The organism is Salegentibacter profundi (assembly GCF_054121475.1).
In genome coordinates, this window is record NZ_JBSYGG010000001.1 from 504,664 (window position 1) to 595,701 (window position 91,038).

78 protein-coding genes and 1 tRNA gene (1 of these 79 only partly in view) are annotated in these 91,038 nt (G+C 38.8%); 41 read left to right on the forward strand and 38 right to left on the reverse strand.

The annotated features are described in order from the left end of the window. The 5 genes from ACW6NC_RS02410 to ACW6NC_RS02430 all read right to left on the reverse strand — a co-directional run. Positions 1-906: the 5' portion of a vWA domain-containing protein gene (locus ACW6NC_RS02410; RefSeq protein ID WP_457863584.1), read on the reverse strand. It extends 99 nt beyond the left edge of the window; the window shows 906 of its 1,005 coding nt (coding positions 1-906); its start codon is at positions 904-906; its stop codon lies off the left edge, out of view. Next, positions 906-2,555, reverse strand: a complete 1,650-nt coding sequence (locus tag ACW6NC_RS02415) for a DUF4381 domain-containing protein (RefSeq protein WP_457863585.1) — start codon at positions 2,553-2,555, stop codon at positions 906-908. Before ACW6NC_RS02415 ends, ACW6NC_RS02410 begins: the two co-directional genes overlap by 1 nt. 6 nt (positions 2,556-2,561) lie before the next feature. After that, complete coding sequence (locus ACW6NC_RS02420; RefSeq protein ID WP_457863586.1) at positions 2,562-3,428, reverse strand: DUF58 domain-containing protein; 867 nt, start codon at positions 3,426-3,428, stop codon at positions 2,562-2,564. Positions 3,429-3,521: 93 nt separating this feature from the next. Continuing rightward, positions 3,522-4,526 (reverse strand): AAA family ATPase, encoded by a 1,005-nt coding sequence (locus tag ACW6NC_RS02425; protein WP_457863587.1) that lies wholly within the window; start codon positions 4,524-4,526, stop codon positions 3,522-3,524. 152 nt (positions 4,527-4,678) lie between these two features. Then, entirely contained in the window at positions 4,679-5,515 is an 837-nt protein-coding gene (locus ACW6NC_RS02430; RefSeq protein ID WP_457863588.1) for a DUF4382 domain-containing protein, read from the reverse strand. Between the two features lie 161 nt (positions 5,516-5,676). Between ACW6NC_RS02430 and ACW6NC_RS02435 the strand changes: the two genes are divergently transcribed. The 7 genes from ACW6NC_RS02435 to ACW6NC_RS02465 all read left to right on the forward strand — a co-directional run bounded on the left by ACW6NC_RS02435 (position 5,677) and on the right by ACW6NC_RS02465 (position 12,453). Next, complete coding sequence (locus ACW6NC_RS02435) at positions 5,677-6,429, forward strand: SDR family NAD(P)-dependent oxidoreductase (RefSeq protein WP_457863589.1); 753 nt, start codon at positions 5,677-5,679, stop codon at positions 6,427-6,429. 59 nt (positions 6,430-6,488) lie between these two features. Then, positions 6,489-7,625 carry a DUF5929 domain-containing protein gene (locus ACW6NC_RS02440; protein ID WP_457863590.1) on the forward strand — a complete coding sequence of 379 codons (1,137 nt, stop codon included), beginning with the start codon at positions 6,489-6,491 and terminating at the stop codon, positions 7,623-7,625. A gap of 1 nt (position 7,626) precedes the next feature. Further along, a complete protein-coding gene (locus ACW6NC_RS02445) occupies positions 7,627-8,355 on the forward strand; it encodes a metallophosphoesterase family protein (protein WP_457863591.1) in 729 nt (242 codons plus the stop codon). Between the two features lie 163 nt (positions 8,356-8,518). Next, the gene (locus tag ACW6NC_RS02450) at positions 8,519-9,523 is read left to right on the forward strand and encodes an acyl-ACP desaturase (protein WP_457863592.1); all 1,005 of its coding nucleotides are present in this window, start codon (positions 8,519-8,521) and stop codon (positions 9,521-9,523) included. A gap of 110 nt (positions 9,524-9,633) precedes the next feature. Beyond that, the gene (locus tag ACW6NC_RS02455) at positions 9,634-10,575 is read left to right on the forward strand and encodes an EamA family transporter (RefSeq protein ID WP_457863593.1); all 942 of its coding nucleotides are present in this window, start codon (positions 9,634-9,636) and stop codon (positions 10,573-10,575) included. Between the two features lie 30 nt (positions 10,576-10,605). After that, positions 10,606-11,178, forward strand: coding sequence for a Crp/Fnr family transcriptional regulator (locus tag ACW6NC_RS02460; protein ID WP_457863594.1), 573 nt, complete (start codon positions 10,606-10,608; stop codon positions 11,176-11,178). Between the two features lie 156 nt (positions 11,179-11,334). Beyond that, entirely contained in the window at positions 11,335-12,453 is a 1,119-nt protein-coding gene (locus ACW6NC_RS02465; RefSeq protein ID WP_457863595.1) for an alkene reductase, read from the forward strand. A 75-nt stretch (positions 12,454-12,528) separates the two neighbouring features. Here ACW6NC_RS02465 and amaB read toward each other — a convergent pair whose 3' ends face one another. Both amaB and ACW6NC_RS02475 read right to left on the reverse strand, forming a co-directional pair. Continuing rightward, positions 12,529-14,082, reverse strand: a complete 1,554-nt coding sequence (gene amaB / locus ACW6NC_RS02470) for an L-piperidine-6-carboxylate dehydrogenase (RefSeq protein ID WP_457863596.1) — start codon at positions 14,080-14,082, stop codon at positions 12,529-12,531. Positions 14,083-14,144: 62 nt separating this feature from the next. Continuing rightward, entirely contained in the window at positions 14,145-14,687 is a 543-nt protein-coding gene (locus tag ACW6NC_RS02475) for a 3-hydroxyanthranilate 3,4-dioxygenase (protein WP_457863597.1), read from the reverse strand. A 177-nt stretch (positions 14,688-14,864) separates the two neighbouring features. Here ACW6NC_RS02475 and ACW6NC_RS02480 point away from each other — a divergent pair, with 177 nt between their 5' ends. The 8 genes from ACW6NC_RS02480 (at position 14,865) to ACW6NC_RS02515 (ending at position 24,935) form a co-directional block, all read left to right on the forward strand. Further along, positions 14,865-15,941, forward strand: coding sequence for an isoaspartyl peptidase/L-asparaginase family protein (locus ACW6NC_RS02480; RefSeq protein ID WP_457863598.1), 1,077 nt, complete (start codon positions 14,865-14,867; stop codon positions 15,939-15,941). 166 nt (positions 15,942-16,107) lie between these two features. Beyond that, positions 16,108-16,614, forward strand: a complete 507-nt coding sequence (locus tag ACW6NC_RS02485; RefSeq protein WP_457863599.1) for a GbsR/MarR family transcriptional regulator — start codon at positions 16,108-16,110, stop codon at positions 16,612-16,614. Positions 16,615-16,628: 14 nt separating this feature from the next. After that, positions 16,629-17,747 (forward strand): efflux RND transporter periplasmic adaptor subunit, encoded by a 1,119-nt coding sequence (locus tag ACW6NC_RS02490; protein ID WP_457863600.1) that lies wholly within the window; start codon positions 16,629-16,631, stop codon positions 17,745-17,747. A gap of 6 nt (positions 17,748-17,753) precedes the next feature. Beyond that, entirely contained in the window at positions 17,754-20,912 is a 3,159-nt protein-coding gene (locus ACW6NC_RS02495) for an efflux RND transporter permease subunit (protein ID WP_457863601.1), read from the forward strand. After that, positions 20,912-22,318, forward strand: coding sequence for an efflux transporter outer membrane subunit (locus tag ACW6NC_RS02500; protein ID WP_457863602.1), 1,407 nt, complete (start codon positions 20,912-20,914; stop codon positions 22,316-22,318). Before ACW6NC_RS02495 ends, ACW6NC_RS02500 begins: the two co-directional genes overlap by 1 nt. A 125-nt stretch (positions 22,319-22,443) precedes the next feature. Next, positions 22,444-22,743 carry a thioredoxin gene (trxA, locus tag ACW6NC_RS02505; RefSeq protein ID WP_457863603.1) on the forward strand — a complete coding sequence of 100 codons (300 nt, stop codon included), beginning with the start codon at positions 22,444-22,446 and terminating at the stop codon, positions 22,741-22,743. Positions 22,744-22,935: 192 nt separating this feature from the next. Then, the gene (locus ACW6NC_RS02510) at positions 22,936-24,063 is read left to right on the forward strand and encodes an adenylate/guanylate cyclase domain-containing protein (RefSeq protein WP_457863604.1); all 1,128 of its coding nucleotides are present in this window, start codon (positions 22,936-22,938) and stop codon (positions 24,061-24,063) included. Between the two features lie 14 nt (positions 24,064-24,077). Further along, on the forward strand, positions 24,078-24,935 hold the full coding sequence (locus ACW6NC_RS02515; protein WP_457863605.1) for a phosphatase PAP2 family protein: 858 nt from the start codon (positions 24,078-24,080) through the stop codon (positions 24,933-24,935). A 5-nt stretch (positions 24,936-24,940) separates the two neighbouring features. Here the strand turns inward: ACW6NC_RS02515 and ACW6NC_RS02520 are convergent, their stop codons facing one another. The 3 genes from ACW6NC_RS02520 to ACW6NC_RS02530 all read right to left on the reverse strand — a co-directional run bounded on the left by ACW6NC_RS02520 (position 24,941) and on the right by ACW6NC_RS02530 (position 26,557). Beyond that, complete coding sequence (locus ACW6NC_RS02520) at positions 24,941-25,129, reverse strand: hypothetical protein (RefSeq protein ID WP_457863606.1); 189 nt, start codon at positions 25,127-25,129, stop codon at positions 24,941-24,943. 296 nt (positions 25,130-25,425) lie between these two features. Then, positions 25,426-25,899 (reverse strand): CYTH domain-containing protein, encoded by a 474-nt coding sequence (locus ACW6NC_RS02525; RefSeq protein ID WP_457863607.1) that lies wholly within the window; start codon positions 25,897-25,899, stop codon positions 25,426-25,428. Next, a complete protein-coding gene (locus ACW6NC_RS02530; protein WP_457863608.1) occupies positions 25,892-26,557 on the reverse strand; it encodes an NAD-dependent epimerase/dehydratase family protein in 666 nt (221 codons plus the stop codon). The genes ACW6NC_RS02525 and ACW6NC_RS02530 overlap by 8 nt, the downstream gene beginning before the upstream one ends. Positions 26,558-26,709: 152 nt before the next feature. Between ACW6NC_RS02530 and dinB the strand changes: the two genes are divergently transcribed. Continuing rightward, on the forward strand, positions 26,710-27,795 hold the full coding sequence (gene dinB / locus ACW6NC_RS02535; RefSeq protein ID WP_457863609.1) for a DNA polymerase IV: 1,086 nt from the start codon (positions 26,710-26,712) through the stop codon (positions 27,793-27,795). A 55-nt stretch (positions 27,796-27,850) separates the two neighbouring features. Here the strand turns inward: dinB and pyk are convergent, their stop codons facing one another. The 5 genes from pyk to ACW6NC_RS02560 form a co-directional block, all read right to left on the reverse strand. Continuing rightward, on the reverse strand, positions 27,851-29,281 hold the full coding sequence (gene pyk, locus ACW6NC_RS02540) for a pyruvate kinase (protein WP_457863610.1): 1,431 nt from the start codon (positions 29,279-29,281) through the stop codon (positions 27,851-27,853). Further along, a complete protein-coding gene (locus ACW6NC_RS02545) occupies positions 29,281-29,769 on the reverse strand; it encodes an IPExxxVDY family protein (RefSeq protein WP_457863611.1) in 489 nt (162 codons plus the stop codon). The genes pyk and ACW6NC_RS02545 overlap by 1 nt, the downstream gene beginning before the upstream one ends. A gap of 115 nt (positions 29,770-29,884) precedes the next feature. After that, on the reverse strand, positions 29,885-30,616 hold the full coding sequence (gene rnc, locus ACW6NC_RS02550; RefSeq protein WP_457863612.1) for a ribonuclease III: 732 nt from the start codon (positions 30,614-30,616) through the stop codon (positions 29,885-29,887). 10 nt (positions 30,617-30,626) lie between these two features. After that, complete coding sequence (gene fabF, locus ACW6NC_RS02555) at positions 30,627-31,880, reverse strand: beta-ketoacyl-ACP synthase II (protein ID WP_457863613.1); 1,254 nt, start codon at positions 31,878-31,880, stop codon at positions 30,627-30,629. A gap of 13 nt (positions 31,881-31,893) precedes the next feature. Further along, entirely contained in the window at positions 31,894-32,130 is a 237-nt protein-coding gene (locus tag ACW6NC_RS02560; RefSeq protein ID WP_013069791.1) for an acyl carrier protein, read from the reverse strand. Between the two features lie 147 nt (positions 32,131-32,277). Here ACW6NC_RS02560 and purN point away from each other — a divergent pair, with 147 nt between their 5' ends. From purN to ACW6NC_RS02580, 4 genes are all read left to right on the forward strand, one after another. Beyond that, a complete protein-coding gene (purN, locus tag ACW6NC_RS02565; RefSeq protein WP_457863614.1) occupies positions 32,278-32,877 on the forward strand; it encodes a phosphoribosylglycinamide formyltransferase in 600 nt (199 codons plus the stop codon). Further along, positions 32,877-33,344 carry a ribonuclease HI gene (gene rnhA / locus ACW6NC_RS02570; RefSeq protein WP_457863615.1) on the forward strand — a complete coding sequence of 156 codons (468 nt, stop codon included), beginning with the start codon at positions 32,877-32,879 and terminating at the stop codon, positions 33,342-33,344. The genes purN and rnhA overlap by 1 nt, the downstream gene beginning before the upstream one ends. 79 nt (positions 33,345-33,423) lie before the next feature. Next, positions 33,424-34,347 (forward strand): PfkB family carbohydrate kinase, encoded by a 924-nt coding sequence (locus ACW6NC_RS02575; protein ID WP_457863616.1) that lies wholly within the window; start codon positions 33,424-33,426, stop codon positions 34,345-34,347. 70 nt (positions 34,348-34,417) lie between these two features. Beyond that, entirely contained in the window at positions 34,418-36,316 is a 1,899-nt protein-coding gene (locus tag ACW6NC_RS02580) for an amidophosphoribosyltransferase (RefSeq protein WP_457863617.1), read from the forward strand. 678 nt (positions 36,317-36,994) lie between these two features. Here the strand turns inward: ACW6NC_RS02580 and ACW6NC_RS02585 are convergent. Further along, the gene (locus ACW6NC_RS02585; RefSeq protein WP_457863618.1) at positions 36,995-37,603 is read right to left on the reverse strand and encodes a superoxide dismutase; all 609 of its coding nucleotides are present in this window, start codon (positions 37,601-37,603) and stop codon (positions 36,995-36,997) included. A gap of 178 nt (positions 37,604-37,781) precedes the next feature. Between ACW6NC_RS02585 and ACW6NC_RS02590 the strand changes: the two genes are divergently transcribed. The 5 genes from ACW6NC_RS02590 to ACW6NC_RS02610 all read left to right on the forward strand — a co-directional run bounded on the left by ACW6NC_RS02590 (position 37,782) and on the right by ACW6NC_RS02610 (position 47,455). Continuing rightward, positions 37,782-40,913, forward strand: coding sequence for a UvrD-helicase domain-containing protein (locus tag ACW6NC_RS02590; protein WP_457863619.1), 3,132 nt, complete (start codon positions 37,782-37,784; stop codon positions 40,911-40,913). A gap of 34 nt (positions 40,914-40,947) precedes the next feature. After that, positions 40,948-42,141 (forward strand): glycine C-acetyltransferase, encoded by a 1,194-nt coding sequence (kbl, locus tag ACW6NC_RS02595; RefSeq protein WP_457863620.1) that lies wholly within the window; start codon positions 40,948-40,950, stop codon positions 42,139-42,141. 180 nt (positions 42,142-42,321) lie between these two features. Further along, on the forward strand, positions 42,322-43,752 hold the full coding sequence (locus ACW6NC_RS02600; protein WP_457863621.1) for an OmpA family protein: 1,431 nt from the start codon (positions 42,322-42,324) through the stop codon (positions 43,750-43,752). A gap of 63 nt (positions 43,753-43,815) precedes the next feature. Beyond that, positions 43,816-46,569: a PD-(D/E)XK nuclease family protein gene (locus ACW6NC_RS02605; protein WP_457863622.1), complete on the forward strand. Its 2,754-nt coding sequence runs from the start codon at positions 43,816-43,818 to the stop codon at positions 46,567-46,569. Then, positions 46,556-47,455, forward strand: a complete 900-nt coding sequence (locus ACW6NC_RS02610) for an alpha/beta hydrolase family protein (protein WP_457863623.1) — start codon at positions 46,556-46,558, stop codon at positions 47,453-47,455. The genes ACW6NC_RS02605 and ACW6NC_RS02610 overlap by 14 nt, the downstream gene beginning before the upstream one ends. A gap of 95 nt (positions 47,456-47,550) precedes the next feature. Here the strand turns inward: ACW6NC_RS02610 and ACW6NC_RS02615 are convergent. Then, positions 47,551-47,627: transfer RNA gene (locus ACW6NC_RS02615), tRNA-Ala, on the reverse strand. A gap of 71 nt (positions 47,628-47,698) precedes the next feature. On the opposite strand from ACW6NC_RS02615, the gene ACW6NC_RS02620 reads away from it, so the two are divergent. Next, a complete protein-coding gene (locus ACW6NC_RS02620; protein ID WP_457863624.1) occupies positions 47,699-48,199 on the forward strand; it encodes a GNAT family N-acetyltransferase in 501 nt (166 codons plus the stop codon). Positions 48,200-48,223: 24 nt separating this feature from the next. Here the strand turns inward: ACW6NC_RS02620 and ACW6NC_RS02625 are convergent, their stop codons facing one another. Together ACW6NC_RS02625 and ACW6NC_RS02630 are read right to left on the reverse strand one after the other, a co-directional pair. Next, entirely contained in the window at positions 48,224-49,963 is a 1,740-nt protein-coding gene (locus ACW6NC_RS02625; protein WP_457863625.1) for a M14 family metallopeptidase, read from the reverse strand. Between the two features lie 10 nt (positions 49,964-49,973). Then, positions 49,974-51,617 (reverse strand): M14 family metallopeptidase, encoded by a 1,644-nt coding sequence (locus ACW6NC_RS02630; protein WP_457863626.1) that lies wholly within the window; start codon positions 51,615-51,617, stop codon positions 49,974-49,976. Between the two features lie 134 nt (positions 51,618-51,751). On the opposite strand from ACW6NC_RS02630, the gene ACW6NC_RS02635 reads away from it, so the two are divergent. Genes ACW6NC_RS02635 through ACW6NC_RS02645 form a run of 3 tightly spaced genes read left to right on the forward strand, consistent with a single transcriptional unit; the run spans position 51,752 to position 54,140 of the window. After that, positions 51,752-53,080: an MATE family efflux transporter gene (locus ACW6NC_RS02635; protein ID WP_457863627.1), complete on the forward strand. Its 1,329-nt coding sequence runs from the start codon at positions 51,752-51,754 to the stop codon at positions 53,078-53,080. Between the two features lie 57 nt (positions 53,081-53,137). Then, the gene (locus tag ACW6NC_RS02640) at positions 53,138-53,905 is read left to right on the forward strand and encodes an enoyl-CoA hydratase/isomerase family protein (RefSeq protein WP_457863628.1); all 768 of its coding nucleotides are present in this window, start codon (positions 53,138-53,140) and stop codon (positions 53,903-53,905) included. Positions 53,906-53,951: 46 nt separating this feature from the next. Beyond that, positions 53,952-54,140, forward strand: coding sequence for a hypothetical protein (locus tag ACW6NC_RS02645; protein WP_457863629.1), 189 nt, complete (start codon positions 53,952-53,954; stop codon positions 54,138-54,140). Between the two features lie 110 nt (positions 54,141-54,250). On the opposite strand, the gene ACW6NC_RS02650 is transcribed toward ACW6NC_RS02645, so the two are convergent. Next, positions 54,251-54,904 (reverse strand): 2OG-Fe(II) oxygenase, encoded by a 654-nt coding sequence (locus ACW6NC_RS02650; RefSeq protein WP_457863630.1) that lies wholly within the window; start codon positions 54,902-54,904, stop codon positions 54,251-54,253. Between the two features lie 97 nt (positions 54,905-55,001). Between ACW6NC_RS02650 and ACW6NC_RS02655 the strand changes: the two genes are divergently transcribed. Both ACW6NC_RS02655 and ACW6NC_RS02660 read left to right on the forward strand, forming a co-directional pair. Further along, positions 55,002-55,451 (forward strand): 6-pyruvoyl trahydropterin synthase family protein, encoded by a 450-nt coding sequence (locus ACW6NC_RS02655; RefSeq protein WP_457863631.1) that lies wholly within the window; start codon positions 55,002-55,004, stop codon positions 55,449-55,451. 126 nt (positions 55,452-55,577) lie between these two features. After that, positions 55,578-56,336: a UDP-2,3-diacylglucosamine diphosphatase gene (locus ACW6NC_RS02660; RefSeq protein ID WP_457863632.1), complete on the forward strand. Its 759-nt coding sequence runs from the start codon at positions 55,578-55,580 to the stop codon at positions 56,334-56,336. Here the strand turns inward: ACW6NC_RS02660 and recJ are convergent. From recJ to ACW6NC_RS02675, 3 genes are all read right to left on the reverse strand, one after another. Beyond that, entirely contained in the window at positions 56,333-58,030 is a 1,698-nt protein-coding gene (gene recJ, locus ACW6NC_RS02665) for a single-stranded-DNA-specific exonuclease RecJ (protein WP_457863633.1), read from the reverse strand. The two genes, ACW6NC_RS02660 and recJ, sit on opposite strands and share 4 nt — an antisense overlap. A gap of 113 nt (positions 58,031-58,143) precedes the next feature. After that, entirely contained in the window at positions 58,144-58,815 is a 672-nt protein-coding gene (gene rsmI / locus ACW6NC_RS02670) for a 16S rRNA (cytidine(1402)-2'-O)-methyltransferase (protein WP_457863634.1), read from the reverse strand. Positions 58,816-58,827: 12 nt separating this feature from the next. Continuing rightward, positions 58,828-59,634, reverse strand: a complete 807-nt coding sequence (locus ACW6NC_RS02675) for a hypothetical protein (RefSeq protein WP_457863635.1) — start codon at positions 59,632-59,634, stop codon at positions 58,828-58,830. A 192-nt stretch (positions 59,635-59,826) separates the two neighbouring features. On the opposite strand from ACW6NC_RS02675, the gene ACW6NC_RS02680 reads away from it, so the two are divergent. The 6 genes from ACW6NC_RS02680 to ACW6NC_RS02705 all read left to right on the forward strand — a co-directional run bounded on the left by ACW6NC_RS02680 (position 59,827) and on the right by ACW6NC_RS02705 (position 66,905). After that, positions 59,827-60,474 carry a thymidine kinase gene (locus ACW6NC_RS02680; RefSeq protein ID WP_457863636.1) on the forward strand — a complete coding sequence of 216 codons (648 nt, stop codon included), beginning with the start codon at positions 59,827-59,829 and terminating at the stop codon, positions 60,472-60,474. Beyond that, positions 60,467-61,573, forward strand: coding sequence for an alanine racemase (gene alr / locus ACW6NC_RS02685; protein WP_457863637.1), 1,107 nt, complete (start codon positions 60,467-60,469; stop codon positions 61,571-61,573). Before ACW6NC_RS02680 ends, alr begins: the two co-directional genes overlap by 8 nt. A gap of 75 nt (positions 61,574-61,648) precedes the next feature. Continuing rightward, complete coding sequence (gene mscL, locus ACW6NC_RS02690; protein WP_457863638.1) at positions 61,649-62,083, forward strand: large-conductance mechanosensitive channel protein MscL; 435 nt, start codon at positions 61,649-61,651, stop codon at positions 62,081-62,083. A 276-nt stretch (positions 62,084-62,359) separates the two neighbouring features. Further along, complete coding sequence (locus ACW6NC_RS02695; protein ID WP_457863639.1) at positions 62,360-63,349, forward strand: aspartate-semialdehyde dehydrogenase; 990 nt, start codon at positions 62,360-62,362, stop codon at positions 63,347-63,349. An 83-nt stretch (positions 63,350-63,432) separates the two neighbouring features. After that, positions 63,433-65,586 (forward strand): prolyl oligopeptidase family serine peptidase, encoded by a 2,154-nt coding sequence (locus ACW6NC_RS02700; RefSeq protein ID WP_457863640.1) that lies wholly within the window; start codon positions 63,433-63,435, stop codon positions 65,584-65,586. A 353-nt stretch (positions 65,587-65,939) separates the two neighbouring features. After that, entirely contained in the window at positions 65,940-66,905 is a 966-nt protein-coding gene (locus tag ACW6NC_RS02705; RefSeq protein WP_457863641.1) for an ABC transporter ATP-binding protein, read from the forward strand. On the opposite strand, the gene ACW6NC_RS02710 is transcribed toward ACW6NC_RS02705, so the two are convergent. From ACW6NC_RS02710 to pdxA, 9 genes are all read right to left on the reverse strand, one after another. Beyond that, a complete protein-coding gene (locus ACW6NC_RS02710; protein ID WP_457863642.1) occupies positions 66,906-67,355 on the reverse strand; it encodes a transcription elongation factor in 450 nt (149 codons plus the stop codon). It lies immediately after the preceding gene. Between the two features lie 9 nt (positions 67,356-67,364). Next, a complete protein-coding gene (mtgA, locus tag ACW6NC_RS02715; protein ID WP_457863643.1) occupies positions 67,365-68,033 on the reverse strand; it encodes a monofunctional biosynthetic peptidoglycan transglycosylase in 669 nt (222 codons plus the stop codon). Further along, positions 68,030-69,145, reverse strand: a complete 1,116-nt coding sequence (locus ACW6NC_RS02720) for an NAD(P)/FAD-dependent oxidoreductase (RefSeq protein ID WP_457863644.1) — start codon at positions 69,143-69,145, stop codon at positions 68,030-68,032. Before ACW6NC_RS02720 ends, mtgA begins: the two co-directional genes overlap by 4 nt. Positions 69,146-69,298: 153 nt before the next feature. Then, positions 69,299-70,648, reverse strand: coding sequence for an acetyl-CoA carboxylase biotin carboxylase subunit (gene accC / locus ACW6NC_RS02725; protein WP_457863645.1), 1,350 nt, complete (start codon positions 70,646-70,648; stop codon positions 69,299-69,301). Between the two features lie 54 nt (positions 70,649-70,702). Continuing rightward, positions 70,703-71,218, reverse strand: a complete 516-nt coding sequence (gene accB, locus ACW6NC_RS02730) for an acetyl-CoA carboxylase biotin carboxyl carrier protein (RefSeq protein WP_457863646.1) — start codon at positions 71,216-71,218, stop codon at positions 70,703-70,705. A 20-nt stretch (positions 71,219-71,238) separates the two neighbouring features. Next, positions 71,239-72,234, reverse strand: coding sequence for a beta-ketoacyl-ACP synthase III (locus ACW6NC_RS02735; RefSeq protein ID WP_457863647.1), 996 nt, complete (start codon positions 72,232-72,234; stop codon positions 71,239-71,241). 172 nt (positions 72,235-72,406) lie between these two features. Next, on the reverse strand, positions 72,407-72,604 hold the full coding sequence (rpmF, locus tag ACW6NC_RS02740; protein ID WP_081208252.1) for a 50S ribosomal protein L32: 198 nt from the start codon (positions 72,602-72,604) through the stop codon (positions 72,407-72,409). Between the two features lie 9 nt (positions 72,605-72,613). After that, entirely contained in the window at positions 72,614-73,147 is a 534-nt protein-coding gene (locus ACW6NC_RS02745; RefSeq protein ID WP_457863648.1) for a YceD family protein, read from the reverse strand. Between the two features lie 97 nt (positions 73,148-73,244). Continuing rightward, entirely contained in the window at positions 73,245-74,291 is a 1,047-nt protein-coding gene (gene pdxA, locus ACW6NC_RS02750; protein WP_457863649.1) for a 4-hydroxythreonine-4-phosphate dehydrogenase PdxA, read from the reverse strand. Between the two features lie 59 nt (positions 74,292-74,350). Between pdxA and ACW6NC_RS02755 the strand changes: the two genes are divergently transcribed. Then, positions 74,351-74,944, forward strand: a complete 594-nt coding sequence (locus ACW6NC_RS02755) for a riboflavin synthase (protein WP_457863650.1) — start codon at positions 74,351-74,353, stop codon at positions 74,942-74,944. A gap of 652 nt (positions 74,945-75,596) precedes the next feature. Here ACW6NC_RS02755 and ACW6NC_RS02760 read toward each other — a convergent pair. The 3 genes from ACW6NC_RS02760 to ACW6NC_RS02770 form a co-directional block, all read right to left on the reverse strand. Continuing rightward, the gene (locus tag ACW6NC_RS02760) at positions 75,597-76,475 is read right to left on the reverse strand and encodes a pirin family protein (RefSeq protein WP_457863651.1); all 879 of its coding nucleotides are present in this window, start codon (positions 76,473-76,475) and stop codon (positions 75,597-75,599) included. A gap of 77 nt (positions 76,476-76,552) precedes the next feature. Next, a complete protein-coding gene (locus ACW6NC_RS02765) occupies positions 76,553-77,113 on the reverse strand; it encodes a Crp/Fnr family transcriptional regulator (protein WP_457863652.1) in 561 nt (186 codons plus the stop codon). Between the two features lie 80 nt (positions 77,114-77,193). Beyond that, positions 77,194-83,139 (reverse strand): HAMP domain-containing protein, encoded by a 5,946-nt coding sequence (locus ACW6NC_RS02770; protein ID WP_457863653.1) that lies wholly within the window; start codon positions 83,137-83,139, stop codon positions 77,194-77,196. 480 nt (positions 83,140-83,619) lie between these two features. Between ACW6NC_RS02770 and ACW6NC_RS02775 the strand changes: the two genes are divergently transcribed. Continuing rightward, positions 83,620-83,997, forward strand: a complete 378-nt coding sequence (locus tag ACW6NC_RS02775; RefSeq protein WP_457863654.1) for a response regulator — start codon at positions 83,620-83,622, stop codon at positions 83,995-83,997. An 822-nt stretch (positions 83,998-84,819) separates the two neighbouring features. Here ACW6NC_RS02775 and rhuM read toward each other — a convergent pair. From rhuM to ACW6NC_RS02790, 3 genes are all read right to left on the reverse strand, one after another. Beyond that, on the reverse strand, positions 84,820-85,818 hold the full coding sequence (gene rhuM / locus ACW6NC_RS02780; RefSeq protein WP_457863655.1) for a RhuM family protein: 999 nt from the start codon (positions 85,816-85,818) through the stop codon (positions 84,820-84,822). Between the two features lie 278 nt (positions 85,819-86,096). Next, a complete protein-coding gene (locus ACW6NC_RS02785) occupies positions 86,097-87,194 on the reverse strand; it encodes a hypothetical protein (protein ID WP_457863656.1) in 1,098 nt (365 codons plus the stop codon). A 2-nt stretch (positions 87,195-87,196) separates the two neighbouring features. Next, a complete protein-coding gene (locus ACW6NC_RS02790) occupies positions 87,197-87,982 on the reverse strand; it encodes an RNA polymerase sigma factor (protein ID WP_457863657.1) in 786 nt (261 codons plus the stop codon). A gap of 195 nt (positions 87,983-88,177) precedes the next feature. Here ACW6NC_RS02790 and ACW6NC_RS02795 point away from each other — a divergent pair, with 195 nt between their 5' ends. Together ACW6NC_RS02795 and ACW6NC_RS02800 are read left to right on the forward strand one after the other, a co-directional pair. Beyond that, entirely contained in the window at positions 88,178-88,405 is a 228-nt protein-coding gene (locus ACW6NC_RS02795; protein ID WP_457863658.1) for a helix-turn-helix domain-containing protein, read from the forward strand. Between the two features lie 162 nt (positions 88,406-88,567). After that, complete coding sequence (locus ACW6NC_RS02800; RefSeq protein WP_457863659.1) at positions 88,568-90,733, forward strand: AAA family ATPase; 2,166 nt, start codon at positions 88,568-88,570, stop codon at positions 90,731-90,733. Positions 90,734-91,038 lie beyond the last annotated feature (305 nt).

Here is a 91,038-nt window from a genome sequence, read left to right on the forward strand (position 1 = left end):
ATAATATTTGAACTCCTCTATTTCAGTTTTTTCTAAACTATCTATTTCATCGTAAATTTCCTCCAGCTTTTCATTGTTTGTGGCCCTAAAATATTTGCCACCAGTATCAGCAGCAATTTGTTTAAGCAATGCCTCATCGATCTCTACCTGAACATTTCCATATTGAAATCTACCATTGGGCAATATACCAATGGGAGATAAGGCAGTCCCGTTGCTTCCCACACCAATTGTATAGGTTTTTATACCATATTCAACTGCGAGTTCGCTAGCGACTTTTGGATCTATAAAACCTGAATTATTAACCCCATCGGTTAAAAGAATGATCACTTTGCTTTTTGCTTCACTTTCTTTTAAACGGTTCACTGAAGTTGCTAATCCTGAACCAATGGCGGTGCCGTTTTCTAAAATATTATTGTATTCTATCTCCTCCAGGGCCCGCATAACAATACCTTTATCGCTTGTAACCGGAGTTTTGGTATAGCTCTCTCCGGCATATAAGACAAGACCTAACCTGTCTGCTGGTCTTCCTTTTACAAATTCTATAGCGACTTCTTTTGTCGCTTCCAACCGGTTAGGCTGAAAATCTCGTGCAAGCATACTTGCGGATACGTCAACCGCAATAATAATATCAATTCCCTGGGTACTGCTTGACCTTGTTGATACGTCAACGGTACGGGGTCGCGCCATTCCAACGATGATTAACGCAAGGGCTAGTAAACGCAGAAACCACAGTATTGGTCTTAATTTTGCCAAGACAGAATTTTTAGCCTTAAATCCTCCCAGGCTAGAAATCTTTAATTCGGCGGTTAGGCGATTTCGCTTCCAAAAATACCAGGCTATGGCTGGAAGCAGGAGGAGCAACAGCCAAAAAAATTCCGGATTTTCAAAAGTGATATTATTAAACATTAGATGTTATCTTTTTTAAATTCTACCGAATCGATTATTCGTTCAGCAATTTCTTCCGCATAGGTATCACCTTCTTTATAGATTACAGTTATTTGTTCGAAACCACTGTTCTCTACGAAATTCAAAATTTCATAGGAATTAGTAATAGCCCGTCCTGTTACTGGATCCTCAATTTCAAGGGTTCCAAAAATCCTGATTCCTTCCACACCACTTATGGTACTGAATTCCTCCTCTTTCATTATGATATTTCGAGCTCCCTGTTGTTCCAGCATCGCATAAATTCCATCAACTGATTTTTCCAAATCAAAATCCGTTTCCCCACTGAATTTCACGGTAGTTAGTGAAGTGTAAAAATTACTTACAGGACTCCCGTAAACAAAGGTTTCGCTGCCGATCATCATTTGTTTTGTCTTTTCCGGAAGGTCCAAATTTTTCCGAATTAAAACTTCTGGAGTTGTTATTATGACTGACGGATCACCATATTCACTGCGAACCCACTCTCCCTCCAGCAATTCTTTTGTTGGATGACCAAGCAAACTGTCTCTTACCTGATCAAAGCCTTTTGAGGTAATAAAGGTCGTAACAGCCCCGAGGATTAACAATGTGGCTATAACTGCGGCGACCACCACCCTTTTCCGTTTCTTCTTTTTTTCCAGGGCTTCCCGGTAAGCTTCATTTTCCTTGATTTCGTTTTCGGAAGGTTCCGGAATTGAGGTCTTAACTTCTTCAATAATCTCTCCAATCCGTGACCGATCAGATTTAGCAGTAATTATATCAGGTCTGGAATTTGCAAATTTTGCAAGGTCAGCGCGGCTAAGAATATCTTTAAAGTCACTAATCGTCTTTTCATTCAACTCCAGTTTACCCGCATTTTTATTCAATTCAAGATAAGCTATCAACTCCGAGGTAGTACTTTCTAAAGCACGATCATAGACTTCCTGGTCTAAGTATTTTCTAGCAGAAAATGTCAGCTGAGAATAGTATTCTTTTACTTCTCTTTGCTCTAAAAGACGTGAATTATCTAGTTTTTGCAATTCGAAGAGCACTTGTTGATAGGGCGGAAGTTCTTTCTCTGCCTCTTCCTTTTGTTTTCTTCTATAGAGATAAAATACCAGTCCGGTCAAAATCAGTATAACCAATAGCCACCAGACCCAGGAGGGCACTTTGAACCTGCCGGGGATTTCTACTGAAGGTTTTATAGGATACATTTTTTGGCGCGTGGTATCCACTACCACATCGGCCACCTCAACTAGCATGGAATCGGTAAAGAATTCACGCTCATTAATAAGAACTTTCATCCGGGATATCACGTAGCTTCCCGAGTCGAATTGAGTAAGACTGTATTCCTTTAACAACCTGAAACGATCTTCCAATTTGGTGGTATCAGTCTTAAAACTCTCAACCACCTCCATAGGGGAGAAACTATCTCCTTCAGGGAACACCACCAGGTTTATAGAATCAGTTTCCACATGAATGCTATATTGGATCTGCTCTCCGATTTTCATAGAGGCGGAATCAATTTCAGCCTTTACCTGGGTTTGTTGGGCATAAGAGAAAACCGAGGCCAAAAGCGCAAAAAAAAGAAGAATGCCCGAAAAGTGCCCTTTTCCAAATTCATATCTATATTTTTTGGAGATTATTTTCCTCATATTTTTTTATCCCCTACGTTTAAAATAACCCAATAATTTAGTGACATAACTTTCATCTACCCTTGTATCTATTGTACCCGCTCCACTTAATCGAAAACTCTCTATAAAATAATTCCTACGTTTTCTATAGGATTCAGCATAATGGTTTCTAACTGATTTCGAACCAGTATTCACTGTAAGATATTCCCCTGTTTCTTCATCCTGCATCTGCACGATCCCCAAATTTGGAATTTCTACTTCCCTTGGATCATAAACCCTTATCCCCGTTAGGTCGTGCTTGTTGGCAGCGATTTTTAAGGTGTGTTGATATTCCTCGGCGATGAAATCCGAGAGGAGGAAAACAATAGCTTTTTTCTTAAGCACATTGGAAAGGTATTTTAAAGCCCCGGCGATGTTGGTATGCTTCCTTTCCGGTTTGAATTCTATGAGTTCTCTGATAATCCTAAGAACGTGTGAACGACCTTTTTTAGGTGGAATATATAACTCGATCTTATCGGTGAAAAGCATCAAACCGATCTTATCGTTGTTTTGGGTTGCAGAAAAAGCCAGGGTTGCGGCAATTTCGGTGATCACTTCCTTTTTGAACTGGGACTGCGTTCCAAACATTTCTGAACCCGACACATCCACCATAAGCATTAGGGTGAGCTCACGTTCTTCTTCGAAGACCTTCACGAAAGGTTCATTATATCGTGCGGTAACATTCCAGTCAATACTTCGTACGTCATCGCCAAACTGGTATTGTCTAACTTCACTAAAAGTCATCCCTCTACCTTTAAAAGCCGAGTGGTATTCCCCCCCAAATACATGGTCACTCAACCGGCGGGTTTTAATTTCTATTTTTCGTACTTTTTTGAGTAGTTCTTTGGTATCCATTATAGCCCTTTCCCGAGCCCGCTTCAAGGAAAGCAGAAATTTGAAAGTTTATAATTCAGTGTATCAGAAAAAGTCCCAAACGGGGTTGAAGGCTTAAGGCACTTCTATTTCGTTAATTATTTTATTAATAATATCCTCTGAAGTGATATTTTCAGCCTCTGCCTCATAGGTAATTCCAATCCTATGGCGCAATACATCGTGCACTACAGCACGAACGTCTTCCGGAATTACATAACCACGCCTTTTAATAAAAGCATAACATTTTGCAGCGATCGCCAGGTTAATGCTACCTCTTGGAGAAGCTCCAAAATTAATAAGCGGTTTTATCTCTTCCAGATTATATTTTTCAGGAGTACGTGTAGCAAATACTATATCAAGAATATATTTTTCAATCTTCTCATCCATATAGACCTGCCGAACCGCTTCCTGAGCCCTTTGGATTTGCTCAAGGCTAACCACTGGATTCACCTTTGGAAAAGCTCCTTTTAAATTTGATCTTATAATGAGTTGTTCCTCAGACATCTGAGGGTATTTTATAACCGTTTTTAGCATAAACCTGTCTACCTGGGCTTCTGGTAAGGGATACGTACCTTCCTGTTCAACCGGGTTTTGGGTAGCCATTACCAGGAATGGTTTATCTAAAATAAAAGTTTCTTCCCCAATTGTCACTTGTTTCTCCTGCATAGCTTCCAATAATGCGGATTGTACTTTAGCAGGAGCTCTGTTAATCTCGTCGGCAAGTACGAAATTAGCAAAAATTGGTCCTTTTTTTATGCTGAAATCATTGAGTTTCATATTATAGATCATAGTACCTATAACATCTGCCGGCAAAAGATCTGGAGTAAATTGAATTCGGCTAAAGTTACCGTGAACTGCCTGGGAAAGGGTATTTATGGCAAGTGTTTTAGCTAAACCGGGTACTCCTTCCAACAAAATATGCCCCTGGCCTAAAAGGCCTATTAGCAAACGTTCCACCATATGCTTTTGTCCTACTATGACCTTATTCATTTCGGTTGTAAGGACTTCCACAAATGCACTCTCCCTCTCTATTTTCTCGTTCAAGCTAGCAATATCTACCGAAGCTTCATTTTCTATCATTCTTAAATTTTTTAACGGGAGTGAATATACATACTTCTAAATACGCGCGCAAATTGAAAAATCTTTGGCATTTTGGCTGTTAAGAGATGGTTAAAAAAAGAGCGGCCACATGGGCCGCTTCTTTTATTAAATCAATTAAAGAGAAAGGTCATTTATTCCTGGCTACCATCTAGAAAAACAGTTTCAAGATCGGTGGTTCCATCTGCTTCCACTACAACATCATTTATAGTAGTCATTGGATAACCACTTGCCTCTTCAGGAGTAATAGTTACTTTATAGGTTCCTGCAGGTAATGCATGTAAAACAAAAGCCCCGTTATCTGCAGTATATGCTGATACAGTATGACTTCCATTTGTTGCTTTTACTAAAGTACTGAATTCAGTAGGATGTACTTCCCCTACGATCTCTCCGGTGTCAGCATAAGCCGAAAGTCTAATTACTGGTTTTAGGGTAAATCCTCCATTTCCAGTCTCTACGATAGACTCCTCCACATCAAAGTCAAGAAGAAATTCGTATTCCTCTCCGGCTTCCAATTCCTGGTTTAGATTCAATTTTAACCCAGACTGTTGAGCACTAGGGGTGGCCAGAGGAAATTCCTCTCCCTCAATTTCAATAAAATTATCCGGACCTAGCACAAGTCTAATTTGGCTTACGAATCCGGAAGGAACTTCGGAGTCTGCAAGCAACTGAGTCATTCCGCCGGTTAATTCAAGTAGATCATACTGTCCTTCATTTACATCGTCAAGGCTAAGCCAGCCTTCTTCATCTGTCACTCCTTGTTCTGCTTCCACTTGAACCATGACGTCCTGGACATCAACAGTAACGGCATCATAATCCCCCGGGGCATCAGTCATTCTCACCGTTACCCTGGCATTTTCCTCTGTAATAGCATCATCGGTGTCATCATCGCTGCAACTGGTAAAGCCTAAGCCTAAAACTGCCAAAAAAATTGCGGGCTTCCAACTCCATTTTCTAAAAGATCTTTTCATAAGTAGATTTTTTTTTATTGTTCGTTGGTTCGATAACGCATATTAAGAAATTTCATTTTGTTGCTATTATTTAATTAACGAAATTTAACAGGCTTTAACCCTATCTTAAAAAGACTCCAGAAGATTATTCACTTTAAAATTAGCTTAAAATAAAAAACATCATGATGAAAACCGCTCTTATAACCGGGGCTTCCAGTGGTATCGGCCGAGCTACAGCAAAGCTTTTGGCCACGGAAGAAATACAATTAATTATCTGTGGCCGAAGGAAGGATCGTCTGGCCGAACTCAGGGACGAACTTCGAAAGCTTGTTCCGGTTCAGGTACTGCGTTTTGATGTTAGGAATAAAGATGAGGTATTTAAAAAAATTCAGCAACTACCTTTAAGCTTTCAAAAGATAGATATCCTTATCAATAATGCAGGTAATGCTCATGGATTGGACCCCATCGAAAGTGGCAATACGGATGATTGGGATGCAATGTTAGATATCAATGTCAAAGGATTATTATATGTAAGTAAGGCCGTCATACCTGGAATGATAGAAAAAAGAAACGGTCATATCATCAACATCGGTTCTACCGCAGGAAAAGAAGTTTACCCCAATGGAAATGTCTATTGTGCCAGCAAACATGCTGTGGACGCTCTTAACCAGGGAATGCGAATAGACCTGAACAAATACAAGATAAAAGTTGGTGCTGTAAATCCTGGCCTTACTCGAACCGAGTTCAGTGAGGTACGTTTTAAAGGAAATACTGAAAAAGCTAAGAAAGTCTACGAAGGCTACAAGGCTTTGGAGGCTCAGGATATCGCAAAAATCATCTACTTTATGATAAGCCAACCATTTCATGTTAATATTACTGATTTAACGGTAATGCCCACAGCCCAGGCTACCAGTACTATAGTTAACAAAGATTGATTGCTAACTTGGCCAGGAAATAAATAAAGAATTTCCTCAAAATAAAAAGATAAGACAGTATGATTAACAAGCGCCTTCTTATCAAAAATCTTCTCGCACACAGCAGTGAGAACAGTTTTTACGACAAAAAGTTGCAGCTTAATATTGGGGAAAGAGAAGGGAAGGCAAAGTTTTTAAAGCATGTTTGTGCTCTCGCAAATTCAAACCCTGAAAACAATTCATATATTGTAATAGGGGTGAAAGATAGTGACAACGCTATTGCAGGTGTTGATTTCTTTGACGATAGCAAGATCCAGAATCTGGTAAACGCTTACCTTCAAAATCCTCCTTTAATTTCATATGAAAACATACCGTTTCCCCACCTACCTTCTCATCTGGTGGTTGGATTGGTAACGATAAGACCAAATCACGGGAAAATATGCTCACTCCAGAAAAATATATGGAAATACTACAGAGGATCAGTTTTTAAAAGGGAGGGCAGTATAAGTATGCCTCAAAATGCTGACCTTGAAATAGAAGATGTTAATTTCGAAATGGTAACTTCTATAGAAAATCATTCTCATAATAATATCGAACTTACCCTGGATGGAGTTTTTGATTTTTTGAATAAACGTCAGGATTTTAAAGCCACCTACAAAGTCTTTAAAGAGTATTTTGTAGTTTGTTGGGCTGGAAAAGAAAAGAAAGGGAAACATGGTACTTTTTATTCCAGGGTGGATATTGAACTTATCAATGAACAGGTAAAGCTTTTTTATTCAGATTTAGATGAGGTAAGTATTACCACAACTAAAGACAAGTTTATAATTCTGGAATACGTTCATCTGGGTTTACATGATAGTTTTAAATATTACCCCCTGGAGGAGGTGATCATTAATTTCAGGGATAATATGAGTTATGATATAGAAAGCAATCTGCTTTTTGAACCTCCTAAATTCGACAAAAAGGTTTTGTATCACATCTACAATAGTAACAACAGTCTTTTGGATAAACTTAAGAATGATAGAGTATTGAACAAACACGAAGAAAAGGAGTTAATTAACCTTCCTTCAACATATCTTGTCTGCTATTTTAATAATTTTGAAAATGCAATTAATAAACTTGAAGAATCCAGATTGCTCTTAAGGAAATACAGCCCGGAGGCTTACAAAAATTACAAGGAAACAAGCAGGATTCTTAGAAAAGTAAAATACAATTGATATGGGCAGAAGTATTGCCATTGGAGATATCCATGGAGGATTAAGAGGCTTGATTCAGTTGCTTGAACGTGTGGATATCACCCCAGATGATGAGCTTATTTTTTTGGGCGATTATGTTGACGGATGGAGTGATTCGGCTAATGTTGTTTCATACCTCATTAAACTAGCACAACAAAACACATGTATCTTTATTCGCGGAAATCACGATGACCTCACCTATCGTTGGTTAAAGACCGGGGAATTAAAAGAACAATGGCTACAACACGGTGGCCAGACAAGTATTGATGCCTACAGAAATTTTTCAAAAGAGGAAAAAACCCAGCATATAGCATTTTATGAGCAGATGCTAAATTATTATATCGATAAACAAAACCGGCTATTTGTACATGCTGGATTTACTAATCAGCATGGTCCTGAGACCGAATACCATGAATCGGGTTTCTATTGGGATCGGACCCTTTGGGAAACCGTTCTTTCTCTGGATAAAAACTTAAAACCCAAGGATAGATATTACCCAAAACGACTCCAGCTTTTCAAAGAAATTTTTATTGGCCACACCCCGGTTACCCGCATTGGAGAAACTACTCCAGTTCACAGGGCAAACGTATGGAATATTGATACCGGCGCTGCCTTTAACGGCCCTATTTCTGCAATTGAAGTAAATACCAAAGAAATATGGCAAAGCGATCCCGTTTTTGAGTTATATCCCGAGGAAAACGGCAGAAATTAAGACTTTCTTATTACAAATCGACATCTTTGAATTATATATTTGTAATTCAAGGATTTTAGCTTTTATTTGTTGGCTATTGATAAAAAATAGAGTTCTGCACAATTCTTGTTGATAGTATTTTAACCAAGAACATTGTTATGATGTTTGTGAAAATTATTTAGTAATGGCCCTTAGTAACGTTAGATTAGAAGTAATGCAAACCATTGAAAAGAAAGTTGATGGTTTTATAGATCAATATCTCATTCCAGTGGAAGATATTTGGCAACCTACCGACCTGCTGCCAAATTTGCAAAAAGAAAATTATGCCGAAGATATAGACCAGATTCGTGAAGAGGCTAAAGAGCTCGGATATGATTTCTGGGTGGTTTTAGTAGCCGATATGGTCACTGAAGAAGCGCTACCGACCTATGAGTCCTGGTTAATGGATATGGAAGGCGTAGAGCAACATGGAAAAACCCGGGGAGAGGCCAATAGCTGGGCTAAATGGGTCCGTCACTGGACAGGAGAGGAAAATCGACACGGAGACACCTTAAACAAATATCTCTACCTTTCAGGAAGAGTGAATATGAAGGAAATTGAAAAAACCACCCAATACCTTATCAATGATGGCTTTGATATTGGGACCGGTCGTGACCCTTACCGAAACTTTGTTTATACAAGTTTCCAGGAACTGGCCACCAATATTTCTCATAAACGGGTTGGACAGCTTGCTAAGAAAAAAGGCAATAAGATGTTAGCAAAAATGTGCAACATTATTGCCGGAGATGAGATGAGACATTATATGGCCTATCGTGAATTTGTAAAAACAATTTTCGAACACGACCCCAGCGAAATGATGTTGGCTTTCCATGATATGATGAAGAAAAAGATTGTTATGCCTGCCCAGTTTATCCGTGAGAGCGGAGATGATATCGCCTCAGCATTTGAAAACTTTTCCAATGCGGCTCAGAGACTTGGTGTGTATACCACAGAAGATTATATTAACATTCTGAAGACGCTTAATAATTACTGGGAAATTGATAAGATGCGGGGACTTACCGACGAGGCTCAAAAAGCCCGGGACTACCTTATGAAATTACCAGATAGAATGACTAGAATTGCAGAAAGGATAGCAATTCCTCAGGATCAGCATAAATTTAAATGGGTAGAACCTAACGGAACCCTCTAATAGTACTGGATATATTCGATATAAAGCCGCTTTATTATTTTAAGGCGGCTTTATATTTGAGGAATTTGAGAAAGTTTATTCCTAATATTGCAGATGATTAGCAATATCTAATGAATAATTCTTCCCATCCGCTGCTGGTAATTCTGGCTTTCTTTTCCATATACTTCATTTGGGGCTCAACCTATCTTTTAAACAAGATAGCTGTTAGCGAACTACCTCCTCTGATGTTAGCTTCTATTAGGTTTATTACTGCAGGTCTACTCATTTTTCTCCTCTGTAAAATCCTAAAAATAAGTTTGGTCATAACTCGTAGGCAATTGATAAATACTGTGGTTGCTGGTTTCTTATTTTTAGCCTTAGGAAACGGGGTGGTTGTTTGGGCACTTAAATATGTGGATAGTGGATTTGCCGCCTTGGAAATTTCAGCTCAACCTCTGGTGGTGCTAATGATGATGAAGATCTTTCAGGGAAAAAAGATCTTACCCATGTCTATGCTCGGGGTATTTCTGGGATTTATAGGTATTTTCCTACTGGTTAGTCAAAACCAAATCAACACTCAGGAAAATTCCTGGTTGGGAGTCGGAATGATATTCCTTTGCTTACTTAGTTGGGCATATGGAAGTCTTTTTGTAGGCGCCGCTAATTTACCGACCAATCATTTCGTTAATACCGCTTATCAAATGATCACCGGAGGTGCCATTCTTCTTGTGGGAAGCCTGATCTTCAGAGAGCGATGGACTTTGCCCACTGCCTGGAGTGATCCAACCCGGTATTCAATGTTTCTACTGATTATTTTCGGAAGCATTGTGGCCTTTACCGCCTTTAATTATTTACTGAAAGTGGTTTCTCCTGAAAAAGTGGCGACCTCAACCTATGTCAATCCTATAATTGCCCTATTTCTTGGTTGGTACTTCCTTGATGAACAAATTACCACGCAGTCTGTTGTTGCAGCTATAGTTCTGCTTACGGGAGTATATTTCATAAATACGAAGAAGAAACTGGTGATGTTTACCCGATTTTCACCACGTTTAGGAAAAAAATTGAACCAATAAGTTTTAAATTGTTGCTCTAATTTCTTCTGAATGTACAACCAGATTCTTGATCATATTTCTAAAGTCATTTCCTTAAGCTCTTCTGAAAAAGAGGAATTCACCGGGATACTTTCAGAAAAGAAAATTTCAAAAAAAGAGCTTCTTATAAAACCCGGCGATAAAGTCGATTCAGAATATTATGTGGTGAAGGGCTGCCTAAAAGCTTATTATCGTGATCAGGCCGGGGAAGATCATATCATCCAGTTTGCAATTGAAGACTGGTGGATAAGTGATTTTGAAGCTTTCTTTAATAATTCTCCCGCCGAACTTTATGTTGAAGCTATTGAAAATTCGGTATTACTGGAAATAGATAAAGATTCACTGGAATTGCTTTACCAGCGCATTCCGAAATTTGAACGTTTCTTCAGATTAAAAATAACCAATGCTTTCGTAGCCTTGAGAACCCGCATTCTTTCCTCACTTCAAAAAACCGGAAAGGAACGCTATTTGGAATTCTGTGAAACCTATCCTCAAATCGAAAAAAGAGTTCCCAATTATCACATCGCGAATTACCTTGGACTTAAACCCGAGAGTCTGAGCCGAATTCGCAAAGAATTACAATAGCTTAACAATTTTTAACCTGCTTTATTAACATACCTCAACTTTTTGGAGGAATAAAGAATCTAAATTTGTTACAGAATTTGAGCAACACAATTTCATTCCTTCTTCGGAGCTTTTTTCCGAAGACTTTTTAAAAAAAATAAAATAAAACATAACATAATGAGCAACAAACAAGCTTTATTAGAATCTTATAATCTCAATGGCCTTGAAATGCCAAACCGTGTGGTGATGGCACCTATGACCAGGAGCCGGGCCGATAATCCTGAAAATAAACCAACAGGTGAACTTCAGGGGGAATATTATAAACAAAGAGCCAGCGCCGGACTCATCATTGCTGAAGGTTCCCAGATCTCAAAACAAGCAGTAGGTTACGTAAATACACCCGGTATTTATTCCAAAGAACAGGTTGAAGGCTGGAAGGAAGTAACTCAAAAGGTCCACGAGGCCAGTGGCCGTATTTTTCTTCAGCTATGGCACGTGGGGAGAATGTCTCACCCCGATTTCCATAACGGGGAATTGCCTTTAGCACCTTCAGCCATAAATCCCCATGCAAAATCTTTTACTCCGGAAGGTTTCAAAGATACCGTGACTCCAAAGGAAATGAGTATCGAAGAGATCAAGGAAACTATTCAGGATTATAAAAATGCAGCGAAAAATGCGATGGAAGCCGGTTTCGATGGCATTGAAATACATTCCTCAAACGGATATTTACTACACCAGTTTTTTAATGGAACCTCAAACTATCGTACCGATGAATATGGTGGCAGCATCGAGAACAGAGCTAAAATTCTATTTGAAGTAATTGATGCGATCAAAGAAGTTATGCCGGAAAATAAGATAGGCCTACGTTTAAATCCTTCCCTGAACGGAATTTTCGGGATGACTATGGATGAGGAAACCATTCCAACTTTTGATTATATCATCAAAAGGCTGAATGATTACGATCTAGCCTACCTGCATTTATCTGAACCGTTTAATGACGTTTCCGAAATTCCGTATGCTGAAACAGAAATAGCAAAACGCTACCGTCCAATGTATAAAGGCACGATTATCATCAACGCAGGTTTCGACCAGGAAAGTGGAAATAGAGTTATTGAAGAAGGAAATGCTGATCTTGTAGCATTCGGAAAACCCTTTATTTCAAATCCAGATCTAGTAGAACGCTTTGAGCAGAATGTGCCTTTAAGCCAATACGATCAGGATACTTTTTATACTCCCGGAAAAGATGGTTACCTAGACTATGAAGCAAAAACCGAAAGAGCGGAAGTATTGCAATAAACTTTAATCATTATGAAACTAAAAATCCCGCGAACTGCGGGATTTTTAGTTTTTTAAAGAGTCTGAGTCAGAAACTTAAAGATCAAACTTGATACCTTGTGCCAATGGTAACTCAGTGGTATAATTGATGGTATTGGTTTGTCTCCTCATATATATTTTCCAGGCATCTGAACCGCTTTCACGACCTCCACCGGTCTCTTTTTCTCCACCAAAAGCTCCACCAATTTCAGCCCCTGACGTTCCAATATTCACATTGGCAATTCCACAATCTGAACCTTCTACGGATAGAAATCTTTCAGCTTCTCTTAGGTTATTAGTCATTATAGCTGAAGAAAGTCCTTGTACTACCCTGTTTTGAAGCTCCAAAGCATTCATCACATCCCCTGAATATTTCATGATGTAAAGTACAGGTGCAAAAGTCTCGTGTTGTACGATCTCAAAATGATTCTCGGCTTCAGCAATTGCGGGTTTTACATAGCAGCCACTCTCGTAGCCTTGGCCTTCCAGCACTCCGCCTTCAACAAGTATTTTTCCACCTTCTGCTACAACTTTTTCAAGGGCATGCTGATAGTTTTTTACCGCATCCTTATCGATAAGTGGCCCTACATGGTTGTTCTCATCCAAGGGGTTTCCAATACGAAGTTGCTTATAGGCGGTTACAATGGCATCCTTTACTTTATCATATATAGATTCGTGAATAATAAGTCTTCGAGTGGAAGTACAACGCTGTCCACAAGTTCCAACCGCTCCAAATACTGCACCGATAACGGTGTTCTTAATATCAGCATCAGGAGTAACGATAATCGCATTATTCCCACCTAATTCAAGAAGGGATTTTCCTAATCTTGCAGCAACTGCCTGGGCCACAATTTTACCCATTCTTATCGAACCGGTTGCCGATATTAACGGCACTCGCTTATCATTTGTCATCATCTCACCTACACGGTAATCACCAGTGATAAGAGACGATATTCCCGAAGGTACATTGTTTTCTTCAAAAACTCTGGCTGCGATGTTCTGGCAGGCTACAGAAGTAAGCGGAGTTTTCTCCGATCCCTTCCAGATACATGCATCGCCACAAACCCAGGCTAAAGCAGTATTCCAGGACCATACGGCCACCGGAAAGTTAAAGGCTGATATGATCCCAACCACCCCAAGAGGATGGTATTGTTCATACATTCTGTGTCCTGGTCGCTCAGAATGCATGGTAAGTCCATGTAGCTGACGGGAAAGCCCTACTGCAAAATCGCAAATATCAATCATTTCCTGTACTTCCCCCAATCCCTCCTGGTATGATTTTCCCATTTCATAGGAAACCAGCTTTCCGAGGGGCTCTTTGAGACGTCTAAGTTCATCATTGAATTGTCTTACCACTTCTCCACGTTGCGGTGCAGGCCATATTCTCCATTGCTTAAAGCCTTTACTAGCGGTGTCGATTACTTTTTCATAATCTTCTTTAGTGGTAGCTTTAACTTTTCCAATAAGCGCTCCATCTACAGGAGAATAGGATTCTATAATATCACCGTTACTAAAAAAATCAGTCCCTGTGGAAGTTCCGTTGTTAACTTCATTTAATCCTAAATCTTTCAGGGCTTGTTTAATCCCAAATTTTTCTGCTATTTCACTCATTAATCCTTAATTTTTATTCTGTTCTTTTGTGTGTTCCTTGCGAAAATAATAAAAATATAACGCTAATCCTCATCAGTGATGAAACGCTTGTCTACTGGCATTTCCTCTCCACATTTATCACAAGTCCTTAATTCCTTGCTTTTATAGAAATGCTTAAAATGCTTTAAAAAATCGGTTTCGATATCATTAAGATGAAAATAAACTTCATATAATTTATTATTACAGTTATCACAAAACCAGAGTAAACCATCTTTTGCATCAGGATCAGTTCTTTTTCGCTCCACCACAAGTCCTATGCTGTCTTCCTTTCTTTCGGGAGAGTGAGGAATTTTCCCAGGATGAAGATACATGTCTCCCGGTCCTAGTTTCATGGTTTTCTTTTTACCGTCTTCCTGGATATGTACCTCTATCTCCCCTTCCAACTGATAAAACAACTCTTCAGTTTCGTTATAGTGATAGTCTTTTCGAGCATTGGGTCCGGCCACCACCATTACGATATAATCTTCAGATTCGCGGTATAAGTTTCGATTACCTACCGGCGGCTTCAGGCTTTCCCGGTTCTGATCGATCCATTTATTAAGATTAAAAGGTTTATTTACAGCCATAATTAAGTTTTTGCAATTTTAAAATTAAGCAATCTCCCTCACACATCCTGCCGATTATTTCCTTTTTTCAAGTCCTCGCCTTTCTTCTTTTCGAATGAATTCTAAATGCCTCCCGTTTAACTTGAGTGGTGGATAGGACTAAAATTTCTTATCTTCGGAATAAAATAACCAACTACAATGAAAAAAATATTTCTATTACTCAGTTTATCCCTGGTTTTTGCTTGTAATTCTTCAGAAGAAAAAGCATTACCAGAGGAAGTTTCCGAAGAAGAACTTTCCACTGACACGGCCGATAATTTCGGAATCGTAATTCATGGTGGCGCCGGAACCATCGTTAAGGAAAATATGACTGATTCGTTGGAAAAAGCATACAAAGACAAATTGGAAGAGGCCATCAGGGTGGGGCATAAGATCCTTGCAGATGGGGGCACGGCAATGGAAGCCGTGCAACGCACTATAAATGTTATGGAGGATTCTCCGCTTTTCAATGCCGGAAAAGGAGCTGTTTTCACCAATGCCGAAACTAACGAACTTGATGCATCAATAATGGACGGTAAAACGCTTAATGCCGGTGCCGTGGCTGGTGTGACCACCGTTAAAAATCCGATTAACCTGGCATGGGAGGTGATGGAAAACTCAGAACACGTGATGATGGCTGGGGAGGGCGCCGAGCTTTTTGCTGAAGAACGAGGGATAGAAATCGTTGATCCGGAATACTTTTACACAGAAAACCGATTTAGAAGCCTTCAGCGTTTAAAGGAAAGGAATTCAAAAGAAACGGCTCTAGATCACGACCAAAGTGCCGCCTTTGTAGACCCATTTATCAAGAATTCAAAATATGGCACAGTAGGTTGTGTAGCATTAGATAAAGAGGGAAATCTAGCTGCCGGGACCTCAACAGGAGGGATGACTAACAAAAAATGGGGACGAATCGGAGATGCACCTATAATTGGAGCGGGTACTTATGCCAATAATAAAACCTGTGCCGTTTCAGCTACAGGTTGGGGAGAATACTTTATTCGGGGAGTTGTTGCTCATGATATCTCAGCATTGATGGAATACAAAAGACTAAGCCTGGAAGATGCAGCCCACCAGGTGATCCAGAATAAAATCCCGGATCTGGGAGGAAATGGTGGGATTATCGCTATAGATTTTCAAGGGAATATAGCTATGGAATTCAACACCGCTGGTATGTATAGAGCACACATGAACAAAAATGGTGACCTGGAAATTGGGATTTATGGAGAGGAGTAGATTACTTTGAATGAGAAACAATAATTACTGAAACCTCATTTGCCAATATACAAATGAGGTTTTTTATTTGCTGTCCCTACCATTTTTAACTTTAACATCATTTTAAGTTTCGATTAGTTCGGAAAAAACCGAACTAATCGTATTATTGCAGCTTCAAAATCATTCGATGAACAAAGCGCAGTTAAATAAAATGAAAGATCGTCTAGTGGAAAAACTGGGGGTACAATTGGAAAAAGAACACCAGTTGGCTCCGGTTTCGGCTAGGATTTTTGCAACCGTTATAATGAGTGGAAAACAGGGAATCACCTTTGATCAGCTCGTACGTGTTCTTCAGGCAGGAAAGAGCACTGTTTCTTCCCATCTTGAAAATTTGCAGGTGAGTAACCGAATTGAATATTATACAAAACCGGGGGATCGTAAACGTTATTTTATCGTGAATCCTTCACTTATGAAGAATTATATCGATGAGCTCACAACCAAATGGGAAGCCCAAAGATCGGTTCATCAAGAAATTTTGGAGTTCAAACGCTTATCCAACGAATTAAATAAGAGTTCAGGCGGTCCAAATTTCGATCTTGAATTTCAACAGAGCCTTTTATCCTTTTTCGATGAAGCCACTGAAGCCCTCGAAAAATTAAAATCGAGACTCAGATCCCAAGACAAATTAAAATAACAATCACTAGACGAATGAAAAAATTACTCAATTTCAGTTTTATTATCAGTACCCTGATTTTAACTTCCTGTAAACAAGGGGGAGACAATCAACAACAAACCCAAGGGGCATTGCCTTTTCCTGTGATTGAGGTACCCACAAGAACCGTTACAGGACACACCACTTATCCGGTAAGTATAGAAGGAACTGTGAACAGTGCAGTAAGAGCCAAGGTTTCGGGTTATATAACCGATGTACTTGTTGATGCGGGTGAAAGAGTTCGAAAAGGACAAATTCTCTTCAAATTAGAAACGGAATCTCTAAGCCAGGAAGCCACTGCAGCCAGAGCCAATGTAAATGCTGCACAGGTCGAAGTAGACAAATTAAAACCTTTGGTGGAAAAGAACATAATAAGTCCAGTTCAACTTGAAACAGCTAAAGCAAGACTGGCTCAGGCAAAAGCTAATTACAACAGTATTGCGGCTAATATTGATTATGCGAACATTAAAAGTCCTGTAGATGGTTATATTGGCTCAATAGCCTTTCGGGAAGGCGCTCTAATAAGTCCAAACGACCCTAACCCACTCACCAGAGTTTCTAATACGGAAGAAGTATTCACCTTCTTCTCCATGAATGAAAGAGAATATATTGATTTTCTAAGAAATACTCCTGGAGAAAATACTACAGAGAAATTAAAGAATTTTCCACCGGTACAACTAGAACTTGTTAATGGAGAAATCTACGAAGAGACCGGGACTATTGAAACTGTTTCAGGGCAGATAGATCCGGCCACCGGTACCGTGAGTTTCCGGGCGAAATTCCCTAATCCAAGTGGTATCCTTGCCAATGGAGGTAGTGGTAAAATAAGAATCCCAAAGACCTATGAAGATGTTCCTGTGATACCCGAACTCTCTACATTTGAACAACAAGGCAAGGTATATGCCTATAGGGTGGAAAATGATAGTTTAGCGATTTCAACATTAATAGAAGTTCAAGACAGGATTAATAATCTGATCATTATTACCTCCGGGCTTAAAAAGGGAGATAAAGTCGTAGCCAAAGGGGTAGGAAAACTTCGCAATAATACCTCCATACAACCACAACCGGTTCCCTTTGACAGTATAGCCAATACCCTAGAACCCGTATTTAAATAAAAAAACATGTTAAGAACATTTATAGACAGACCGGTCTTATCTACGGTAATATCCATAATAATTCTGATTCTCGGGTTTTTGGCCATTAATTCCCTACCGGTTACCCAATATCCGGATATTGCACCCGCCACGGTTCAAGTCAGGGCTAATTATCCAGGTGCAAATGCCGAAACGGTACTCGAGAGTGTAATTGTACCTATAGAGGAACAAATTAACGGGGTAGAAGACATGGATTATATCACCTCAACTGCCAGTAATAATGGTAGTGGTACGATCAATGTTTTTTTCAAAGAGGGAGTAAATCCCGATATCGCGGCGGTAAACGTACAAAACAGGGTGGCTCGTGCAACGCCGTTATTGCCCCGTGAGGTTGCACAATCCGGGGTCATCACCCAAAAACAGCAAACTAGTGCCCTCATGTTTCTCACTGTTAATTCTGAGAATGAGGACTATGATGCTACTTTCATTCAGAATTATCTAAACATCAATGTTCTCCCTGAATTACAACGGATCAACGGAGTGGGCAACGTGAATATTTTTGGCGCCAAAACTTATGCAATGCGTATCTGGCTGCAACCGGAAAAACTTAATGCTTACAACCTTATCCCCGCTGATGTTACAGCTGCAATCAATGAACAGAGTTTGGAAGCTGCGGCAGGTGCTATAGGTCAGAACAGTGCGCAAGCATTTGAATATGTAATAAAATATGGTGGGCGCTTCAAAACGGCGGAGCAATATGAAGAGATCATCATAAAAGCTCTGGATAATGGAAGATTTCTTCGCCTAAAAGATGTGGCCCAGGTAGAATTGGATGCTCAGGGATATAATGCCATCGCCAATGCTAATGGGAAACCAGGAGTAAGTATGGGAATTTATCAAACGGCCGGTTCTAATGCACAGGAAATCATCGAAAATATCCATGAAAAAATGGACGAATTGGAAAAGGAATTTCCACCTGGCATGGCATATTTTGTAAATTTTGATACCAACGAATTTCTCAATGCCTCCATTAATAAGGTAGCAATTACCTTGCTTGAGGCCTTTCTACTTGTATTTCTCGTAGTTTTCATCTTCCTCCAGGATTTCCGCTCAACCCTTATTCCCGCTATTGCGGTCCCAGTATCCATAATAGGGACATTTTTCTTTCTGGGATTATTTGGTTATTCCATCAACCTACTCACCCTTTTTGCCCTGGTACTCGCCATTGGAATTGTGGTAGACGATGCGATTGTTGTGGTAGAAGCGGTTCATGCAAAACTGGAAGAAGGTGCAAAAAATGCAAAACAGGCAACCTACAAAGCGATGGACGAGATTGCTGGTGCCATCATTTCTATTACCCTGGTTATGGGTGCCGTTTTTATTCCGGTAACCTTTATTACAGGCCCTACAGGGGTTTTCTATGAGCAATTCGGAGTGACACTCATGGTGGCCATCGCCATTTCAGCAATAAATGCATTGACTCTTAGCCCTGCCCTATGTGCCATATTTTTAAAACCTGAACACGAAAAGAAAAAGAAAGGCGGTTTTCTAAATCGTTTCTTTACCGCTTTTAATACCGGATTTGAAATAACCACAAAACGCTATGTAAGATCCTTAAGGTTCCTTTTTAAATATAAGTGGATTACGGCAGCAATTCTGGTAGTTTCAATAATCGGAATTTTCCTGGCATCCTCTTCAACGCCTACAGGTTTTGTGCCTGATGAAGACCGCGGTATTGTATTTACCAATATCGAGCTTCCCCCTGGTGCTTCCCTTGATAGAACTGTAGAGGTAACCCAGGAACTCAGGGAGCTCGCCAAGGATATTCCGGGCGTGAGTGAAATCACTCTTGTTAACGGTTTTAGCCTAATTGGTGGTTCGGGAAGTAACTTTGGACTTGGTTTTATAAAACTTGATCCATGGGATAAACGAAAAGACAATGATCAATCCATAGAAGCTATCACTGCCCAGCTTTTTCAGCGTGCGGCGGCAATAAGCGATGCTAACATACTTTTCTTTTCACCTCCAAGCATTCCGGGGTTCGGAGCATCTTCAGGATTTGAATTACAGGTTCTAGACCGTTCTGGAGGGTCCTTTACTGAGTTGGATGAAGCTACTAAAAACTATTTAATGGAGCTCACCCAGCGTCCTGAAATACTGTATGCAAATTCTTCCTTTAACACTAATTACCCGCAGTATGAAATAGAATTGAATGTGCCGAAGGCCAAAGAAGCTGGAGTAAATATCAGTAGTATTTTTTCAACCCTCCAGGGCTATATTGGTAGTGTTTACGCAGCAGATTTTTCGCGCTACGGAAAACAATACCGTGTTTATGTACAGGCTCTTCCCGAGGATCGGGCAGAGGCTTCTGACCTGAATTCCTTATTTGTTCGAAATGATCAGGGGGAAATGGCGCCAATAACCGAATTCGTAAATCTCAAAAGAGTCTATGGCCCCCAATCGGTTACCAGGTTCAATCTATTTAATTCAGCTAGTGTTAATGGTGCGGCAGCACCGGGATATTCATCCGGAGATGCGATTGCCGCCATTGAGGAAGTAGGTAATGGCGCACTTCCTGCTAATTTTGATATAGGCTTCTCTGGGCTGACCCGTGAAGAAATCTCGGCTGGTAATCAAACAACTTTTATATTCCTTTTAAGTATTTTATTTGTTTACTTCATTCTTGCAGCCCAGTATGAAAGTTATTTATTACCCTTAACAGTACTTTTTTCATTACCTGTTGGGGTAATGGGCGCATATGTTTCGACTTACCTTACCGGGCTTGAAAATAACATTTATTTTCAGATCGCCCTCATTATGCTTTTAGGCCTATTAGCCAAGAATGCTATCCTGATTGTAGAGTTTGCTATTCAACGACGAAGATCAGGTGTCCCAATTGCCGAGGCTGCTTTTGATGCGGCTAAAATAAGGCTAAGACCCATTCTTATGACCTCCTTTGCCTTTATTATAGGATTATTACCCCTGGTGTTCGCTGGAGGAATCGGGGCTGCCGGTAACCGATCAATCGGAACAGGAGCCGTCGGTGGTTTGTTAATAGGAACCGTTTTAGGAGTATTTATCATCCCGATCCTTTTTATTTTGTTCCAATGGCTTCAGGAAAAATTTACCGGAGAACCTCTGGCAGTTGAAAAAAATAACAATAACTCATTGCAAAAAGATAAGTAATGAAAAGTCTTAGAACATATAGCCTTTTAATAGCGGGGATTATACCATTTCTTTTAGTTTCCTGTTTTGCGGCCAAAGAATATAAGCGTCCTGAAATTCAAGAATTAGATGAAAATCTTTATAGAAGAAATGCCATTCCCAAGGACAGTCTTAATATGGCAGAAATCCCTTGGAAGGAAGTATTCACCGATCCTCAATTAAAAAATTATATTGCCGAGGGTCTTGAAAATAATATTGACATAAGGCGAGCTATCCAACAATTGCTTATGGCGGAAGCATATGTGAAACAAGGAAGAGCAGGACACTTTCCAACGCTGAATATTGGCGGGAATGTTAACCACCAGATCCTTTCGAAAAACAGTCAGTTTGGGAGCTTTTTTAATGGAAGTATAACACAATATGATGTCACCGGAAACCTTTCCTGGGAAGCCGATATCTGGGGTAAAATAAGAAGTAATGAAAGAGCGCTACAGGCCTCTTATCTTCAAAGCTCAGCTGCACATAAGGCAGTACAAACAAGATTAATAGCTAATATCGCTTCTACCTACTATCGGCTATTGAGTCTTGATGCACAAAAGGAGATTACCCTGGAAACCATCGTCAACAGAGAAAGAAGTCTGGAAACTACTAAAGCTTTAAAAGAAGCTGGAAATCTAACAGCGGTAGGAGTGAAACAAACCCAAGCGCAGCTTCATACAGCACAGGCGCTCCTGATTGATATCAATAACCAGATAAGGTTACTTGAAAACAGTTTTTCAATCTTACTGGGAGAAGGACCTCAAGCTATTGAGCGGGGACGACTTGAAAATCAAAAAATTAATACGGAATTAAATACAGGAGTGCCGGCACAACTTCTCAGAAATCGGCCCGACATTCTTACAGCAGAGTATAATTTGGTCAATGCATTTGAGCTCACTAACGTGGCAAGGAGCAATTTTTATCCTTCCCTAAGTTTTTCCGCGGCAGGTGGTTTTCAAAGTCTTGAACTAGACGAGTTGTTCAATGCAAATTCCCTTTTTGCAAATTTGGCCAGCTCCTTAATGCAACCGGTACTAAACGGAAGAAAAATCAGAACACAGTTTGAGGTGGCCCAGGCCCAACAAGAAGATGCCTTATTACATTTTAAACAGGCTATTCTCAATGCAGGCAAAGAAGTTTCAGATGCTTTATATAATTATGAGGCCAGTAATGAGAAAATAAAGGTGCTCAAGGAACAATATAAGGCATACGCCGATGCTTCAGAATATTCCGAAGAGCTTTTAAATAATGGATTGGCAAATTATTTGGAGGTCTTAACGGCAAGGGAAAATGCATTGAGTTCACAGCTCAACCTAATCAGTACTGAATTTAGCAAATTACAGGCCATGGTGGATCTATATCGCGCCCTTGGCGGAGGTTGGCAATAATTTAACCTGGATTATTGTTGGTTAACTTGCCCGGAAAAATCCGGGCTGGTTTTTTATAGAAGTTAAGTTTTTGCTAGCCATCCGACTAAGCTAAAAATTACTTAAATTTATAAGAAAACTGAATTATGAAAAGCAATTTCAATGATATTATAAATGACGATAAACCCGTCTTAGTAGATTTTTTTGCTGACTGGTGTGGCCCCTGCAAAATGTTGGGCCCGATTTTAAAAGATGTGAAAGCTGAAATGGGAGACCAGGTAAAGATTGTAAAAATTGATGTTGATCGAAATCAGGAACTCGCAGCTAAATACCAGGTTCGAGGAGTCCCTACAATGATACTCTATAAAAACGGGAAACAGCTCTGGCGCCAGTCCGGGGTATTACAAAAACATCAAATTACCGAAGTGATTAAATCTCATTCTTAATCAACAGCCCGGGATTCACAGTTCCGGGTTTTTCTTATCACCTTTCCTGATTTTTCAGATGCTCTCCCCGTAACAAAGGTTACTGTATAAAGCGCCTTTCAGCAGTATTTTTGCAGCAAGTTTAATTATAAGGACATATGGCATTTAAATTACTATAATTCTGATAATCAATTGCATAAAACAAATTGAAGTATGACGATAAATTACGCTCAAATATCGGGATTTAACCCAAGTAAGCTTTTAACAAAGTCGCTGAAACAAATGGCATTCTGGATAATAGCCTATTCCCTTTTGTTTTTCACCATACACCTACATACCGTTTCAATTTTTGAAACTTTTTTTACCGACCCGGAAATCTCCACAAGGATACTTCCATTTATAATTCTTTTATCGGTTTTGCTGGTGAGTCCCTTACTAGGTTTAATTGATATCATTCTAGAAGAAGATAAAATCAAAAATTATTCTTTAGGTCTGAATCTTTTATCTGCCAGTTTCCTTTACTCCATAGTGTTAATGGGAGCTATGAGTGTGGTTAGGTTATATTTACTGAATCTTGGGACAAACTTTTATTTAAATGAAATTGGTCTTAGGCTTCTCAAGGAGCATTGGATTCATTATTTTATAATTTTAAGTATTCATACCGGTTTTATGAGTCTTATAATTGGATTTGTAAATCAACTAAACAAGAGGTTTGGGCCGGAAATGTTTCTTCCGTTTTTTTCAGGAAAGTATAAGTTTCCACGAGAAGAAGAACGAATTTTCATGTTTTTGGATTTGAGTTGTTCCACCAAGCTTGCGGAAAAACTAGGCCATATAAAATACTCGGCATTAATTAAAGAAAGTTTTCTGGATATTGATAAAATGGTTAAGAAATACCAGGCTGAAATTTACCAATATGTAGGAGATGAGGTAGTACTTAGCTGGCCTTTAGAAAAGGCGAAAAATCTTGAATACATTGATTTTTTCTATGGGGTGGAACAGTTATTCAGGGAAAAAGAGGCCTATTATAAAAACAATTATAGCATTGCACCGGTATTTAAAGCCGGGGTACACCTTGGAAAAGTTACTGCAGTAGAAGTTGGAGGCCTTAAAAAGGATATTGCCTATCACGGAGACACTCTTAATGTTGCGGCTAGATTAGAAGGCTTATGTAAAGTTCATTCACAATCCCTCATAATCTCTGAGGCTGTATACAAGTTAAACAACATTGAGAAGAGGTATTATTCAACTTCCCTAGGCCCTCAATATTTAAAAGGAAGGAGTAACCCTGTTGAGGTATATAGTATAACCAAGACATTAAGAAAGGTTGTTGCTGCTTAACTAAAGACCAATTAATGATTCCATTGAATAGATTTTATTTCCCCTTTATAGTTCTACTTTTTATATCGATTTCCTCCAGTGCCCAGAAGGACAAGATAAATAAGGATGTTGATAGTCTGCCAAGTATATGGCAACTCCTTAAGTACGATGGGGCTAGTGCCTTTGGAGGAATGAAATACACTTACTCCAGGCCTTTACAATGGGAAAAAGACGATTTTATTACTGCGGGAGCAATTGTTGCTGGAACCGCTGCCCTATATATTTTTGATGAAGAAACCAGCGATTATTTTCTTAAACAGGATAATGAAATCCCACAATTAATTAAGGATATTGGGTGGTATTATGGGAGCCCGCAAAACAACTATGCTATAAATGGAGCCGTATATCTCTATGGACTTTTTACCAAAAATGAAAAGGTGAGAAAGACCGGAGTGCTTCTTATTTCGGCGGCTTCTACTGCAGGATTAATCCAAACAATTAGCAAAACTGCTGTTGGACGTGCAAGACCAGGAACTGGTGAAGGAAAAGGTAGTTTTGACCCATTTCGAGGTATCGGCGCCTACCATTCCTTCCCATCAGGACATACCATCCTTTCTTTCACAACAGCTTATGCAATCGGGAAACAATTTGACAATCCCTTTGTTAAAGCAGGAATTTATAGCCTGGGAATGATCGCTCCAGTATCCAGGCTGTGGTCCGGGGCTCACTGGCTCACAGATGTGGGATTAAGTCTGGCAATTAGCGTTTTAGTGGTAGACAGCATTGATAACTATTTAAATAAAGAACGTCTCTATAGTTCCAAGGAAAAAAACAGGATAACCTGGGAATTTAATGTTGGTTTGGGAAGAGTTGGTCTCACCGGAACTTTTTAATTACCTCAGCTTCCCCCTTTTGCCGCCCACCAGGGGTGGACTTCAACTTTTAACCTTTCTGCTTTAACCATAGTATCCATCCTGTCAAGACTATCAGCTGACTTTTGAGAAGGAGTATTGTATATGACAATACCTCGAATAGCTCCATCCTCGCCTAAGGGGCTAGCCAGACTGATAAAGCCTTCTTCTGCCAATTTGGAAAGATGAGCTAGGTGCCGTTTTTTCTATCGGGCTGTTTCAATGGAATCCTGAGTTTCACCTTTTTTTAGAAATACCATATAATATTGCTGCATCAAATAAGTGGTGTCTCCTTCTTTGTACTGAAAAGTTTTATAACCCTTTTTAGTCAAATCATTTTCTGTGGAGTCTATATTGATTTCCTGAAATTCACCCCTAATTACAGGAGATTGTGAGGTGTCCCGTTTTGGCTCAGGATTTCGGTCACAAGAAAATAATAAAAACGGAAAGACCAGGATGGCCTTTTTTTCATCTATTTTTTCCAGTTTTTAAAGGGATATTTACTTAACTCTGAATTGTAATACTTTACTTCCCCGGTGATTTCTTCCCCTAACCAAATGGGTTTTAAAAAAGTATCCTTTTCATTTTCAAGTTCAATTTCGGCCACTATCAAACCCTGGTTATTTCCATGAAATTCATCCACTTCAAAAATAAATTCACCTACTCTGACTAGATATCTTGTTTTATCAATTACCCCAGGTTTGCAAAGTTTAAAAAGGTCCTCAGCTTCATTTATATCGATCTCTTTCTCCCATTCAAACCTGCTTAAACCATTTTCACCAGCTTTCCCCTTTATCGTGAGAAATGCGGTTTCATCTGTGATCCTAAGTCTTACGGTAGCATCGGGATCAGTACTTAAGAAACCTTGTTTGATTTTTATTTTTTTAAAAGCCTCTTTTTTATATTCCTCGGATCTCACCAGGAACTTTCTTTCAATTTCAATCATTGTTTTTGGCTATTTCCTTTATCTCATCAGACTCTATCCTAATTTTGCCATAGCCGTCCTGTGCAACTCTCTGCATTGCTTTAGCTATAGTATCCGGATGTATGCTCTGATATTTTTTAAGAGGTCCGAACATAACAAAATTAGCAGCTTTCATCAATTGTTTTGAGATAAATTCTAGGGGACGTTTTTCTGCCCGTTCTCCACCGATTAAAGATGGCTGAAAAATATAGGTATTCCTGATCTGCTGAACCAGTACAGCATTCTCCATTTCCCCTTTAGTACGATTATAAAAGAATCTGCTTTTGGGATCTGCTCCCAGAGCTGAGATCACCATAAAATTTTCAATTTTGTTTTCTACACTAAGTTTGGCGGCAGTTACTGGAATTCCGTAATCAACCTTATGATAAACTTCTTTATTCGGGGTTTTATTTTTTGTGGTGCCCACACAGCAAAAAACCACATCAGCCTTAAACTTATCACGGTGTTTGCCCAGTTCAAACATATCAATCAAATATTCCTCGATCTTTGAACTTTTTACAGGTGTTGTGCTTCTGGAAAAAAGAATAATTTTGTTATAGCTTTTGTCCGTAATTAATCTTTGTAATAAATAACCCCCGGTAAGACCCGTAGCTCCTAATATGATTGCAGTCTTCGACATTTATTGAATTTTAAAGTCTTTTAAAGATACGTTTATATTTTTTGTTCAATTGAATATCTCGCGTTTAAGCTCTTTTCATTTTATCATATTAATCTCACCTCTGGCTTGGCAAAGCGAAGTTTCCTTAAATTTACTTCGTGGAAAAGGAATACATGCAAAGAAAGATAATCCATATAGATATGGATGCGTTTTATGCCTCTGTGGAGCAGCTGGACAACCCTGATTTAAAAGGAAAAGCCATAGCAGTTGGAGGTAGTTCAAAGCGGGGTGTAGTTGCTGCTGCAAGCTATGAAGCTCGGAAATATGGCGTAAAAAGTGCGATGAGTAGTGTTTTGGCTAAACGAAACTGTCCACATTTAATTTTTATAAAACCACGCTTTGACCGATATAAGGAAATCTCCCAAGTCATAAGAGCCATTTTTATGGAGTATACGGATTTGGTAGAACCCCTTTCGTTAGATGAAGCCTACCTGGACGTTACAGAGAATAAAAAGGGTAATCCAAGTGCTACGCTGATTGCAAAAGAAATTCGGGAAAAAATCAAAGAAAAAACCGGGTTAAATGCGTCAGCAGGGATTTCGATTAACAAATTCATTGCGAAAATTGCCAGCGATTTTAATAAACCAAACGGACAAAAAACTGTAAATCCGGAAGAGGTCTCTGAATTTTTAGAAGCATTGGATATTCGAAAATTTCATGGAGTGGGAAAAGTGACTGCTGAAAAAATGTATCTACTAGGCATTTTTACCGGGAAGGACTTAAAAACAAAGAGCCTAAAATATCTGATGGAAAGGTTCGGAAAAAGCGGAGCTCATTACTTTAATGTAGTGCGCGGTATTCATCTAAGTGAGGTTAAACCGAACAGGATTAGAAAATCACTTGGCGCCGAACGCACCTTCAGAGAGAATATTTCTTCTGAAATTTTTATGCTGGAGAGGCTTGAAGACATTGCAGAGGAAATAGAACGCCGGTTAAAAAAAAGCAAAGTAGCTGGTAAAACAGTGACTTTAAAAATAAAATATAGTGATTTCAGCCTGCAAACACGAAGTAAAACTATTTCTTACTTTATCTCCGAAAAGAGCTTGATTCTGGAAATGGCAAAAGAATTACTATACCAGGAAAAAATGAAAAATTCAGTTCGCCTTTTAGGAATTTCATTATCCAATTTAAATACAGATAAAAGGACAGAACCCTTCGATAAAAAGGAGGTAGAGGTCCAATTAAAATTCGAGTTTTAAATATTATAAGCCACAAATTCTCTGTTTTCCAGAATTTGTGGCTTTTTAGCAAAAATTATTCTATTTCCGAAACCCGGAGGGTATTCACCATCCCTTTGTCCGAAATTGGCATTGCAGCAAGGTTGATAGTAAAGTCCCCATGCTGCACAAAACCATTTTCTTTGGCGATTCTGTTCACATCATCAATAGTCTCATCGGTGCTAACAAACTTTTCATAGTTAAAAGCTTTTACCCCCCATAACAAACTTAACTGAGCGAGAATTCTGGTATTTGAAGTAAAAACAAGAATATGGGATTCCGGTCTCCAGGAAGATATTTGAAAAGCAGTATACCCACTATTGGTCAGGGTACAAATAGCCTTTGCTTTGATCTCATTGGCCATATGTGCAGCGTGATAACACACAGATTTAGTAATATAGCGTTTGGTTCGAATGTGAGGTGGATCATGAGGTACTTTTATAAGCGGAGAATTCTCTACACTCTCTAGGATCTGAGTCATTTTTTCGATTACCTGTACAGGGTATTGCCCGACCGAAGTCTCTCCACTGAGCATAACCGCATCTGCTCCATCCATAACAGAGTTCGCCACATCATTCACCTCTGCCCTAGTTGGAGTTAAACTAGTGATCATCGTTTCCATCATCTGGGTTGCAATAATTACCGGGATTCTTGCTTTTTTAGCGGTTAAGACCAATTTTTTCTGAATAAGAGGAACCTCCTGGGCCGGAATCTCTACTCCCAAATCACCCCTAGCCACCATTAATCCATCGCAGTATGCCACAATCTTTTCGATGTTCGCAACCCCTTCAGGTTTTTCGATCTTCGCAACGATTGGGATCTTGTATTGGCTGTGTTCTTTGATTAAGTTCTGGAGTTCTATCAAATCCTCAGCATGCCGTACAAAGGAAAGAGCCATCCAGTCTACCTGCATTTCACAGGCAAATTTAGCGTCTTCGACATCTTTTTCGGTTAAAGCCGGAAGGGATATATTGGTATTAGGAAGGTTTACACCTTTTTTGGATTTTAAAGGTCCTCCCTGGATAACCTTTGTGACCACTTCATCTTTTTTGTTGGTTGAAACAACTTCAAAGATTAGTTTCCCATCATCAAGTAAAATACGTTCTCCTGCCTGGACATCACGAGGGAATGTGTCATAATTCATATAAACACGTTGTGCAGTACCTTTAAACTCCTTACCAGTTGCAAAAACGATCTGATCTCCAACTGAAACCACCACTTCATCTTTCATAACCCCCACCCTAAGTTTAGGACCCTGTAAGTCTGCAAGAATAGCGGCGTTGTAACCTTTTTCCTTATTCAGCTCCCGAATCATAGCAATACGCTCTTTGACATCATTGTAATCAGCGTGAGAGAAATTGATTCGGAATACGTTTACTCCAGCCTGGAGCATTTTATTTAGTATTTCTTTAGAACTTGTTGCTGGCCCTAAGGTAGCAACGATCTTTGTTTTCTTATTTGTTGGCATTACTCAAAAATTAAATTTTGTTTCGATTTTAATTGCTCGACATCAATTTTATGCACTGCAATCACCTGCGGAATCTGGCTTATTATATTAACCAGTTTGTTTAAATGTTGATCGGGCATATCTTCTTCTATTTTTAGAAAAAAATCTACCTTTTTGTATTCGGGAATAAGGTTTAGTTCCATCGGCCTCACCTCCTCTTCCGTAAATAAAGACCCTTTATTCAGGACTTTAGTGGCCTCGCCTTTAAATTTGTTGGCTACCAGGTTATAGCTGTGAAAGTTTTTAGGATCTTTAAAAGTAAATCTTGCATAGTAGGCCTGAATGTTTTGATGTATAAAATCTACATCGTCCCTTTCTCTCTGTAAACCAAGTTTTAAATGTTTATTAAGCAAAAAAGCCATTCTAAAATCCTCAACGGAACAATAAATAGCAAGGAGCTTAAAGAGGTCCTCTTCTACCTCATCCAACAACATTTTATGCGCCTGCATAAGTCTTCTACTTTCTGGATAAAGATAAAATAAGAATAAGAAAAATGAAGCTCACCGGCGAAAAAATTTCACAATTTTCTACGAAAACGTTATAGCTTAGAACAATTCTCTGAAATTATGAGATAATATTTTGAAGTGCATAATATGCTCTCTTAGAAGCTTTCTCTTCTGCTTTCTTTTTTGAAGTCGCCCGGGCCTTTGCAACTACCCTATCATCAATACGGAGTTTTACAGCAAAATGTTTGGTCTCATCATTTCCGGTATCTTCATAAATTTCATAATTAAATTCTTTCTTTTCTTTCTGGCACCATTCGATTAGAAGACTTTTATAACTTATTACTCTTCCCTCCAGTTGTTCAATATCCACATATGGATCTATAACCCGCTCATAAATAAAACGCTTGCAGTATTTATACCCGCGATCAAGGTAAATTGCTCCTATTAAGGCTTCAAAAAGATTTCCATGGATATTAACGCCGAATTGATCTACAGGTATATTGGTTTTCACATAATTAATAAGATCCAGATCTCTTCCCAGTTCATTGAGATGCTTTCGACTCACCACTTTAGATCGCATTTTGGTAAGATAGCCTTCATTACCACCAGGAACAGCCTTAAATAGATGTGAGGCGATAACCGCACTTAACATTGCATCACCCAAAAACTCCAGTCTTTCAAAACTGATAGCATTCCCTTTTTCGTCTTTGATATTTAGTGAGCGATGGGTGAAAGCTTTTCGATAATGCGCCAGGTTTTTGGGCTTAAAACCTAGAATTTGAGTTAACACCATAAAAAAATTCCCGTCTTTAGAAGATCGGGAATTTAATATGTTTCGAATAACGCTCATTTATAAAATGTTACTCATCCAGTTTTTTAAAAATCACACAGGCATTATGACCTCCAAAACCGAAGGTATTGCTCATCACCACGTTAACATCGCGCTTTTGGGCTTTATTAAGGGTCAAATTTAATTCAGCATCAATGTTTTCATCAGCATGTTCATGGTTAATTGTTGGAGGCACTATTCCGTTTTTCATCGATAAGATTGCTGAGATAGCTTCGACGGCTCCAGCGGCTCCTAACAAATGTCCAGTCATTGATTTAGTTGAATTAATATTGATGTTTTTGGCATGTTCGCCAAAAACCTTTCCGATAGCTTTAAGTTCGGCTACATCCCCTAGAGGAGTTGAGGTACCATGGGTATTAATAGCATCTATGTCTTCAGGATTTAAGCCAGCGTTCCTCAAACAGTTTTCCATTACCGCAACCACTCCATTTCCTTCGGGGTGTGGTGCCGTCATATGGTAAGCATCTGAAGAAAGACCACCGCCTATTACTTCGGCATAGATTTTCGCGCCACGTGCCTTTGCATGTTCATATTCCTCCAAAATTAAGGCTCCAGAGCCTTCTCCCAGAACAAACCCGTCCCGGGTAGAATCAAATGGTCTAGAAGCAGTTTCCGGGCTCTCATTCCTGGTAGAAAGGGCATGCATAGCATTAAAACCTCCCATTCCGGCAATAGTAACCGCAGCTTCTGATCCTCCTGAAACAATAATATCGCTATAGCCCAAACGAATATTGTTTAAAGCATCGATCATTGCATTTGCTGCGGAAGCACAGGCAGAAACAGTAGTATAATTTGCTCCCATGAAACCATGACGAATGGAAATATTACCCGGGGCAATATCTGCAATCATCTTGGGAATAAAGAAAGGATTGAATCGTGGAGAACCATCTCCCTTGGCGAAATTAATCATTTCGTCCTGAAATGTTTCCAATCCGCCAATTCCGGCCCCCCATATCACACCGACCCGATACTTATCAACAGTATTGAGATCGATACCGGAATCTTTTATAGCTTCGTCAGAAGATACAATGGCATACTGGGCAAACCTATCCAACCGTCTTACTTCCTTTCTATCAAAGTAATCCAGAGGATTAAAGTTTTTGAGTTCACAAGCGAATTTGGTTTTGAATTTTTCAGTATCGAAGTAGGTTATGGGAGCACTCCCGCTTTTTCCGTTCACCAAGCCATCCCAATATTCTTCAATATTGTTACCAATGGGGGTTAGGGCTCCTAGGCCCGTGACTACAACTCGCTTTAACTCCATATGGTCTATTGGTTTATTTTTTTGCGTCTTCAATATAAGAAATTGCCTGACCTACTGTGGCAATGTTCTCAGCCTGGTCATCAGGGATCTGGATATCGAATTCCTTCTCAAATTCCATGATCAATTCCACAGTGTCCAATGAATCAGCACCCAAGTCGTTGGTGAAGCTGGCTTCGTTTACAACTTCGTTCTCGTCAACACCTAACTTGTCAACGATAATCGCTTTTACTCTTGATGCAATGTCTGACATAATATTTTATTTTAATTTTGATTAGGTGGCAAAAATAAAAAACTTTATTTTAAAACCGATTTTTACTTTAAAAATGTGAATCTAATTTACATATTTTTCCTCGAAAGCCCTTAATTTTACCATTTATTAATTGTTAACAACATCATTTTGACCCCACACTCAAACAGCTCCCAAAAAAAAATCGTAATTTTTGCTTCCGGCACCGGAACCAATGCTGAAAATATCATAAAGTATTTTAAGGAGTCCACCTTAGCCAGAGTTGTGGCGGTATTTTCCAACAGGAAGTCAGCCAAAGTCCTCAGGAAAGCTCACGACCTAAATGTTAAGGCCTTGTATTTTGACCGGGAAGCTCTTTATAAGAGCAATGAAGTTTTACATGTGCTTCAAGACATCAAACCAGACCTTATTATACTCGCCGGTTTTCTTTGGGTCTTCCCTGACTATATTTTAAAAGAATTCCCAAAAAAAGTAATCAATATTCATCCCGCACTTCTACCTAATTATGGAGGCAAAGGAATGTATGGTGCAAGAGTCCATGAAGCTGTTATCAACAATAAGGATAAAGAAAGCGGAATCAGCATTCATTTTGTTAATGAAAAATATGACGAGGGTGAACTAATTTTTCAGACTAAAACCGAGGTCAAAGACACCGATACACCAGAGAGTCTTGCTGGGAGGATACATCAACTTGAATATAAACATTTTCCTGAGGTGATTGAACAACTTCTTCTAAAAAACCAAGCATAGTGCATCAACCCCAGGTATATATCTACACAGATGGCTCTGCACGAGGAAATCCTGGCCCCGGAGGCTACGGAATTATTATGGAATGGGTAGGCAAGGCTTACCGAAAAGAATTTTCAAGAGGTTATAGACATACCACCAATAACCGGATGGAACTTTTGGCTGTAATTGAAGCGCTTAAAAAACTAAAAAAAACCGGCCTTGAGGTAATTGTTTTCACGGATTCAAAATATGTAGCCGATGCCGTGGAAAAAGGTTGGGTCTTTAATTGGGAGAAAAAGGCCTTTAAAGATCGAAAAAATTCTGATCTCTGGATAGCTTTTCTTAAGGAGTACCGAAAACACAAGGTAAGGTTCAAATGGATAAAAGGACACAATTCCCACCCACAAAATGAACGTTGTGATAGCCTGGCAGTAGCCGCCTCCAAAGAGAAAAAACTTCTTACAGATCAGGGATTTGAATCAAAATAAGGCTTATCCAAGGCATTTATAATTTAGGTTTATCCCTTGAAAAACAAACTGTATATTTGCAGCATATTTTAAAATCATTATGAGTAAATTATTGATTGTAGGCACAGTAGCCTTTGATGCAATTGAGACCCCTTTCGGGAAAACCGATAAAATCCTTGGAGGGGCCGGCACCTATATAGGTCTTTCGGCTTCACAATTTAATGTAGATAGTGCAGTAGTCTCGGTAGTCGGAGATGATTTTCCGCAAAAATACCTAGACCTTCTGATCCGCAATAACATCAATATTGAAGGAATCGAAATTGTTGAAGGAGGAAAAACCTTCTTTTGGAGCGGACGATATCACAATGACCTTAATACCCGGGATACCCTTGATACTCAATTAAATGTTCTTGCTGATTTCAATCCAGTAGTACCTTCGGCATATAAAGATGCCGATATTGTCATGCTGGGTAACCTCCACCCCTTGGTTCAATTAAGTGTTTTGGACCAGATAGAAAACCCAAAATTGGTGGTATTAGATACCATGAATTTCTGGATGGACAATACATGGGACGACCTCCTTAAGGTAATCAAAAAGGTTGACGTTATAACCATCAACGATGAAGAGGCACGCCAGCTTTCAGGACAGCACTCTTTGGTTAAGGCCGCAAGAAGAATTAACGAATTGGGCCCTGAGTATGTAGTGATTAAAAAAGGAGAACACGGAGCACTTCTGTTCCATAAGGATGAAATATTTTTTGCTCCTGCCTTACCGCTCGAGGACGTATTTGATCCCACAGGTGCAGGAGACACCTTCGCCGGGGGCTTTGCAGGATACCTGGCCAAGACCGAAGACATCTCATTTGAAAATATGAAAAACGCTATTATTTACGGTTCTAACCTGGCTTCCTTCTGCGTAGAAAAATTCGGCACCGAACGAATGCAGGAATTATCAGCTGCTGATGTACAGGGAAGGCTGGAAGAGTTTAAAAAACTCACACAATTTGAAATAGAAATAACTTAAAACTTATAACCCTGTAATTTCAGGGTTTTTTTAGTGACCAAGTGAAAACCTAAATCCAGGAACAACTATTATGAGTGATGCCATAAAACATGAATGCGGAATTGCCCAGGTACGCCTTTTAAAGCCGCTTGAATATTACAAGGAAAAGTACGGGACGGCATTTTACGGGATTAATAAGATGTATTTATTAATGGAAAAACAGCATAACCGTGGCCAGGACGGTGCCGGTTTTGCAAGTATAAAACTAAATACAAAGCCAGGAGATCGATATATCAGCAGGGTACGATCTAATGCTGCGCAACCCATTCAGGATATTTTTGAACAGATCAACGATCGGATAAACTCTGAAATCAAGGAAAATCCTGAATATGCCGATAATGTTGCACTTCAGAAAAAGAACATTCCATACATCGGCGAGGTTTACCTGGGACACGTGCGTTATGGAACTTTTGGAAAGAACAGTATTGAAAATGTTCATCCCTTTCTAAGACAGAATAACTGGATGCACCGAAACCTCATTGTTGCCGGTAATTTTAACATGACCAATGTAAACCAGCTTTTCAACAACTTGGTAGATCTTGGCCAACATCCAAAGGAAAGAGCAGATACCGTTACGGTAATGGAAAAAATTGGGCACTTTCTTGATTCTGAAGTTGAAAAGCTATATAAAAAATTAAAAAAGCAAGGCTATTCGAAGGTTGAAGCCTCACCGATGATTGCTGAAAAACTCAATGTGACCAAAATCCTGAGAAAGTCTTCAAAGAATTGGGATGGAGGCTATGCAATGGCGGGATTGCTAGGTCATGGAGATTCTTTTGTATTACGGGATCCTTCAGGAATAAGGCCAGCCTATTATTATAAAGATGATGAAGTAGTGGTAGTGGCCTCGGAACGACCTGTGATTCAAACGGCCTTTAATGTTGATTATGACCGAGTGAAGGAACTCGATCCAGGTCACGCAATAATCACCAAAAAAGATGGTAGTGTTTCTATTCAGGAAATATTAAAACCACTGGAACGCAAGGCCTGTTCCTTTGAACGAATTTATTTTTCCCGGGGAAGTGATGCCGAAATATATAAAGAACGGAAGATGTTAGGGCGGTTACTAATGCCGGAGGTCCTTAAGTCAATAAAACACGATACCATAAATACCGTATTTTCATTTATACCTAATACCGCCGAAACCTCTTTCTATGGAATGGTAGAGGCAGCTCAGGATGAATTAAACAAACAAAAGAACGAAGCGATCCTTGCCGAGAAGGAAGACCTTACCGACGCCAGGCTTCAGGAGATTCTTGCACATCGCCTGAGAACTGAAAAAATTGCTATAAAAGATGCAAAGCTTCGGACCTTTATTACCGAAGACAGTAGCAGAGATGATTTGGTAGCCCACGTTTATGATGTCACCTATGGAATTGTAAAACCAGAGGATAGCCTGGTAATTATAGACGACAGTATTGTAAGAGGAACTACGCTTAAGAAAAGTATTATCAAAATGCTTGATCGCTTAAACCCAAAGCAAATCGTAATTGTCTCTTCCGCACCGCAAATTCGGTATCCTGATTGTTACGGAATTGATATGGCCAGATTGGAAGACCTGGTAGCCTTTAGGGCAGCTTTAGAGTTACTAAAAGAAAACAACAATTACCACATCGTGGAAGAGGTATATGAAAAATGTAGGGCTCAAGTAGATCTAGAGGATTTTGAAGTTCAGAACTTTGTAAAGGAGATTTATGAACCTTTTACCGATCAACAAATTTCAGATAAAATCGCTGAATTGATTAGTGAACCCACGGTAAAAGCGAAGCTAAAGGTGATCTATCAATCTGTTGACAACCTCCATAAGGCTTGTCCTAAAAATCTTGGCGATTGGTATTTCACAGGAGATTACCCCACTTTTGGAGGTAACAGGGTGGTAAACAGGGCTTTCATAAATTTCTTTGAAGGAAACAAGGACAGAGCATATTAACAACCTGTCTGTTTATCAAATAATTATGCCGTTTATCTAAAAATTTTTTTTATGGGCATATTCCTGCTTACATTGGTAACACCATAACATAAGTAGGTTAAGTTCATGGTAGATTTGGGGCAAAAAAAGGTGGATGAACAATCCGCCTTTTTTTATACTCTCCCTCAGACTTACATCCTTATTCAGAAAGATAAGTAATCATCGTAAAATATAAGTAAATTCCTACAATCTATTTTTTAATAAAGACATTCAACAAATATTTAAGTGGTTGGGCTAAAAGAACTTGCCAATAGAAAAATCTGGTTTATATTAGCTGAACCATAACATAAGTAGGTTAAGTTCATGGTAGATTTGGGGCAAAAAAAGGTGGATGAACAATCCGCCTTTTTTTATGCACAATTTTCCGGGGTTTTCTAACAAAAAATAATATCTCTCTTACAAAAACTAACTCCAAGTAACCTAACACCTAATTTCTGGGTAGTTCATCCAATATTTTCCACTGCACTTAATTTTATTCCTATCTTAGTAGAACCATAACATAAGTAGGTTAAGTTCATGGTAGATTTGGGGCAAAAAAAGGTGGATCTTAAAACGACCCACCTTTTTTTATTATCCTTGATCAAAGTCATTAAAAAAGGCCACCCTTTGGGCAGCCTTTATGGAAATTGATTCTATTTTCTATTTTTCTTTCGCATACCTACTTGCAACCTCTTTCCAGTTAATTACGTTAAAAAACGCATTGATATAATCTGGCCGTCGATTCTGATAATTTAAGTAGTAAGCATGTTCCCAAACGTCCAGCCCAAGAATTGGAGTTCCGCCACATCCTTTTTCTGGCATTAAAGGATTATCCTGATTGGCAGTGGAGCAAATCTCTAATTTTCCGCCTGAATGAACGCATAACCAAGCCCATCCAGATCCAAACTGACCCGCTGCTGCCTTAGCAAATTCATCTTTAAAGGCCTCAAAAGAGCCAAATGCTGTATCTATTGCAGAGGCCAGTTCACCTTCAGGTTTACCTCCTCCATCTGGTGACATTATTTCCCAGAATAAACTATGGTTGTAAAATCCACCACCATTATTTCTAACGGCAGTTTTAGACATATCCAGATTTTTAAGGATGTTTTCTATAGTTTTTCCTTCAAGATCGGTACCTTTTATAGCGTCGTTGAGTTTATTTGTGTAACCTGCATGGTGCTTACCATGGTGAATTTCCATAGTTCTGGCATCTATATGAGGTTCTAATGCATCAAATGCATACTTTAGTTTCGGTAATTCGAAAGCCATAGTTTATATATTTTTTTGTGATTAGTAATTAATTCTCCCAAATTTAAGTATTACGGGATGTACTAAAAATATTTTTCTGTTATAAAATACTTAAAAGCATAGACATATTGGCAAACAATTTTATTTTACCTTTAAATCGCTGTCCAAAAAGCTTATCTCATCTAAATTCAATAAATTTTTGAAACGGTCCTTCAATATTTATAATGCCTCTGCAGGTTCTGGCAAAACTTTTACTCTGGTAAAGGAATACCTGGTTCTTCTTATCAATTCTTCCCGCCCTGATGCCTATAAAAATATCTTGGCCATAACTTTTACTAATAAAGCGGTAGAGGAGATGAAAACCAGGATCATATCAAGCCTTCATAATTTCACCAAAACACCGGTACCGGAGCAATCTACCCAACTCCTTAATGCAGTTAAACAGGCTACTGGTATTCCTGAAGAAGAAATCCAGGAGAAATCCTCCCGGATACTTAAAAATATCATTCATAATTATTCGGCCTTTGAAATATCTACCATAGATGGATTTACCCAGCGCATACTCAGAAGTTTTGCCAAAGATCTTGGACTATCGGTTAATTTTGAAGTTTCTCTGAACACCGATCAAATTCTTTTAGAAGCTGTAGAAGCTTTAATAGCACAAGCCGGACAAAACAGTGCCATCACCAAAATTCTTAAAGAATTTGCCCTTAGTAAGACCGACGAGGAAAAAAGCTGGGATATCACTTCGGATCTCTTTGAAATTTCTAAACTGCTTACCAATGAAAATAATCAGTTGCCACTGGGCAGATTAAAAGCCAAAAGTCTTGCGGATTTTGAAAATTATTCAATCAAAATAAAGGCTGAAAAGAACAAAACAAGAACAATTATAAAAGAAACTGCTGAAATTTTCTTCGCATTAATGAAGGACCATAATCTGGAGTTTTCAGATTTTACCAGGGAATCCCTACCTAAGTATTTCCAGAAATTAAAGGAAGAAAACTTTCCTTCGGATTTCTCCTTAAAATGGATGCAGAATTTGGAAACATTACCACTTTACCCTAAAAAAAAGGAGAAAGAAAAGAAATCAATTTTAGATCCACTGCATTCCCAGTGCTGTGAACTTTTTAGAGCTTCAGAAAAGGCTATTTATCATTTCGAATTTTTAGTTGAAATAGAAAAAAGATTAATTCAACTTTCCCTTTTAAATGCGATAAACCAACAAGTTGAAATTATTAAAAAAGATCGAAATCTATTACTTATCTCTGAATTCAATCCCCTGATAAGCGCGCAGGTCAAAGACCAACCTGCACCTTTTATTTATGAGAAACTCGGGGAACGCTATCAGAATTATTTTATAGATGAGTTCCAGGATACCTCCCGGATGCAATGGGAAAACCTCCAGCCTCTGGTGGACCACAGCCTGTCCACAGAATCAAAAAAAGGTGAAACGGCGGGACTCATGTTAGTCGGTGACGCCAAACAGAGTATTTATCGATGGCGCGGAGGAAAAGCTGAACAGTTTATTGAACTTTATAACTATCAGCGGAAGCCTTTTAGCATTGAACAGACCGTAGAAGATCTTCCCGATAATTACCGTAGTGGCAAGGAGATCGTAAACTTCAACAATGATCTTTTTAATTATGCCTCAGCCTGCCTTCAAAATCCCAGTTACTGTGAACTTTTTGTAAAAAGCAACCAAACTCCCAAAAAAGAGCTGTCTGGATTTGTAAACGTTTCCTTCATAGAAGCCCACACCAGTGAAGAAGAATTTGAAATTTACCCTGAAAAAGTGTTGGAGATCATTCAGGATCTCGATGCGAAAGCTTTTCCAAAAAGTGATATATGTATTCTGACCCGACGAAAAAAAGAAGGGATAGCTATAGCTAGTTATCTTAGTGAAAATGGTATTCCAGTGGTCTCTTCGGAAACGCTATTGATTGCCAATTCCCCCAGCGTTAATTTTATAGTAGATCTCCTTTGGTATTCCATTAACCCGGAAGACGATAACCTAAAACTTAAAATATTCAATTTCCTTGCAGAAAGTTTGCAGCTCGCTAATTCTCATCAGATCATCTGGGAGAACTTAAGTCAAAATGAGGCCGCTTTTTTTAACTGGCTTAAAGAATATGAAATTGAATTTAATCTGGAAGTCCTTAAAAACCTTTCTTTATATGAATCTGTGGAATACATCATTAGAAGTTTCTCCCTTGTAAAAACCTCTGATGCTTACATTCAGTTCTTTCTGGATTATATTTTTGAAACCACCCAAAAAGCAATTACCGGCATAGCTGACTTCCTGGAACTCTGGGAACAGAACAAGGAAAAACTAAGCATTGCGGTTTCACAGACAGAAGATGCAGTCAAAATCATGACCATTCATTCATCTAAAGGCCTTGAATTCCCAGTGGTGATCTATCCTTTTGCTAATGCTGATTTTAGGGACACCCGAATGGATTCCCTGTGGGTGGACCTTCCGGAAACCCTTGGAGAAATTCCTGTAAGCTACATCAGTGCATCAAAGAAAATGCTTAATTGGGGAGATAAAGCTTCAGAGGTTTATAATGATCTTCTTGAGCAAAAGGAACTGGATACCCTAAATATTCTCTATGTTGCCTGCACCAGAGCTTCAGAACAACTTTATATATTATCCAAATTAGAGCTTGATAAAAAACAAAATGAAAATCCAGCAAAGATTTCAGGTCTGCTAATTGGGTTCCTAAAGCAATCTGGAAACTGGATCGATGGACAAAAAGAATATAATTTCGGAGAAATCCCACAATTGAGACCAGGAGATAAAGGTTCCTCAACTCAGATGCAGGAATATTTTTATTCTACGCCAACCCAGAACCAAGCAGTACATATCGTCACAAGATCAGGGTCCTTATGGGATACCAAACAGGAAGAAGCCATAGAAAAGGGAGAGATTATTCATAATGTCCTGGCCAATATCAATACCAGAGATGATGTGACCCATGCTCTCGAACAGGCTATGATTGATGGCATAATAACGGAGAAATCCCGGTCACAGATTTCCCAGGAAATAAGAGCTATAATTAACCATCCGGAACTATCTGAATTTTTCGCTCCGGGTGCCACTAATTTAAATGAAAGAGATATTCTCTTAGAGGATGGAAAAAGGCTTCGGCCGGACAGACTTAATTTTAAGGCTGAAAAGGTAAGTATACTGGATTATAAAACTGGTGGTTACAAAGATTCTCATGCATTACAAATTAGCAGGTATGCAGAAATCTTAACAAAAATGGGGTATAAACCCGAGAAAAAGGTTCTGGTATATATTAACAAGGAGTTAAGCCTTGAATATGTATAAAAAAGAAATGTAATTTTGTGAAAAATAGAAAATAATGTACGGAAAAATCAAAAATCATCTTGAAAAAGAACTTCAGGAAATAAAGGAAAATGGACTATTTAAAAAGGAAAGAATTATCACTAGCCCTCAGGATGCAGTTATAAAAATTTCCACCGGGCAGGAGGTAATTAACTTCTGTGCTAATAATTATCTGGGTTTATCTTCACACCCAGAAGTCATACAGGCAGCAAAAGACACTTTAGACTCCCGTGGTTTTGGTATGTCAAGTGTCAGATTTATTTGCGGGACCCAGGACATCCACAAAGAACTGGAAAAAAAGATCGCTGATTTTTACGGAACTGAAGACACTATCTTATATGCAGCTGCTTTTGATGCCAATGGAGGGATCTTTGAACCGCTTTTCACTGCTGAAGATGCTATAATCTCAGATTCTCTAAATCACGCGTCAATTATTGATGGGGTTAGACTTTGTAAAGCGGCTCGTTATCGCTACCAAAATGGTGATATGGAGGACCTGGAAAAACAACTTATAAGTGCCAATGAAAAAGAAGCACGCTTTAAGATTATTGTGACCGATGGGGTGTTTTCCATGGATGGATTAGTAGCTCCCCTGGATAAAATATGTGATCTAGCTGACAAATATGACGCCCTGGTAATGATTGATGAATGCCACGCAACAGGTTTTATTGGAGAAAATGGAATCGGCACCCTGGAAGAAAAAAATGTAATGGACCGGGTAGATATCATTACCGGAACACTGGGAAAAGCTTTAGGTGGTGCAATGGGAGGATATACTACCGCTAAGAAAGAAATCATAGAATTGCTACGTCAGCGCTCCCGGCCTTACCTTTTTTCTAATTCCCTGGCCCCAGCAATTGTCGGAGCTTCCATTAAGGTCTTCGATATGTTGAAAACCGATTCCTCCTTACGGAATAAACTGAAAGAAAATACCAAATACTTCAAACAAGGTATCAAGCAAGCCGGTTTTGATATTATTGATGGTGATGCGGCGATAGTGCCGGTAATGCTCTACGATGCTCAATTATCGCAAACAATGGCCGACAAGCTCTTGGAAGAAGGCATATATGTCATAGGCTTTTTCTTCCCTGTGGTACCCAGAGGAAAAGCCCGGATTCGAGTACAACTATCTGCGGCACATAAAAAAGAACATCTGGATAAAGCCATTGAAGCTTTCACCAAAGTGGGGAAAGAATTGGGAGTGATCTAATTAACTTCATATTCCTGTGTTAATAAGTTGCTAAAACCACTTGATTTTTCAGTAATAAAACGCTGAAAAACGGCTCTAGACAAGGGTTTATTAAGAAAACTTTATTATTATAGGCTTTGTTAATAGGCAATTTGCATCTACTTTTGTTAACAATTAACACTTAAAACTAAACAATTGAATATGAAACATCTTAGCAAATTTTTAATGGCTGCTATGTTGGTTTTTGGATTTACTTCGGTAAACGCCCAAGATGCCAACAATCCATGGTCCGTAGGTCTTCAGACCAATGCGATAGACTTCTATCCTTCGGGTGAAGATGCTCCACTAGGAGGGACCTTCGAAGATTATTTTAATGTAGGAGATCACTGGAATATAATCCCTGCCGTATCAAGAATTTCTGTAGGACGCTACATCGGTGGCGGTTTTGTTTTTGACCTTGCAGGTTCTATCAACCAGATTGATAAATACGGGGATATGGGTGTTAGCAATCTTTCTTATTATTCCTTAGACGGTACATTCAACTACAGCCTGCGTGCAATGTTAAATGATGGTTGGTTTGATCCCGTCCTGGGTATCGGGGGTGGTTACACCCGAATAGGAGATTCAGGAGATATTCCAATCTCAGACATGAGCGCTGCAACAGTAAACGGTAAATTAGGAATCAACTTCTGGTTTAGCGATAACATTGCGCTAACTGTAGAATCTAATTACAAACACGTTTTCGATCCAGAAATGGCAACACACTTCCAACATGCGGCAGGTGTGAAGTTTATGTTTGGAGGTACTGATACTGACGGAGATGGCATCTATGACAAAGATGACGAATGTCCTGAAACCCCAGGCCTGCCAGAATTCAACGGCTGTCCTGATACCGATGGTGACGGGATTGAAGACAGAAGAGATGCTTGTCCAGATGTTGCGGGTCTTCCAGAATTTGACGGATGCCCGGACAGCGATGGTGATGGGATCCCAGATCCAGAAGATGACTGTCCTGAAGTAGCAGGCCTGGCTGACATGAATGGTTGTCCTGATGCTGACGGTGACGGTGTGGCTGATAATGAAGATGATTGTCCTGAAGAGGCTGGTCCAGCTGAAAACAATGGTTGTCCTTTCGAAGACCGTGATAATGATGGTGTTTTAGACAAGGATGATGAATGTCCTGATACTCCTGGAACCGTAGAGAATGACGGATGTCCAGAACCAGACGTTGAAGTTATTTCAGAATTGAATGAGTACTCTAAAACAGTGCTTTTCGATCTAAATAAAGCGACTATCCGTGATGAATCTGAGGAAGCACTTCAGTCAATTGCCGATATTATGGAAGAATATCCAAACACTATCTTCCACGTTGAAGGTCATACGGACAGCACAGGTAGCGATCAATATAACTTAAAGCTCTCCAAGGAACGTGCTGCGTCCGTTAAAGACTGGTTACAAAACGCAGGAATTCCAGCCAACAGATTGACTTCTGAAGGATATGGAGAATCCAGACCAATTGCTACCAATAGCACTGCTGCCGGTAGGCAGGATAACAGACGAGTTGAAATTTCTTTGGATAAGGACAAAGAGATGAAAGACAAAGAAACTGATTCTACTGATGTAGAGCAATAGAAAAAGTTTGAAAATTAATTTGAAAACGCCCCGATTAGTCGGGGCGTTTTTTATTTTTATACTATGATTTCTTTTATTTCCCAGGTCCTCCAAAAGCTCTTACAATCACAAGGGCATATTTCAGAAACAATTTTTATCCTTCCCTCAAAAAGAGCAGGGAATTTCTTACTCCATGAACTTTCCAAATTAGAACAAAAACATCTTTTTGCCCCTAAAGTATATAGCATTGAAGAGTTTGCTCAAATTATTTCTGGATTAAAACCTATAGACAACACCATTAGCCTTTTTGAATTTTACGAAGTTTACAGAAAACTCACACCTGAAAAAACACGTGAGGATTTCGATACCTTTAGCAGCTGGGCCCAGACTCTCATTCATGATTTTAACGAGTTAGACCGCTACCTTATAGGTCATAAAAGCTTTTTTAATTACCTCTCAGGGATTCAGGATATTAACCATTGGTATCTTCAAAAAGAAAAAACAGAACTAATTGAAAATTACCTGAAGTTTTGGCATCAGCTCCCTGAATATTACGAAGCCCTTAAGGAAAGTCTGCTCAGTAGGAAATTGGGGTATCAGGGTTTAATTTATAGGGAGGCGGCTGCCAATATACAGGCTTATTCCTCCGGGGTTTCACAAAATCATGTTTTTATTGGCTTTAATGCGTTAAACAATGCCGAGCAGCAGATCATTAAATTTCTACTAGAGAAGGAACAAGCAGAAATTCACTGGGATTTAGATAAGAGCTTTCTGCAAGACAAAGGACATTCGGCATCCTTATTTATCAATCAGTATTTAAATAACTGGCCAGCTTTCCGGAATCGGGATTCTACTCCTGAAATAGATGAATATAATAAGGAGAAAGAAATCGAATTAATAGGGGTCTCTAAAAATATAGGCCAGGCAAAATACCTTGGTGAACTTCTTTCCACAATTGAGTTAAATCAGTTAGAAAATACGGCCGTGGTATTAGGCCAGGAAGACCTCCTACTGCCTGTTTTAAGCAGTTTGCCTCCTAATATCCAGGATTTAAATATAACTATGGGGTTCCCCCTTAAAAATTCCGCACTGAGCTCCCTGTTTGAAAAAATCTTTCACATTCACCTAAATACAGCTTCGGGATTTTATTACAAAGATGTCATATCGATAATCAATCATCCTGCCTTGCATAGCCTTCTCAAACCTGCCACAGACGAATTTTCAATCAAAATGAAAAAGGAAAATTCGGTTTACCTTCCCTCAAAAGAAATCCTTAAAAATTTCCCTGCTCACCAAAAACTCATCAATGCATGTTTCGAAGAGGTAAATAATAACCCTGGGAAACTTATTTCGAATTTCCAAACGCTCATTCAGGAGATCAAAGGCTTTTACAGGAAACAGGGAAATCGACTCGGAATGGAGTTTCTATACCAATTCCACCTTCTTTTCAATAAACTGGAAAATCTCAACTCTACCTATCCACATGTTAAAAGTATAAAATCCCTTCATGGTTTCTACAAGGAAATTATGATAACCCAGAGCCTGGACTTTCAGGGCAAACCCTTTAAAGGTCTTCAGCTCATGGGTATGTTGGAATCCCGCGCCCTCGATTTTGAAACTGTGATTATCACCTCAGTTAATGAAGGAGTTTTACCTTCTGGGAAATCAAATAATTCCTTTTTGCCTTATGATTTGAAAAAAGCATATAACCTACCTACCTATAGCGAAAAAAATGCGGTATACACCTACCACTTTTACAGGCTTCTCCAGAGGGCAAAAAAGGTGTATTTGCTCTATAACACCGAGCCTGATGGAATGAATACAGGGGAAAAAAGCAGATTTATTACCCAATTAGAAGTAGAAAAACGTCCTAACCATAAACTGATAAAAAAAGTCATAGGTCCAAAAGTACCTGCACTTAAATCGGGGTTAAAAGAAATTAAAAAAACTCCTGAAATTATGAAAAAGCTAAAGGACTTGGCTGCCTCTGGCTTTTCACCGTCGGCACTGACTACCTATATCAGAAACCCATTAGATTTTTATTACCGTTATGTTCTTGGGGTTAGAGATAGCGAAAGTGTCGAGGAAACTGTAGCCTACAATACCCTTGGTACGGTTATTCACGATAGTCTGGAAACATTTTATAAGGCCCTTGAAGGGAGGTATCTAACAGAAGATAACATTCAACAATTCAAAAAACGAATTCCGGAAGAAATAAGCCTTCAGTTTAAAAAAACCTATACCTCGGCTCCTATGAATCAAGGTAAGAATCTTCTTATTTTTGAAGTAGCAAAGCGTTACTTACAGAACTTTTTCCAGCAGGAAATAAAGCGTTTAAAGAAAGGAGATAAAATTAAAATCCTGATGATTGAGAAGGACCTTAAAACACAAATTAATATAGAAGAACTTAAATTTCCTGTTTTTATAAGAGGAAAAGTAGATAGACTTGAAAATACTAACGATATTACCAGAATTATTGACTATAAAACTGGCAAGGTCCAACAGGCTCAACTTAAAATTGTAGATTGGGAATTACTGGCTTCAGATTATGATAAATACAGTAAAAGTTTCCAGGTGCTTACTTATGCCAGCCTTATTAAAAACAGTCTGGATTTAAGTAGACCTGTAGAGGCAGGAGTAATCTCTTTTAAAAATCTGCAAAGCGGATTTTTAAAATTTACCAAGAATGAAAAGGCACATCAGAGAGGAGGAGGAAAAACTGAACTTGATCCTGAAATAATGGAAGCTTTTCAGGCCGAATTAAAGAAATTAATTGTCGAAATTTGCAATCCTAAGATGGCATTTATCGAAAAAGAAATCAAAAATGGAAATTACTAAAGAAACTAATCTTCAGATAGAAGGAAAGCACAATAAACCTATACTGGCAGATCTTTATTTTAATGAAGATGATAAACCAAAACAAGTTATTATATTTTGTCATGGTTATAAAGGATTTAAAGACTGGGGAGCGTGGGAAAAAATGGCTAAATTTTATGCGGAAAAGGGATATTTTTTCGTAAAATTCAACTTTAGTCACAACGGCACTTCTGCCGAAAATCCTACCGAATTTCTTAATATTGAAGCTTTTGGAGACAATAATTACACCAAGGAATTGGATGATCTCCAATCAGTTATAGACTGGCTGTTACTGCCGAATTTCCATCACCTGCGCCAGGTGGATCCTTCTAATATAAGTCTAATTGGTCATTCCAGGGGCGGAGGAATTACCGTAATTAAGGCTGCTGAGGAAAAAAGGGTGACCAAACTTATTACTTTGGCGGCTGTGAGCGATTTTGCATCAAGATTTCCTAAAGGAAAAGACCTGGAAGCCTGGGAGAAAAAAGGAGTACAGTATATCACCAATTCTCGCACCAAACAACAACTGCCTCATCATTACCAGTTTTATCGAAATTTCAAGGAGAATAAAGAAAGGCTTAATATTCAGAAAGCAGCTAAAAATCTGGAGATCCCTCATTTTATTGCTCACGGCAGTAATGATGTAACTGTCTCCATTGCCGATGCAGGAAATCTTTTTGAATGGAGTCCCGCATCCAAACTACTACTGGTAGAAGGTGCCGATCACACATTTGGTATCTCCCATCCCTGGAGAGAGGAGGAATTAACCCGCGAATTCCAGCACGTTTTAAATAAAAGTCTTGATTTTCTAAATGCCGATGCCCAGGAGCTCTTTGATGAGTACCTTGAGCTTGATGAAAATGATTAATTCCATCAGTAGAATTTAATTCCATACCACCTTTTGTCAGGTGGTTTTTTTATAAAATGTACGGAAAACAAAAAACCACCGTGAAACGGTGGTTTTGGTGGAGAATATCGGAGTCGAACCGATGACCTTTTGGCTGCCAGCCAAACGCTCTAGCCAGCTGAGCTAATCCCCCATAACTGAAGCGCAAATGTAATAATAATTTTCTTTTTAATAAAAAGGCTTTAATAAATTTCTAAATAAAATATGATTACCAAGGCATCCCTCCCAGATCTGAAAGAAATAAAAAAGCTCACCGAAGCTTGTGCGTCTAAACTACAACAAAAAAAGATATTCCAATGGAACGAAAACTACCCTTCCATGGAACAACTTCAGAGGGATATTGAAAACGACGAACTATATCTTCTCAGAGAAGATACCCAGATAAAAGGCATCGTGATGCTCTCATTTAAACAGGATGAGATTTATAAGTCGGTAAACTGGCTCACCAAAACCACTAATCATCTGTATGTCCATCGTCTAGCTGTTCATCCCAAGCACTGGGGAAAGGGTTACGCACGAACTCTGATGAATTTCGCTGAAGATTATGCACGCAGCCATAACTGTGTATCAATAAGGCTGGATACCTTTAGTCAAAACAAGAGAAATCAACGATTTTATAAGGCTAGAGAGTATAAACAACTTGAAGACGTTTATTTTCCAAAGAAAAGTAAACATCCCTTTCATTGTTATGAGCTGCTTTTATAGTACCGAAAATTAGCTGTCCAAAAATTAACTTTCCCATTTTGCGATTCCGCCTTTTGCAGAATCTACTTCTATGGAGTAATTTCTCCCTCCAGAAATGATCCATCTAACTTTTACGGCATCCATCCCTGGAATATTTTTAAGCTTTATGGTTTCAGGATTAACCTCCTGCTCTTCAACCTTATTAAAATCTTCATCATTTACAATCATCCCAGCATGAACTTTAGTTCCAGAAATGCTTACATAATCAGGTCGCTCGATCTTATATTTCAAGTCCTGGCTGGAATGGGTAGGCATTAATCTTTCATTGTAAATCGTAGCTGTAACCTGTCTTAAACCATTGCCAAGGCTTTCCTCTTGGACTTCAGAAATGCTGATTTTTGGGGTGTGGTAGGCATGATAAAGACTAAAAGCCATATTCCGGTGGGCATCCTGCTCCAAAAGAAACCCTGGGTGTGCCCTGCCAAAATTCTTTTTGAATCCACCAACTTCAATCTTACCATATTGCGGATGGTCATATTCCTTCCAGTCTACAAATGCATCGCCGAAGGTAAGGTATCGGTCTACTTTTAATTCTTCATCTTGATTACCTCGACCCTTATTTTGGTGAAAATAAAGATAGGAAACCATTAATTCATTGGAATAGGTGTAAATGCCCCTGCCTCCATAAAACCAATCTAATTCGCCACCAAAAACAGAATAAAGATCCTTATAAACCACCAGGTAGCGATAACCTGGAATCATTTCCTCACCTTTTCTGGCTATGGCATCATAAATCTCTACATCCTCACTGTTGTAGGTCTCAGCATCTTCTTCCGCACCAGGACCCCGAAGGATCATTCCGCCGTAGTTATGGTAACTTTGAGCCCCAGCTATATTTGGATGTGCCATTACAAATTCCATAACCGCTCTGTTTTCAGGCAGGCTAAACGGATATTTATAAGCTCCACGCTGAATATAATCTGGTTGCCATTTCCAGCCCCAATCGCGATTGGGATCATAATAGCCTATTCCGTCTTCATTGACTTCGCCGTCTCCATCAGTGTCAATCCCTTCATAACCTAGAATTTCATATTCTCCTTTTTCTTCTGCAGCGACTCTTATTAATTTACGGTCATCCATTGGGTCTTTGATATATCTGCCAGTTGGTGATTTTCTGACCATCATCGTAATATGGTTATCATTATTGATATCATCAAAGCCATCCTCTCCGGCTTTTCCATCACCATCATTGTCCAGGACGATCATGCCAGAACGTGGAGAATGCGGAGTATTGGGTTGATTCATATAGTCATTCCTTGCATCAGGATTTATACTGGGATTAATATAGAACGTTTTATCTGCCAGCAATTCCTTTATAAAATCCAGTTCATCAAACATCTCAGTGAGATACCAGGCGGTATATAAAGAAAATTCTGTTCCCTGGATTTCATTAGAATGAATGTTCCCATCGATGTACATCGCCGGTTTCTTATCTGGATCACCGGTATTGAAATCAGAGATAGTGAGTACATAAATATCACGCCCTTCATAGGATTTACCAATACTTTCGAGTTTTGCAAGTTCAGGATGAGCTTTGGCTATTTTATCCATAATATCCACCATTCCCTCATAGGTATAATAGCGATTCCAGCTAACCTGAACCTTGGGCTGATGAGGCGTACCTATAGCTCTAAAGAATTTCTCCTGGGTATGGGCAGGGGTAAGATTAAGTAGAAAACTTAAAATGAATAGAAGGACGGTATTTTGAATATGTTTTGAATTCATTTCTTTAGTATTAAAGTTTTACATTAATCGCGACAAAACCGGTATGCGGTGCGCCAATTTTCACCTCTGCCGTGCCACCTCCTTTTACGATCCAGGAAAGCGTTTTCTTCTGATAGGCCTCCAGTTTGTCCACCATTTTTATGGTATTCCCTGCCAGTATATCTTTCTTTTCGCGGCTTAATCTTATTTGTAGTTTTTGAAGCCAGCGACTTCTTCCACCTAGTTCAGAATGCGTAGGTAAAGGAGAATTGTTAAAAAGGTCGACGGTAATTCTTGTAAGTCCGCCACCTAGCTTTTCGGTTTTAAGGTTATGCAATTCCAGTTTGGGCTGCATTTGAGCCAGGGTAAGGACAAAATCGGTATGATACAAGGCGATACTATCGGTCATTTGAAATGGAGGGTTATTAACTACAAAAGGCTTAATACCTCCCACTTCCACCTTCTGGTTGGGAAAATCTGGATGTTCTACCTCGGTCCAGGGGAGAAATACCTCATCTATTCCTTGTTTTTCTGCCCATGCCAGGAAATTTGTTTCCACGGTAGGCTTAAAATTCTCAGTGGAAATCGAATCCTCTTTAGTATCATTTTCAGCTTCCTCCTTTTTCATCTCAGGTACCCACCAACCCGGAGTACTAAAACTAAGCCGGCCAAAATGGAAGTAAGCCCATTGGAAAAAATCACCTTCAGTTCCCTGATTATCCTGTTGGTATGCCTTATAAGGTATGGTTTCATTATAGATTTCAGAGATCATTTCATTGAGTTTTACATCCTTCTCCAACATGGAAGTTACTACCCTTTTTTCGGCCTTCGTTTTATTGTAATTTAAAGGAGTGCTCAGATTATTTGCAGGTCCAAATGTGACAAAGGCAAAAATATTCCAACGTTCAAATAAGAAGTCCAATAAGGCACGACTTTCTTTTTGAGATACAGGAAAATCACCGGCATAGGCTTCAAAATAAGGGAAATTATAAGTAAGACTTTTGTTGAAAGCTATTCCCTCCTGCGGATCTTCATTGAAGTTTTTGTCTTTATCATTATCAATTCCTTCGGAATACAGCAAATAGCGTTTCTCATCTCTTTTAGTTTTCGGACCGGCTTTTACCAGCACCCGGGGATCGATTTGGTGGCTGACATATTCACCCATTGGAGTTTCAATTCGCATTTTTGTAATCCATCCATCTTTGTTCAGGTCTTCATATGGGTCTTCTCTTACTTCTCCATCTCGATCGTGATCTACCTTTGCTGAGTTTCCTCTACGCTCATATCTCATTTCGTTGAAATACTGGGAGTAAGCATCTGGCGACATGTTAGGAAAAACATAAAAGGTTGTCTGATCTAATATTTGAGAATGGTGCTCTAGAATATTCTCTGAAATCTTTAGAGCGAGTTCCACTCCTAGAAGATGGGAGCCCTCCACCCCACCAACGATAGCAATTGCAGGTTTATTATCTAAATCTCCTTTACCCAACTGAAGCGCCCATATTTCCCGACCTGCTTCAGTGCTGGTGAGCGAAATAAGTTTCGCGTTTGCTGAATTGGCTGTTTGATTCAAACGTTGGGCTACCTGGGCATTAGTAGGATAATCCGGTTGTGCATTGCTATGGTAGGTTAGAAATCCACTCAAAACCAACAAGCATAGTAATTTTATTTTCATAAGTATTTATTGATATGATCGAATAGTTCACTCAAAAATAGGACTATAATTATGTGAAGTGGTTTAATTATAAAATTTTTATTCCTAAAAATTCTAGAATACAGGCTGGATCTTATTTTTATATTTGCTTTCTCTTGGAAGCATCAATAAGTTTTAAAAATATAAATCGCATTGCCATTCCGGCTATCATTGCGGGGATTGCTGAGCCTCTTATTTCCTTAACCGATATTGCGATAATAGGGAATGTAGAAGAAAACCCTGTGGAAGCATTAGCGGCTGCCGGTATAGTGGGATCCTTTCTTTCGGCTATTATCTGGATCGTCGCCCAAACAAAAACGGCAATTTCAGCCATCGTTTCTCAACATCTGGGGGCAAACCGGCTTCATGCAGTAAAAACACTGATTCCGCAGGCAATTTATTTTAATTTTGGATTTAGCCTGGTAATTTACCTGTCAACCGCCCTTTTCGCAGAAGCCATATTTAGTGCCTATAATGCCGAAGGACTTATCCTCAGTTATTCTGAAGAATATTATCAAATAAGAGCATTGGGTTATCCCCTAACCCTGGTCACTTTCGCTATTTTTGGAGTTTTTAGGGGTCTTCAGAACACCTTATGGGCTATGAAATGCAGTCTTGCAGGAGCTGCTGTTAATATTGGGCTTGATTTTGTTCTGGTTTACGGGATTGAAGGTTTGATTCCTCCTATGCATCTTAAAGGTGCAGCTTATGCTAGCCTTGGCGCCCAAACCACTATGCTGATCATGGCCCTGTGGTTTTTCTTTAAGAAGACGCCTTTTCATCTTAAACTGAGTATTAACATCAACCCACAACTTAAAGGACTGCTATTGATGGCTGCCAATCTTTTTGTGAGAACCGCCGCCCTTAACTTTGCAATTTACCTGGCCAATTCCTACGCCACAGGCTATGGGAAAAATTATATCGCCGCCCAAAGTATACTTATGAACATTTGGTTGTTCTTCAGTTTCTTTATTGATGGTTATGCCAATGCCGGTAACGCTATAGGTGGAAAACTCCTGGGCGCACGGGATTACAAAAGTCTTTGGGAACTCAGTAAAAAGATTAGTAAATATGCTATTTTCATCGCCTTAATTCTAATGGCGATCTGCGCTTTATTTTACAATGAGATTGGTCTAATCTTCAACAAGGAAGTAGCAGTTTTGGCTCTATTTTCTTCCGTTTTCTGGATCGTATTACTGATGCAACCTGTCAATGCAATCGCTTTTATGTTTGATGGAATTTTTAAAGGTTTGGGCGAAGCAAAATACTTGCGTAATTTACTGTTGGTCGCTACTTTTCTTGGCTTCACCCCAACTCTTTTAATTTCAGACTATTTCGGTTTACACCTTTACGGTATTTGGATCGCCTTTTTCATTTGGATGCTTATCAGAAGTAGTGCCCTGGTAATCAAATTCAGGAGAAAATACCTGCATAAAGAAATGTGAAGATTTCGTCTGTTCCCGCTTAATATTTTAAATTTGGGAGAAATCAACCAAATAATTATGAGCACTGCGCCCGAAAACGGAAGTTTGTATACTAAAATCGAAAATGGAATTGCCCATTTGGAATTTGGACATCCGGCAAGTAATTCTTTCCCTACAGTACTTTTAGAAAGATTAGAAAAGGAATTTCTAAGGCTCTCTGATGAGAAAAATGTAAATATTATCCTTTTAAAATCGGAAGGAGAAAAAGCATTTTGCGCAGGAGCTTCTTTTGATGAACTTGTAGCAATTGAAACCATGCAAGAAGGAAAGCTCTTTTTCTCCGGTTTTGCCAATGTTATCAATGCTATGCGAAAATGCAAAAAACTAATTGTAGGTCGCATTCAGGGAAAGACCGTTGGAGGAGGACTAGGACTTATAGCCGCATGCGACTATGCGATGGCTACCGACGCAGCAGCCATTAAACTTTCTGAACTAAGCATTGGAATCGGTCCGTTTGTGATCGCCCCTGCTGTGGAACGAAAAATGGGTATCGATGCGCTAGCTGAACTCAGCCTTGCCGCCCATGAATGGAAAAATGCCTACTGGGCTAAAGAAAAGGGCCTATACGCCAGGGTTTTCGAATCTGTAAAAGATCTCGATAAGGAAATTGAGCTTTTTACGGAAAAACTTACCTCCTATAATCCCCAAGCTTTGTACGAAATGAAACAGGTCCTGTGGAAAGGAACATCACATTGGGAGGAACTATTATTGGAAAGAGCGGCGATTTCAGGAGAATTGGTCTTATCTGATTTCACAAAAAATGCCCTGGCTAAATTCAAAAAATAGCCTAAAATCCCTGAATATTTCAGTATATTAAAAGAAAATTAAATATATGAGCGCTTTTCAGGAACATCTGCCAAAAGATCGGCCGGCAAGCCGTGAAGAAGAATGGGGATTTACCCTCTGGGAATTTATTGCTGATAACTGGATTTACTTAATGGCTATCCTGCTAATTCTCGGAGTATTCCTCTATGCCCGTATTAGCTGGAGAAAACGCCAGAATAAGAAAAAAGAGAATTAATGAGCGAAGATACCTGGGAGATATTTAGTTTCCTAAGCGGAATGGGCTTTTGGCTAATTCTTGCTGTAATATTGGTTGCGGTAGTAATCTACAGCAGATATAAGAAATAACTAACGCGTCTTAAGCCAACCTGTAATACTAAGCCTGGGGGTATTTACCGGTTTTACCTCATGTTCGAGAATCTGGCTTTCAAAGATCACCACCCTGCCAGCCATGGGATAAATATTTTTTGCTATTTCCTTTCCATTTTTTTCTTTATAAATAACCAGTTCGCCTCCATTTTTCGCTTTCCAATCCTCTTCATTGAGATAACAAACCAGTGAAAGTTTTCTCCTGGCATCATTTTGAAAGGTATCCAGATGCCGTTTATAAAATGTTCCAGCCGGATATAGAGCATAATGGAATTCTTTAGAAAGAATGCCTAGAAAACAAGTTTTATTAAGATAGGCAACAAGGGCATTTATCTTATTGAAAAATAACTTTTCAGCGACCCCTGCTTCAGCCTCATTTAGCCAGAGAATAAAATCACCACGAACCGATTTGGCTATTACTTCATTCACCTTATTCCCAATAGCCGCTTTCTTAAATTCATCTTCCCTATACTTTTGCTTAAGGGAATCACGTAAAGCAGCTACTTCATAAGGATTAAAAAAGTTATCAGCTATACAATATTGCTTTTCAACCAAATCTGCAATTATATCCTCGTAATAGGGATTTTCCTTAAATTCTAATTGCTCGAATAATTCAGTTTCAGCGATCTCCATAGTGACAAAAATTTTGCAAATATAATTCAGAAACTTAATTAATTCAGAAAAAAATCAGCCGTTAAAAATCCCGTATCTTTGCCCAAAATTTACTTCTATGAGTAAGATACGTATTACTAAGCAATTCAATTTTGAAACCGGCCATGCGCTATATGGATATGATGGGAAATGCCGTAACGTACACGGACATAGCTATAAACTCAACGTTACCGTAATTGGAGAGCCTATTACTGACAAGAATGATGTAAAATTCGGAATGGTGATAGATTTTGGTGACCTTAAAAAGATCGTGAAATCTGAGATCGTAGATAAATTTGATCACGCTACCGTATTTAATAAAAACACACCACATATTGAATTGGCACAGGAACTACGCAACCGTGATCATCATGTAATCCTGGTCGATTATCAACCTACCAGTGAAAACATGGTTATCGATTTTGCTAAAAAGATAAAAAAACACCTCCCTGACCATATTCAACTGCATTCTTTAAAACTTCAGGAGACGGAATCCAGTTTTGCAGAATGGTATGCTATGGATCAATAACAAGGTTGCCATTAGAAGGTCTTTTAATTTGACTTAGGCTTAAGTCTTATTTTTTAAGGTGCTTTTTCCGGCCTCTTAAAGGGTCTAATCGAAATTATTTTATATTTACATTCCAGAAAGAATTCCATGAATCTTCCGCAGGGTAAAAAAATCTATTTTTCAAGCGATAACCACTTAGGTGCACCCAATGCTTCAGAAAGCAGACCCAGGGAAATAAAATTTGTAAAATGGTTAGATAAAATAAAAGAAGATGCAGGTGCTATCTTTCTTTTAGGAGATCTTTTCGATTTTTGGTTTGAATATAAATACGCAGTTCCCAAAGGATTTATAAGAGTATTAGGGAAATTGGCGGAAATAAAAGACAGCGGGATTCCAGTATATTTCTTTGTAGGAAATCACGATTTGTGGATGAGAGATTATTTTAAGGAAGAATTAAATATTCCGGTTTACCACAAACCCAAAGAATTTGAATTCAATAATAAGACCTTCCTAATTGGTCACGGTGACGGACTCGGGCCTGGAGATTACGCTTATAAACGGATGAAAAAGGTATTTACCAATCCATTGTCAAAATGGCTTTACCGATGGCTTCATCCCGATTTAGGCATTCCACTGGCGCAGTATTTTTCAGTTAAAAACAAAGCAATTTCAGGAGTTGAGGACCAGGAATTTTTAGGAGAAGAGGGGGAGTGGCTAATTCAGTATTGTCGCCGAAAGCTTGAAGAAAAACATTATGATTATTTTCTCTTTGGACATCGGCATTTGCCTCTGGATATTCTCCTTGGTAAGACCTCCAGATATATCAATACGGGTGATTGGATTTCACATTATACCTATGCTGTATTTGACGGGGAGAAGGTTAGCCTCAAAAAGTTAAAAGACTAATCTTCAGCGACATCATGAAATTTCAATTGTAGCGAGACCTTGCCGTTCCATTCATTCTCATCCAGACTATAAACCGCCTTAAATTTTCTTTGATTCCTAATAAGCTCTACCTTTTGGCCCAGATTAAAGCCAATTACATCCAAAGTGGGCCCTGACGGTAATTGAGTTACTTTACATTTTAAATGGGCATTCTCTGTCCCAACACATTTTCCATACCCGGTATCAATTAGTTCCCTACTCATAAACACGGGACTCATATTCCCCGGTCCGAACGGCGCAAATTGCTTGAGAATTCGATAGAATTTAGGAGTGATTTCTCCTAATTGCAATTCGGTATCTATAGCAATTTCAGGAGTTAGCAAATGTTTTTCTAGACTAACAGATACCACCTCCTCAAATTTGCGCTTAAAATTTTCGTATTCCGAAGTTTCCAGGGTTAGGCCTGCTGCATATTTATGGCCTCCAAACTGTTCAATATGATCCTGGCATTCTTCCAAAGCATTATAAACATCAAAACCTTTAATTGAGCGGGCGGATGCCGCTAGTTTCTCTCCGCTTTTAGTAAAAACCAAGGTTGGACGGTAATAAGTTTCGGTTAACCTGGAAGCAACGATTCCTATAACCCCTTTATGCCAATTTTCATCATATACAACCGTTGTATAGCGTTCCTGCTCTTTTAAAGCTTCTATTTGAGCAAGTGCTTCCAAGGTAATTGCCCGGTCTGCATCTTTTCTTTCAGAGTTAAAATTTTCTATTTCCGCTGCGAACTTTTGCGCGGTGGATTCGTCCTCTTCGGTAAGAAGCTCCACAGCATGCAAACCGTGTTTCATCCTTCCGGCGGCATTAATTCGGGGAGCCAGGATAAAAAGTATATCGCTCATACCGATCTTTTTCTTTTTAACCTGGTCCAAAATTGATTTGAATCCAAATCGTGGAGCGATATTTATCACCCTAAGCCCATGATAAGTCAGAACCCTGTTTTCACCGGTGACTGGAACAATATCCGCTCCAATAGCTGTAGCCACTAAATCGAGGTATGGCAATAAAGTATCAATGGTATTTCCCCTTTCTATAGCCAGGGCCTGAATAAGCTTGAAACCGACCCCGCATCCACACAATTCTTTATATGGATATTCGCAATCTTCCCTTTTCGGATTAAGCACCGCTACAGCCTTGGGCATTTCAGCACCTGGGCGGTGATGATCACAGATTATAAAATCGATACCTTTTTTCGCGGCATATGCCACTTTTTCTATGGCTTTTATTCCACAATCAAGAGCAATTATAAGGGAAATATCATTATCTGCCGCAAAATCTATCCCCTGAAAGGAAACTCCATACCCCTCCTTATACCTGTCTGGGATATAACTAGCCACATGAGGAGTTAGTGTTTTAAGGTATGAACCCATCATAGCAACGCTGGTAGTGCCGTCTACATCATAATCGCCGTAAACCAGAATATTTTCCTCTTTTACAACGGCATTTTCAATACGCCTTACAGCCAGGTCCATATCTTTCATCAGAAACGGATCGTGTAAATCATCTAGGCTGGGCCTAAAAAATTTTTTTGCTGCTTCAAAAGTATCTATGCCTCTTTGCACCAGAAGGGAGGCTATTGGCCTGTCAACTCCCAGTTGATGGGAAAGAAGAGAAACGACTTCGGAATCTGGTTTAGGTTTAAGCGTCCAGCGCATATGCTTGAAAATTTATGCAAAAATAATAATGTGAGCTTAAGTGTTGGAAAAGAACCTGCTTTCTACAGGAATGTAATTTAATTCCTTTTGCAAATTCTGTTTTAATTAAAAGTTTATGGTTTTCCACGAACCACGATGACTATTTCACCTTTGGGAGGCTTCTGTGTATAGTGGTGAAGAACTTCTGAGAGGCTCCCCCTAATTGTTTCTTCATGAAATTTAGTGATCTCCCTAGAAACCGATACTGGTCGCTGGTCTCCAAAATATTCCGCAAAGTGTTTAAGGGTCTTCAACAACTTATGGGGGGATTCATAAAAGATCATTGTTCTGGGTTCTTCAGCGAGCAGCTTTAACCTTGTTTGTCTCCCTTTTTTAACCGGCAGAAAACCTTCAAAGATAAATTTATCATTAGGAAAACCACTATTGACCAAAGCAGGAACGAATGCAGTGGCCCCCGGTAAGCAGTCTACCTCCACCCCGGCTTCCACGCAGGCACGGGTTAATAAAAAGCCCGGGTCTGATATAGCTGGTGTACCCGCATCACTGATCAAAGCGATGGTTTCCCCGTTATTTATACGCTGCACGATTCCTTCAACCTTCTTATGCTCATTATGCATATGATGGCTTTGCATCGGCGTTTTAATTTCAAAATGTTTTAGAAGTTTTCCACTGGTTCTGGTGTCCTCAGCAAGAATAAGATCCACATCTTTTAAAATACGGACAGCCCTGAAAGTGATATCCTCCAGGTTGCCAATTGGGGTAGGAACCAAATAAAGTTTGCCCATAAATTAAACCGGCTAATGTCTGTATTTATTTTCGATTTTTTCCATAAATCGCTGCTCATGAACTTCTTTACCTTCCCAATGATTGTAATCCGGTTTTACGATCTTTTCAATGAATTTTTTGGCTTCCCCAAAATCATCAATGGTATTCAACTGGGAGAGCACGCGATTATAATCAGCGGTATTACCGTCAAATAAATTTTTAATAAAAGAGAGTCTTTCATTAAGCCCAATGTTAATTCCCTTCTTTAATCTGTCATTTACAGATTTTGGTCGGGTCTCTTTTTGACGGCTGTTTAAAGGTTCAAAATTTGGCAGGTTATCATAATCAACTCCTATATCGCGAAAATCTTTTTTTGGTTCCGGGGTTGGTCTTTCAGCGGGTGATGTACTTTTTTGCTCAGGTGGTTTGGGTTCCGCCTTTTTTGTCTCAGGAATTTTCTGACTGCTTCTCATCTGGTTAAAAAGGTCATCTACCTTTTCAGTCTCTGAAGGCATTTGCGCCACGATATCCTTTATTTTCTCGGTATTAGGTTCAGTAATGGCATCGGCATCCTCCCGGTATTGAGTTCCATCGGGGGCATAATCATCAGGTTCAGATTTTACCGGTTCCTTTTTCTTTTCAGGTATTTCTAAATTCACATCCTGCGTTTCTTCCGCAGATTGAAACCCTTGAAGATTCTGTTCGGTAAAGTTAAGTATCGAAAGTTGTTCATATAAAGTCGCAGCTCTTAGTTTTAGAGCTTTAGTATCTATGTTCCCTTTATCAGAAATTATTTCTTCAGCGAGTTTAACCAACTCTTTTTTAAGTCTGTTTTTCATTTTCATACAATTTTTATGAACCCAATATTATTTAAGCCTAGAAGGATTTTAACCAGTATCCTGCAAAAAAGATGCCCTTCCTGGCATTAATAACTTTAGAAATTAGCATCGGGCAATGGCTTGTATTTTTAATAAATTTGTTCCACCTTTATCGAAAAGGGCTAATTCCTGTTTCGATTTGAAAATTACAAAATGTTTCTCGAAAATACAGTAAATCACGAAGAGCAATTTGGCTGGATTGAGGTTATTTGCGGTAGCATGTTCTCGGGCAAAACCGAGGAACTTATCCGAAGACTCAAGCGAGCACAGTTTGCCCGTCAAAAAGTGGAGATCTTTAAACCTGCTATTGACAGACGTTACGATGAAGAGATGGTGGTCTCTCATGATGCCAATGAAATCCGTTCAACTCCAGTACCTTCAGCATCTAATATTCCTATACTTGCCGATGGCTGCGATGTTATCGGAATAGATGAAGCCCAGTTCTTCGATGATGAGATTGTAAGTGTATGTAATGATCTTGCTAACCGGGGTATTAGGGTTATTGTAGCCGGTCTGGACATGGATTTCAAAGGAAATCCTTTTGGACCAATGCCGTTTTTAATGGCTACGGCAGAATATGTCACCAAGGTACATGCAGTTTGTACTCGCACTGGTAATCTAGCTCAGTTTAGTTACCGAAAAGCTGTTAATGATGAACTTGTCTTCCTGGGTGAAACGGAAGAATATGAACCTCTAAGTCGGGCTGCTTATTACAAGGCCATGCTCAGAGAACGAGTAAAAAATCTGGACGTAAAAGAAGCAAAAGAAATAGCCCCTACTTCAAAAGAAAAGAATGCCTGAAGCTCCCGAAACGTATTTGGAAATAGATCTTGGGGCTCTGGCCCATAACTACAAGTTTATAAGGTCTACAATTCATCCCGAAGTAAAATTCATGTCGGTAATAAAGGCATACGCCTATGGCAATGATTCAGTTGCAATTGCAAGAAAACTTGAAGAGTTAGGAACTGATTACTTTGCAGTAGCTTATACCTCAGAAGGCATTAGGTTACGCAAAGCCGGAATTTGCAAACCCATTCTTATCTTGCATCCACAACCGGTAAATTTTTCTGAAATTATTGAAAATTGCCTGGAACCTAATTTATACAGCGCAAGAACGCTTCAGCTTTTTATAGATCTTGCCGAAAAGCAAAATCAGAAGGCCTATCCTATTCATATTAAATTCAATACTGGGATGAATCGATTAGGTTTTACTGAAAAAAACTTTGAAACCATCCCTGAAATACTGAAGACAACCAAGGCGGTAAAAATTGCTTCAGCTTTTTCTCATTTAGCGGCCAGCGAAGATTGGCAAGAAAGAATTTTTAGTCTAGAGCAAATAAACCGCTTTCAAAAATTAGCAGAATTACTTTTAAATAACCTGAATTATCGCCCAATGTTCCATATCTCTAACACCTCGGCGATATTTAATTACCCCGAAGCTGGTTTCGATATGGTTAGAAGCGGCCTTGGCCTATATGGTTTTGCAAACGATTCAAAATGGGATAAAAAGTTGAAACCGATTGGCACCCTGAAAACAGTTATTTCTCAGATTCAGAATTTAGAGAAAGGGGATACTGTGGGTTATAATCGTGTTTTCAAAGCGACCAGCGCCACAAGGATAGCCACACTCCCTATTGGCCATGCTGACGGAATTAAACGCATTTATGGTCATGGAAAAGCCGGGGTTTATGTCCACGGGAACTATGCACCGATCATAGGAAATGTATGTATGGATATTATTATGATAGACGTAACCAACATCGACTGCCAAGAGGGGGACGAGGTGATTATTTTTGGTGGTCCTCAACATGTTACCAAATTTGCGGAGAATGGAGGAACCATTTCCTACGAACTTATTACAGGGATTTCCCAACGGGTCAAACGTGTGATTATTTCTTAATTTAAAATTGAATTTAGGAATTTTTAAATTTTTGTGTAAATTGGTTCTGTTCTAACCAATATCACTCGCTAAATAATGAGTTTTTTAAAAGATTTTAAGGCTTTTATGCTGAAAGGCGATATTATAGCCCTGGCAACAGCCGTAGTCATCGGGGCTGCCTTCAACAAAATTGTAGCCTCTGTGGTTGCCGATATAATTATGCCTATCATCGGTTTAATAACCGGAGGTACAGATTTCACCCAGAAATTTATAGCTCTGGACGGAGTTTCTTATGAAAGTCTTGAAGTCGCAAAAGAAGCAGAAGCCGCTGTAATAACCTATGGCAATCTTATAGATACTATTATTCATTTTATAATTGTTGCCTTTTTTATATTTTTGGTGCTTCGTGCCTATGAAAAGACTAAAAAAGAGAAGGAAGCGCCAAAATTGGTGGAACCAAAAGGCCCAAGCCAGGAAGAATTGCTCACTGAAATCAGGGACGAATTAAAAAAACAGGGACAAACACCTTAAATGCTTTGAAGATACGAGCACCGCTATACTGCTCATTTTTAAATAAATCGTAATTTAACTAAACCCCACAGAAAACTGTGGGGTCTTTTTTTAACGAAAAATAACAATCAGTTTAAAATTGATAATTCTTTTCAATTTTAAGTTCTTAAAGTGGATTAGTTCAATTCAGCACAATAAATTTGCGGCTGGTTTTTAAACATTTTTTAATTGAATCCGACCAAAATTTTTAACTAACAAAGTCAAATTTTGGATTTGGAAATAATAAAATAAGTAAATATGAGAATAGCAGTGGTAGGTGCTACCGGGATGGTAGGCCAGGTAATGTTGGAGGTTTTGGCTGAAAGAAATTTCCCGATAACCGAATTGTATCCAGTAGCTTCAGAAAGATCCGTTGGAAAAAACATTAAATTTCAAGGAAAAGACTACGAAGTCATAGGACTTCAGCAGGCCGTAGATATAAAACCTGATATTGCTTTATTCTCGGCCGGGGGTGAAACCTCTTTAGAATGGGCTCCTAAATTTGCTGAAAATGGCACAACGGTGGTCGATAATTCTTCAGCATGGAGAATGGATACAACCAAAAAATTGGTCATTCCCGAAATAAATGCTTCTGAGTTAACTAAGGAAGATAAGATTATTGCTAATCCCAATTGCTCTACCATACAGTTATTAATGGCACTCAAGCCACTTCACGACGCTTTTAAAATTAAGCGTGTAATCGTCTCTACTTACCAATCCATTACAGGAACAGGTGTCAAAGCTGTAGAACAACTGGAAAATGAATACAAAGGTGAAAAAGGCGAAATGGCCTATCCTTATCCTATACATAAAAATGCCTTACCCCATTGTGATGTGTTTCAGGAAAACGGATACACCAAGGAGGAGATGAAGCTCACCAAAGAAACCAAGAAAATTCTCGGTGATGATTCGGTGTTGGTAAGTGCTACTGCGATTAGAATTCCTGTGGTAGGTGGACATTCTGAATCTGTGAATGTTGAGTTTGAAAAAGAGTTTGATGAAGCTGAAGTCAGGAAAATTTTAAGCCAATTCCCTGGGGTCACTGTGCAAGACAATCCTGATACTAACACCTATCCAATGCCTATTTATGCAGAAGGAAAAGATGATGTCTTTGTGGGACGAATTCGAAGGGATTATTCACAACCAAAGAGTTTAAATATGTGGGTGGTGGCCGATAACCTTAGGAAAGGAGCAGCTACTAATACCGTCCAGATCGCAGAATATTTAATGACAAACAATTTGGTTTAAGCCATAGATAATTTACCAAAAAATGCCTGTAAATACGACTTACAGGCATTTTTGTATTATTTTAGGCACTCTAAATCTTTAATATGAAACGACTAATATCTGGAGTCCTAACTTTAGGACTTTTAGCCTCATGCAACGATTCTGAAACAGAAAAAGAAATCAGTTTGAATTACCCTGAAACCAAAAAAGTAGATACAATAACCGATTATTTTGGGACCCAAGTAAAAGATCCCTACCGATGGCTCGAAGACGACCGCAGTAAGGAAACTGAAGAATGGGTGAAAGCTCAAAATAAAGTGACATTTGATTATCTTCAGAAGATACCATTTCGAAAAGACCTGGAAAAAAGGCTTACCGAAATCTGGAATTATGAGAAAATCAGCGCTCCTAAAAAAGAAGGAGATTATATATATTTTTCAAAAAATGACGGGCTTCAAAACCAATACGTGGTATACCGTCAAAAGAATAAAGATAGTGAGCCTGAAGTCTTTCTGGATCCGAATAAATTCAGTAAGGACGGCACAACTTCCCTTGCAGGACTTAGCTTTTCTGATAACGGTAAAATAGCTGCTTATGCCATCTCCGAAGGTGGAAGCGACTGGAGAAAGATTATCGTAATAGATGCTCAAACAAAGGAAATTGTAGAAGACACCTTGAGAGAAGTAAAATTCAGTGGAATCTCCTGGAAGGGAAATGAAGGTTTCTACTATTCCAGTTATGAAAAGCCACAAGGCAGTGAGCTTTCAGCAAAAACCGATCAGCATCGCCTTTTTTATCATAAACTTGGTACTGCCCAAAGCGAGGATGCGGTAATCTTCGGTGATACCGAAGAACAAAAACATCGTTATGTTCGTGGCGGTGTTTCGGAAGACAACCGTTATCTTTTTATTTCAGCCAGGAATTCAACCTCCGGGGGGAAACTATTTATGATGGACCTTCAGCAAGAGAATCCAGAATTGGTTACTATATTAGATCATGAGGATTCAGACACTGACGTGTTGGACAACCAGGGTAGCAAGCTTATTATTCTAACGAATTTGGATGCTCCCAACAATCGCATTGTCACAGTAGATGCTGCCAAGCCTTCTCCAGAAAATTGGAAAGATCTGATTCCGGAGACAGAAAATGTGCTTAATCCTTCAACAGGGGGCGGCTATATCTTTGCCGAATATATGATAGACGCCATCTCACAAGTAAAACAATATGACTATAACGGGGAGTTAGTAAGAGAGATTGAATTACCGGGAATAGGTTCAGCCAGTGGATTCGGGGCAAAAAAAGAAGAAAAGGAACTTTATTATTCATTCACCAACTACGTAACACCAGGTACTATCTATAGATTAGATATTGAGGAAGGTACTTCCGAGATATACAACAAACCTAATATTAAATTCAACCCTGAGGATTTTGAAAGTAAGCAGGTTTTTTACACCTCCAAAGACGGGACCAAAGTACCTATGATTATTACCCATAAAAAAGGCCTTGAGCTCAATGGCAAAAATCCAACCATGCTTTATGGTTACGGTGGTTTTAACATAAGTCTCACGCCCTCATTTAGTACCGCAAACGCGGTTTGGCTGGAACAAGGCGGGGTATATGCCGTTCCGAATCTTAGAGGCGGTGGCGAATACGGAAAACAATGGCACGTTGCCGGTACAAAGATGAAGAAACAAAATGTTTTTGATGATTTCATCGCTGCTGCCCAATACCTAATCGAAGAGAAATACACTTCCAGCGACTATCTGGCAATTCGCGGAGCATCAAACGGAGGCCTTCTGGTTGGAGCCACCATGACCCAGCGCCCTGATTTAATGAAAGTTGCTTTACCTGCTGTGGGAGTTTTAGATATGCTTCGGTATCATACTTTTACAGCTGGTGCAGGTTGGGCCTATGATTATGGAACCTCGGAAGATAATGAAGCGATGTTTGAATATTTACATGGTTATTCCCCAGTTCACAATATTAAAGAAGGTGTTGAATATCCTGCTACTTTAATCACTACAGGAGATCACGATGACCGGGTAGTGCCAGCGCACTCCTTTAAATTCGCAGCCGAGTTACAAGAGAAGCAAGCGGGGAGTAACCCTGCTTTAATAAGAATTGAAACCAAAGCTGGTCACGGCGCTGGAAAACCCACAAAAATGATCATTGAAGAGTATGCCGACGTTTTTGGTTTCACTCTATATAATATGGGTTTTAATTCATTACCAAACCAGAAGGAAAAGACCAAAGGTTAATTGAGAAATTATATTATCAAAAACCATCGGCACTCCAAGATTGCTGATGGTTTTTTTATTAATTGCAATTTCCCCAGTTAAAGAAGCCTTATCTCGATTTCTTGGCCCTTAAAGGGTTTCTGATTGTTTTTGTTTTCCCGGGGTCCTGGTATAAGCTCCTTAATTGTATCATGTCCATTTGAATTAACTGATAAGTTAATTGCCGTTATAATAGCTATAGCTCCTTAAAAAAGAACCTATATGAAGCGCTTATCAGGCTCATAAACCATATTTTTTTCCTATTTTCCACCCTAAGCATTCAATATTTGATTAGTCTTATCTCAAGGTAAGCTGCGCTTATATAATATTTAATTATGCTAGAATTAAAAAACGTTTCTTTTGCCTACCAGGAAAAGCCAGTACTGACCAACATCAGTTTCGAATTAGGAAAAGGAGAAAACCTATCGATTATTGGTGAAAGTGGTTGCGGAAAAAGTACCCTTTTACAACTTATCTACGGTCTGCTACATACCGATGGCAAGATTATTTGGAACGAGAAAGAATTACTTGGTCCTCAATTCAATATCGTTCCCGGAGAACCCTTTATAAAATACCTTGCCCAGGATTTTGATCTCATGCCCCCACTGACCGTCGCAGAAAACATAGGAAAACACCTCAGTAATATGTATCCACGAAAGAAAAAGAGCAGGGTCAGAGAACTAATGGAGATTGTTGAAATGACAGATTTAGGTGATGAGAAGGCCAAGAATTTAAGTGGTGGACAGCAGCAACGCGTCGCCTTAGCCAGGGCCCTGGCTAATGAACCCCAGTTGCTCTTACTCGATGAACCCTTTAGCCATATTGACCATTTCAGAAGGAACAACCTTAGACGGCAATTGTTTGCATATCTGGAAGAAAGAAGCATCAGCTGTATAGTGGCTACCCATGACAGTACGGATGCACTTTCTTATGCGGATAAAACAATAGTGCTTAGGAATGCTAAAATTCAGGCTGAAGGCACCCCAGAAAACCTCTACCAAAATCCCCCAAACAAATACGTGGCTTCCCTTTTTGGAGAGATTAACGAGATTATGATAAAGCATCTTATTAAAACCGAAACAAGCAGAAGAAAAATCCTATTATACCCCCACGAAATAAGCTTTTCGACCAAATCGGAAATAAAGGTTGAAATTAAAAGAAACTTTTTCCGGGGTCAGCATTATTTAATTAAGGCTAACCTCAATGGACAGGAAATATATATTGAAAATCCAGGCCCTTTAAAAGAGGGTAAAATAATAGGGATAAAAGTCTCCCCTGAACTCATTGACACGCGGCAATAGTTATTCTACTGTAAGAATATTATGGGTTTGACCATTTAAGGTGAAATCTTCTCCGGCTTTTTTATTTCTCAAAGCGAGAGCCACGGGGGAATTGGCACCTACGGAAAAAAAAATTTCTTCATCTATCTTCAATTCCCCGGCGGGAATAGCAATAAAATAATTGGCAGCAGTTGTCTTAATAATGCTTCCAAACCCGGCTTGGTTACCAGCTCCCTCTGGGATAGAATTCAGGGTTTTTTTGAGCCTTCGGTATTGTTCGAGCTGACCTGATAGCTTTTCGAACTCCAGGTGTAACATCGCCCTACCAGTTTCATATTTATCACCCATGGAGCATTTAGTCTCCAGTTTAAGGGCTGCCTGGAGATCATCTATAGCCGTATGGAGCCTCTTTATTCGTTCCTCCACATATCCGCTTGCTTTATCAATCAAATTCTTTTTTAGTTCGCTCATGTCCTTTTTTTAAAAACTGAATTTACCGTAATTTCTCATTTGCCTAATGATCCACTTCTTTCGATTTTCTATATAACTGCTGGCAGGATTGGCTTTATAGTGCCTGGGATTAGGTAATATTGCAGCTATTGCAGCAGCCTCCGAAGGTGTTAATCGGGATGCGGGTTTATTAAACCAATATTGTGCTGCTTCCTCTGCTCCAAAAATTCCAGGTCCCATTTCAACACTATTAAGGTAAATTTCCAAAATCCGTTTCTTACTCAAGAATGTCTCCATTAAAAAAGTAAAATAAACTTCCAGGCCTTTTCTCACCCAATTTCTCCCCGGCCATAAAAATAAATTTTTGGCGGTTTGTTGGGAAATTGTACTGGCCCCTCTCATTGGTCTCCCCTCCCGGTTCTCTTCAATAGCCTTTTCAATAGCTTCAAAATCAAAGCCATTATGACTTAGAAAATTCTGATCTTCACTGGCCACTACACCAAGCTGAAGATGCAAAGAAATCTCCTCTTGTGGCACCCAGGTATGTCGAATAATCTGTCCGGAATCTTCCAGGTAGCGGATTCCCATCAGCGGGGTAAATCGAACCGGAATCCAGGAATAAAGTATAACCATAAGCACTGAACACAAAATCAGTGTCACCAAGAGTTTCCAGAGAAATCTAAAGATCTTTTTAATCATTTAATAAGCGATGAAAGTTCTTTCCCTATAAGGCTACCAATGGCCACACCCATTCCCCCCAAACGCACACCACAATAAATATTTTCCGAAAGCTGTTTAACAATTGGACTTTTAAGACTTCCAACCCCCATTATCCCGCTCCAACGGTAATCGACCTCAAAATTGTTTTCCGGTAAAATAATAGTACTCAGTAATTCTTCAAGTCGATTTTGAATGAGTTCAGTTTGATTGATCTCGGTGGTTTCCTCCGTTTTAAAATCAAGGTTACGCCCTCCCCCAAGTAAAATTCGGTTATCTATATTTCTAAAATAATAGAAACCTTTTTCAAGATGGAAAGTTCCTTTAATCTTCAGGTTTTGGATAGGTTTGGTAATGAGCACCTGCGCCCGGGCAGGTTTTACCCCCTCAATCCCTAACTTGGAGGCGAAGCCATTGGTTGCGATAAGAAGTTTTTTTGTCTTCAATTCCAACTTCTCTGTCTTTACTTTTACTGAATTTCCAGTTTCCAAAAATTCCTGAACCTCAATATTATTCAGTATTTTGATTCCTGCTTTTTGCACTTTAGCCAAAAGTGCTTCCATCATTTTGCCCGTATTTAATTGGCCTTCTAAAGGATTGTAAATAATTTCCTTTTGAATATTACGGAAGTCAAAAGGGTTCTTTTCACAACTAAAGACTTTGCTTCCAATAATTGGTTTTAACATTGAATTGATACGTGGCAATTCTAAGATGCATGCTTCATACAGAGCTTTGTTTTCTTTTGCGAAAAGCTCGTAACCTCCATATTCTTTATAACCTATTTTAGCATCTCCAAGATTTTGCCTAAGTAGTTGAAGTCCTTTTATACGCTTTTTGACTAATTGAACCACCTCTTCTTCAGAGTGATCTTTAAGATCATCAATTATTTCAGAGAGACTTCCAAAACAGGCAAAGCCTGCATTTTTAGTACTGGCCCCGTTAGGTAGAAGACCTCGTTCCAGAACGAGTATACGGGCTTTTGGAAAACGGTTTTTGAGATCAAGCGCACAATTTAGACCCGTTATTCCACTTCCAATTATACAATAATCTATTTCTGAAAACCAGGTTTTGGTTTCCCAATAGGAAAAATTCATCAGCTGTCTAATTTTCTCTCAAATTACAGAAAGTTTTGGATAAAAACTTACCGCTTTATATAATTCAACTTATAATAACCCAAGAAATAAAATGCAAAAATCCCACAGCTAAAAACTGTGGGATAGTACTTTTTAAGAGAAAATTAATTTCACCTAGTCTTCCATAGGTTTCATCGTAAAATCTTCCATGAATTTTGTCGTATAATTACCTTCAATATAATCAGGATGATCCATAAGCTGCCTGTGGAATGGAATGGTTGTTTTCACCCCTTCAATTACAAACTCATCAAGTGCTCTCTTCATCTTACTTATTGCTTCTTCACGGGTCTGAGCAGTAGTAATAAGCTTAGCAATCATAGAATCGTAGTTGGGAGGAATAATATAACCACTATAAACGTGAGTATCTATTCGTACTCCGTGACCACCCGGCGCATGAAGGTTAGTGATCTTCCCGGGAGAAGGTCTGAAATTGTTATATGGATCTTCAGCATTGATTCGGCATTCAATAGAATGCAATTGAGGAAAATAATTTTTTCCCGAAATCGGTACTCCTGCTGCGACAAGAATCTGCTCCCTGATTAGATCGTAGTCTATCACTTGTTCAGTGATAGGATGTTCAACCTGGATACGGGTATTCATCTCCATAAAATAGAAATTACGGTGTTTATCAACCAAAAATTCTATGGTTCCTGCTCCTTCGTATTTTATATACTCTGCAGCTTTAACTGCGGCTTCTCCCATTTTTTTACGAAGACTATCGGTCATAAATGGAGAAGGAGTTTCTTCGGTTAATTTTTGGTGACGACGCTGGACTGAGCAATCTCTTTCTGAGAGATGACAGGCTTTTCCGCTACTATCTCCTACGATCTGGATTTCGATATGTCGAGGCTCCTCAATGAGCTTTTCCATATACATCCCATCGTTTCCAAATGCTGCCCCTGCTTCCTGACGAGCAGAATCCCATGCATTTTGAAGGTCTTCTTCCTTCCAAACAGCACGCATCCCTTTACCGCCACCACCAGCCGTAGCCTTTAGCATCACCGGAAAACCTATGTCTTTAGCTTTTTTCAGACAATCTTCATAATTTTCCAGGATACCTTCTGAACCGGGAACACAGGGAACACCGGCAGCCTTCATGGTAGCTTTGGCGGTCGCCTTATCTCCCATCTTAGCAATCATATCCGCTGATGCTCCGATAAATTTTATGTCATGTTCCTCACAGATTTTGGAGAACTTAGCATTTTCAGATAAAAATCCATATCCTGGATGAATTGCATCTGCATTAGTAATTTCGGCAGCGGCAATGATATTAGATATTTTAAGATAAGAAAGGTTACTTGGTGGAGGTCCAATACATACTGCCTCATCAGCGAACCTAACATGAAGACTCTCAGCATCTGCAGTTGAATAAACCGCAACAGTGCTAATTCCCATTTCTTTACAGGTGCGCAAAATACGGAGTGCAATTTCGCCCCTGTTGGCAATTAATATTTTTTTAAACATACCTATTGTTTTTTTGACCCAGTGGAAACTCCCTTAAGCTGATTGGGTGTTAATTTATGATGGATCTACTAAAAATAATGGCTGATCGAACTCTACGGGAGAAGCATCGTCAACAAGAACTTTCACTATTTTTCCTGAAACTTCACTCTCAATTTCGTTGAAGAGTTTCATAGCTTCAATAACACAAAGTACATCTCCTTCTTTAACTGAATCTCCAACTTCTACAAAGGTTGGTTTATCCGGAGAAGGTTTGCGATAGAAAGTTCCAATAATAGGTGACTTTATAGTAACATAATTGGAGTTGTTCTCCTCTGAAGCCTTTTTTTCTTCGGTTGAAGGGGCAGGTGCGTTTTCCTGTGAAGGAGTTGGCTGTTGTTGCTGAACTGGCATCTGTTGCGGCATCTGTTGCGGCATTTGATTACCCATTGGTACCTGCTGAACAATTGTTGTTTCCTTTTCGTCTGAGCCTGTTTTGATAGTGATTTTCACATCGCCTGTTTCCAGTTTCACCTCGCTGGCGCCAGACTTGGCAACAAACTTGATTAAATTCTGAATTTCTTTTAAATCCATAATGTTAGGGTGTTGGTTTTTTAAGAATTATAAGCCCATTTCAGGAAAGTGGCTCCCCAGGTGAACCCACCTCCAAATGAAGCGAAAATAATATTATCTCCTTTTTTAAAATTTTTCTCGTAATCGCTAAGTAACAAAGGTAAGGTTGCCGATGTGGTATTGCCATAACGCTCAATATTCATAAGAACCTTTTCATCTTCAAGATTCATGCGATTTGCTGTAGCCCCTACTATCCTCTTATTGGCCTGGTGAGCTACAAGCCAGTCAACATCATCATTGGTTAAATGGTTTCGTTTCATAATTTGCTCACTAACTCCTGCCATATTGGATACCGCAAATTTAAAAACGGTTTTTCCGTCCTGTCTGACAAAATGAAGTTTTCTGGCTACGGTTTGTTCACTAGGGGGCATTAAAGATCCTCCAGCTTCAATATTTAAGGATGCACGTCCTATGGAATCACTTCTTAGGATTTCATCCTGAAGCCCAAAACCTTCGTCATTAGGTTCCATTAGAACTGCTCCCGCTCCATCACCGAAAATAATGCAGGTGGTTCTGTCGGTATAATCAATTATGGAGGACATTTTATCGGCTCCTATCACCAGTACCTTCTTGTACCGACCAGATTCAATATAAGCTGATGCGGTGGACATGGCATATAGAAACCCTGAACAAGCTGCCTGCAGATCATAGCCAAAGGCATTAATAGCTCCAATTTGGGAAGCTACATGTACTGCCGATGCAGCCACTGGCATATCGGGAGTTGCAGTAGCAAGAATCACAACATCGATTTCAGTTGGATCTATACTTGATTTTTCAATTAGATTTTTGGCGGCCTCTATAGCAAGGAACGAAGTACCTTTATTGGGGTCTTTAAGGATTCGGCGCTCTTTAATCCCAGTCCTGGAAGTTATCCACTCATCATTGGTGTCAACCATTTCCTCCAACATTTTGTTGGTCAAAATATCTTTGGGCACATAGGCGCCCACAGCGGTTATAGCAGCTGTGATCTTATTCATACACATCAAAATTAAACACCTTCCTAGCCCTCTTTGGCAAAAGCCGCTAAAGAAATGTACTAAAAATTACTTTAATGGGGGTGCAAATTAAGGTCTTTTTAGGACTTATTCAACTTAAAACAAAAAACTCCCACAAGGTGAGAGTTTCTATAATTAAGGAAGCTCTTTTCTATTAAGCTTCAACTTCTTCAGTGTTGTCAATTAAAACCTGACCGCGGTAGTATAATTTACCTTCGTGCCAGTGTGCTCTGTGGTACAAATGTGCTTCGCCTGTAGTAGGATCGGTAGCAATTTTAGGTACCGAAGCTTTATAATGTGTCCTTCTTTTATCTCTTCTGGTTTTAGAGATTTTTCTCTTTGGATGTGCCATGGCTTGCTATTATTTATCGTTTAATAAGTTTTTTAATTTATCCCATCGAGGATCTGTTTGCTCCTCTTTTTTCTTTTTATCTTTTAAGCTGAATTCCTCCAGTTTATCAAGTACTTCAGATTTCAACGTGCCATCCTCAACACCTGGATGAACTTTCTTTAAGGGTACAGATAGCACGACAAGCTCATATATATACTGTTGTATATTGACTTCATATTCTCCATGAGGCAGAATAAGAAGATCTTCATTTTCGTCGTTATACTCATCCCCGAATTTAATAACCAAAAACAACTTCCCGTCTATAGGTTGGTCGTAAGGCTCATTGGTGAGATCACAATTTACATTCACAGTGCCACTCACGGTAAATGTAAGCTCCATCATTGTTGTTTTCTTTTCAAACAACAGGTCAAGCTTAAGCCTGGCATCATTAAATTCTTCGTACCCAAAATGTTCAAAGAACGTGTTATCTATCTCGTACTCAAACCGGTGTTTCCCCAGCTTTAATCCCACATATGGGATTGTGTACTCAGCTAGTTTCCTCATTTCATCATCAATTTCGAGCGCCTACTCCCTCAGGATAAGGCGGGTGCAAAGATATAAAAATTAATAAATTAACGATGATTTATAAACAATTTTTTGTTTATATCTTTTTACGTTGTTTTTTGAGTGGATTCTTTGTGAGTTCGGCATATTCTTCCCGGCATTTAAAGATTTCGATCGCTTTAAAAACGGCTTCTTTAAACGAATTAATATCAGCTTCTCCTTTTCCAGCAATTTCGAAGGCAGTACCATGGTCAGGAGAAGTCCGAACCTTACTCAATCCTGCAGTATAATTAACTCCATTTCCGAAAGAAAGCGTTTTAAAAGGAATGAGACCCTGGTCATGATATGAAGCGATCACCGCATCAAAATTCTTATAATTTTTAGAACCGAAGAAACTGTCTGCGGAATATGGGCCGAAAACCAGTTCTCCTTTATCCCGAAGCTTCTCCAAGGTAGGTTTCATTATTTCTTCATCCTCTTTGCCAATTACACCTTGGTCCCCACTGTGAGGATTGATCCCCAGTACGGCAACCTTTGGTTTTGAAATCCTGAAATCCTGTTTCAGACTTTGTTGTATTAAACCAATTTTTTTCTCAATGAGTTCAGGGCTAATCACATTGGCAATCTCCTTTAAGGCCACATGGTCTGTAAAAAGTCCTACTCGGAGTTCATCACTTATCATAAACATCAGGCTTTCGCCTTCAAGTTCTTTTGCTAAAAAATCGGTATGGCCAGGAAAATTAAATTTCTCACTCTGAATAGAATGCTTATTGATGGGGGCCGTAACCAAAACGTCTATATCATTTACTTTCAAGGCAGTTGTTGCAGCTTCCAGCGACTTGAATGCATATTCTCCCACTTTCGAGTCTTCCTGACCAAAATTTATATTAACGTTTTCTTTCCAGACATTCAAAACGTTAATCTTTCCGTCTATGGCTTTAGAGGCTTGATCTATTCCCTGGAAATTCAAAGAAAGTTTGAAATGTTTCTTTATAAAATTGAGGGTTTTGGTGTTCGCAAAAATAACCGGAGTGCAAAAATCAAGCATCCGGGTGTCATCAAAGGTTTTAAGGACAATCTCGCCACCAATCCCATTAAGATCTCCAATGCTAATTCCTAATTTTACCTTTTCAGCGTGTTTCATATACTTCCCGGCTTTTTATTTCTATTTTTACAACACAAATGTAACTAATATTCCACAACATGTTTACCGGAATCATCGAAGAAACAGGAGAGGTTATCGCCTTAGAGCAAGAGAGGGGTAACCTCCATATAAAAGTGAAAGCTCAAATTACCCCAGAATTAAAAGTTGATCAAAGTGTGGCTCACAACGGGGTCTGCCTTACGGTAGTGAATATAGAGGGTGAAGAATACACTGTAACAGCTATACAAGAAACCCTGGAAAAATCCAATCTTGGTGACCTAAAAGTGGGTGATCTAGTCAACTTGGAGCGCGGAATGAAACTCGGAGCCCGCCTGGATGGCCACATTGTCCAGGGACATGTGGACCAAACAGGGGTTTGCAAAGATATGATTAAAAAAGAAGGAAGTTGGGAATACACCATTGAGTATGACCCCACACAATCAAATATTACCATTGAAAAAGGCTCTATTACGGTTAATGGCGTGAGCTTAACAGTGGTGAATTCCAAAAAAAATGAATTCAGTGTTGCCATCATACCTTTCACCTATGAGCATACTACCTTTAAAAACCTACAAAAAGGAGACAAGGTGAATCTAGAATTCGATGTTATTGGGAAATATGTAAAACGCCTTAAGGAGCTTGGTCAGTCCTAGCTATATTTTTTCCGGTAAAAATTAAACCGATGAGCATTCCGCCTATTAGCAGGAATGGAATATAATCATCTATAGGAAGACATAGGCCCGGGGGTGGAGGGTTAGGATTATTTGGATCATCCTCAACACTGTCTGCACACGGAACATCACTACTTGTGGTTGACATCTGGGGTTCCGGGGGTGCAGTTTGTGAAATTATCCCAAAGCAAAAGAACAGCAGGAAGACTGGTATAGTAATTCTATATTTAAAATTTACCCTCATAGACGTGCGTAATGTAATACATTCCTTGCAATCACAAAAAAAGATAATAGGGGTAATGATTTTATATTTCGGGGATTTGGGGATCCCGATGACAAAAATAAATTAAAAAGTAGTAGAATAAACCAGCTCACCTAAAATATCAACGTTAAAGTTCTCCTCGGGCTACGCTCAAACTAACAAGAGTAAACTTACAGTATAGGCAGCATATTATCAAAAAAAGTCGTCAAAATTTTAATTTAAGTCGTTAAAAGGTAACTGATTAGGCGGAAAACTACCTCAGTTCATACCATTAGAATCAAAATTGTGCTTTTTGAAAATCCTTTTTTCATAGCCAATCGGTTAATAAGAATAAAAAACGCGTCATTTTTTTAAAATCACGCGTTTTCCTTTTCATTCTTCAAGGTTTCCAAACTTGCCATTTTTAAAATCATTGAAAGCTTCAAGCAGTTCTTGATTGGTATTCATGACAAAAGGTCCTTGAGCAGCAATAGGTTCATTTAAGGGTTCGCCACTTAAAACCAGCACAACGGCATCATCATTAGCTTCAATTCTAAAATTCTCACCATCATTTGCCATCAAAGCCAGATGATCAACAGGAGTTTCATCCTCACCATTAATTGTAATCCCCCCTTCCAAAACCAAAAGAAGGGTATTGTAACTTTTCGGAAAATTAAAATCCGCGCTTCCTCCTTTTTTAAGCCTGGCATTGTACATATTTATTGGACTAAAGGTGGAGGCTTTTCCTGCCGTACCTTTATACTCTCCCGCAATCACCTCAATGGTTCCTGAATTATTTTTTAATTCATACTGTTCGATTTCTTCTTTCTTGATAGCCTGATATTTAGGAGCATCCATTTTATTTTTTCGTGGTAGGTTAACCCATAACTGAACCATCTGAAAATCTCCACCTACCTTACTCCATTCTTTTTCGTGATATTCTTTATGAAGAACTCCCCTTGCAGCTGTCATCCATTGCACATCCCCTTCTCCTATTACACCTCCACCGCCACTACTATCATGGTGGGCTACTTTACCCTTATAGGCTATGGTCACAGTCTCAAAACCTCTATGTGGATGAACCCCGACACCTCTCGGTTTATCAGATGGCGAAAATTTGAATGTGGAATTGTAATCAAGGAGAATAAAAGGATCCATACGTTCCATATCCAACCTAAATCCGCTTGGAATAAAATTATGCACTCGAAAACCGTCCCCAACAAAATGTGGCTCTTTGGGGCTTGCTACTAATTCTACTGTTTTTGTGTTCATATTTTTGAATTTAATAGTGTAAAATTAGGCACAAGGCACATTTTATACATTGATGTATGATAAGAACAATTTTTAAGTCACATGTTCCTATTGGAAAGCTCTCTCCTTACCCGGCTTAAACTTTCAGGGGTAATTCCTAAATAAGAAGCAACCATAGATTGTGGAACACGCATTAAAATATCAGGATACATTTTAATGAATTCTAAGTATCTTTCTTCTGCATTAGCACTCAAAAGCAACTTAATCCGCTTTTGCAAATGACGAATATGATTATGAAGCAACTTATTATTAAACTCAGAAAAGGAATCGAATTTTTCTGAAAGGAGCCTGAAGAAATCTTCATCCAGTACAATTACTCTTGTATCTTCCAGAACCTGTATATAATACTCAGAAGGCTTATTAAAATAAAAACTTTCTCTATCAGTAATAAGCCAGTTTTCCGGAGCAAATGCTATTAGGTGTTCTCTACCTTTATCGTCAATAGAAAACTGTCTTAATAATCCTTGTTCCACAAAGAAAGTATTCCTGCAATATTCATTTGCCCTTAAAAGAAACTCGTTCTTTTTAATTGATTTTTCGCTACAGTTTTCCAGTAAAGATGAAAGCTGTTCTTTATCAACCCCTAAATTGAATAACAAATATGTTTTAAAGTTGGAACTATTCATAGTGAACAAAAAGGAATAGGTTATTTACCCTAACAACAGTATTCCTTCCAATTTTATTTATACAACCACAAATGTACTATATTTAACAATTTGTCAATATTCACCGGTTTGGTAAGGTAATCATTGGCCCCTGCCTCAAGGCATTTGGCTTTATCCTCAGGCATAGCTTTTGCCGTAAGAGCAATTATGGGTAAATTTTTATAAGCTGGATTTTCTCTGATTTTCTTTGTAGCAGTATAGCCATCCATTATTGGCATCATTACATCCATCAACACAATGTCTATATCTTTTTCTTCCTCTAACTTCTCAATTGCCATTTTACCATTATCTGCAATTATCAACTTCATTCCTGAATCATAAAGGGCTTTGGAAAGCGCATAGGAGTTGCGTCCATCGTCATCTACTAACAATACTTTTTTATCCTCTAGAAGATGTTTTGGGTTATGCAAGTCTGCCATTATTCTTTTCTGTTGGTCGGATAACTTACTTTCATAGCAATGTAAAAATAAAGTAACTTCATCCAGGAGCTGTTCGGGGGAGGAAGCAACCTTCATTATTAGACTATCCGAAAATTTCTGCAGTTTTTTCAGTTCCGTTTTTTTAAGTTCAATACCGTTATAAATCACAATTGGTGTAGTATTCCTCTTTTTTTCTTCTCCTAGTTTTTTCAATATTTCAAACCCAGAGCTTTTAAACAGATTAATACCGAAAATCACACAATCGAATCTTTTGGAGATCAGTTGTTTTAAAGCATCCTTCCCTGTATCAATAGTCGATGTTTTCACATCCATATTCTCCAGAACATTGTCAATTGCTTTTAACGTGTCCTGATCATCTTCAATAATTAAAAGCTCTCTGCGATTGGGAGCCTTTAAACTTTCCATTTTTTCAATGGCATATTCAATTTCCTTATAAGAAACCGGCTTCATACTAAAGCCCATTGCTCCTTTCCTAAGTACCTCATGGCTGTGATCTTCTTCTGCCATCAAATACACCGGAATATGCCTGGTCTTTAGATTAAATTTTAAATGCTCAAGCACCTTAATTCCCTCCATATCCGGTAATTGTTCATCCAGCAATATGCCATTGGGCTGGTATTTTGCAGCCAGTTTCATTCCCTCTTTACCATCTTGGGCAAAAAGGAACTTAAAACCATATTTCTGAACTATTCTCTTCACTGTTTGAGCCGAAAATTTGTCATTCTCAATTATCAACAACGAGTATTCCGCAATTTTTAAATTTTCCCTATCATCCGGGAAATTAACCTCAGAATTTTCTGAAGAAAAACCCTTTGTCATCTCCTTTGAACCATTTTTCGGCGAATTAAAGACCTTTGGTTCACTATATGAGGAAATAGCATCATCTATTTCTTTTATTGGAGCACTGGTAAGATCCAGAGGAATAAAGACGGTAAAGATGCTACCTTTTCCTTCTGTGCTCTCGATATGGATTTCACCTCCCAATAATCTTGAAAGCTCCCTTGAAATAGTTAATCCCAGACCCGTACCTCCATATTGACGACTGGTCCCTCCTTCCGCTTGTTGAAAAGCCTCAAAGATCATCATTCGTTTTGCTTCAGGAATTCCAATTCCGGTATCAGTTACTGATATTTCTAAAACCTCAGATTTTGATAAGGTGATTTCACGGAATTTGACCTTTTCATCAGGCTTACCAATAGAAACATTCACAGATCCTTTTTCTGTAAATTTAAATGCGTTGGAAAGGAGGTTCTTTACAATTTGTTCCAACCGCTGTCCGTCGGTTATTATCCTATCGGGTGCATTTGGTTTACATTTTATAGTGAACTTTAACTTTTTAGTTTTTGCAAGAGGTTCGAATTGATCTCGCAGGTTATTTTTAAGGCTATCGACCAGCACCTCTTCCGGATGAATCTGTAATTTTCCAGCCTCTACTTTGGAAAGATCCAGAATATCATTAATAAGATTAAGAAGGTTTAGCCCCCCCTCATAGATAATACTAGCAGATTTTTGCTGATCTTCTTTCAGTAAATTTCCTTTTCTGTTATCGCTAAGATCCTTGGATAGAATTAAAAGGCTGTTTAATGGTGTTCTCAGTTCATGAGACATATTTGCCAAAAATTCCGATTTATACTTACTTGCGAGCTCCAGTTCCTTTGCTTTTCTTTCAACTTCAACTCTACTGAATTGCAGATCCTCTTTCTGCATTTCCAAATCTTTCGTCTTGGATTCAAGGTCCTCATTGGCCATTTGTAGTTCCTTACTCTGGATTTGAAGTTTTTCCTGTTGTTTCAACAATTCTTCGGATTGTCGCTGTGACTCTTCCAGTAAATCTTTCATTTTTTCGCGATCGAGGGAAGAATTTGTAGTGATGGCAATATTTTCCCCTACCGAGCGTAATAATTCCAGTTGATTATCATTAAAGGATTTAAATGATCCAATTTCGATCACTCCTTTTACTTCACCATCTATAATAAATGGCTGAACAAGAATATTCTGGGGTTTTTTCTCTCCAAGCCCTGAAGTTACACTGATATAGTCTGTAGGTATGCCTGAAAGGACGATAGGTTCTTTCTCCAGAGCCGCCTGACCCACAAGACCTTCTCCGAATTCGAAGACCGTTTTGAGCGATTTTCGTCGGGTAAAGGCATAGGAACCAGTCATTCTTAATTGTTTCTTTTCGTTATTGTGTTCGGCCAAATAAATCACACCCACATGACCGTCCAGGTATTTAGTCAGGTAGGAAATAATATTTTTAGACAAAGTCAAAAGGTCTTGTTCTCCGCGCATTCTATCGTTAAGGCCTGCCTGTCCAGTCTTTATCCATGCCTCATTTTCATTCTCTTCTGAAATTCGCTTAAGGTTCTCGGTCATTGTATTCAAAGCAATTCCCAATTGATCTGCCTCACTTCGAAGGGGCATCTCAATTGAAAAATTCCCTTTTGCAATGGTATTGGCTGCCTTAACAATAGTAGTAAAACTGTCTACCATGGCATTGATATTATTCTTAAGTTCCTGTACCTCTCCCTTAACTTCCACATCAATTTTTCTGGAGAAATCGCCCCTGGCAAGGGCAGTTGAGACCCCAGCGATATCACGTACCTGTGAAGTTAAATTACTCGCCATTTGGTTTACATTATCAGTAAGATCTTTCCAGGAACCGGCCACATTTGGAACTTCGGCTTGCCCACCAAGAATACCTTCCGTTCCCACTTCACGGGCCACATTGGTTACCTCGTCCGCAAAAATGTTAAGAGCATCCACCATGATATTGATGGTGGTAGAAAGTTCTAATACCTCTCCTCCTTTTCCCTGTTCGGAAATTTTTTGGGAAAGATCCCCATGCGCAACTGCCGTTGTTACCGAGGCGATCTCCCGCACCTGGGTAGTCAGGTTACTTGCCATAGTGTTCACATTATCGGTCAGTCCTTTCCAGGTACCTGCAACATTGGGCACTTTTGCCTGCCCTCCAAGCTTACCTTCGGTTCCCACTTCCCTGGCAACCCGAGTAACTTCAGCTGCAAAAATATTCAGCGAGTCCACCATCTGATTAATTGTGGCTTTTAATTCAGCAATTTCTCCTTTTACGTCAATGGAAATCTTTTGAGAAAGATCTCCATTGGCTACTGCCGTTGCTACATTGGCGATCTCCCGCACCTGACTTGTTAGGTTACTGGCCATGGTATTCACATTATCAGTAAGGTCAAGCCACGCACCTGCCACATTAGGAACTTCCGCCTGACCTCCCAACATCCCTTCAGTACCTACCTCACGGGCTACTCGCGTTACCTCGTTAGAAAGAATGTTCAGGGAATCTACCATCGTATTGATTATAGTTGATAATTCCAATACCTCTCCTCCCTTTTCCTCTTCAGAAATCTTTTTAGATAAATCACCGTTGGCTACCGCTTTGGTTACTGAGGCAATTTCCCTTACTTGTGTGGTGAGGTTGGAGGCCATAGTATTTACATTCTCTGTAAGTTCCCACCATGCACCACCAACATTGGGAACTTCAGCCTGACCTCCCAAAATACCCTCAGTACCTACCTCACGTGCTACCCGGGTAACCTCATCAGAAAAAATGTTCAGGGAATCCACCATAGTGTTAATGGTTTCTTTTAGTTCTGCAATTTCACCTTTAGCTTCAATGGCAATTTTTTGCGCTAAATCACCTTTTGCCACTGCCGTTGCCACATTGGCAATTTCTCTTACCTGGGTAGTAAGGTTCGAAGCCATATAATTCACGTTATCGGTGAGGTCTTTCCAGGTTCCAGCTACATCGGGTACCTTAGCTTGACCCCCAAGAATTCCTTCAGTTCCTACCTCACGCGCTACGCGGGTTACCTCATCAGAGAAAATATTTAAAGAGTCCACCATTTGGTTAATAGTGTCTTTAAGTTCAGCTATTTCCCCTTTTACATCAATTGATATTTTTTGTGAAAGATCTCCATCTGCTACCGCGGTAGCCACATTTGCAATTTCCCGAACCTGGGTAGTCACATTGCTAACCATAATATTAACATTGTCGGTAAGGTCTTTCCAGGTTCCGGCTGCAGTAGGTACAGTTGCCTGACCTCCCAGTTTCCCTTCAGTTCCCACCTCGCGGGCAACACGTGTAACCTCAGCCGCAAAAAGGGTTAATGAATCAACCATGCTGTTAATCGTATTGGAAAGCACCAGGACTTCTCCTCCTTTGCCTTGTTCTGAAATTTTCTGAGATAGGTCCCCCTGAGCTACCGCTGTAGTTACCGAGGCTATTTCCCGCACCTGATTGGTAAGGTTGCTTGCCATGGTATTTACATTGTCTGTCAGGTCTTTCCATGTTCCTGCTACATCCGGAACTTCGGCCTGTCCTCCTAACTTTCCCTCTGTTCCTACTTCCCGTGCAACGCGAGTCACCTCATCGGAGAATATATTGAGAGAATCCACCATTTGATTAATGGTATCCTTTAATTCTGCTATCTCCCCCTTTACATTTATGGATATTTTTTTTGAAAGATCTCCATTTGCAACCGAAGTGGCTACACCTGCGATCTCCCGAACCTGGGCTGTAAGATTGGAAGCCATCGTGTTTACATTGACAGTAAGATCCTTCCAGGTTCCTGCAACGTCTGGCACATCTGCTTGTCCTCCTAACTTTCCTTCTACCCCAACTTCACGGGCTACATTGGTTACCTCCGCAGCAAATATATTTAGAGAATCCACCATTCTGTTAATAGTAGTGGACAGTCCAAGAACTTCCCCTCCCTTTCCTTCCTCTGTAATTTTTCTGGAAAGATCTCCATCAGCAACCGCTGTAGTTACCGTTGCAATTTCCCGTACCTGTTCTGTTAGGTTGCTAGCCATGTGATTTACATTATCCGTAAGATCTTTCCAGGTTCCCGAGACATTGGGAACGCTTGCCTGTCCTCCCAGTTTACCTTCCACTCCCACTTCACGCGCCACCTGGGTTACCTGTTCCGCAAAAATATTCAAGCTGCCTAAGGTTCGATTGATAACATCGGCCATGGCCCGAAAATCCCCGGTTACCGTAAGGCTAAACTTATCATCCAGTTTTCCTGCTGCTATGCTGTTAAGAATCCTACTTACCTCCAGTACCGGTTTAGCTATAGCTTCAATAAGAATATTAATATTATCTATCATATCCTTCCAAACTCCACTTGAGGCCTTAAATTCCGCCCGGGCATCCAAATTCCCTTCGATACCTCCTACCCGGGAGATTCTGGAAACTTCGGTACTAACACCCCCGATCATTTCAACCATGGTATTATAAGCTTCGGCCAAATCTGCAAATTTATCGTTTCGTTCCTTTGATAATCGAACGGAAATATCGCCTTCTCTAAATGCTTCAAGTGCAAATATTAGTCGATCCAATTGTTCATGAACATAATCGCTATCCTTAAACATTTCCTTATGTGGAACTCTTTTAGAATTCTTAACTAAGCGACGTTTAGTTGATGAACTTTTTTTGGAAGTAGTTTTGTTTTCTGCTTTGGAAGAGGTGGTGGTATTTTTAGACATTCGGATAAAGTGTTTTGGAAATTTTTAAATAAATGAAAATGAAGGTTTTTGTGAAACATAAATTAACAACCCATAAAAAAACCACTTTAAAAATAAATAATATGTGAAAATTTTGTGAAATGTTTAAACTTGAGAAATGCTTAAATGGAATCGAAGAAAAGTTCTTGGATGGCTGTATTATCAGGGATTTAAAAAATAATCTGCTGCCCCTTTGAGGTTTTTTAGTTAAAAATTACAACTTAATTTTAAGATAATAGTTACGAGTTGAAGGGGATAGGAAGAAATACGTCCTTATTATGTTAGTTTTATTTTTACTTTTGGGACACCTTAGTCTTATGATTAAACGTAATACCTCTTTCGATTGATTGTGCTAAGGTGTATTACAACAAAAGTTAAAAATTTGATATAAATCTTTAATAGAAAGGATTCCAGATATTTACCTTCGAGTTAAAATGATATTTTCAAATAAAAAGAATAAAGATGAATAAAATTTTACTTGTTGAGGACGATTATCACTTAGGTCTTATACTGAGGGATCAACTTGAAATGAATGGATATGAGGTGAGTCTTTTGCGATATCCAAACAAAACAATTGAAAACCTTTTGGAAGATGATTTTGATTTAATCATAATGGATAAATTGTTGAGTGGAATTGACGGAACGCATATATGCTCCGAAATAAGAAATACAAGTTCTATTTCAAATATCCCGATTCTAATGATGTCTGGATTCGACGGCGCCCGGAAAATTTGTTTGGATGCTGGAGCGACTAATTTTATTGCCAAACCTTTTGAGATCGACAATTTTTTAAAAGCAATTAAAGCTACAATAGGAGAGGAAAATGAGATTAAGAATTGAATTTTAATAGATTCCAAATAACTACCAACCTTCGATGGAAGAAAAACTAAAATTTATTTTTCCCAGGAAAAACCCGAGCGCTTATAACCTTCTTATTCTTTAAAATTTCATAGTATTCATACCAATACAAGATTCGGCAATTTTCGCAATTAGAATCTATGATGGGGCTATAACCACCTCTTCATTATGCTGAGGTAGCATTTCTCGATCTTTATCCTCAAAATTCTCCTCGGTATAACCTTATCTATCTTATCAAAGCCTTCTGTTAGGGCTAAACCCGTCTTTTTACCGATTATGCCATTGATATTTTTTATAAAGCAAAAGCTAAAGAGAGGTACCAATCTTATCTTAATGAAGATTCAAAATTACCCATGATGTTTATTCTGGGTGCTATTCGAGCAGCGATAGAGTTTATGTCCGCACCAGTTGAAAAAATTAAAACTCGTACCTCTTACAATATTTCCGAAATAAAATTGATTTCCGACAAAAAATCGCAGATAGTTGGCCAACTAGCTTAGATGACCAAGTTGCCAAAACGGGATGGAACTGGACACCTAAATTCAATCTTAAGGGAATAACACAGGACATTTAGGAGAATATAAGTTGAAAAGAGTTAGAGCCATATTACTTATCTCGATTGCAAATTTAGAACAAGAGAAAGAGAGAGGAATAGTTGTCCGTGAGCTTAGTTTTAAACATCCTTCGCGGTGAAACGACCCAGAATAACCTCAATCTGGATCCAATAGCGGATATAATCAATACAGTAGATCAAGATCTTGTTGCAATTCAGGAAGTAGGTTTTAAAACGGTACGAGTGACTAATCATGATATTCGAGCTATAAGATTTACTATTACCTTAATCATCATTTCTTTATCTCGTGGGTTGCTTTCAGCAATTAATAAGGTCAATGCTACCAGGGCATTGTCTGGGATTACCTTATTTCCGGTGTGAGTGTAGAGTATCTGGTTCCGGTCTAAAAACCAAACAAATAAAAATGCGGCAATTCTTTTATTCCCATCGGAAAAGGAATGATTCTTCACCACAAAATAAAGCAAGTGAGCTGCTTTTTCTTCGGTTGTGGGATAAAGGTCCTCCCCACCAAAGGTTTGGTATATATTTTCTAAAGATCCTTTAAAAGAATCGTCCTTTTCCCGACCGAAAAGGCCTTCGAATTTTGTCTGTCTTCCTAGTTCATCTATTGCTTTTCTAGCTTCATTGTAGGTGATTTGAAAAACTTCACGACTACCTTCTTCTGGTACCACCAACCGTTGGTGATCAAAATCATCTAATAAATCCAGCGCACGTGAATATTGAGCAATAATTTTTATTAATCCTTTAGATTCATCTGTATTAAGATCGTGTTCAGAAATAACTTTTTCCTGCAAGCGTACTACGTTTTTTAGTTCTTCGAACTGGCGAGATTTTTCTCGAAGTAATTTTTCATTTATTGAATATCCTTTTAATAGAAATTCTTTTAAAACCTTATTTGCCCAAATCCTAAATTGTGTTCCTCGATTGGATTTTACACGATATCCTACTGAAATAATAACATCCAAATTATAATAGTTTAAATTTCGGGATACCTTTCTTTTACCTTCCGTTTTAACTGTCAAGTAATCCTTGACAGTTGAATTTTCCTCCAATTCGCCTTCATTATAGATATTACGAATGTGTAGACTTATATTTTGTTTACTTTGATCAAAGAGTTGAGCCATTTGATTCTGGCTTAGCCAAACCGTTTCATCTTCCAGTCTTACTTCAATTTGGGTTTGACCGGTCTCTGTTTTATAAATAAGAATTTGATCTTGCTGTGATTCCATGACTGCTCCACAATATTTAATTAATTTTTTCTCCTGATTTCAAAATGAAAGTTAAACATTTAAAAAATGAACATTTCCTTGTTCAAGTTTACAGACATCCTTAAAACTTATTCGGTTGCTTTATAATAATCTGGTCTATAAAATCACCTTTTTTAGTTCCTATATATGCTTAGATGTGGATTTACTAAGGGATGCCCACGCGTTGTATATGCTAAGTGCATTTAGTGAGTGCTCTAATCAGCCTCACCTTGCGGGTGTACAAGCACCCTCCTAATTAACTAATCTATTATAAGTTCAATACCGGCTTTCTCGGCCTTGTACTTTATTTTGGTCATAAGGTCATAATAACTCCAGTTCCTTATAACAAAGGCTTCCTCTTTGGCTATCTCTATCTTCTCCTCCTGGTCCAATAAAACGAGCGTTCCTGCCTGGTGTTTGATGCAGAAATCGATGAGCTTTCTACTATACACATGCAGTCGCTGGTTGACATAATTACGCTCTTTATCCCTAAACCTGGTCAATGCTTTGGTTTTTCGTTTTGTCCCTTTTCCCGACCTGGCATATTTTACCCCCTCCCGTATCCTTCTACAAGCGGCCTGTATCGCTAACCTTCGGTATAAAAACTCTTCCCTGCTGCCAATTGTAAGCTTGGCCTTTCCGATCTTTACCACGATTGGGTATTCCAGGGACAAGCTTGCTTCTGCAACTACTCCCGGCCGTAATTTGTGCTTTTCCTTCTCCAGTTCAAAGGTGGCCAGCATAAAGATCTTGCCGTCTTTTAATTTGATATGGGAAGTACGCATTTTGGTTTTTCCACTAACCAGCTCATGCATCAGTTTCCATTTGTCGTTAAATTCCCTGCCTAAATAGGTTTTTACGGGAATGGAGAAAAAACGAAAGCAGAAAGCCTTCTTATCAGGATTGAATTCCAACCCACACACGCCCTCCATATCAAAGGGAAAAGCCATATCCCTTTTAAAATTGTGTAAGGAACGCTGGCCTGTCCAATACTGCTCCCTGTTTTTCCTGAAGGATCTCAAAATAGAGCTATTGAGGTTGGTTAAAATGTTGGTGGGCATTTCTCCTTTAAAGCGATCGGATACCATCCGGTAGGTGGTATTGATCCGGGAACGGTTGAAGATACCAAGATCATCCTTCTTTATATCCACCAGTTTATACTTTATGCCTTCCGATAGATAGAAGAACTCCTGGATCATCTCCTGAACATAGAGATGGGATACGATTAGGTTTGCTGCCTTGTAGGTTCGGTAACGCCACCGATATAGTTTCCCCATGGCCTCCTCCCGTTCTTCCTTGGTAGGCAGATCGATCAACAGCTGGATCCTGCGGGTGAGTTTGATCGTATTCTTTCCCATCACTAAGCCGGTTGTTGTTCGTGTTTGAGCTGCATGAGCTTATAGGCGGCCATAAATTCCTGGTGGACTTCCTTTTGGGAAAGGTTTAGCTCCCTGGCAATTGCAGCAAAGGAGTATTGCCTTTCATTGCGAAGTTGCAAGACCGTTTCCTGTTCAGGGGTTATTGCGCCTTGCATTTCTACGGCCAATGTCAATACCGGCTTTGGTTTTGTTTCCAGATTACTGCCCTGGTGGAGAATGTTTTTAATATCCTCGATGGCTTTTTTTACCTCGTTGCTGGTATGGGTGATACTGGTGCCCATCATCTGGGCAATAACTTTATACTGAAAGTTATATTTTAAGCAGAGTTCTATAAGGCGCTTTCTTTCGCTGCTAAGCAATGGGAGCACATTTCGTATCCTATCGAAAGCTTTTTGTTGGGCCTCTTGATCTTTTTGGTATTGGAGCGCTTCTTTAGGATCATATCCAGCTAAATAGTCCTGGTAGTCCTGGTAACTTTCCAGGGAATTGACGGTCCTGAAAAACTTGTTTTTAGGGCGGGTATAATAGGTATAGCATTCCCTTTTCATTACCAATCGAAGGAAGTAGTAAATGTGTTCGGATCGCTTTATCCGGTCTCTTTTCTCCCATAGTATGAGAAAGGTGTCTTGAACCAGGGTTTCTACGGCAAAATCATCATCCAGGATTTGCCGGCCCACCCAGAAGATATTGGGGTAATACCTTGAATAGATAAGTTCCAAAGCATCGGGATGCCCTTGCTGTAATAATTTAAAAATACGCTGTAACATAAGCAGTTAAATTTAAACTTTTATACTATGTAGGGTTTTTCAGATCATTAGGAAGAACTTTTACAATATGACTGAATAAAATGCTTACAAGTCTTCTAATAACACTCAAATATAATAAAACTTCACAACTAATGGTACAGGTACCTTTGTTAAAAATTTATTTATGTTTCTAATTGTAGCCTCGGAACGTAGCTCGTGGCAAGTAAAATTGAAATCTATATTATTGAAAAGGTAAGAGATAAGAGAAGGGAGAAAGGCTTATCTCAAATAGCTCTTTCCCAAAAATTAAATTTAAGTGATAGTTTTGTTTCCCATGTGGAATCAAAAAATAGAAGAGCAAAATACAACCTTAACCACTTAAACGAAATTGCTTTAATTCTGGAATGTTCTCCCAAAGATTTTTGGCCTGAAAAGCCACTTTAAATAACGTAATTATTGAGTTGATTTCTTTTCATTACGGTTTTCCGCATTTTTCTCTTATTGTATTGTTTTATCTTTAGCGAAACTGTGTTTATCCCAGGGATGTATTTTTAAAAAGTATTTTACGGGGATATAACACGTTATGTGGACTGCTAACCAAAAAATATGATTCAAAAAATTACCCTCGACAGTATAGCGAGTTATAAAAGCTCTAAAGTTTTAGAAACAGATAAAAAAGCAAATCTCATTTATGGATTAAATGGCACTGGAAAAAGCACAATTTCTAATTTCCTTTATAACCAAAATGATCAAAACTACGCCAAATGCTCCATTGAAGGGCTTAGTGATGAAAATGAAGTGTTAGTCTACAATCAAAAATTTATCCAAGAAAATTTTTACGAATCAGAGAGTCAAAATGGTATTTTCACTTTATCTAAAAGAAATCAAGAAGCTGAACAAAAAATTCAAAATGCTAGAAATCAGATAAAAAAAGCAAAAGGTTCATTTGATCAAAATGAAAAATTAATAGAAAGCGTTTCATCTGAAAGAAAAGATGCTTTAGATGGAGCGAAGAAAAAAATCTGGGAAATAAAGACCGAATATACTGGTGGTGATAGAGTTTTCGAGTTCTGCCTAACGGGGTTAAAAGGTAATAGTGCTAAACTCTTCGAGCATATAATCCAAATTGCTAAACCAGAAGCTAAACCGAGTAAAAATATTGAAGAATTAAAGAAAGAAATTCTATCAATAACTGGAGATGATGCTAAAAAATTAACTTACGTTCCAAAATTAAATTTTATAGGTTCAGAAAACGAAACAGATGAATTACTATCTAAAATAATAGTTGGAAGTGATAATAGTTCAGTGGGAGCATTTATCACGGATTTAGGTAATTCCGACTGGATTAAAACTGGTTTAAATTATTTACCTGATAATGTAGAAAACAAGGAAAGGTGCCCATTTTGCCAAGGAAAAACAATTACTAAAGATTTAATTGAAAAACTAAAAGGATATTTTGATGAAACCTACGAGAAAGATATTTCAAAATTGCAAAAAATACATAGTGAATATATAAATGCCGTTTCTTCTATTCCTTTTTTATCGCAATATGAGGAAAATCCAAAATTAGAGGTTTACAAAAAAGAATTTGATTCCAAATACAAGGAATTAGAAGCTGTGTTTTCTAAAAATAAAACACTACTCAAAGATAAAATAGATTCTCCAAGTCAATCAATAAAATTAAATTCAACCTCAAGCCTAATTATATCAATTAATCAGATAATTGATAAAGTAAATGAAGAAACAAAAAAACATAATGAAAAGATAGAGAATATAGAGAAATCACTAAATGACTTGAAATTGCAGTTTTGGAAGATTATGAGGTGGGAATATGATCAGACGATTTCTGCCTATACTTCAGCGAACAAAAAATTATCAGAAAAAATTGAAGGCTATAAAAAAACAGAAAAAGAATTATTAGACTATTTAAAAACTCAAAATGAAATAATTGTTGAACAGCAAAAGTTAACAGTAAATGTCGAAGAGGCTATCAAGAATATTAACAATGGTTTATTAGAACTAGGAATTCAGGATTTTAAGATAGAAAAGCACTCTGAGAGCTTCTATAAAGTAAAAAGAAAAGATGATAATGATGAAGTTTTTAAAAGTCTGAGCGAAGGTGAAAAAATGATAATTAGCTTTCTTTACTTCATTGAAATGTGCAGAGGTAAAAAAAGTATAGACCAAGCAGATAAAAAGAAAATTATAGTAGTCGACGACCCAATATCAAGTCTTTCACACATATACATTTTTAATATTGGACGTTTAATACACGAAGAGTTTTTAAGAAGTGAAAAATATGAGCAAATTTTCATATTAACACATAGTTTATATTTCTTCTACGAATTAACAGATACCAATCATACACGTAGAAAAGAAAATCAAAATTTGTACAGATTAATAAAAAATCAGGATGGAAGTCAAATTCTGGATATGAAATACGAAGAAATTCAAAATGATTATCAATCCTATTGGCAAGTTATTAAAGACGAACAACAATCACCTGCTCTTATTGCCAATTGTATGAGAAACATAATTGAATATTTTTTCAATTTTGTTGAGAAAAGGGATTTAGGAAAATTTTTTCAGAAACCCGTTATGAAAGAGACTAGATTTCAATCCTTTAATAGATATATTAACAGAGAATCTCATTCTTTAGGTCAAAACATTTTTGATATAAAAGAGTTTGACTATACCGATTTTAAAGATGCATTTAGGTTAGTGTTCGTAGAAAACAATTACGAAGAACATTATAAACGAATGATTCGATAAAAGCACTGCACACAACAATCGGTTATAGCAAATGGCGGTTTTGCCGAAAAAATGTAATCTTAGATACCAGAAAAGAAAATAGTTAATTTGAAGAACAACATGGAAATACTTGTTATTTTAGGATTACCAGAAAAAGGTGTAAATTAAAAATAGGATTTAACAGTATAACCTGCACAATCCGGTGAAAACGGACACCCATTCCGCTGGAAAGCGGACAGTGATTCCGGAATAAAGCGGACACCCATTCCGGGGCAAAACGGACAGTGATTCCGTTTCAAAGCGGACAGCTATTCCGGAGCAAAGCG

Excerpts from the sequence above, each read along its gene's own strand:
- ACW6NC_RS02415 (WP_457863585.1), bottom strand. The coding sequence starts at position 2,555 with ATGAGGAAAATAATCTCCAAAAAATATAGATATGAATTTGGAAAAGGG.
- ACW6NC_RS02420 (WP_457863586.1), bottom strand. The coding sequence starts at position 3,428 with ATGGATACCAAAGAACTACTCAAAAAAGTACGAAAAATAGAAATTAAA.
- ACW6NC_RS02425 (WP_457863587.1), bottom strand. The coding sequence starts at position 4,526 with ATGATAGAAAATGAAGCTTCGGTAGATATTGCTAGCTTGAACGAGAAA.
- ACW6NC_RS02430 (WP_457863588.1), bottom strand. The coding sequence starts at position 5,515 with ATGAAAAGATCTTTTAGAAAATGGAGTTGGAAGCCCGCAATTTTTTTG.
- ACW6NC_RS02435 (WP_457863589.1), top strand. The coding sequence starts at position 5,677 with ATGATGAAAACCGCTCTTATAACCGGGGCTTCCAGTGGTATCGGCCGA.
- ACW6NC_RS02440 (WP_457863590.1), top strand. The coding sequence starts at position 6,489 with ATGATTAACAAGCGCCTTCTTATCAAAAATCTTCTCGCACACAGCAGT.
- ACW6NC_RS02445 (WP_457863591.1), top strand. The coding sequence starts at position 7,627 with ATGGGCAGAAGTATTGCCATTGGAGATATCCATGGAGGATTAAGAGGC.
- ACW6NC_RS02450 (WP_457863592.1), top strand. The coding sequence starts at position 8,519 with ATGGCCCTTAGTAACGTTAGATTAGAAGTAATGCAAACCATTGAAAAG.
- ACW6NC_RS02455 (WP_457863593.1), top strand. The coding sequence starts at position 9,634 with ATGAATAATTCTTCCCATCCGCTGCTGGTAATTCTGGCTTTCTTTTCC.
- ACW6NC_RS02460 (WP_457863594.1), top strand. The coding sequence starts at position 10,606 with ATGTACAACCAGATTCTTGATCATATTTCTAAAGTCATTTCCTTAAGC.
- ACW6NC_RS02465 (WP_457863595.1), top strand. The coding sequence starts at position 11,335 with ATGAGCAACAAACAAGCTTTATTAGAATCTTATAATCTCAATGGCCTT.
- amaB (WP_457863596.1), bottom strand. The coding sequence starts at position 14,082 with ATGAGTGAAATAGCAGAAAAATTTGGGATTAAACAAGCCCTGAAAGAT.
- ACW6NC_RS02475 (WP_457863597.1), bottom strand. The coding sequence starts at position 14,687 with ATGGCTGTAAATAAACCTTTTAATCTTAATAAATGGATCGATCAGAAC.
- ACW6NC_RS02480 (WP_457863598.1), top strand. The coding sequence starts at position 14,865 with ATGAAAAAAATATTTCTATTACTCAGTTTATCCCTGGTTTTTGCTTGT.
- ACW6NC_RS02485 (WP_457863599.1), top strand. The coding sequence starts at position 16,108 with ATGAACAAAGCGCAGTTAAATAAAATGAAAGATCGTCTAGTGGAAAAA.
- ACW6NC_RS02490 (WP_457863600.1), top strand. The coding sequence starts at position 16,629 with ATGAAAAAATTACTCAATTTCAGTTTTATTATCAGTACCCTGATTTTA.
- ACW6NC_RS02495 (WP_457863601.1), top strand. The coding sequence starts at position 17,754 with ATGTTAAGAACATTTATAGACAGACCGGTCTTATCTACGGTAATATCC.
- ACW6NC_RS02500 (WP_457863602.1), top strand. The coding sequence starts at position 20,912 with ATGAAAAGTCTTAGAACATATAGCCTTTTAATAGCGGGGATTATACCA.
- trxA (WP_457863603.1), top strand. The coding sequence starts at position 22,444 with ATGAAAAGCAATTTCAATGATATTATAAATGACGATAAACCCGTCTTA.
- ACW6NC_RS02510 (WP_457863604.1), top strand. The coding sequence starts at position 22,936 with ATGACGATAAATTACGCTCAAATATCGGGATTTAACCCAAGTAAGCTT.
- ACW6NC_RS02515 (WP_457863605.1), top strand. The coding sequence starts at position 24,078 with ATGATTCCATTGAATAGATTTTATTTCCCCTTTATAGTTCTACTTTTT.
- ACW6NC_RS02525 (WP_457863607.1), bottom strand. The coding sequence starts at position 25,899 with ATGATTGAAATTGAAAGAAAGTTCCTGGTGAGATCCGAGGAATATAAA.
- ACW6NC_RS02530 (WP_457863608.1), bottom strand. The coding sequence starts at position 26,557 with ATGTCGAAGACTGCAATCATATTAGGAGCTACGGGTCTTACCGGGGGT.
- dinB (WP_457863609.1), top strand. The coding sequence starts at position 26,710 with ATGCAAAGAAAGATAATCCATATAGATATGGATGCGTTTTATGCCTCT.
- pyk (WP_457863610.1), bottom strand. The coding sequence starts at position 29,281 with ATGCCAACAAATAAGAAAACAAAGATCGTTGCTACCTTAGGGCCAGCA.
- ACW6NC_RS02545 (WP_457863611.1), bottom strand. The coding sequence starts at position 29,769 with ATGCAGGCGCATAAAATGTTGTTGGATGAGGTAGAAGAGGACCTCTTT.
- rnc (WP_457863612.1), bottom strand. The coding sequence starts at position 30,616 with ATGAGCGTTATTCGAAACATATTAAATTCCCGATCTTCTAAAGACGGG.
- fabF (WP_457863613.1), bottom strand. The coding sequence starts at position 31,880 with ATGGAGTTAAAGCGAGTTGTAGTCACGGGCCTAGGAGCCCTAACCCCC.
- ACW6NC_RS02560 (WP_013069791.1), bottom strand. The coding sequence starts at position 32,130 with ATGTCAGACATTGCATCAAGAGTAAAAGCGATTATCGTTGACAAGTTA.
- ACW6NC_RS02575 (WP_457863616.1), top strand. The coding sequence starts at position 33,424 with ATGAGTAAATTATTGATTGTAGGCACAGTAGCCTTTGATGCAATTGAG.
- ACW6NC_RS02580 (WP_457863617.1), top strand. The coding sequence starts at position 34,418 with ATGAGTGATGCCATAAAACATGAATGCGGAATTGCCCAGGTACGCCTT.
- ACW6NC_RS02585 (WP_457863618.1), bottom strand. The coding sequence starts at position 37,603 with ATGGCTTTCGAATTACCGAAACTAAAGTATGCATTTGATGCATTAGAA.
- kbl (WP_457863620.1), top strand. The coding sequence starts at position 40,948 with ATGTACGGAAAAATCAAAAATCATCTTGAAAAAGAACTTCAGGAAATA.
- ACW6NC_RS02600 (WP_457863621.1), top strand. The coding sequence starts at position 42,322 with ATGAAACATCTTAGCAAATTTTTAATGGCTGCTATGTTGGTTTTTGGA.
- ACW6NC_RS02605 (WP_457863622.1), top strand. The coding sequence starts at position 43,816 with ATGATTTCTTTTATTTCCCAGGTCCTCCAAAAGCTCTTACAATCACAA.
- ACW6NC_RS02610 (WP_457863623.1), top strand. The coding sequence starts at position 46,556 with ATGGAAATTACTAAAGAAACTAATCTTCAGATAGAAGGAAAGCACAAT.
- ACW6NC_RS02620 (WP_457863624.1), top strand. The coding sequence starts at position 47,699 with ATGATTACCAAGGCATCCCTCCCAGATCTGAAAGAAATAAAAAAGCTC.
- ACW6NC_RS02625 (WP_457863625.1), bottom strand. The coding sequence starts at position 49,963 with ATGAATTCAAAACATATTCAAAATACCGTCCTTCTATTCATTTTAAGT.
- ACW6NC_RS02630 (WP_457863626.1), bottom strand. The coding sequence starts at position 51,617 with ATGAAAATAAAATTACTATGCTTGTTGGTTTTGAGTGGATTTCTAACC.
- ACW6NC_RS02640 (WP_457863628.1), top strand. The coding sequence starts at position 53,138 with ATGAGCACTGCGCCCGAAAACGGAAGTTTGTATACTAAAATCGAAAAT.
- ACW6NC_RS02645 (WP_457863629.1), top strand. The coding sequence starts at position 53,952 with ATGAGCGCTTTTCAGGAACATCTGCCAAAAGATCGGCCGGCAAGCCGT.
- ACW6NC_RS02650 (WP_457863630.1), bottom strand. The coding sequence starts at position 54,904 with ATGGAGATCGCTGAAACTGAATTATTCGAGCAATTAGAATTTAAGGAA.
- ACW6NC_RS02655 (WP_457863631.1), top strand. The coding sequence starts at position 55,002 with ATGAGTAAGATACGTATTACTAAGCAATTCAATTTTGAAACCGGCCAT.
- ACW6NC_RS02660 (WP_457863632.1), top strand. The coding sequence starts at position 55,578 with ATGAATCTTCCGCAGGGTAAAAAAATCTATTTTTCAAGCGATAACCAC.
- recJ (WP_457863633.1), bottom strand. The coding sequence starts at position 58,030 with ATGCGCTGGACGCTTAAACCTAAACCAGATTCCGAAGTCGTTTCTCTT.
- rsmI (WP_457863634.1), bottom strand. The coding sequence starts at position 58,815 with ATGGGCAAACTTTATTTGGTTCCTACCCCAATTGGCAACCTGGAGGAT.
- ACW6NC_RS02675 (WP_457863635.1), bottom strand. The coding sequence starts at position 59,634 with ATGAAAAACAGACTTAAAAAAGAGTTGGTTAAACTCGCTGAAGAAATA.
- ACW6NC_RS02680 (WP_457863636.1), top strand. The coding sequence starts at position 59,827 with ATGTTTCTCGAAAATACAGTAAATCACGAAGAGCAATTTGGCTGGATT.
- alr (WP_457863637.1), top strand. The coding sequence starts at position 60,467 with ATGCCTGAAGCTCCCGAAACGTATTTGGAAATAGATCTTGGGGCTCTG.
- mscL (WP_457863638.1), top strand. The coding sequence starts at position 61,649 with ATGAGTTTTTTAAAAGATTTTAAGGCTTTTATGCTGAAAGGCGATATT.
- ACW6NC_RS02695 (WP_457863639.1), top strand. The coding sequence starts at position 62,360 with ATGAGAATAGCAGTGGTAGGTGCTACCGGGATGGTAGGCCAGGTAATG.
- ACW6NC_RS02700 (WP_457863640.1), top strand. The coding sequence starts at position 63,433 with ATGAAACGACTAATATCTGGAGTCCTAACTTTAGGACTTTTAGCCTCA.
- ACW6NC_RS02705 (WP_457863641.1), top strand. The coding sequence starts at position 65,940 with ATGCTAGAATTAAAAAACGTTTCTTTTGCCTACCAGGAAAAGCCAGTA.
- ACW6NC_RS02710 (WP_457863642.1), bottom strand. The coding sequence starts at position 67,355 with ATGAGCGAACTAAAAAAGAATTTGATTGATAAAGCAAGCGGATATGTG.
- mtgA (WP_457863643.1), bottom strand. The coding sequence starts at position 68,033 with ATGATTAAAAAGATCTTTAGATTTCTCTGGAAACTCTTGGTGACACTG.
- ACW6NC_RS02720 (WP_457863644.1), bottom strand. The coding sequence starts at position 69,145 with ATGAATTTTTCCTATTGGGAAACCAAAACCTGGTTTTCAGAAATAGAT.
- accC (WP_457863645.1), bottom strand. The coding sequence starts at position 70,648 with ATGTTTAAAAAAATATTAATTGCCAACAGGGGCGAAATTGCACTCCGT.
- accB (WP_457863646.1), bottom strand. The coding sequence starts at position 71,218 with ATGGATTTAAAAGAAATTCAGAATTTAATCAAGTTTGTTGCCAAGTCT.
- ACW6NC_RS02735 (WP_457863647.1), bottom strand. The coding sequence starts at position 72,234 with ATGAATAAGATCACAGCTGCTATAACCGCTGTGGGCGCCTATGTGCCC.
- rpmF (WP_081208252.1), bottom strand. The coding sequence starts at position 72,604 with ATGGCACATCCAAAGAGAAAAATCTCTAAAACCAGAAGAGATAAAAGA.
- ACW6NC_RS02745 (WP_457863648.1), bottom strand. The coding sequence starts at position 73,147 with ATGAGGAAACTAGCTGAGTACACAATCCCATATGTGGGATTAAAGCTG.
- pdxA (WP_457863649.1), bottom strand. The coding sequence starts at position 74,291 with ATGAAACACGCTGAAAAGGTAAAATTAGGAATTAGCATTGGAGATCTT.
- ACW6NC_RS02755 (WP_457863650.1), top strand. The coding sequence starts at position 74,351 with ATGTTTACCGGAATCATCGAAGAAACAGGAGAGGTTATCGCCTTAGAG.
- ACW6NC_RS02760 (WP_457863651.1), bottom strand. The coding sequence starts at position 76,475 with ATGAACACAAAAACAGTAGAATTAGTAGCAAGCCCCAAAGAGCCACAT.
- ACW6NC_RS02770 (WP_457863653.1), bottom strand. The coding sequence starts at position 83,139 with ATGTCTAAAAATACCACCACCTCTTCCAAAGCAGAAAACAAAACTACT.
- ACW6NC_RS02775 (WP_457863654.1), top strand. The coding sequence starts at position 83,620 with ATGAATAAAATTTTACTTGTTGAGGACGATTATCACTTAGGTCTTATA.
- rhuM (WP_457863655.1), bottom strand. The coding sequence starts at position 85,818 with ATGGAATCACAGCAAGATCAAATTCTTATTTATAAAACAGAGACCGGT.
- ACW6NC_RS02785 (WP_457863656.1), bottom strand. The coding sequence starts at position 87,194 with ATGGGAAAGAATACGATCAAACTCACCCGCAGGATCCAGCTGTTGATC.
- ACW6NC_RS02790 (WP_457863657.1), bottom strand. The coding sequence starts at position 87,982 with ATGTTACAGCGTATTTTTAAATTATTACAGCAAGGGCATCCCGATGCT.
- ACW6NC_RS02800 (WP_457863659.1), top strand. The coding sequence starts at position 88,568 with ATGATTCAAAAAATTACCCTCGACAGTATAGCGAGTTATAAAAGCTCT.